The following is a 111411-nucleotide window of genomic DNA, read 5'->3' as shown; positions in this document are numbered from 1 at the left end:
GGCGAGAAGCGCTGATACTCTTTTATGGTCTGGTAATCGAGATCTTTCCTGTCGACCACAAAGAAGACTTTATCAATAAAGTCCAGTTCGGTTGCCAGCCGTGCGGCCTTAAAGCTGGTCAGGGTTTTGCCTGATCCGGTAGTGTGCCAGATAAATCCCCCGCTTTCTGGCTTTGACCAGTTCTTCGCGGTAAAGGAACTGTTAATTTTCCATAGGATTCGCTCGGTGGCAGCAATCTGATAGGGGCGCATCACCAGCAGCGTCTGGCTACTGTCAAACACGCTGTAGTTAAACAGCACATTGAGCAGGGTATGCTTCTGGAAAAACGTGGCGGTGAAGTCCTTCAGGTCTTTAATCAACGTGTTGTCGGACTTCGCCCAGTTCATGGAGAAATCAAAACTGTTTTTATCCCGCTTGGTGGTATTGGCAAAGTAACGGGTATCGGTGCCGTTGGATATCACAAACAGTTGCAGGTACTTAAACAGAGAATTGTCACTGTTAAAGCTTTCCTTGCTGTAACGGTGTATCTGATTGAAGGCTTCACGTATAGCGACACCGCGTTTTTTCAATTCAATTTGTACCAGCGGCAGGCCATTGACCAGAATGGTGACATCGTAGCGATTGGCATGCGTGCCTGCTTGTTCAAACTGCTTGATGACCTGCACTTTATTGCGAAGGACGTTTTTTCTATCCAGCAGATAGATATTCTGAATACGGCCATCGTCGAAGACGAAATCATGAACATAATCATCATGAATTTTGCGGGCCTTTTCGACAACGCCATCGCTGGGCTTGTCCATCCAGGTTTCTACAAAGCGACGCCATTCAGCCTCCAGGAACTCCACATTGTTAAGGCTTTGCAACTGTTCCCTGACATTGGCGAGCATAGCCTTGGTGTTGTTCAGGGTTGGCAGGTATTCATAGCCCTGGTTAACTAAATCCTGAATCAGCTCACGCTCCAGATCACCTTCGCTCTGGTAGCTCTCGGTAATCTTCCAGTCCGGGTTGTATTTGTCCAAAATGATAAAATTATTGGACTCAGCAATTGGCTTGGTACAATCAACCATTTTTTTGTTCCTGCTGCCAGAAGTTATAGTTATCTTTCAAGTGTTCGAGCAACAGTTTGACCGTTGCTTTCTCCGCTGGCGTTGGTTCTGCAACGGCTTCATTCGATAGCGTACAGTGACTTGTGAACTGCATAATTCTATTCAAATAGAGTTCTTTGTCGTCAGGTAAAAGTAGGGACCATCTAGGGTAGCCCAAAAAACTGGCCGTTTTCTCATACAGATTGCGCAGTAACGTGAAGTGATATCTTTCCACGTTGTTATTAACAATAGCCTGTTCGATGGTTTGCTTTAGGTGGAGATGATAGGAAAAACTCTTGTTAGAGTCGCCATGTTTTTCTGTGAGGGCAAATGTACCATCCTCAAAACTCTCCAACATGTAACAAGCTTTTCCGTTCAGCTCATTGAAAAGCACATTATAAAATAGTGGATTATGCGTCGTGATAATGAACTTCAAATCGGATTCACTGGATTTGATCAGCCCTGCAAGATTGACTGCTAATTCAATCAAATGGTTATCATCAAGGGAGCTAACGGGATCATCAATGAATACATATTCCAGTTGATCAAACTCTCGGTTCTCACGTACATCCGGATCGGCGACATTGAGAATTGTGACGACTTGATCCAGCAAGGTGTAAAAAACACTCCAGATGAAGTTGCTCTCTTCGCCTTTAGATAACTTGATATGGGCGGAACGTTCATCGTTGCCGCGCTCCATGGAAAAAGTAACTTCGGTAAAATCTGGATTGAAGTGTGGCGTTAGCTTGTCGTTCGCATAGCGCTGGAAATAACGGACGATATTGCCATCCTGCCCCAAATCTTTTAGCAATGTCAGCAACCAGTTTGTATAGGAATTCGGCTGCACCTTCAGCTTCGGCTCGGCGTCTTCTTGCAGATCGTTATCCCAATAGAACAAGTCCTCAGTGAAAGCATTGTAATAAAGGATTTTTTTGCGCGGCAACTCGTACTGTTCAGCTTCGTCTTCACCTTCTCCTTCTACGTCAATGACTTTGGACGCAATCCATTGTTTGAAATTTCGGGAAAGACGTGTCTTGCCTGTGCCATTGAAAGCGTAGATTAACTGCACCTTTGGTACAGGCTTAGTCTCTTCAACTTCCTTTGTTTTTTCAGAGACATTTTTTTTGACTTTCTTAGGCGTACTCAGCTGTTGGGCTATTTCCAGGAGTGTCTTGCTCATGTTATGCCTCTGCCACTTCCGGCTTCGGGAAGCTAAATAGCATGTCCCGATAATATTCGTACTGTTTTTGGCGCAACTCGATTTCGCGGGGAAGGCCTTCAGTGATGGAGTTGGTCAGCGTGTCGAATTTATCCAAAATTTCAACAATGCGAGCTTGTTCTTCAAGTGATTTATCAGGGGCGGTTGCATAAGGTATAGGAAGTTTGAAATTTTTTATAATGGTTGAGTTGAGGTCACCTCTGGCACCTTGTCCCAGCGACTTTATGTTTTCATAATTGAAGCTTACCCAATGGAAGACATAACGATATAACGCCTTTGTGTCGTCAATTTCTAAACAACCACAGTGCTGGTTGGTTGTTAAAGGGATTTTATTTATGGCAGACCGTCCCGCCGTTGCTCCTGAAATAGCAATAATTACACAATTTTCTGGAATCCATTTTGCTGCAGAATTCTTTAACGCAGCTTGAGTTATTTTTATTTCAGTACTGTTGATATCGGAGAACTTAACCTCTTGAGTCCTTAACCAAGGAATATCACCATTTTCATAATACTCAGCTTTGCCTGCTGTAGGTGTTCCGCCTGAGTACCATTTTTTTGTTACATCCCCTAGCATCTTCCACTCAACCTCATCATCGTCAAAACTCAGCAACTGGTCGCGATAGTAGTTGTACTGCTTTTTACGCATGCTAAGCTCAGCGGTAAGCTCAGCGGTAAGCTCAGCGGTAAGTGCAGTAAATGTATCCAGAATCCGGACGATTTCAGACTGGATGGCGAGGGATTCTTCTGGATTGTTCAGGCAAGGGATTGGCACAGGTATTTTTTCAACCTGGTGGCTCATTAACTTTGGGTTTCCCATTCCTGAATATACATGCTTCTTGGCTTCAATAGTTAGCCAATAAAAAAGGTATTTGTAGTTTATTACTACTTCTTCTTCGTTAATTTTAATGAGTCCGCAGACATTAGTTATCGAAAATTTTCCGGTGCGATAGAATACAGTCCCTGCATTTGCTCCATCGGTTGTCCAGCTAATATATTCACCATCAAAATCAAAGGTGTCTATAGAACCAATTTTCCCATTATTGGCTGTTTGAGAACTGTATACTGGGTATTTCCCCATATTATCAATCAAATACCCTTTTGACATAACTCTGCCTCGTCTCAAAGAGGCCACTTCCCCAAGCGATTTCCATTCAACATGAACTCCATCCAATAGTTTTTCCAGATAACTCATCTCGTTCATGATTGCGCCTCACTGCCTTCAATTTCAGCCACAATCGCATCAATATCTTTACGTAACTGATCGATTTTGCTGACGGTAGTTTTCAACTCAGCATTCAGTTCCGCAATATCGACGATTTCACGGGTGTCTTTGGCTTCCACGTAGCTGCTGACAGACAGGTTGTAATCATTCCCGGCCACTTTTTCAAAAGGCACTGATTTCGCCAGATGGTCAGTATCTGCCTTGCTGGCAAATATCTGCATAATCTGTTCTATATGCGCATCGGTGAGAATATTGTTATTGGTTTCTTTTTTAAACAGACCGCTGGCATCGATGAACTGCACGCTGGTATCAGTTTTATGCTTTGACAGCACAAGAATATTGACGGCAATGGTGGTGCCGAAGAACAAGTTCGGTGCGAGAGAAATCACCGTCTCAACATAGTTGTTATCAACCAGATACTGGCGGATTTTCTGCTCTGCGCCGCCACGGTAGAAGATCCCCGGGAAGCAGACAATCGCCGCCCGGCCTTTGGCGGAAAGATAGTTCAGCGCATGAAGCACAAACGCAAAGTCAGCTTTTGATTTAGGTGCCAGTACGCCTGCTGGTGCGAAACGCTCATCGTTAATCAGTGTCGGGTCATCACTGCCAATCCATTTCACCGAATATGGCGGGTTCGACACAATCGCATCAAACGGCTTTTCGTCACCAAAGTGTGGTTCAGTCAGGGTATTGCCCAGTCTGATATCAAATTTGTCGTAGTTAATGTTGTGCAGAAACATGTTCATACGCGCCAGGTTGAACGTCGTATGGTTTATTTCCTGACCAAAGAAGCCTTCTTCGATGATGTGGTTATCAAACTGCTTTTTGGCCTGCAGTAGCAGTGAGCCTGAGCCTGCTGCCGGGTCGTAGATTTTATTGACGTGGGTCTGACCGTGCATTGCCAGTTGTGCAATCAGTTTTGAAACGTGCTGTGGAGTGAAGAACTCCCCGCCAGACTTACCGGCATTCGCCGCATAGTTAGAAATCAGGAACTCATACGCATCACCGAACAAGTCAATCTGGTGGTCGTTAAAGTTACCCAGTTTTAAACCTTCAACACCTTTCAGGACAGCGGCCAGACGGCTATTTTTGTCTTTAACGGTGTTACCAAGACGGTTACTGGTGGTGTCAAAATCAGCAAACAGGCCTTTAATGTCAGCTTCGGACGGGTAACCATAAGCCGAGCTTTCAATGGCGACAAAAATGCTGTTTAAATCAGCATTCAGCTTGTCGTTGGTATTGGCTTTAGCTGCAACATTGCAGAACAGCTGGCTCGGGTAAATGAAATAGCCTTTGGTTTTGATGGCATCATCTTTGATGTCATCGGTAATGATACTGTCATCCAGCGCAGCATAGTGGATGCTGTCATCACCGGCTTCGATGTAACTGGAAAAATTTTCACTGATAAAGCGGTAGAAAAGCGCACCAAGGACATACTGCTTAAAATCCCATCCATCTACCGAGCCTCTAACGTCGTTAGCGATGGCCCAGATTTGACGATGTAGTTCCGCACGCTGTTGAAAGCTTGTCATTTTTTATCCTATGTTCGATTCTTAGCAACTACTGTTGACGGGATTTTACCGCAATTTGTTCACAACGACTGTATCTATATCAGATCCAGTTATGACTCTTCCGATAAGTGGTTTCACGAGGGCAGAAAGGCTATGCCAGTTACCTGTATCTGTGTGCATTATCAAAATTTGATTATTTGCTGTGCTGCAGCAACCGTTTTCTGGTCTGCCGCATTGGGCATCAGAGCGTATCCTGCAGCAGATAAAATTGCATACCTGTTCAGTTGAGTCGCAGGGGAAGTCGTGGACGACCTGTCAGTGGACGCTCAGGTACTTCATTGCAGCCGTGGAGTAGCAACCCCTCCTTCTGTTGGATTTTTGTCATATAGGCGAGTACCTGCCGTATGTTGGTAATACTTCCAGGATCGTTGTAGTGAACAGGGATATTGATATTTGCTCGATAGTGTTCCTTGTACTCGCAACGGTGATGCCAGCCTTCCCTGTCTGTAATGTTGCTCCATAGCTCGCCCGCTTTCGCAGCCCATGGATAAGTTATCTGGGTCCGATTACCATCTAACCAGAAGACTGCATGGGCGTGGTAGCGGTGATCCTCAGTCCACTCTATGACCCAGAAATAACCTACTACGGCCCGCAGACTCATCATGTTTTTCATTAATAATTGGATATCCAGTTCCAGTTGGTGGTGTCGAGGTTGTGCATATCTAGGCGTTCCATTTTTGTAGAACAGGTCTATTCGAATAGCCCGCAGGCAAGCATACCGGTTGATCATACTATCCGTATGCCAGTTCAAGACAGACTCCAGAAACCAGTCTGGTGTCCAGGATCGTTCAATCTTCATGTGGTTATTTCCTGACGGCAGCTTGGATCAGCCATGTAGAGGAGGGGAATTCCTCGGCAAGAAGCTGAGGGATGGATTATTAATGGGCAGATCTGAAGACAGGTTTAAGAGGAATATAAAAAGGGAGTACCTATTAATTATATTAATTAACCGATATTAATTTTAACTCCCTGAACATTTCTTAGCCCTTACAGAACAAGGCTTGAGGCTCAATTCAGCGGATCGAGTACAGTGCGGTAGGCAAAACAGACGTACTCATCCATCATACTGGTAAGCATATGGTTCTCAGCCTGTCGGTCATTAACCCAGTTATTTACCTCCTCGCTTGTTTTGAACTTGAGACTTTCAATCCAATCAGCAAGACAATTCCCCAACATCAAATCGTACCAGCATAGCCATACAAGCTTCAGACGCAGCTCAGTTCCGCTAAACTGCTGAAACAGGCTGGTGAGCTTATTTGCCAGTGAACGGTGTTTTAAACGGACGCATTCGGAAAGCAGAACACCTTCAAGCATGGGGTGGTGGGCCAATAAGTGCTCCTGCGTAAATAAGCTTACGTTCAGGTCATCATCTATCGATAATGATGCTGCCGCTGCCTTTCCGTAAATAAGCCGGTGTAGCCAGCGGGGCACAATAGCAATAACAGCTTCTTTACCATGAAAACTTAGACAGCCAACCGTCAGGCTATGATAGTGATATATGTTTTGATGGCACATTCCCTGCCGGACAGTCAGCTTCGTAAAATCCGTCAACCAGGTCTGGTAGCATTTTTGAAGTTCTTCGTAACGCGGTTTATAGTCTTTCATCGTTTATATTCCTTCTGGCTTAAATTACAGGCAGCAGAAAATCTCCGGGGATCCGGATAACTATCTTCGTACTGCAACGTTAGTTCGGATTGAGGTTATTTACGGGATTGGTTAATACGTTCCTGGAGCCAAGCTTCAACTTCGCTTTTTAGCCAGCGGGAGCTACGACCCATTTTTATTGGTTTTGGGAAAACATCATCTTTAATTAGCTTGTAGAACCACTTGTCCGTTAAGCCAGTCAGACTGGTGATATAAGCCATATTGACAAACTGGTCTTCTAAAAGAGAAAGATGGGTGTTCATTATTTGATTCTCCGGTTAAGAAAGGTAAGCCGGACTCGTGATGTTTGATAACGACCACGTGCTTCGGCATACCAACCCGGTAATCTGTAAAAAAGTTGAAGGCCATTGACCTCTATGTCACTACCGGCCTAGAGGGAAATTGAGCCCCTAAGTGCTGCATCATAACGAACCGCCAGCTATCAGCTACTGAGTTTTCTGAACGCCACTCCATACCAATTTCTTGGCTGCCATTGAACACTGCACTAAGGGAAATTTTTTCATTGCAGGTCAAAAGGCCGCTTACAGCGGGAGTGAATAAAGCATCCACTTCTTTCCTTGGTAGTTACTGAGCACTCAATCGAGTTAATGGTAGAAGGACGTGACTGCTGACTTTGGCTACGATTTTTGTGCAGAACATCATGGGGTAGGTTTCTTCGTGGGTTGTAAGTAGAATAATGTATTTTTGATGCGGAAAAAGCTAAGTGTTATATCTAACTTATTGATATTTTTTATTGTATCTGAAATTTAACGCTACATTTTTACTACGTTATTACGCTGTTTTTATATCATTTTCACCTTCAAAAAAGCATGATTTACATCTGGGTTTGCTTCTTTTACTCTTGAGTGAAATGATGGAAAACAACCATTCTGGAGCAGGAGGGGCACCATGGAGGAGTATGAATTCGATGAACAGGAAATGCGAAAAAAGAGATTGCGACAGGCAAGTCGCCTAAAGTGGTTGAGGAAAAACCCAAGGGCAATGCATTTCTTTCTCTTTCGTTTACTAGCGAACAAAACCGTAGCACTCGCCAGTACGAACATCCGAACAAAGCTCGATATGCCACAGTTTCATATCCATGCCCCCGATGTGGTCATGTCTCCTCAAAATACGGGAAAAATAACTAATAAAGGCGAGATAAACTTCCAGGATTTAGACATAAATCTGCAGGACTTGGATCTGAATTTTTCCCCACCAAAATGTGAGCAAGCTAATGGATTAGACTTCTCCAAGGTAACTAATACGGATGTCATCCCAGATGTAATGGAAAAAATAATCGATACCATTTTGAAAATGTACCCATCGACGAGGTTAGCAGACCTGGCTATCACGGAAGTGATGGGTGATTGGGCTAATGCCAGCAATCAGTTCCCTAGAGCATTTTCATGGCTGGATAAGAATAATGAAGAGCAATGTTTATGGGTTTGGGAGCAAATGAGGAAGAAATATATTTCTATTGATACCAAACCTATTTCCTGTGAGCAACGCTACCATTTTATTATTGCTATCTTTGATAACTGGAAAGGGTGGAGTGACGAACAACTAGGTTATCTGAAAGAAAATAAAAGAAGGACGGATAGGAAGTTCATTTCGCATGGGTTGGGTGGTACTAGTACTTTAAGCTGCAAAGAAATATTGCTAGAAGAACTGAGTAAAGCTTGGGAGCAAAAAGCCCGTAGGAAAAAGATTAAAGATACAACTCCTCCCTTGAAATTGAATAAACTATACCAAAAAAGGCTGGGCCAGATTGCTGAAAATAAAAACATGACGCTAGATGAGACACTCAAATGCCTTATCGATAACGAGTACTCACGTGTCAGTATATTGAAGACTAGATAGTATTAAACCAGATGGGGAATAGGGTACCCATCTGAACATCATTCCAAATAATTTCAGACAGATATTATCGCAATGAATCACCTCCGACGCCTTCTTGGCTCGGAGGTTTTGTTTTTCTGTCTGAGGTCGTTTCATGAAAAAATCAGAAGGTCTAAAGGCCATTGAAAAGCCACTAGCGTCACTCCCCCATGCCATTGGCAGACATATTCTTGACCATGTTCAAAAACTCACTCACTACGAACCAGTCATCGGGATCATGGGCAAAACAGGCGCGGGTAAATCATCTCTCTGTAATGCGCTTTTCCAGGGTGAGGTTACGCCCATTAGTGATGTCCACGCCTGCACCCGTGACGTAATGCGATTGCGTCTGAGCAGTGGTGACCATAGCCTGATACTAATAGACCTACCCGGAGTAGGCGAGAGCGAGCAACGGGATAAAGAATATGAATCTCTATATCGCAATATTCTCCCTGAGCTGGATCTCATCCTGTGGGTTATCAAAGCCGATGATCGAGCCTTCTCTGTGGATGAACGCTTCTACCGGCGAGTGATGACTGGCTACCAACAACGGTTTCTGTTTGTCGTTAATCAGGTTGACAAAATCGAGCCAAGCCATGAGTGGTATGTCACCGGCAATGCACCATCACCGCACCAGTGGGTGAATATTGAGGCCAGGCTGGCGTCTATTCGCCAGTTATTCTCACCACATCATCCGGTATGCGCTGTCTCAGCGAGAACAGAATGGAATCTCCCATCAATGATAGAAACGATGATGTGCTGCCTGCCAGACCGAGCCACCAGCCCATTGGCGACACAACTGCATGGGAGGTTATGTAGTGAACCGGTAAAAAAGCAGGCTCGTGAGTGCTTTGGTAATGCGGTCGGGGAGGTATTTGATTCTGCGGAAGCGGCATCATTTATTCCCGCGCCACTGAAAGCAGTTATTCGCACTGTCCGCGATGCCGTAGTATCAGCTGCTCGCGCCGTTTGGGACTGGATTTTCTTCTGAGCTGGCTTACCTGCCATTATCTTCGGGACATACCCTGTCCGTTCTGATGTTTTATAATCTGCTAAATTCCGACAGTTTTCCCTTTATGCCCCGTCACGGTTGATTTTGGCAACTGTAAAAAATACGTCTTCTGGTGTCCATTCCCTGTCCCTCCCCCTCGTTAGAATTACCGTTTTATTTTCAGTTAATTATATTACTGGAGAACCTGCCTCATGGTTCAGGTTGAATGTCGTCATGATCGGCTTGCCGTCCGACTGTCGTTAATTATCAGCCGTCTGGTGGCTGGAGAAACACTGGATTTACGAGCGCTGGCAACTGAATTTGGTGTGTCGGTTCGAACTCTACGCCGGGACTTTCGGGAACGTCTGATGTACCTGGATCTGGAGTATCGCAAAGGCCGATGCCGCTTGCTATCCGGTAGCCGCCAGAGAGAGTTAGCGGTGATGAAATTTGCCCGTCAGTCAGGCGTTGAAGCTCTGTTTCCTGATATGGATAACCATCTGGTCAGTTCACTGTTGAGCGGATCAGGAGAGTCTCCTTGCCTTATCTGGCAGGGAACAGACCAGGTTTCATCCCCAGAATCAGGCGTATTCACTCGGTTGGTGAGCGCGATATCAGAACATCGAAAGGTGACGCTGCTCGGTAACGGTTGCCGCTGTACAGGCCTCGCTCCCTATCGGCTGGTTCTGCGTGACGGCGAGTGGTATCTGACAGGCGAGCATCAGACCCGGATCGCAGTATTTCCCTTGACGGATATTCGTGCAGTCACGCTCCACAACGGCAGCTTCGCTCCTGATATAGCGATGCGCGATATCCTCTCTCACCCGGATTTTCTTCAGGCTTTACCCCACTTTCGCTTTTTCCATTCATTGCTTGTCGCAACTGCCGGCGGGCTTATACCTCAGAAGGAATAACCACGATGAAATTACTTACCACTACATTGCTGGCTACCAGCATTTGTCTGAGTGCAGTTTTTCCGGCTGACGCTGGCAATATCGTCGGCTCTGTCAAAGCCTGGGAGTACATGCAGGCTGACGGCTGGAAATCAGCTGATGGCATGGATGACAATATGCTGCACAATATGCTCTACCAGGCCAATGTTATTGATAACTACCCGTGGACGAAGCAGTTTTTGCTACGTACCCGTGGTGGTGGTGCAATTTTCCTGGCCGATAAGAAAACCCACACTATTCGTCAATTAAAACTGAATCCTGTCGGTGAAACCTACAACGATATTGAAACGGTTTATCAGGGAGATGATAAAGGGGAAGGCTGCTACTTTGCCGTTATTGATAACCAAGCTTCGGTACGTGATAAGGCTATCGATGCTCTTATATACCCCGACTGGTCTGCACCCCAAGATACGGATGCTGTTCTTAAGGCTAAGATTGCAAAAGTCAGACAACAGATAGCCCCAAAAGTCATTATGGTGATGCCAGATAATTGTGTGAATAAACAGCAGCAAGCCACATTGGCGGCTAAGCGCTCGGAAGAGGATCGGAAACTACAGCAATGGGTCGCACAGCAAAGCTTAGCGGAATTGTGTCGTCGAACAGGCAACTGCTGAGCACTTCTCAAAACCCACCTCCCAAATGCCACTGAAGGAAAAGAACGATGGAAAAGGATTGTCAGAAAGATATAGATATACCTTCTTTCACAATAGTAAGGGTATGGGCAAAACCTAGTTACAGCAAAATCATGCCACTCGTCAGACGATTGGCTAAAACCTTATCTGCCATTGTCGTTTTAATGCTGTGCCATCCATCATCTGCTTACGCAGATGAACAACGCTATATCAGTATCCGCAACACCGATACCGTGTGGACTCCCGGTAATATCTGTGTGTATCAGTTCCGTCTGGATAATGGTGGTAGCGGTGTGGGTTTTGGCCCTCTGTCTGTTTTGCTGGGGCTGAAAGACAAGGCGGGCAACACGCTGGCGACGGGAACAATGGACGTAGCCCCCTTTGGCGACAGCGATGCTACTCGTTCTCAGGAAGCTTTTCTTGAGCATGAATGTGTCGAAAACGTCAGCACTATTGAAATCATGAAGGCGACCGAAGAGCACAACGGCCATCAGGCCAGGCTGCCACTGTCCGTTTTCGACCCTCAGTCTTATCAGCCACTGTCAGTATCAGTTGCTGTGAATAAGGCATCATAACTGGCTTAGACCTTAAATCTGCCAGACCTCAGACTCACAACAACATCAGGTCATGCCTCCTTCGGGAAGCATGGCCTTTTTGTTTTTAATTTTCCAATAAGGAAACAACTATGACCCGTTTAGCCAGCCGCTTTGGTGCGGCCAATGTTGTACGCCGCGACCGCCCATTAACTCACGACGAACTGGCACATTACGTGCCCAGCGTCTTCAGTGAAGAAAAGCATGAGTCCCGCAGCGACCGATACACTTATATCCCGACAATAACCCTGCTCGATAATCTGCAACGTGAAGGTTTCCAGCCTTTCTTTGCCTGCCAGACCCGAGTACGCGACCAGAGCAAGCGCGAACACACCAAACACATGCTGCGTCTTCGTCGTGAGGGCCAAATCACTGGCAAGCAAGTTCCGGAAATTATTCTGCTCAACAGCCACGATGGTTCGAGCAGTTATCAGATGTTGCCGGGATTATTTCGTTCAGTCTGCCAGAATGGATTAATTTGCGGTGAGAGTTTTGGTGAGGTTCGTGTACCTCATAAAGGCAACGTGGTGGAGAAAGTCATTGAAGGGGCTTACGAAGTGCTGGGAATATTTGACCGTGTAGAAGAGAAACGCGATGCCATGCAGTCGCTAATGTTAACTCCGCCAGCACAGCAGGCGATGGCGAAAGCGGCATTAACCTATCGCTTTGGTGAAGAGCATCAGCCGGTGACGGATTCGCAAATCCTATCCCCGCGCCGCTGGCAGGATGAAAGTAACGACCTGTGGACCACTTATCAGCGCATTCAGCAAAACCTGATTAAAGGCGGGCTGTCTGGACGAACCACCAAAGGCAAACGTGCCCATACTCGTGCTGTAAAAGGTATCGACGGTGATGTGAAGCTTAACCGTGCTCTGTGGGTGATGGCTGAGAATATGCTGCAGCTTGCCTCATGAACCTTTTTATTATCCCTTCCCTCAGGCCTTGCCAATAAACCGGCGAGGCTTTTTGTTTTAAGGAACAAAAATGTCTGTATTTAATTTATCCCCGGTATTTCCTGCAAACGAGCAACGCGTCATTCGTCGGGCATTACGCCTGCTGGAGAAATATCAGCGTCAACCGAGTGAGCCATTTACCTCCACCAGCTTCACTAAGACCTGGCTGCAATTACAGATGGCTCATCAGGAGCGTGAAGTTTTTATCGTGATGTATCTCGATAATCAGCACTGCCTACTGGGATGCGAAACTCTATTTACCGGCACACTCAGCCATACCGAAGTTCATCCCCGCGAAGTGGTTAAATTAGCTCTGAAACACAATGCCGCTGCGGTAATTCTGGCGCATAACCATCCGTCAGGTACGACAGAAATCAGTCAGCATGACAAACACCTCACTCAGCGGATAGTGAAAGCGCTAGCACTGGTAGAAGTGCGAGTGCTGGATCATTTGGTTGTTGGGAACGAAGTGGTGTCTTTTGCTGAGCAGAGTTTGCTTTAAACAGAGGTTTTCATGTCAATCACACCACCATCATGAATGGGGTCTACAAAGCGATATCACCCCTCGATTTGGCGCTAGATTAGTTCAGGAAGGCAACCGGCTGTATTACCTGGCTGACAGGGCTGGATTGACGGGGAGTTTTAGCCCAATGCACCTGCAGAGAATAGATCTGGCTTTCCCGCTGTTTGTCGAACAACTGGAAGATATACTGCGTGCTGGCGAACTAAATCCACATCAGCAACGTCAGGTGAAAATTCAACTTGCGAGTTTAACCTGTATAGCTGATACCCGTGGTAGCTGCGGTTACGTTTACATCTCTATTTATCCCACACCGTAACACCTTCTCTCTTCTTCTTTTCTCAGGATTCTACCCATGCACATTTCAACTGTACCGGCCAAGGTGCCGGTTTCGTCAAGTCCGTCGCCCGTGCAGGTCTGGCAGCAACTTTTAACGTATCTGCTGGATCACCATTACGGCCTGACGCTTAACGACACACCATTCCATGACGACGCGGCCATCGAGGAGCATATCGATGCAGGAATCACGCTCGCCGATGCTGTTAATTTTCTGGTGGAACGTTATGAACTGGTACGCATCGACCGCAAAGGGTTTAGCTGGCAGGAACAGACTCCATTCCTGACCGCGACTGATATTCTCCGAGCCAGGCGAGCTACCGGATTAATAAATACTTAAATTCTTCGAGCCTCATCCCTGATTTTGGCTTCTGAACTTCCCACCTTTTTTATTCATCGCATAATGCGCCTGCCATTCCCGGTAGGCGTGTTTGCTTTTATGGACGATTAACGATGCAAACAGAACCCGACGTGTTGACGGAACACAATGAACTCATTCTTTCGACCTGTATCGAGCGTATTGTTACGGGCCGCGATACCGCACTAAAACGGATCGAACAACTCATTCAGCAGCTTGATGCCATTTCACGGCTGACCTCAGAAATTGGCGGTGGTACAGCGCAAGACTGGGCTATGAAGTCCGGGCACCGCTACGATAGCTGGCTGACTGAAAAGGTTGATAAAGCAATGCCTGCCGTCACCTGCAATATAGATCGCAGTATCTGGCGCGATTTGATGCTGAAGTCCGGCATGATGGCCTTAATGGATGCTCAGGCTCGCGACCAGTGGCATAAGAACCTGGAGGAGGGCGATCTTCCTGCTATCAGCGAGGCGAATATCCTTAGTACTTTTGAACAGTTACATCTGAACAAAATGGAAGTCTTTGAGCGCGGGATCATTAACGTCTTCAAAGGCCTGTCGTGGGATTACAAAACCAACAGTCCCTGCAGCTTCGGTAAGAAGATCATCATCAACAATCTGGTGACGCATAACCGCTGGGGCTTTAGCCTTAACTGGGGTTGGCGACGGGATCAACTGGCGGATCTGGAGAGAATGCTGTTTCTGCTGGATGGCAAACCCATCCCTGACAACCGGGGTGATATCTCTACCCGATTGATGGAGCATATTCGGGACAATTCGACTAAGGACGTTTACGAAGATGAGTTCTTCAGCATTCGTTACTATCAAAAAGGCACTGCGCACTTGGTCTTCAAGCGTCTGGAGTTGATTGAGCGAATGAATGACATCATTGCTAAACATTATCCGGGAATGCTGGCTTCGAGATGATGGGGGGATTGATGTTGTCTTCGCCACAGGTAGCTATAGTTGATGCATAGCGCCAGAGATATGCTCAGTTGTGAGCATCTTCGAGGTAACTCGTGCCCCGATTCGAGTCCCAAAATCAACGACTTAATGTGTTGGTATCGATGTTGGTACATTAACTAAATATTATTTTAAATTGTTTTAAAATCAAAGGATTAATTATCATGTGCGAGTCCGGCCTTCGCATCAGAGAAACAAGCCACATACATATAAGCGGCTTGTCCTAAAAATTTTACTACCAAGCAATCACTGAGACGAAAGCATTAATTCACGATTACCGCGAATAGATCTCTCCCGATCAACAATCTCCCCATCCTCCCCAACATACCGCTCAGGCCATATCTCACTTGGATGAACCTCAAGCGCCTTAGCTATCAAAAACTCACCTTTTGGCCACGGGCGCGTTAATGCATTTGCCAGCGTTGAAGAAGCCAATCCACATTCTCGTGAAAGTGCTGCCAATGATGTTCCTTTCTTGCGTAAACCGGCGATGATATCTGCCGGATGCCAACCTTTAGTCATGATTCCCTCCTGACTGTTACCTGTAAGTGGATGTGCTACAAACCAATGCTACGTTATTCGTAGTATCGTGTCTAAACAAAAACTACGAATATCGTAGTTATGCGAAACACTCCAAATTACCGTGAAATATTCTGCAAAAGGCTCAGGGCATCACGCCTTGCTAGTGGCCTATCGCAGAAAAAGCTCGGTATGTTGGCGGGTATAGATGAGTTTGCAGCAAGTGCACGTATCAATCGGTATGAGCGTGGAATCCATGAGGTTGATGTTCAGACTGCCCAACATCTGGCTATGGTATTAAATGTGCCACTGGCCTATTTTTATGCCGATAACGATCAACTTGCAGAGCTGATCCTTGCTTTTGGTCGATCCACATCTCAAAAATAAAAAGAGTTTATTTTGGCCTTGGGCAATAGACCCGCGCATAGCCTCAGATTTGTAATGAACTACGTTACTCGTAGTAGTAGTTAAGTACGAAAGCTACGACTATCGTAGCTATGAATACTTCAATTAATTATCTCGACGTTTTCTGCCAGCGACTGAAAGCTGCGCGCCTGGCTAAAGGCCTATCACAAAAAAGTCTCGGCATTCTTGCCGGGATCGATGAGTTTGTCGCGAGCACTCGTATCAACCGTTATGAGAAGGGCGTTCATCAGGCCAGCATTGATGTTGCTCAACAGCTTGCTAATGCTCTGGAAGTGCCGTTGGCATACTTCTATATGGTTGATGATGATCTGGCGGAATTGACGCTTAGCTGGATGAAACTTTCTAGTACAGAAAAAGAGCAAATATTTTCCATCATAAAAACTAAATCTTCCTGATAGCTATCTTTTATAGACTGGTTTTTTATTAGCTTGTTACTGTAAAGAGTAGTGACAGAAAATAATGATTGTTTAAATATTTGAAGCGTAATTTTTTATTAAAACTAAGGTTAATCTATGGTTTTTGATGGTGTTGAATATTCGTTTGTTCGTGGCAGTGATATTGTGCGGGATGGCATGTTTCTTGAAGTTAACAAAAGTAAGGTAGGGATGAACCAGCAAGTAGCGGAGGTATTTTACTCTGATGCTACTTCAACTTTTTATCTGAGCTGTTTTGAAGAAGAAGTACCACTAACTCTTATTGAAGAACTTATAAGTCAGGCCGAAGTATTACTCCCACCTGTTAGTTGAGTATTAACACAATTTGTTATCTATTTTCTTTACCCTGTTGTCAATTTCGTTAGTGGTAGCAAAATTCTCACAAAAGAGAACCGTGGTATCGCAACCACAATGGGGAGCATGGTATGGTTCATTCCCGTATGGAGACGACCCACACGATCAATTCTGGATTAAACAGGGAATAGATTATGCCAAACAACACGGTTATTAAGAGCCTGCACTGTACGTTAACGGCTGTGCTGTTATTGCTTGTGGGGGGTTATGCGGCATATCAGTATTATTTCAATGCCCCACCGGATGATGTGTTTTTCTCCCGTCAAAAAGTCACCGATACTACGTTTTTATATATCACCCGCTACAAAGGCGGTGGGGCTACGGTTTCGGAGGTCTACCGCTATTATCTGGACGGCAATCTATCGGGCGATCCAATGGAGCATCTGAAGAGTCGTGCCCCGTTTCTGGTCTCAGAAGTGAGCAATGCGAAGGTTACGGGTTATGGCAGCCATGTTAATGTCACGCTCACCGGCCGTGTGTATTCGTTTACCAACTCAGACTTGTTCTATTCCGATGGCATCGCGATTATGCCGGTTATCAGCTTTACGGCTAACGGCAGCCGTTAAAATTCCCGCACTAATCGCGCCGGGCTCCCAACATAAACCCCGGCCACCAGAATATCTTTCGTCACCACGCTGCCTGCGCCAATCACCGCGCCGCTGCAAATATGCTCCGTCAGAATGGTGCTGCCGCTGCCTATGGTGACGTTATCGCCGAGGGTGATGGCTATCCAGTTCTCCGGGTTGGGGTCTGGCCTGCCGCTGCGGAACAGGTCGTTGGCGAAGGTAACGCCGTGGCCGATAAAGCAGTTTTTGCCGGTGGTGACGTTTTCGCACAGGAACGAGTGGGACTGGATACGAGTGCCGGAACCGATCACGCAGTGGCGCTGGATCTCAACAAATGGCCCTACGAATACGCCGCTCTGTAGCGTGCATTCGTAGAGGTTAACCGGCTCCACAACGGTGACGTCGTCGTCGGCAATCACGTCGCGGATGCCGCTTTTGAGGATTTTCATCTTGGTTTGTCCTGGCGAATAAAGTGGTCTCCATTAGACAGAGGTCACTGCCCAACGGCCACAACTTTTTGGAACCACCGGCTACATAACATTTTTTTATCCCATAAATTTCTAAGCGCCAAATTCTGACTATCGAAAAATAAGAAATCGGGACATAGATTATATTGAGCGTTGGTTTTATGCTGTGGAAAAGCAAACCTTAAGGAAAAGGAATGAGCGCACAGGCGGAAGAGGGCAGCCTCAGAAGAATGACATTGGGCGAAATTGCAATGGCTCGCCGGGTTTTCGGCGATTCAATTTCTTACAGCCGAGTATGGATTCATTGCGACAGCTATCTCCCGTTCGGCCTGCAGAAACAAAACTACGCGATGACGCCAAACGGAGAATTGTGGTACCGCAAGACGATGTATAAAGATGATTTCTCATCTGGCAGCGTCTTTCTTGAAGATAAATATGTTTTTATCCATGAGCTGGGCCATGTGTGGCAACATCAACACGGGCAATGGGTAAGGCTAAGGGGGGCTTTTAGCTGGGCGGCTGAATATACCTATAAATTAGATAAAGAGGCGCTAACAGATTATTCCCTGGAGCAGCAGGCCTCCATTTTAGCGGATTACTGGCTGTTATTGGTTTATGGTATAGACGTGTGGTCCTACTACCAAAGGCCTGGGCGAATGGGGAAATACAGAGGTACAGACAGTAGCCGTGAAGTTCCGGTGCTGTATCGCAAAATAGTCACAGGGAAGGTGAGAACAACTCTATGAGAAAATGTTTGTTAGCCGCTGCCGTGCTCTTGCTGGCCGGGTGTCCTGGTCCGGGCGACAGAATGGTGCCGCGTCAGCCTGCAGAAGTCGTGGCCAAAGGTAATATTGTTTGCGTGGTGTCTCCGCTTGGCAGCGACGAGCGCATAACGGCCGTGCAAATTAACGAAGGGCATGGGAACGTGCAGTACAAGACTTTCGATGATGCTCCAGTTTATGTCGCGAAGGGAGACTGTCTGCCAGCCTTTGGTTTTACCTTCTCTCCCGGCAAAAAATACTCAGTCGCTTACGATGTAAAATCTGATAATTCTTCCTCTCATCTGGTCACCGCAGAGTTTTCTGTCACGGAGAACGCTTCCGACGGAATAAGTATTCAGCACCCGAATTAGTGCTTACTCTCTGAATTGATCCCAGCAGCATAAAGCCCTGGCAGTAAGGCCAGGGCTTTATGCTGCTACTTCGTATAGAACTTATAAGTCGCCGTATAAGGCACTTTCAGCGTTGCGCCAAAGGTCGCCGGGTCGCAAACCGTGGGGCCGGTTACGCCGCCGCGAGTGTCCACGCGCTGGATGCTGCTCACGTTGGCGAACAGGCCAGGCTGGTTCTCTGAGGTGCCGGTCAGCAGCAGCCACGGAATCGAGCCTTTATCTTTCGACGGGCGAGTGGCGCTTAGCGCTCCGGCCACCACGCTGCCGTCCGTCGCCTGCCAGTGCGGGCCGTCAAAGTGTTTGCCGACGAGGTGCTTCAGGCCTTTGTCGCTGAACAGGTCAGCTTCCGGGGCCTGGAATACCCAGTTCCCGGTTTTGGCCTCGGCGTCCGCCGCCGCGCAGCGGTAGATTTGCACCCCGCGGGCATAAAGCTCGGTTTGCAGGTGCTCACCTTTTGGCGCGTCGATGGAGATATCCGCCGCGTTCACCAGGGCCGGAAGCCCGCCCATCATCAGCGTGAAATACACCGCCGTTAAGACACGCTTGCTCATGACGTGACTCCGCAAACCATACGCGCGCCGCCGCCGCCGAGCATTGCCGGGTGGTCAGAGTGGTTGTCGCCGCCGGCGTGGATCATCAGCGAGTGGCCTTTTAAGTCAGACATGCGCAGGCGAGGGGCCAGCACCGGGTAAGTCGCGGTGCCGTCGCTGTCGACGTAAAGCGCAGGCAGGTCGCCGAGGTGGCCGTTGCCCCACGGGCCTTCATGCTTGCCGGTGTGGGCCGGATCTAAGTGGCCGCCAGCCGCCAGGCCAGCCACCATTTTGCCGTCCTGCATGCCCGGGCCGCAGTTCGGATTAGTGTGCACGTGGAAGCCGTGAATCCCCGGCGGCAGGCCTTTCAGGTTTGGCGTAAAGACCACGCCGTACTGGGTGGCGTGGTATTCAATGGTGCCCGCCGGGGTGGACGTGCCGTTGGCGTCGACGGTGTTCATGGCGACAGTGGCGGCCTGCGCCAGCCCGGTGCAGGCGAGGGCGGTAATACACAGCGTCAGTTTTAGTGTTTTTAACTTATTCATCGTTTAACCCCGTACTTTTATTAGAAGGTGCAAAGCAACAGATGTCGCAAAATTTTGTGCTGCGGCTTATGCGCGGCAGTAAGCTGGTTATAACAAACTGTTTTGCGAGTTGTTTGATTGCTCTGATAGGTAAAGTTGTGGGTTGAAATTCAGCGTGAAGATTTTTAAAAATAATATTTTCATGAGGTTATCCTGTGGTCTTGAGCGATTAAAGGGAGAGGCCTGAATGAAAATAGAAACGGAAAAGACGGTAAAATTAGAGAGTGAAAACGACCTGCTAACGATCGTTAAAAATTATGTCGCTGCTGCGCCCTAAATAAAGTGTAGATGAATACGCTGAGCGGGTTGGTGGCGGTCGCTGAAAATCTCGAGATTGTTAAAAATCCCTTAATTTTCATGTGGCTTGATAAATGAGATATATCCGAATAGCAAAAGGGCCGCTAAGCGGCCCTTGAAGTCAATAAAACGATTTAAGCGAGTGGCCGGGAGCCAGTCATTCGGGCGCTCTTGATCCACGCCATAGATCCCATCACCGCAATCGCCGTCAGCAGGATGTACTCCAGCGACATGGCATACACGCCCTGAATGGCGTAAATCACCACGCTAATCACGTCGATAACCACCCAAAGCAGCCAGTTCTCGACGTATTTACGCGTCATCAGCACCATTGCGGCAATTGACAGGATCAGCATCGCGGAATCCCACAGCGGGAAGGCGTCCGTCTGCAGCTGCGGCATCTCAACCGCCACGCCAAGGCTCTGCATAATGCCTACCGCAATGTGAGTTAGCACAGCGAACACCGGGTCGATAAAGAAGGTCATCAGGGCGATGGCGACCAGGCAAACCGCCGCCAGCGTGAACGCCTTGCTGCGCGGCAGCCAGCGGATCTTCAGCGCGGCCTCGTTGGCCTCGTTCTGGCGGCTCCACGCGTACCAGCCGTACAGGTTGGCGGCGAAGAAGAACACCTGCAGCAGCAGGCTGGCGTAAAGCTGGATCTGGAAGAAGATCGCCGCAAACAGCGTGACGTTAATCAGGCCGAACAGGTAGTTGATGATTTTCTCTTTGCTGGCGAACCAGATACAGAGCAGGCCGAAGACGGTGCCGATGGCCTCGATCCACGAGAGCGCGTAGCCGCCTTCGCCGAGCGGAATGGTGACCATCACATTCTTAATGCTGAAGAAATCCATGATTACTGCTCCTGGCTGTCAAGGTAGAGCGCTTCGAGGGCGAGTAAGATCTCGCGGGATTCACCCTGCTGGCAGGAGTGTTCCTGCTGCTGGTAGTTGTTAATGCCTTCTTCCAGATTGCCGCTGTGCTCCACCACGACGTTAAGCACGGAGGCAATGCGCAGGCCGCGCAGCGCGCCCACCACCATCAGCGGTGCGGTTTCCATATCCGCAGCGAGGATGCCCTTCCCGGACCAGTACTGGTTAATCTCGTCTTCGCGTTCGGTGTAGAAGCTGTCGTGGCTGCGCACATAGCCGCAGTGGCTGGCGTAGCCCAGGCGTTTGGTCTGCTGAGTCAGGTGGTGCACCAGGCCGATGTCCGCGCAGGCCGGGTAGCCTTTGTCGATGTACATCTGGCTGGTGCCTTCGTCCCGCACGGCGGCGGTGGCGATCACCAGGTCGCCGAGGCGAATATGATTTTGCATCGCCCCGCAGCTGCCGATGCGGATCAGGTTGGTGACACCAATCTGGCGTAACTCTTCCACGGCGATGGCGGTAGAAGGCCCGCCCATGCCGGTGGACATCACCAGCACTTCCACACCGCGGAACCAGCCGCGCAGGGCGCGATATTCCCGGTTGCTGCCGAAGTCTTCCACGTTGTCCAGAAACTGCGCGACATGTTCCACGCGTTTCGGATCGCCCGGCAGGAGCGCATAACGGGCGTGCGTCATCTCCCGGCTGAGCCGGATATGGGGCTGGAGTTGGGTCATGATAATTACCTGGTGTTAAACGAGCCATTTTGCATGACTCAGGATTGGCTGCTGTTATTTAATGCTCGGCGTGCTGGCGCAGGCGCTGAGGATCGAGAACCTGAATCTGCTCGCCGTGAATCGCAATAATATTGTCTTCCCGCAGTTCAGATAAAATGCGGTTAATGCTGCGCGGGGCCACCGCAAACTGCTCGCTTAATTGCTGCTTATTAAGCGGGATGCTGCCCTGTATCTGCTGGTATTTTTGCCACAGCACCAGGCAAGTACGCTGATGTAACGAATAAAGAATGTCTTCCCCGGCCTTTTTGGAGAGCTGATAATATTGATCGCTCACGGCCTGTAATATTTTTTGATTAAAGTAATTGTCTAACCCCAGCCAGCGAATAAACTCTTCCCGCGTCAGCACTAAAAGTGCCGCGTCGCTAACCGCTTCTACAGAGCAGATGTATTGCCGCCGCTCGAAGATTTCCAGTTCGCCCAGAATGTCGCCTTTTTTATAGCGCGCCTGGGAATATTTTCGCCCGTCGTCGGCGGTGGTGAAAACGTCGATTTCCCCTTTAACAATCAGGTGGAATTCATCGCAAATTTCCCCCTGGCGAAAAATCAGCGAGCCGCGTGGATAATGTTTTAGCTGCCAGCTGCGCAGAATATCCAGCGGACAATACTTCAGCAGTTCATACAGCACCGGGTCGCCGGTCACGCGTTCAATGACGTTCAGCCAGTCGCCGGGTCTGCTCTCGTTTTTCATGCTGTTCACTATAAAATTTCCCGTCAAATAAGGACAGGACGCCCGTCCCGCGTTGCCCACAGATTAGCGTGAAAACTGCCAGCGGGATCTGAAATCCGTATCGCAGCCGGGACATTTGTCCCGCCGATGCGCTGGCGGAGTGGGCGATCTGTTTGTTTTTCGTACATACTGTTTTTGATGTTCATCCAATCTATTAACTGTTTATGATTTTAATCAAGGAGTTAACATGTCTGGTTGGTTCGAATTAAGCAAAAGCAGCGACGGGCAATTTAAATTTGTACTCAAGGCGGGCAATGGCGAAGTGGTGCTCACCAGCGAGCTGTATAAAACCCGCGCCTCGGCGGACAACGGCATCGCCTCCGTGCGCACCAACAGCCCGCTGGAGGAGCGCTACGACAAGAAGGTCGCCAGCAACGGGAAGTTCTACTTTAACCTCAAGGCCGGCAATCATCAGGTGATTGGCACCAGCCAGATGTACGCCACGGAGCAATCCCGGGATAAAGGCATTGCCTCGGTGAAAAATAACGGTGGAACCGAAACGGTGAAAGACAAGACTTAACCGGAACCAGGCGGCGGGGCAATCCGCGAGCATTCACCTGGGTGATGTTTTCGCGTGATGCTGCTCCAGCCGTCTTTTCCAGGTTGCAGCCTCAATGGCTTGTTGTTTATCGCCGGGAGCCTGGCCGTAAAAATGAAAGTTGAATCTACCCCTGCGGCGTATCGCCCTCTCGAACTTCACCTGCCTGTAGCGAGTAAAACGCCAGGTACGGATCTCCCGCAGCTTGTCTCGCAAATCAAAGACAAAACCGGCATCGTGCCTGCGCACCTTATCCCGCTTCAAAAAGTCGCCTCGGAACACAATTGCATCATTGGCGTTCGCCCGGTGGACAAGCTGGCGACGGCGCTGATTGAGGCCGGGCATCCGACCAAAGGTTTTCACATTAAGGGGAAAAGCGCCTCGTGGGGGCCGCAGGCGGGGTTTATCTGCGTGGAGCAGCGGTTTAGCAAGCTCGAGAACGCCTCGTCAGAACGAATCGCGAAGTTTAACCTGCAAACGCAGGCCTGTATTGCCGAAGGGCATGCTGCCGCCGTGCCACTGGAAGTTTCCCAAAGCCGCCTGCATGACCTGTTTGAGCAGGGGCTCATCGACAAGCTATCGCCGGAGAACGCCGGGGGCGTGAGCCATCTCCGGGCCAGCGGTCCAGGCGGCGAGCATTATGCGTTTGAGGCCCGGCGTCTGCCGGGCAGCGGAGAAGCGCGGTATCAAATTTCCCATCACGGTGCACCCCTGCAGGTGCTGGCCCCACACGCTGAAGCCCGGCCCTTCACCGCGGATTATGATCTGATGCTCATAGCCCCGCACGTCAGCGAGTTAGGGCCTGAGGATAATTTGCAGGTGCCGGATGTGTCCCATCAGGTATTTCGCCAGCGGCTGGAAAATTACCGCACGCTGCCTGAGCGCCAGGCGCTGCGCGGGGACTATGACAACCCGGTGAGTTTCTACCGCAAGAGCGACGAGGAAACAGGCAACACGAGCGAGCGCGCCCGCCGGATGATTGGCGTGCTAAACCAGGCGCTGGTGGGGGACGGGGAAAAAGTGGTACATCACGCAACAGACAGCGCCAACCCGGTTACCGATCCTGAGAGCAACTACCCGGCCACGTTTGCGCTGCCCCATAAAATCGGGCGCTTCGCGCCTTTGTGCATTATTGAAAACAAAGACGATCTTGCAGAGCTGGTGCTGCAGGCCAAGAACGCGGGCTACCACGTGCCGCTGAATCCGCTGTGGGAAAAGGAGGTCCTTGGCGTGCGCAGCGACAGGTTTACTGCCGCAAAGTTAACGCTGGAGGCGCTTCAGCTCATAAGGCCGATTCGGCAGCGCTAAAGTCGCGTTTTGCGAGGCGTGCCGATATATCGCCGGGAGAAATCCCAAAAGCGCATTCATTGTTCAAAAAATAATCGTCAGCGGGTCGATACTCAAAACAGAAGCATATGACTTACCCAAAAGTTAACGCACAGAGGGATATGCTGATGAACAGAGACCTACAGGCGGTAAAGAATTTTGATTTTCTGGCGCGCAGTTTCGCGCATATGCAGGCTTCGGGGCAGCAGGTGAATCTCCAGGCCGTGACCGGCAACATGAGCCGCGAGCAAAAAACGTGGTTCTGCGAACGTTTTAACCAGTATTGCGAAGAAGAATCCCGGGCTGCCGAGCTCGAGCACTGAAATAACGGGCCAGGTGGCCCGTTAACGTTGCTGACAAAGAAGGAAAAAGCGTGGTTTTGCCTTCTTCGTGGCGAGCAGCCGAAAATCAATGAATTGATTTTCCAGTTTATTTTTCTGGTGACAGATTGCAGACTTTTATCCGCATGAGGTTTGTCATCAGTCTCGACGGGCCGTGTGGCCCGTTATCTGTTTTAGCCCTTCAAAACGTCAGTTTCATCCAGGCTCACGCCAATTACCTGTTATCCAACTGGGCACGAACGTTGTTCAGGCCGCTTGTATTGATTCGGTACGGCTGCCCGTTGCTGGATTTAATCAGCTTCTTGGTTCTGAGTTTTTTGAACACGGCCAGCGTGCAGTCGCTAAGCAGCAACCCTTCCCGGGTATAGCATTCAACAGCGGTAACGCGGCCAGAGTTGTCGCGAGTGTGAACGATGCGCCCTCCTTTCGCTAAAACGTGAAGGGTTCGTTGTTCCTGACGGGATAAATTCATGCTGAAAAGCCTTTTCATCATCATGTGCAAAATGTGCCAACACAACGCGTGTGTTCGCATACGGATTAAGCGCAGTGATAATCAGTCCGTCCTTTGGTGGGCGGGAAACTGATTATCGGATGATGACATTCTCCAGCATCAGGCCTCTGAGTGACTTTGGTTGAGGAAACGGGCGAATAATAACACATAAAAACTAAAGGGGAATAGTTAAGGGATCCAACTATCCCACGCGGGCTGCGGCGCAAGTTGCTCAACCAGGAAATCAATAAACGACCGAACCTTCGGGTTGCTGTATTTGCTCGGGAAGTAGAGGGCGTACAGCGCATGGGTTTCGTAAGTGATGATGCCGTCCAGCAGCAGCGGAGTTAGCTCGTCCTTTTGAATATGGTCGCCAATCAGGTAGGTAGGCAGGTAGGCAACGCCCTGATTTTCCAGTACGGATTTAAGCAGCACCAGGCTGCTGTTGGCCTGGATTGGTGTTCGCATTTTTAGCAGATGCTGCCGTTCCTGCTCATCGGTAGTTTTTATCAGCGGCGTTAGCCCAGGGTAAACCAGGCAGTCGTGCGTGACCAGATCCGTGCGTTTGCCCGGCATCCCTTTCTTGCTGAGATAGTCGGCGGTGGCGCAGTAAGCCCAGCGTACGGGAGCCAGTTTGCGCATGGCGTAATTTTGCGGCGGAGAGGTGGATATTCGCAGGGCGATATCGAAGTCGGATTCATTAAGATTAATAAAGTTATCGTTGAGGTCGATATAAAGATTCACGTCGGGGAAACTTGCCCGATATTTATCAACAAGGTTGACCAGCTTGGCGTAGCCAAACGCAATAGAACAGGTGATGCGCAATTCACCCTGCGGATTGTTGTAATAGCTTGATGTGGTATTTAACGTATCGTCGAACTCTTTAATTAATTTATTAGCGCGGTTAAACAAATATTGCCCGGCATCGGTCAGCGTAATGCTGCGTGTCGTTCTTTTGATAAGCGTTGTGCCCAGCAAATCCTCCAGCGCCGCCAGGCTCTTGCTCACCGCCGAAGGCGACACGCTGAGCTGCGCCGCCGCTTCAGACAGCCCGCCGCAATCGATAATTTTGACGAATACCTCGAGATGCTTGAGTGAAATTGGCGCGCTCATTTTTTCCTTTTATTCACAAGTGATTTGCGGAAACGGTATTAATTCCCCATACCAATCCAATTTTAAAAGTGTAACTATTGCTCTGTAGTAAATAAAGAAGTCAGAAAATGAATTTTATACACTATTAGTGATTTGCATCACAAAAGCCCGGGGATTTAATTACAGCAGTTGGTAATTGTGATTTTCGTCCCAGTTATTATTACTTTTATTGAGAAGGTATCCTTTATGTGGACACGCCTCGAACCCTACAAATCATCATTTGTTCTTTTATTTGCTCTTATTGTCGGCGGCTTGCTGGGTATTTATGCCCCGACTTACGCCATTAAATTACAGCCCGTCGGGCAAATATTCCTCAACCTGTTGTTTATGATTATTGTGCCGCTGGTTGGCGTCAGCGTGATGTCTTCTATTGCCGGTATGACCGACCTTAAACGGCTAGGCCGCATCATGGTGGTTATTTTTATTGTTTCCATCGCCATGGCGCTGATTCCCGCCGCAGGCATTGTGCTGCTGGCGCTTTGGTACAACCCGGCTCAGGGCGTGACCATCGATCTTTCCCATTCGGTGAAGGGCGGCTCGGGGGAGATGGATTTTGTCAGCATGGTCACCACCAGCGACTTCGTCGGCCTGTTCTCCAAGTCGAATATTCTGGCGCTGATCGTCATCGCGATTATCGCTGGTGTGGCGATTGGCCAGTCGGCGGATGCAGGCAAACGCATCGCCGCTCTGTTGCAGGACGCCAACACCGTTATCATGAAAATTGTCTCTATTATCATGAAGGTGGCACCTGTCGGCCTGGGTTGTTATTTCGCCGCAACCATGGCGAGCCAGGATGCCGCGTTGCTGATGACCTTCGCCCGGGCCATCGGGCTATTTATGGCGGCAACGCTTATCTATTACGTGCTGGGCTCCATTTTCTACTCGTGGATTGGCGGCGGGCTTCCGGCGGTGAAAGCGTTCTGGCGGCACGCCATTGAACCTTCAGCCACCGCGCTGGGCACCTGCTCTTCGCTCGGTACACTGCCGGTCACGCTGCGCGCTGGCAAAGCGATGGGCATCAATCCTGAAATTGTCGATGTCTCAATTCCGCTGCTGGTGAACCTCAATAAAGGCGGCGTGGCGATGATTGCCGCGCTGAAAATTGTCTTTATCTATTCGGTTCTCGGCCTGCCATTTACCAGCGAAACCTTTTTCCTCGCGATGCTGATTGCTGTGCTTTCGGCCATTATCGTTGGCGGCGTGCCGGGCGGCGCGTTCCTCGGGGAGATCTTTATTGTCACGACGCTGGGGCTGCCAATGGAAGCCATCCCGCTGCTGGTGGTGCTTGGCACTATTACCGATGCACCGGCCACGCTTATCAACGTGATCCACGATCTTAATGCGGCACAAATCGTTGAACGCTTCGCCGGAAAGAAGCGTGGTGAACCGGAAACCAGCGCTCCGCTGGCCGCAAACAGCCTCGCTGGCTAATCCCTTTGAATGGAATGAATCAGGCAATAACAGGAGAATTTTATGAAACAGAAAAGTCATCTTGAAACTCAACTGATCGTCGCCGGGCGTGATAAACGCTACACCCAGGGGGCGGTAAATGCGGTCATCCAGCGTGCGTCCTCGCTGGTATTTGACAGCGTGAAAGACAAAAAATTTGCCACTGCCAACCGGGCAAACGGTGAACTGTTCTATGGTCGCAGAGGCACGCTGACGCATTTTTCCTTCCAGAAGGCGATGACGGAGTTAGAAGGCGGTGCCGGGTGTTCGCTTTATCCGTGCGGTGCGGCGGCAGTCACCAATGCGATTTTGGCTTTTGTCAGCGGCGGAGATCATATCCTGATGACCGGTGCGGCCTATGAGCCAACTCAGGATTTCTGCAATAAGATTCTGAGCAAATTCAATGTTTCAACAACGTATTACGATCCGCTGATTGGCGCCGGGATCGCTGAGCTTATCCAGCCGAATACCCGCGTTGTTTTCCTTGAGTCTCCGAGCTCGATTACTATGGAAGTTCAGGACGTTCCCGGCATGATTAAGTCTATTCGCGCCGTTAACCCGGAAATTGTTATCATGCTGGACAACACCTGGGCCGCCGGGGTGTTATTCCGTGCGTTGGATTATGGTGTAGATATCTCGATTCAGGCCGGGACCAAATACACCATCGGCCATTCGGACGGCATGTTGGGGACGGCGGTTGCCAACGAACGCTGCTGGGATCGCCTGCGTGAAAACTCGTACCTGATGGGCCAGACGCTGGATGCCGATACGGCATATATGGCAGCCCGTGGCCTGCGCACGCTGGGAGTGAGGTTGAAGCAACATGAGGAAAGCAGCCTCGCGATTGCCCGCTGGCTGTCGGCTCATCCGCTGGTGGAACGGGTTAACCATCCCGCGCTGGCCGAATGTCCGGGACATGCGTTCTTTGAACGCGACTTTTCCGGCAGCTCCGGCCTGTTCTCCTTTGTGCTAAAACAGCGCCTGACAGACGAGCAGCTTGCGGATTACCTGGATAATTTTACGCTGTTCCATATGGCGTATTCCTGGGGCGGGTTTGAGTCACTGATCCTGGCCAACCAGCCGGAAGAGCTGAACGACATTCGTCCGGCAGGCAAAGTTGACTTCAGCGGCACGCTGGTGCGAGTCCATATTGGCCTGGAAAACGTTGAAGAACTGATTGCCGACCTCGAAGCCGGTTTCGCTCGTATCGCCTGATTCCCTCTTTTGCCGCCCACAAGGGCGGCTTTCTCGCCTAAGTTATTCTGCTATTCTCTTTTCTTTGGAATAAAATATTCGTGATTGTGCTCACGCACATGGAATAAAATATTCCATACTATGCACAACAGAACACACATAACGGATGCCCCGATGAAAATTAACTTAACCAAACTGGTCACCGAAGGCCGCAATCCGGCCAGCGCGGAAATCGACACGCTGCCCACCTTAGAGATGCTTAAAGTTATCAATAACGAAGACAAGCAGGTGCCGCTGGCGGTGGAAGCCACGCTGCCGCAGGTCGCTCAGGTTGTCGATAAAGTGGTGGCGGCTTTCACCCAGGGCGGCAGGCTGATTTACAGCGGAGCGGGAACGTCCGGGCGCCTGGGCATCCTGGATGCAAGTGAGTGCCCGCCAACTTTCGGCACGCCGCGTGAGCAGGTCGTCGGGCTGATTGCCGGTGGGCATCCGGCCATTCTGCAGGCGGTAGAAAACGCCGAAGACAACCGTGAAATGGGCGAGCAGGATCTGCGTAACCTGAACTTCAGCGCGCGCGACGTGCTGGTCGGGATTGCCGCCAGCGGGCGCACGCCTTACGTACTGGGCGCGATGGCCTATGCAAAAAGCGTGGGGGCCACCGTGGCCGCGATCTCCTGTAATCCGGGCAGCGAAATGAGCCTGGCGGCGGATATCGCCATTGAACCAGTCGTCGGCCCGGAAATCGTCACCGGCTCTTCACGCATGAAGGCCGGGACGGCGCAAAAGCTGATCCTGAATATGATCACCACCGGGTCGATGATTCGCAGCGGCAAAGTCTACGGCAACCTGATGGTGGATGTGGAAGCCACCAACGCCAAGCTGATCCAGCGTCAGGTCAATATCGTGGTGGCGGCGACCGAATGCAGCCCGGAGCAGGCCGAAGCCGCGCTTAGCGCCTGCCGTCGCCACTGTAAGACGGCGATCTTCATGCTGCTGAGCGGCCTGTCAGCCGAAGAGGCAAGCGATCTGCTGGCGAAAAAACAAGGCTTTATACGTGAAGCATTGCGGGGGGTAAACGGGTAGCTATGGCGAAAATCACCGGTTCGATGATAGAAGACATCCTGCGCCTGACGGGCGGTAGAGGCAATATTCTTGTCTGCGGCAACTGCATGACGCGCCTCAGGCTGACGCTCAAAAACAGAGATCTCGTTCAGCATGACGACCTGAAGAAAATCCCCGGCGTGATGGGCGTGGTCAACGGCGACGACCAACTGCAAATTATTCTCGGCCCCGGCAAAGCGCAAACCGCCAGCGAGCTGATGAATGGCCTGTTAAAGCAGGAGGGCTTAAGCGAGCCGGTGCGTGGCGAAAGCGCGGATTTGGCCGCGCTCGCCAGCCAGAACAAACAGCAGATGAAGGCGAAGCAGAACAGCGCGGTGCATAACTTTCTCACCAAGTTTGCCACCATCTTCACGCCGCTGATCCCGGGCTTTATCGCCGCCGGGCTGCTGCTGGGTATTGCCACGCTGCTGCAGCAAACGCTGGTCGTTGAAGGCACAGCGCCTGCGGCCTGGCTGACCCAGCTTATTGCCTATATGAAGGTGTTCAGCATTGGGCTGTTTACCTTCCTGAGCATTCTGATTGGCTTCAACACCCAGAAAGCTTTCGGCGGCACCGGCGTGAACGGGGCTATCATCGCCTCGCTGTTTATTCTGCGCTACGTGCCGGAAGGCAAAGTGGGCTACTACGCCGGGATGGATACTTTCTTCGGGCTGGCTATCGACCCGCGCGGCAACATTATTGGCGTGCTGCTGGCCTGTATGCTCGGGGCGTGGATCGAACGCCAGGTTCGACGGATGATCCCGGACAACCTGGATATGATCCTCACCTCGACGATCACCTTATTGATCACCGGGGCGATTACCTTCGTGGCGATCATGCCCATCGGCGGTGAGCTGTTCAAAGGTATGTCGTGGCTGTTTATGCACCTGAACGGCAACCCGTTCGGCACGGGGATTCTGGCCGGGCTGTTCCTGATTGCCGTGGTGTTTGGTATTCACCAGGGGTTTGTGCCGGTCTACTTCGCGCTGATGGACGCCCAGGGCTTTAACTCGCTGTTCCCGATTCTGGCGATGGCCGGCGCGGGGCAGGTGGGTGCGGCGCTGGCGCTGTTTGCCCGTTCGCCGAAAGGTTCGGTCCTGCGTACGCAAATCAAAGGCGCGATTATTCCTGGCCTGCTGGGCATTGGCGAGCCGCTGATTTACGGCGTGACGCTGCCGCGCCTTAAGCCGTTTATCACTGCCTGTATCGGCGGTGGCATCGGCGGGTTCTTTATCGGGCTGGTGGCCTGGCTGGGACTGCCCGTCGGGCTGAATACGGTGTTTGGGCCGTCAGGTTTGGTGTCGATTCCGCTGATGACTTCCCATCAGGGGATCTTCGCCGGGATGGCGGTTTACGTTGCCGGGATTGTTATCGCCTATGTGGCCGGGTTTATCATGACCTGGTGCTTCGGCAGTAAGAACGTTGATTTAACTTAAGTTAATATGACTCTGCCCGCCCGCGTTCTGCGGGCGGCGTTATTCCTGCCTGACAGCTAACCTTGCCCACTTTTTTTCTAAGGACGGAAAGGCATTAGCGATAATTTTTTATTCTTTTATGGAATCGTTGCCGTTGGAAATACTGCTCTCTCCCCCGAGACAGGAGCAGAATCATGGCAGCAAAACGACACTCATTCTGGCTGGTTGCACTGGCCCTAATTGCGGCTCAGGCCCACGCGGTGGACGTCACCGTGGCGTACCAAACCTCCGCCGAACCCGCCAAAGTTGCGCAAGCCGACGACGCTTTTGCCAAAGACAGCGGGGCGAAAGTGGAATGGCGTAAGTTCGACAGCGGCGCGAGCGTGGTGCGTGCGCTCGCCTCGGGCGATGTGCAAATCGGCAATATCGGCTCCAGTCCGCTGGCCGTTGCCGCCAGCCAAAACGTACCGATTGAAGTCTTCCTCCTGGCCTCCCAGCTCGGTAACTCTGAAGCGCTGGTGGTCAAAAAAGGCATCAAAACGCCGCAGGACCTGATTGGCAAACGCATCGCCGTGCCGTTTATTTCTACTACCCATTACAGCCTCCTGGCTTCCCTCAAGCATTGGGGCATCAAGCCGGATCAGGTTCAAATTCTTAATCTTCAGCCTCCGGCAATTATTGCCGCGTGGCAGCGCGGGGATATCGACGCCGCTTACGTCTGGGCTCCGGCAGTGAATGAGCTGGAAAAAGACGGCAACGTGCTGACGGACTCGGCGCAGGTGGGCAAATGGGGCTCCCCGACGCTCGACGTCTGGGTCGTACGTAAAGACTTTGCTGAAAAACACCCTGATGTGGTCACCGCTTTTGCCCGCAGCGCTGTTGAGGCTCAGAAAGGCTACCTCGACAACCCGGAAGGCTGGCTTAAACAACCAGACAACCTGAGCAAGCTTTCGCGCCTGAGCGGCGTACCGGAAGGCGACGTCCCGGGGCTGGTGAAGGGCAATACCTACCTGACGGCGAAGCAGCAGGTTGAAGAGCTTAGCGGCCCGGTGAATAAAGCCATCGTGGACACCGCGCACTTCCTGAAAGAGCAGGGCAAGGTGCCGGCGGTAGCCACTGACTATAGCCAGTTTGTGACCGACCGCTTCGTGAAGCCGCTGGCGCAGTAAACAGGAGACACGGCGATGCTACAGGTTTCGCATCTCAGCGCGGAGTACGGCGGCAAGCCGGTACTCGACGACATTAATCTGACGGTGGACGAGGGCGAGCTGCTGGTGGTGCTCGGCCCCTCCGGCTGCGGTAAGACCACGCTGCTTAACCTGATCGCCGGTTTCGTTCCCTATCATTCCGGCAGCATTACGCTTCAGGGCAAAACGGTTGCAGGCCCCGGCGCCGAGCGCGGGGTTGTTTTTCAGAATGAAGGGCTGCTGCCCTGGCGATCGGTACTGCATAACGTGGCCTTCGGGCTGCAGCTTGCCGGGCAGGCTAATCCCGAGTGGGAAGAGATTGCGCTCGACATGCTGCGCAAGGTTGGGCTGGAAGATAAGGCGAAAAACGCCATCTGGCAGCTTTCCGGCGGGCAGCGGCAGCGGGTAGGCATTGCCCGGGCGCTGGCGACGAAGCCCCAGCTTTTGTTGCTGGACGAGCCGTTTGGCGCGCTGGATGCCTTTACCCGCGAGCAGATGCAAACCCTGCTGCTGAAGCTGTGGCACGAAAGCCGTCGGCAGGTGCTGCTGATCACCCACGACATTGAAGAGGCGGTCTTTCTGGCGACGGAGCTGGTCTTGCTCTCGCCAGGCCCTGGCCGCGTCCTGGAGCGGCTCCCGCTTGATTTTGGCCGACGCTTTGCCGCCGGGGAGCCGTGCCGCAGCATCAAATCCGATCCAGAGTTTATCGCCAAACGTGAATACGTGCTGAGCCGCGTGTTCGATCAGCGGGAGGGCTTCTTATGAGCGTAGTTATTCAGGACAAACCCGTGCGCCGCAGGTTAGCCTGGCGCTGGCCGTTTTCGCGACAGCTCACCCTGAGCGCAACCACGCTGGTGGCGTTGGTGCTGCTGTGGTGGTGGGTGGCGGCGCAGCACTGGATAAGCCCGCTGTTTCTGCCGCCGCCGGGGCAGGTGCTGGCGAAGCTTATCACCATCGCAGGGCCGCAGGGCTTCATGGACGCCACGCTTTGGCAGCATCTGGCCGCGAGCCTGGGGCGCATTCTTACTGCGCTTGCCGCTGCGGTACTGATTGGTATTCCGGTGGGCATTGCGATGGGGTTGAGTCCCACAGTGCGCGGCATTCTTGATCCGCTGATCGAGCTTTATCGCCCGGTGCCGCCGCTGGCCTATTTGCCGCTGATGGTGATTTGGTTTGGCATCGGCGAGACATCTAAAATCCTGCTGATTTATCTCGCGATTTTTGCACCTGTAGCCATGTCCACCATGGCGGGCGTGCGCAGTGCGAAGCAGGTGCGCATTCGTGCCGCTCAGGCGCTCGGGGCATCTCGCTGGCAGGTTATCTGGCATGTGATTTTGCCGGGCGCGCTGCCGGAAATTTTGACCGGGTTCCGTATTGGGCTTGGCGTGGGCTGGTCCACGCTGGTGGCCGCAGAGCTTATCGCCGCCACGCGCGGGCTGGGCTTTATGGTGCAGTCCGCCGGTGAGTTTCTGGCGACCGACGTGGTGCTGGCCGGGATCGGCGTCATTGCCGTCATCGCATTTTGTTTAGAACTGGGGCTACGGGCGCTACAGCGCCGCCTGACCCCGTGGCATGGAGAAGGGCAATGAGTGAAAAAGTGAACATTAAGCCGTTGGGGCCGTATATCGGGGCGCAGGTTGACGGTGTGGATTTAACGCGCGGCCTGAGCGACAACCAGTTCGAGCAGATTTACCACGCGCTGATCCGCCATCAGGTGCTGTTCTTCCGTCAGCAGGAAATTACGCCCGAGCAGCAGCGCGCGCTGGCTCTGCGCTTTGGTGACCTGCATATTCACCCGGTTTACCCGCATGCCGAAGGCGTGGAAGAAATTATCGTGCTGGATACCCACAACGATAATCCGCCGGATAACGACAACTGGCACACCGACGTGACCTTTATTGACACGCCGCCTGCCGGAGCGATTCTGGCGGCGAAGCAGCTGCCGGAAACCGGCGGCGATACGCTGTGGACCAGCGGGATTGCCGCTTATGAGGCGCTGTCCGAACCGTTTAAAAATCTGTTGTCCGGGCTCGAGGCCGAGCACGATTTCCGTAAATCGTTCCAGGAGTATAAGTACGCCCACAGCGAAGTCGAACACCAGCGCTGGCGCGAAGCCGTGGCGAAGAACCCGCCGCTGCGCCACCCGGTGATTCGCACCCATCCGGTTAGCGGGAGGCAGGCACTTTTCGTCAACGAAGGCTTTACCACGCGCATTGTTAACCTGACAGAAAAAGAGAGCGAGGCGCTGCTGGGCTTCCTGTTTGCCCACATTACCAAACCGGAGTTCCAGGTACGCTGGCGCTGGCAGCAAAACGATATTGCCATCTGGGACAACCGCGTGACGCAGCATTACGCCAACGCAGACTATCTCCCGGCTCGCCGCATTATGCACCGTGCGACAATCCTCGGCGATAAGCCTTTCTGGCGCCGCTGACAGAAAAAAGCGCCCAATGATGGGCGCTTTTTATACCTGTTTTTAGGCCCGAACCTTCACCGTTACCAGCACTGCCGTCAGCAGCATCAGGCTGCCGGACAAAATGAGCGGTGCCAGCAGGCCGAGGTTATCCAGCGCGAGGCCGCCTATTGCCGCCCCGCAGGTGTTGGCCAGTTGAATCACCGCGACCTGAATTGACCCGGCTTTTTCCGCCTGATCCGCCAGCGAGCGGGTGATCCACGTTGACCAGCCGACCGGTACGAGGGCAAAGGCCAGCCCCCAGACAATGGCAATCACTGACGCCACGGCTTTGTTCGCCCCCCACAGCACCAGCACCGCGGCACTGATAGCGAGAATCAACGGCGCACAGGCCAGGGCCAGCTTGAGTGACCGTTTCAGGATCGGAGCGGAAAGAGAGGTGCCGACGAAGCTGGCGATACCGAAGCTCAGCAGCACCAGCGTCAGGCCGTCCACGTCAAAGCCCGACAGGGTCATATAAACCGGGCGAATATAGGTAAAGAACGAGAACTGCCCGGCGAACGCCATGAAAATTGCCAGCATACCCGCCAGCACGCCCGGGCGTTTGAGCAGGCCAAACATGTTTTGCTTCTGGTGCGCCGCTTCACCCGGCAGAGAAGGCAGCGCTTTCCAGACCCAAATAATACAGGCGACACCCATCAGGGCGGCGGCGTTAAAGACGTTGCGCCAGCCGATGATCCCCCCGAGGAAGCTACCCAGCGGGGCGGCAATCACTAGCGCAATCGAGACGGCTCCGAAGATAACGGACAGCGCCTTAGGCACCGTGCGCGCGGGAACAAGGCGCATGGTCAGCGAGGCCGACATGGCCCAGAACCCGCCCAATGCCAGCCCAAGACAGGCGCGACCCAGCAGCAGCAGAGCGAAGTTGCCCGCGAACGAAACCAACAGGCAGGAGGCGGTGAGCAGGACGGCAAAAAGCAGCACCACGCGGCGGCGATCGGTCGATCCAATCAGGTTGGTGACAAACAGGCTGGCAAACATCGCCACAAAGGCGGTGACCGTGACCGACTGCCCGGCAAGGCCTTCGGAGATATTCAGTTCCTGTGCCATCGGCGTCAGCAGGCTAACCGGCAAAAACTCAACGGTAATCAGGCAGGCCACGCAAAACGCGATGGCAAAGACTGCCGACCAGTTGGGACGGGTTATCGAGGTTGCCGGAATGGCATGGGGGGCTGTTTCATTCATCCTGAAGTCCTGGGTCAAAGTGCGGGGCAAGCCTTCCAGTGTATCACCGCTTGCGCAACGTCTTTAACCTTTTGGCAACTTCACTCAGTATTGCGCATTAGGTGTTCAAAATCCCCTTTCTTGTATTAAACAAAAAACAAACAAATTTAACAAAAAGTGAACAATATTCTGGTGCTCAGAGAGCAATATAACCCCCTAAATTAACGAGCCTTTTATCCCTTTTTGCCCGTTTCCCCGAAATGTTTCCCTGGTAATTTCTTAGGCCTCATTAAGACCGCGCTTATATAACATAAAGAATTGGCATCTGTTACTTAATTCAAATTTGGCTTAATTTAGCCACACTTCGTAACCCATCACGAATATATAAAAATTTCATCTTGAATTATTAAAGATAACATCGTTCGGCACATTAAATAATGCGCTGGGAAAGCGTTTGTCTTTAATTCTAATGAAACCACTAAGCATTCTAAGGAATTCCCACAGGATGTGGGGAATGCGTTATGCGGTCATTTAAGACCGATGATGATTCAAACGGAGTCACGAAGGATGCCTGACTCCGATGTGCGTTTTATATATGAAGGAATACCCATGAAATTAAGCAAAATCGCCTCTTCTCTGATCGCCACCGTTGCTCTGGTCAGCAGCGCCGCTAACGCAGCAGATCCTGTTACCGTTAATGGCGGGACCGTGCACTTCCAGGGCGAGCTGGTTAACGCCGCTTGCGCAGTGAGCACGCAGTCCGACGGCCAGATCGTTAAACTGGGCCAGTACCGTACCGCCGCTTTCACCAAAGTGGGCGATACCTCTTCCCAGATCCCATTCAACATCGTTCTGACCGACTGCGATAGCACCGTTGCGGCCACCGCTTCTGTGGCATTCACCGGCCAGACTGATGCGACCGACCCAACGCTGCTGGCGGTAAACTCCGGCGGTAACGCAACCACCGCGAAAGGCGTAGGTATCGAGATCCTGGATCGTACCTCTAAGACCCTGTCTCCGAACGGTTCTACCTTCTCTACCGCTCAGACTCTGAACGACGGTGAGAACACCATTCCGTTCACCGCTCGCTATAAAGCAACCGCTGCCACCGCTACTGCCGGTGCTGCGAACGCGGACGCAACTTTCGTGATGAAATACGAATAATCAGCCACGGCTGAGAGCACAGGGATGATTCAGCCTCACGGATGAGGCTTGTCCGACGCGAGTCCAGAGAGGACGATAATGATAAGGAAAATCCTGCTCCTGGCGATGCTGGCTGCGGTGAATCCCGTTCAGGCAAAGCGCATTGTGGTTATCCACGGTGGGGAAGTGCATATGCAGGGTGAGCTGGTTAACGGCGCCTGCGCCGTCGCGCCTGAAAGTCAGGAAATGACTGTGCAAATGGGCCAGTACCCGAGCAACGTATTTAAAGATGTTGGCAGCTACGCGCCGCCCAGCATTCCTTTTACCCTTCGGCTGACGGACTGTCGCCCGGAGGTTTATGACCATGTGGGCATTGCGTTTCAGGGATCTACACCGGCGGAAGATCCTATGGTCTTTCTGGCTACGTCCAGCGTAAGTGGCAATGACGCCAGCAGTGGCATTGGCCTCGCGTTATTCGACCAACAGCAGCAGTTGATTATTCCCAATAGCGAACCGGCGTCTTATTCGGAAATAACCACGCAGGAAATGAGTTTTCATTTTACTGCCCGTTATCGTGCGGTTTCTAAACATATGTCGCCCGGAAATATTCGCTCTGACGTCTGGTTCACGCTGGTTTATCCCTGAACCTCTGCTTCTCCATTCTGGCTATTTTGATGGTACCTGTCGTGATGAACAAATTATATAAAGCCGCTTCGGCACTGATGCTCTCTTTAATGATGATGACTTTTAATGCGCAGGCTGCGGGCGGTATTGCCCTGGGCGCCACGCGCGTTATTTATCCGGCCGACGCGAAACAAACTTCGCTGGCTATCACCAACAGCGATTCGAAAGAACGCTTCCTGGTGAACTCCTGGATCGAGAACGATCTCGGGCAGAAAGAGAAAAGCTTTGTGGTTACGCCGCCGTTGTTTGTCAGCGAGCCAAAAAGCGAAAACACGCTGCGTATTATCTACGCCGGACCTGCGCTGCCGACGGATCGCGAGTCTATTTTCTGGATGAACGTGAAGGCCATTCCTTCCGTGGATAAAAACAGCATTGAGGGAAAAAACGTCCTTCAACTGGCTGTGCTTTCCCGCATCAAACTGTTTGTACGCCCTAAAAATCTGCAGATGCAGCCGGAAGATGCGCTGAAAGAGATTCGCTTCGCACGCAACGGTCAGTACCTGAAGGTCAGCAACCCTTCGCCTTACTACGTTTCACTGGTCAACCTGAAAATGGGGAGTGAAAAACTGCCTAACACCATGGTGGCACCGAAAAATAGCGTGCAGGTTGCCGTGCCGTCCGGCGTTCAGGGGGCGGTGAGCTTCCAGACCGTGAACGACTACGGCGCGGTGACCAAAGCACAAGCGGGTGTCATGCAGTAACGCCAGGCTGGCAAAGGGAAGCAGGTAAATCATGAAGAGATCAGTCTCGCGTAAGGTGTTTACGCTAGCGCCGCTGGCGGCGACCATTGTGGCCTCACTCTGGCCCGCGTTCGCTGCCGCTGAGAGCTATTTCAACCCGGCATTTTTGTCGGACGATACCGCGACGGTGGCGGATCTGTCTCGTTTCGAAAAAGGCAGCAGCCAGCCGCCGGGCGTTTATCGCGTGGACATCTGGCGCAACGATGAATTTGTTGCCACCGAAGACGTGCATTTTGCTGCGACGGAATCGAAAGTGCCTGCTTCTGAAGCCGTGAAGTCAGGCGGGCTGACGGCCTGCCTCGACGTTGACTGGCTCAAGCGTCTCGGGCTGAATATGCTGGCGTATCCTGAGCTGGCGAAATATAAGTCCGGCGAGTGCGTCCCTGTGACAACGGCGGTGCCAGGTGCGGAAGTGAGCTATGACTTTTCGCGCCTGCGGCTTGATATCAGCCTGCCCCAGGCCTCTTTAATCAACAGCGCCCGCGGCTACATTCCACCGGATCAGTGGGATGAAGGGATCCCGGCGGCGCTGCTGAACTATACCTTCACCGGCAACCGCGGCACGTACAACGACAGCTATTATCTGAACCTGCAAAGCGGGCTGAACCTTGGGCCGTGGCGTCTGCGCAACAACGGCGCATGGAACTACACCAGCGGCGATGGCCGTCACCAGAATCAATGGCAGAACATCAGTACCACGCTGCAGCGCACGATTATCCCGCTCAAGGGCGAGCTGGTGATGGGCGACAGCAACACCGGCAGCGATGTGTTCGACAGCCTTGGGTTCCGTGGGGCGCGCCTCTATTCTTCCGACAGCATGTACCCGGACAGCCTGCAGGGATACGCGCCAACCGTTCGCGGGATCGCCCGTACCAACGCTAAAATTGTCGTCCGCCAGAACGGCTACGTGATTTATCAGAGCTATGTTTCCCCCGGCGCGTTTGCCATCAGCGACCTTAACCCGACATCTTCAAGCGGTGACTTAGAGGTTACGGTAGAAGAGAAAGACGGTTCTGTGCAGAAGTACACCGTGCCTTATTCCACCGTGCCGATGCTGCAGCGTGAAGGCCGGTTTAAATATGACGTGGTGATGGGGGATTTCCGCAGCGGGAATAACCAGCAGGATAAGCCGTTCTTTACTCAGGGAACGCTGATTGCTGGTCTGCCGAACGGCTATACCGCCTATGGCGGAACACAGCTTGCGGAGCGCTATACCGCCGTCGCGTTAGGTGCCGGTAAAAACCTCGGTGACTGGGGGGCGATTTCACTCGATCTTACCCATGCACGCAGCAAGCTGGCGGATGACAGCGATCATCAGGGGCAGTCGCTGCGCTTCCTGTACGCCAAATCCCTGAGCGGCTACGGAACTAACTTCCAGCTGCTGGGCTATCGCTACTCCACGCGCGGTTTTTACACTCTGGATGATGTGGCTTACAGGAACATGGAAGGCTACCAGTACGAGTGGCAAAACAACGACAGCAACCGTCAGGAGCTGGTGGCGACCAGCTATCACAACCTGCGCTACAACAAAAAGGGCAGATTTCAGGTCAATATCTCCCAGTCTCTGGGGGATTACGGCTCGGTCTATGTTTCCGGCAGCCAGCAAACTTACTGGGGAACCGATCAGGACAACACCTGGTACCAGCTGGGGTACTCCAGCGGCTGGCGCGGGATCAGCTACTCACTTTCCTGGTCGTGGAGTAAGTCGCTCGGCCTGGCAGACACCAATCGGATTGTCGCCTTCAACCTTTCGATTCCGTTTAGCACGCTGCTTGGGCACGGTTATTCGCGCGATACGGCGCTGGATCGTGCCTATGCCACGCTGGCCACAAGCCGCAGCTCTGACGGCAAAAACAGCTGGCAATCCGGGGTCGGCGGCACGCTGCTGGAAGGTCGCAACCTGAACTACAGCGTCAGTCAGGGGCATACCAGCAATAACGGCTATTCCGGCAGCGCCACTGCCAACTGGCAGGCCACGTACGGCACGCTTGGCCTGGGCTACAACTATGACCGCAACCAGCATGACTTCAACTGGCAGGCTTCCGGCGGCGTGGTCGGCCATGCGGACGGGGTGACCTTCAGCCAGCCGCTGGGGGACACCAACGTGTTGATTAAAGCGCCGGGCGCTTCCGGCGTCAGCATTGAAAATCAGACCGGGGTGAAAACCGACTGGCGTGGCTATGCCGTTATGCCGTATGCCACGGTTTACCGCTATAACCGCGTAGCGCTCGACACCAACACAATGGACAACCACACCGACATTGAAAACAACGTCAGCAGCGTAGTGCCGACAGAGGGTGCCCTGGTCCGCGCCACCTTCGATGCCCGAATTGGCGTACGCGCCATCCTCACCGTTAAACGCGGCGACCGCCCGGTGCCGTTTGGTTCCGTGGTGCGGGAAGAGCAAAGCGGTGTGACCAGCATGGCCGGTGACGACGGGCAGATTTACCTCAGCGGCCTGCCGCTGAAAGGCAAATTGCTGATCCAGTGGGGCGACGGGAAGGGTTCCCAGTGTCGCGCCAGCTACTCCCTGCCGGAAGAGAGCCTGAAGCAGGCTGTCGTCATGGCAACCGCCACCTGTTCATAGCGTGCGGAGAGATTCAGGAAGATGAAAATGAAACTGAAAAATTTGATGGCCGGGTCGCTGCTACTGGCGTTTGCTGCCCCAGCTCTGGCGACGGTTTGTGAAAACGAGCTTAAGGTCCCAACCGATATTTCGTACGACCTGTCTGACAAATTTAATAGTAGTAACAACAACGTCGGGCAGATCGTGACTCTGAGTGAAAAAACAGGGCTGATTGGGGTGAATGCCATCTGTCCTAAAGGAACGTCGGGGAATACCACCAAGCGTAGCTATGTTACCGATTTACCCATTCAGGAAGTGGTGGGGAGTTATAAATATCTGAAGATAAATGACTACCTTAATGGCGCCATGAAAATAAACGACAGCTATGCAGGCGATTTTTATCCGCCGGTGAGCTACATGCAAATGGGGTCGCACCCTAACGTATCGAAGAACAAACCTTTTGGGGTCACGGATTCGAAGCTGGTGTTTCGCCTTAAAGTCACCCGCCGTTTTATTAACATGGTGCCGATTCCACGCCAGACGATGTTCCGGGTCTACGTAACGACGACCTCTGCGGACCCTTTAGATACAGTCGTTTACACCATCAGCTACAGCGGCAAAGTTGAAGTCCCGCAGACCTGCGAAATCAACGCCGGGCAGGTGGTGGAGTTTGATTTTGGCAGCATCGGGGCATCGTTATTCAGCCAGGCTGGGGCCGGTAACCGCCCGCAAAGCGTGACGCCGCAAAGTAAAACGGTCGGCATCAAATGCACTAATATCGATGCCCAGGCTTACCTCACGCTGCGCCTTGAGGCTGAGAAAAGCAGCGGCAATATGATGATATCCGATAACAGCGATCTGGGCTTTATCGTGGCGAACGCCAGCGGTACGCCGCTGACGCCAAACAACCTTGGCAGCAAGATTAATTTCCAGCTTGATGATGCCGCTGCGGCCCGGGTGGGAATTCGCGCCTGGCCGGTCAGCGTGACGGGCGTTAAGCCGAAGGAAGGGCCGTTCACGGCTCGTGGCTATCTGCGCGTTGATTTCGACTAAGGGGACCTGATGAACAAGTTTATCCTGAGCGCGCTGGCGCTGGTCCCGATACTCTGCGTGCCCTCAGTGAAAGCGGCCTCGCCGCTGGGGGAAATCAACGTTGAGCTGCATGGAACAATCGTGGATTACACCTGTGTCGTGGAGACGGGCGGGGACAATAAGACGGTGAAGCTTGGCTCGTGGCCGACCAAACAGCTGCGCACCGCCGGGAGCACAACTCAGGCAATGCCGTTTAACCTGAAGCTTACCGGTTGTCCTCCGAGCGGCACCGCATCAATCACCTTTAATGGCAAGAGTACCGGCACGGGACTGCTGGCGCTAAACGCTGCCAGTACGGCGAAAAATGTGGCCATTGAGCTACTGAATGAGGATAAGTCCCGATTGTTGTTGAATGATGCCAGTAAAACGATGCCGGTTGATGCCAACGGCGATGTGACGCTCAAGTTTTGGGCAAACTATATTGCCACGGCGGACAATGCGGATGCCGGGCTGGCCAATGCGGATGCGACATTTCTGATTAACTACAATTAAAACATCGTTAATGGTTCCAGAAAATAACCGGGAGGAGTCTTCCCGGTATTTCCGCTTCCGGTGCGTAATGGTCCTTTATAGCAGTTCATGCACCTTGGCATAGTCAATCAGCTCGACAATGGAAGTGAGTCCGAGTTTAGAGAATATATTAGCTTTATGTGCGCTAATGGTCTTGTTACTCAGTAATAGCTGTTCGGCAATCTCTTTATTCGACAGGCCGTTTGCCAAATAACGCAAGACTGTGATTTCGCGGTTGGATAACGGCATATCGTCCATCGTTCCCCGGCGTGATTTATGGCTGCTGATAAAATGCAGCGTTTCCGAAGGGAAAAAGGAGTAGCCAGAAAGCAACATTTCAACCGCGTTAAATATATCTTCCTGTTCCTTACGTTTGCTCACAAATCCGTTGGCGCCGGCCTGAATAGCGCGCCCTGCGTAAAACGACTCTGATTTTGACGACAGGAAAAGGATTTTGGTTTTTTCCTGTAATCCTTTGATTCTTTTAAGTAATGTAAAGCCATCTGTGTTGGGGAGTTCAACGTCAAGAATCACCAGATCGACTGGATTCGCGCGCATATAGTCGATAACTTCCCGACCATCATCTGTTTTTAAAACAACATTAATATCTTTATTTTTCTGGAGGAGAACTTCTATCGACATTCTGACAATAGGATGCTCGTCCATAATGATTACGGATGCCGGTTTCATTTTTTTTTGCCTCGATTGTTTGATAAAAACATCGCTTTGACACAGCGTCAATGGCAGCGAAAGTGATAAACAGTGAGTTGGCGGTTGCCGGTCTTTATGCGGGAACCTCCTTGTTTTTTTTAACTCTCTTCCTTTTTAAATTCGTTATTGTCGGCGGGAGAATGACTGCCTAAATAACTTCACATGTAATCCTTATAGATGCCATGGCAAATATAAATATGTGATGAGGTGATTATACAGCGCAGTTTTTGTGGGAAAAGTCTGATGTTCCTGGAATAAGTCTAAGTCAACACGAAATGCTGTGTAGTTAATTGACCTTTTTCTAAATTGAATTAACGAACCTAATTTTTTAGTTAAGGTGGGTTAAAAGACTTTTTATTGGAGAAAAAATGACATTTAGTTCTGAATGTTGTTATTTTGTTTTGGATCAAAAAGTGCTGAGTGGCGTCATAGCGGAATAATTGCTTCCAGGAATAGTTGTAATTGTTAATTTTTTGTTTGTTTTTAACTCAATTTGAACATTGAAATTAAGTAAATTCTTAAAATATCTTATGCCTCAGTAGGTTAGTTCGATAGCCAATGTGCGCTATTTGCAACAGAAATTTCATGTAGAAGGTGCAGCAATTTACTGCGGTTATCGAGCGCTAGTCGGGTCAGCAAAACGTTGAAGCGGTAAACGACGTAATGATAGGGTTTCTCAAGTAAAAGGGCGATTGATTTCAATGACTCTCCGCGGCTCAGCGCCAGTAAAATCGCCCACTCTCTGAGGGAAAAAACCTGCGTGTCGTAACTCGACGCCAAATCTGGGTCGCCGGGGCTTAAAGCCTGTTTCAGTTTGTCCGGGGGCAGACGACGCTCGACAATCTTGCAGCCAACGGCCTGCTGAATAAATCGTGTGATTTCTGGCTTTCGCTGCGCGCTAAGCAGCATGATTTGGTGTTGCGGCGTGGTGATAATTTGCTGGCGAATGGCCTTCAAAACGTCAAGTGTGGGGATCTCCAGGCTGTCGAGGTCGACGATCAGTCGCGGTACGGGAGAGTGCACCTGATGCGCGATAACGTCATCCAGCGAAGAGAGCACGGGAATGTTAAGGCGATGGAAAAGAGTGCCGGTGATTGCGCTGCTGAGGAAATTGTCGGCAGAAACGAGGATGGCATCGGGCTTCTTTGGTTTTTGCCCCCCAATCAATTGCTGTTGAATATATTCGAGTCGATCAAAAAAAAGTGGCGCGGTGGAGTTGGCGGGGTTTAGAAGATAATCAGTCCTGGTACGACGGTGTTTATTTCGCCTCATAGCTGCGCACATAAGCCTGCTCACAATGACAAGGTATCAGAGAGCAGCCAGCGTTTATGCGGCCATAAATAGCCTTGCCCGAAGCTGGCACCTGACTGGCGAGCGAGCTCGAGATGATGTGTGTCTTCGATACCTTCAATGATAATGTGAGGTGAAATGTCCGCGCACCGTGCGACCAGGCGTTGAAGTGCCCTGGGATTTTTACCGAGCGTCCAGAATGCTTGCTTATCAATTTTTACTCCGCCGACATCAATGGCGTAGCGGTGGAAGCTTTCAATACAGCCCTCGGTAAGGTCATCCAGCCATACCGATATCCTTTGTTGCTGTAACAGCTTAATTCGCTCACACAGGCAAAGCTGATGCTGCCTGGAGCACAGACCAAAAAGTGGAGCATCCTGTATCTCAATTGTTATCCATGATTCGCAAACATCAAGCAGCCGCGTGAATAGCCGCTCGTCAATCAGCGCCATAAGAGGAAGGTTAAGGCAGTATCTTCCGGGTTTTGGTCGGGACTTCAGCAGTTCGGTTTGGTGGCAAAAAAGTGCCACGCTGTCGGAAGCCGGCAGATTTGCAAAAAAAACGTCAGGATCGCGCGACGGCGTTAGCTGACTGAGTACTTCGTAATGAATAACGTGTCCGCTGAATAAATTAACAATCGGCTCCAGGCGGAGGCCGGATATATGCTGGTCAACAGATAATAAAATGTTATCGCTAGAAATATTTATCATTATTTTGTCGCTAATTGTGACAATTATTACTGAATTGCTGAACGATCAATGACCTGAGAGGTAGGGTTGGTATGCTGTCAGCAAATTTGGAGATTATTCTGAGCGTATTCTCTCAGCGACACGAATGAGTGAATAGCAGGGATGGCTTATTCCAGGTTGCGAAAATTCGCAACCCAAAAGAGTGAAGGCGGCGTTTTTTTAATAATTAAGAGTAATTCCCTGGCATAATAAGAAAATACTTAATTAGAAAATTCAATCCAACAAGAATGGCAAATTGAGCTTGATATAATTCATGAGTTTATATTGGTTCTTGATATTAAGTTTTTTCATAATCGACAGTCGTTTATCCCGCGCTGCATTTTCATCAATATGCATAATAAAAGCCGCGTCAATCAGTGAGTAACCACAGGCCATTAGCTTCAGCAATTCACGCTCCTGCATGTTGAAATGCCGTGTAGTGCAGTAGTGGCAAATGGACGTAGGCACCGGCAGGGTGTTTTTTTTGCGCCGTTCGGGATCGACCCAGGGGGCCAGTTTGAGCCTGACATCTTCGACCTCATCCTCACGGTAAATAGACGGCAGCATATACAGGCAGGGACGAAACATCAGGTTCTCCTGATCCTGCTTTTTGCAGATCAGGATCACCCGCTGATGGCGCGTGGTCTGCGGTATTTTGTAGCAGTTGGCGGTTGACCAGTTGTCATCTAATGCGAAAAAAACCAGATCGGCGACGTCCTGGTGCGCCAACGGTAGGAAATGATAAGTCTCGCTAAACTGACGGCAGAGCTGCTGGATAATAATTTTAATGCCATTGGCAAAATGGCTATTTCTTTCACAGATAGCAACGGTAAGCATGCCTTCCTCCAGGCTGGTTGACTATTAAAAAAATGATAGTGAAAAAAACTCGGTTTATGAATGTGTTACGACTTAACCCCGCAGGTGTGGCGGATGAATTATTGCCAGGCCATTTCCTGGGAGTAGCAGAAAAAACGGCAAAAAAACGCTTTGGGTAAAGTTTTCTGCTGTTACGCCGATGATTAAGACTTGTCTTACAGGGAATGAGAAGCAATGTTAAACCGTATCAAAATCGTTACAAGCTTACTGGTCGTCCTGGGGCTGTTTGGCATTTTGCAGATAGCTTCCGGCGGATTGTTCTTCAATGCGCTGAAGCAGGACAAAGAAAATTTCACCGTTCTACAAACCATTCGTCAGCAGCAGTCAACGCTGAACGGCAGCTGGGTCGCGCTGTTGCAGACCCGTAACACCCTGAACCGCGCCGGTATTCGCTACATGATGGATGCCAATAAAATTGGCAGCGGTGCAACCGTTGAAGAACTGATGGCGATTGCCAGCACTTCGCTGAAACAGGCTGAGGTTGAGTGGGCGGCTTATGAAGCTTTACCGCGTGATCCACGCCAAAGCGACGCGGCCGCACAAGAAATTAAGCGTAACTACGATATTTATCACGGTGCGCTGGCGGAGCTGATTCAACTGCTTGGCGCGGGGAAAATTAATGAATTCTTCGATCAGCCAACCCAGGGGTATCAGGATGGCTTTGAGAAGCAATACGTTAACTATCTGCAGCAAAACGACCACCTTTATCAGGAAGCGGTCGACAGCAGCAACAGCTCCTACAGCATGGCGATTTGGATCCTGATTGGCGTCCTGATTGTGGTGCTGGTGGTGATCCTTGTGGTCTGGCAGGGGATCCGCACCACGCTTATCTCTCCGCTGAATCGCCTGATCGAAAGCATTCGCCATATCGCCAGCGGCGATCTGGTGCGCAAAATCGACGTGGAAGGCACCAACGAAATGGGGCAGCTGGCCGAGAACCTGCGCCATATGCAAAACGAGCTGGTGATTACCGTGGGCGAGGTCCGCAACGGCGCGAATGCCATTTATAGCGGCGCCAGCGAGATCTCCATCGGCAATAACGATCTCTCTTCTCGTACCGAACAACAGGCGGCTTCGCTTGAGGAAACGGCCGCGAGCATGGAGCAACTGACTGCCACGGTTAAACAGAATGCTGAAAACGCCCGTCAGGCTAGCCAGCTGGCGCTAAGCGCCTCTGAAACCGCGCAGCGCGGCGGTAAAGTCGTGGACAATGTGGTGCATACCATGAGCGAAATTGCCGGCAGTTCGCAGAAAATTGCTGACATTATTAGCGTCATTGACGGCATCGCTTTCCAGACCAACATCCTGGCTCTTAACGCCGCCGTTGAAGCTGCCCGTGCGGGTGAGCAGGGACGTGGTTTTGCCGTGGTAGCCGGGGAAGTGCGTAATCTGGCGCAGCGTAGCGCGCAGGCCGCGAAAGAGATCAAAACCCTGATTGAGGATTCGGTTAGCAAGGTGGATACCGGCTCAACGCTGGTTGAAAGCGCCGGGGAAACCATGGGGGAAATCGTTAATGCGGTGACCCGCGTGACCGATATCATGGGCGAGATTGCCTCTGCTTCTGACGAGCAAAGCCGCGGGATCGATCAGGTTGGGTTAGCGGTTGCAGAAATGGACCGTGTGACCCAGCAGAACGCCGCGCTGGTGGAGGAGTCTGCCGCCGCCGCCGCCGCGCTGGAAGAACAGGCCAGCAGGCTCACGCAGTCCGTTTCCGTATTCCGTATCGCTCAGGAACGCCAGGACAAAGCCCAGGCCGCTACGCCAAAGGCTGTCGCGACGGCGGCTGCACCGCGTAAAGCCGTGGCTGCTACGTCTGACGATAACTGGGAAACCTTCTGATTTAACAACATTGAGTCAACCACGGCGGCCTTTGCTGCCGTGGTTTTCTTGTTGGGATAAATATGGCGCTCGCCATGAAATTCTTAGAAAAAATAACGCTAAGCAAATGACTTCTTTTGCTTTTGGCGTCTATGTATAAGATACAGCCAGCCCGTCTGTTTTAAAGAAGGTTTATTATTGCCGGCTGTTTTTTGAAATCTTGAGTCAATCAAGATGAAACCCCCGCCAGGCAGACGGGGGAAACGGGGATTACTCGGCGTCTTTCGGGGCTTCGCGGTTTTCCAGTTCGGTCAGTCGCTGCTCCAGCAGAGCCAGTTTCTCGCGGGTGCGCAGCAGGACCTGAGTTTGCACGTCAAACTCTTCGCGGCTCACAAGGTCAAGACGGGTCAACTGAGACTGCAGGATCTGGCGTACTTTCTTCTCCACATCATCCCCGAACTCACGAATCCCTTTCGGCATTGACTCATGGACCTGGCGGGCGATTTGTTCAATTTTTTTCGGGTCAATCATAGCGGCTTCCATTATCTGGCGAGTAATAGGGCTAATTGTAATGCCTGATTGCCAGGGGATAAACTGGAAATGTTGCCTGTGTAATCGTTGCCCACAAAAATGATTAGCGCTATAGTGAACCTGCTTATTCTCAGGGCGGGGCGAAACTCCCCACCGGCGGTAAATCAGCGAATGCTGAAAGCCCGCGAGCGCTTCAGGCTTTGCCTGAAGGTCAGCAGATCCGGTGTAATTCCGGGGCCGACGGTTAAAGTCCGGATGGGAGAGAGTAACGATCACGTCAGGCCCTGGCCTGCCCGCGTTATTTTTTTAGCTCCTAAGACTGCCCTGATTCTGGTAACCATAATATTAATGAGGTTTTTATTACCATGAATCAGACGCTACTTTCTGCATTTGGCACCCCGACTGAGCGCGTTGAGCGTGCTCTTGATGCGCTTCGCGAAGGCCGTGGCGCCATGGTTCTCGACGATGAAAATCGTGAGAACGAAGGCGATATGATCTTCCCGGCTGAAACGATGACTGTGGAGCAAATGGCGCTGACCATTCGCCACGGGAGCGGCATTGTTTGCCTGTGCCTTACCGACGAACGCCGTAAACAGCTCGATCTGCCGATGATGGTCGAAAACAACACCAGCGCTTTCGGCACCGGGTTTACCGTGACCATCGAAGCCGCTCACGGTGTGACAACCGGCGTTTCCGCAGCTGACCGTCTGACCACCGTTCGTGCAGCTATTGCCGACGGCGCTAAGCCGAGCGACCTGCACCGCCCTGGTCACGTTTTCCCGCTGCGTGCGCAGCCGGGCGGCGTGTTAACTCGCGGCGGCCATACCGAAGCCACTATCGATCTCGTTTCCCTTGCCGGTTTCAAACCTGCGGGTGTGCTGTGTGAACTGACCAACGACGACGGCACCATGGCGCGTGCGCCGGAGTGCATCGAGTTTGCCCGCAAACATAATATGGCGGTTGTGACCATCGAAGATTTGGTGGAATATCGCCAGGCGCAAGCCCGTAAAGCTAGCTAAAAAAGTAAAGCCCGGTCAGCGCGATCGGGCTTTTGTTTTTCACTCCCGCCTCGCTGTTTTCGTCTTTTTCGTCCTGTTCAAAATTTCTGATGATCATCATCATGCTTATCTGAGTTCTTCCCACAAAAATTGGGCGTAATCTGTGTGTATTGAATCTTAGCCCTTTAAGGACACCATCATGACAAGCCCACGTATGCCCGCGCTGTTCCTTGGCCACGGCAGCCCGATGAACGTGCTGGAAGATAACCGCTATACCCGCGCCTGGGCTCAGCTCGGCGAAACGCTGCCGCGGCCAAAAGCGATTGTGGTGGTGTCGGCCCACTGGTTCACCCGTGGAACGGGCGTGACCGCGATGGAGGCGCCGAAGACGATCCACGACTTTGGTGGTTTTCCGCAGGCGCTGTATGACACGCATTACCCGGCACCCGGCTCGCCTGAGCTGGCGCGGCAGCTAGTTGATCTGCTGGCACCGACGCCGGTGGCGTTGGATAAAGAGGCATGGGGCTTTGACCACGGCTCGTGGGGGGTGCTGATCAAGATGTACCCTAACGCGGATATCCCGATGGTGCAGCTGAGCATTGACAGCACGAAGCCGGCAGCCTGGCATTTGGAGATTGGCCGCAAACTGGCCACGCTACGTGACCAGGGCATTATGCTGGTGGCGAGCGGTAACGTGGTGCATAACCTGCGAACCGCGCGCTGGCACGGCGAAAATACGCCTTATCCCTGGGCCGAGTCGTTTAACGATTATGTTAAAGCCAACCTGACCTGGCAGGGGCCTGCGGAGGAGCATCCACTGGTGAACTATCTCAGTCATGAAGGTGGTTCACTTTCTAACCCGACGGCGGAGCATTTCCTGCCGCTGCTTTATGTACTGGGCGCGTGGGACGGAAAAGAGCCGGTGACGATTCCGGTCGATGGCATAGAGATGGGATCGCTGAGTATGCTGTCGGTTGTGGTAGGATAAACAGAAAAGCGCCCAATGGGCGCTTTTCTAGCGATCTATTCCATAAAGATATGCGGATAGAAACGGGAAAGATCCTGGGTGATAAGTTCGCGATCTTCACGAATCCCGATCCCTGCTGGCTGATCGTTAATAAGCCAGCTGCCAATCAGCGTATAGCTGTCGCCGAATTTTGGTAGCTGATAGAACTGCTGGACGATCATGCCTTCTTCGCCGTACGGCCCGTCAACGCGCGCGATCTCCTGGCCATTCTCGATGATCTTCACGTTGGCGCCTTCGCGGGAAAAAATTGGCTTCACGACGTATTTTTCCATCGGCGGGAAGTTGTCTTCGGCGAAATAAGCCGGCAGCAGGTTAGGGTGACCCGGGAACATCTCCCACAGCATCGGCAGCAGGGCTTTGTTGGAGATAATGCTTTTCCAGGCTGGCTCCAGCCAGCGCACGCCGGCATCTTCCAGCTTGGTGGAGAACATCTCGCGGAGCATGAATTCCCACGGGTAGAGCTTGAACAGGTTGCTGATAACCTGATCCTGCAGATCGGTAAACTGACCTTTCTCGCCGAGGCCAATTTCCTCGATAAACAGGAACTCACTGGCGACGTCAGATTCGGCGGCGCAGTCCTGCAAATATTGCACGGTGCCGCGATCTTCTACCGTGTCCTGACAGCAGGCAAAGTGCAGCAGATTGAAACCATGCTGCTGCTTGAGTTCGGCGAAACGTTCGATCAGCTTTTCCTGCAGGCTGTTGAACTGATCTGCGCCTTCGGGCAGATTGCCCGCAGCCACCTGATCTTCAAGCCAGATCCACTGGAAGAAAGCCGCTTCATACAGCGACGTTGGCGTATCGGCATTGTTTTCCAGCAGCTTGGGTTCACCCACGCCATCCCACGCCAGATCCAGGCGGGAATAAAGGGAGGGCTGCTGGCTGCGCCATGATTGGCGAACAAATTCCCAGGTGTGTTTCGGAATGCGGAAACGGGCCATTAGCTCGTCGCTGGCCACCACTTTTTCCACAACCTGCAGACACATTTGATGCAGCTCGGCGGTGACCTCTTCCAGGCGTTCAACCTGAGCCAGCGTGAGCTTGTAATAGGCGTCTTCACACCAGTACGGCTCCCCGTACATGGTGTGAAAATTGAAGCCGTATTCTGTGGCTTTTTCGCGCCAGTCCGGGCGTTCAACGATAGAAACTCTTTCCATGATTTATCAGCCGCCCATCGAACGGCTGCTGCCGGAGGTGGCGCTGCTGCGCTGCATGGTGGATTGCTTGGCCACTGACTCACCAAAGCCGCCGCGAGTCACCGTTGAGGTGGTCGCAGGTTTTGGTGCCATCGCGCTTTTCGGGACGGTTGTCGTCCGGCCTGGGGTGGCCGCGCCGTAGCTTTTACCGCTGGCATCGGCGTACTTGCCGTAAGCCGGGCTGGCCGGGTTTTTTGAGGTAAACAGCGGCTGCTGCGCAAAGCCCGCGCCGCCGCCCATCAGACGGCCCATCATGTAGCCCGCCATCAGCGGCATCCAGAAGCTGCCGCTTTGCTGCGGTTGAGCCTGAGCCTGGCTTTCACCGGCAAGGCTTGCCTGTGCAGGGGCTGGCTGGCACTGGCCTTCGCCAAACTCGGCAACGCAGGCTTCACGGGAAGCATACTTCGGTGCCGTGCGCTCGGCTTCTTTCAGAGCGTTATTATAGGCGGTGGTACATTCCGCGCTTTTGCTCGGGTTTGCCTGCGAGCAGTCGTCCGCGTTTTGGTACATTGAGACGGTTTCGTCGCTTTGTTCACAGCCAGCCAGCATAAAGACGGCGGTGACAGCCAACGCCACCGGCGTTAAATGGCGTGCGTTCCAGCTTTTGCGGAACGATGAATGATTTATATTTTTTGTCCGTTTCATTTAATCAGTCCTGAGCCCAGTAGGTTTGGTGCTAAGGATAGGGGATGAGCGGTTGAAATTGAAGCGATGTTGGCCTGTTGGCAGGAGATCTTTACGTTGCCTTACGTTCAAACGCGAGGCAGAAAAAAAGGGGCGTAAAAATACGCCCCTTTCGTTGGCATTCCCGAGATTAATTAGCGAATGGGTTCGCTTTTTTCCCGCTGGTGGCCGCAGCCGGAGTGGCATGAGTTGCCTTAGTGGAAACCGTCGCTGGCGCGGTGTTGTAACCGTCAGCCCGGGCATCCTGCTCTGGGGTTTCCGGCGCAACGCTGTCCGCAGAGGTTGAAACCGGTTTGCCCAGCGTATTGTTCAGCGCAATCAGATCTTGCTCGTTCAACGTACCCAATGCTGATTTAATATTCAGCTGATTAATCAGGTAGTTATAACGTGCGCTGGAGAGTTGCTGTTTGGCGTTATACAGCGTGGTGGTCGCATCCAGCACGTCAACGATAGTACGGGTACCCACCGAGTAGCCGGCTTCCATCGCATCCAGGGAGCTTTGTGCAGACACAACGGCCTGTTTGTAAGCGTTGATGGTGCTGATAGAGGCGTTCACGTTATTAAAGGAAGAACGCACGGTCTGTACCACGCTGCGGTGCGCGCTTTCCAACTGCTCGCTGGCACCCACAAAGTTGTACTGAGCCTGTTTAACCTGAGAGTTAACCTGGCCACCCTGGTACAGCGGCAGGGAGAAGCTCAGGCCAACCTGGTTCTGCCCTTTATAGCTGTTGTCATACTGCGAATTGCCGGAAGTTTTAGAACCATTGTAGCTGCTGTTAGTGACGCCGCTGGACGCGTTCAGGCTCAGGGTCGGCAGGTGGCCGTCTTCAGCCAGGCGAATTTGTTCGCGGGCAAGATCCTGGCTCAGACGAGCCTGAAGCAGGCTAAGGTTGCGTTTCTCAGCATCTTTTAGCAGGTTATTGACTGCATCTGGCTTGGTGGTTTTGAAACCGTCTACGTTCAGAGAAGCCAGGCTCAGATAGTCGTTCCCGGTGACCTGACGCAGTGATTCCACCGCGTTGTCCAGGTTATTACGGGCGGTGACTTCGTTCGCCAGCACTGTGTCGTACTGCGCGCGGGCGTTCTGCACGTCAGTGATGGCAACCAGGCCTACGTTAAAGCGCTGAGTGGTTTGATCCAACTGGCGGTAGATGGCCTGTTTCTGCGCTTCAGTATAGGAAAGCGCGTCAATGGCGCTCAGCACGTTAAAATAGGCTGTGGCCGTGTTCAGGATCAGAGACTGCTGATCGGTCTGGAAGCTAACATCCTGAATCCCTGCTGTTTTTTCCTGCAGGCTCAGCGCGCGCCATTTCGACATATCAAAAATAGTTTGCGTCAGCTGTAATGTTGCACTGGTCGTGTTGGAGTTAACGCCATTAGAGTCGCGAAAACCGTTGCCGTAGGTGTAATCTGCACCCAGGCCCAGCTGTGGTAATAATGGGCTGCGTGCTTCATTAATTTTTTCGAATGCGGCGTCACGGTCAGCAGCGGATTTACGCAGGTCCGGGTTGCTGGTGCGCGCCTGTTGATAAACCTGCAGCAGGTTTTCTGCCTGGCTCATGGCGCTGAAACCCGTTAGGCTCAGACCGATAAGAATGGGGAGCAGTTTCTTCATTTGCATTCCTTGTTGTGAAGCAGAATTATTTTGTTTAACGCCGACAGGAGTCAAAGATGATCGCCGATTCTACAGATTCCGTCAGCCGGGCAGGTTGGCGTAAAGTGCCATCTACCTTAATTTTCACCAATCTACCACATCAAAATTGAAAGGGCAGTTAAGCAGGGTTGAAATCGCCCGGCCAGCGCCCATTTGTCATCAGGACATCATCTATGAACAAGTCAGAAAAGCTAGCGGCTACTTTCGCCAAAAAGGATGTAGAAATTATTGCACGGGAAACGCTTTATCGTGGCTTTTTTTCACTCGATCTTTATCGTTTTCGCCATCGTTTGTTTAATGGCGAAATGAGTGGCGAAGTCAGGCGCGAAATTTTTGAACGCGGTCACGCTGCGGTACTGCTACCCTATGACCCTGTGCGCGATGAAGTCGTGTTGATAGAGCAGATTCGTATTGCAGCCTGGGACACCAGCGAAACCCCATGGCTGTTAGAAATGATCGCCGGCATGATTGAAGAGGGTGAAAGCTTAGAAGATGTTGCGCGCCGTGAAGCCATAGAAGAAGCGGGCCTTGCTGTGGGCCGGACCAAACCGGTTCTGAGCTATTTAGCCAGCCCTGGCGGCACCAGCGAAAGGTTGTCTATTTTAGTCGGCGAAGTGGATGCCACTCAGGCCAACGGTATTCACGGCCTGGTGGAAGAAAACGAAGATATTCGTGTTCATGTGGTGAGCCGGGAGCAGGCTTACCAGTGTGTCGAAGAGGGGAGCATCGACAACGCGGCGACGGTCATCGCTTTGCAATGGCTGCAGCTGCATTATGAGCAACTAAGAAAAGAGTGGAATCACTGATTATGAAGCGCTATACCCCTGACTTCCCCGAAATGATGCGTTTGTGCGAAACCAACTTCGCGCAGCTGCGCCGCCTGTTGCCGAAAAATGATGCGGCGGGCGAAACGGTAACCTATCAGGTTAATAGCGCCAGATATCGCTTAACTATCTCAGAATCAACGCGTTATACCACCCTGGTGGAAATAGAACAAACGCACCCCTCGGTGAGTTACTGGAGCCTGCCGTCAATGTCGGTCAGACTTTACCATGATGCGATGGTCGCGGAAGTGTGTTCAAGCCAGCAGATCTTTCGCTTCAAAGCGCGATATGATTATCCGAATAAAAAGTTGCATCAACGCGACGAAAAGCATCAAATTAACCAGTTTCTTGCTGATTGGCTGCGCTACTGTTTAGCGCATGGAGCAATGGCCGTGCCTGTGTATACCTAGTTTTTTTAGGGTTGAGGACGGTTAACGGCACAACGCCCTGAATAATGGATGGTATTGATACCCTGAATGAATCGAGCTGCCGCCTGGATATCAGCAGCTTAAGTGTGGTGGGTAGTAAGTGTGCGTGAAACCTAAGGACACCATTTGGAAAGCCTGTTAACCCTTCCTGTGGCCGATGGAGGCCGAATCAGGATATTGCAAATAACCGATACCCATTTGTTCGCGGGAAAGAACGAAACGCTGCTAGGGATTAATACCTGGAAGAGCTATCAGGCGGTGCTGACCGCTATTCTGGCCGAACAGCGTGCCTGCGACTTACTGGTGGCAACCGGGGATTTGGCCCAGGATCACAGCGTGGAGGCTTATCAGCACTTTGCTGAAGGGATCTCCCGCATTTCTGCGCCTTGCGTTTGGCTGCCGGGTAACCACGATTTTCAGCCTGCAATGTTTAACGCTCTGCAGGAAGCGGGTATTTCCCCGGCCAAGCGCGTTTATATCGGCGATCGCTGGCAAATCTTGCTGCTGGACAGCCAGGTCTTTGGCGTTCCCCACGGTGAACTGAGCGACTATCAGCTGGAATGGCTTGAGCGTCAGCTGGCTGCGGCTCCAGAGCGTCACACCCTACTTTTGCTGCATCATCATCCTCTTCCTGCGGGCTGCAGCTGGCTGGATCAGCACAGCCTGCGCAATGCTGCCGCACTGGATGCCGTGCTTAAGCCCTGGCCGCAGGTGAAAACGCTGCTTTGTGGGCACATTCATCAGGAACTGGATCTCGACTGGAACGGCCGCAGAATGCTGGCCACGCCTTCGACATGCGTCCAGTTCAAACCTCACTGCGCCAATTTCACGCTCGACACCATTGAGCCGGGATGGCGCTGGCTCGATCTTTACCCTGACGGCAGCCTGACGACGGAAGTTTGCCGTTTGCAAAGCGGTAAATTCAGTCCTGACACGGCTTCTGAGGGTTATTAATGCCTGCGTTACTGTATCTGCACGGGTTTAATAGCTCTCCGGCCTCCGCAAAAGCGACCCGTTTTAAGGCGTGGCTGGCTCAGCATCATCCTGAAATTGAGATGATTGTGCCTCAGTTACCGCCTTATCCGGCAGAGGCTTCCGAACTGCTAGAGTCGCTGGTGCTCAAACGTGGAGGAGAGCCACTGGGCATTGTGGGGTCTTCCCTCGGCGGTTATTACGCGACCTGGCTTTCGCAGTGCTTTACGCTGCCTGCGGTGGTGGTTAACCCGGCGGTTCGCCCTTTTGAGCTGCTTGTGGGTTACCTTGGTAAAAACGAGAACCCCTACACCGGGCAGCAATATGTGCTAGAGTCACGCCATATTTACGATCTGAAAGTCATGCAGATTGACCCGTTGGAAGCGCCAGACCTGATTTGGCTGCTACAACAAACGGGCGATGAGGTGCTTGATTACCGCCAGGCCGTAGCCTACTACGCGCTCTGCCGCCAGACGGTGAAACCCGGTGGCAATCATGCCTTCACGGGCTTCGAAGATTATTTCACACAGATTGTCGACTTCCTCGGCTTGCGCTGAGGCCTGACGGCCGATTTCCTGTTTCGCTATCTGAATGAATAAACCATGACGCAATCCTATAATGCCGATGATATAGAGGTACTCACCGGGCTTGAGCCTGTTCGCCGCCGCCCGGGGATGTACACTGACACCACTCGTCCTAACCATTTAGGACAGGAAGTCATTGATAACAGCGTGGATGAGGCGCTGGCAGGTCACGCTAAGCGCGTGGATGTCATCCTGCACGCCGACCAGTCGCTGGAAGTCATTGATGACGGGCGCGGGATGCCTGTTGATATCCATTCCGAAGAGAAGGTCCCGGCCATTGAGCTGATCCTTTGCCGTCTGCATGCGGGCGGTAAATTCTCGAATAAAAACTACCAATTTTCCGGCGGCCTCCACGGCGTAGGGATCTCTGTGGTTAACGCCCTTTCCAAACGCGTTGAAGTGACCGTCCGCCGCGACGCTCAGGTATACAGCATCGCTTTTGAAAACGGCGAGAAGGTGCAGGATCTGGAAGTGATTGGCACCTGCGGGAAGCGCAATACCGGGACCAGCGTGCATTTTTGGCCGGATGAAAGCTTCTTCGACAGCCCGCGCTTTTCCGTTTCACGCCTCAGCCATCTGCTGAAAGCGAAAGCGGTACTGTGCCCGGGGGTTGAGATTACCTTTACCGATAAGGTGAATAATACCGAGCAGCGCTGGTGCTACCAGGACGGCCTGAACGACTATCTGTGCGAAGCCGTAAATGGCCTGATTACCCTCCCGGAAGCGCCGTTTATCGGCAATTTTTCGGGCGACACCGAAGCCGTTGACTGGGCGCTGCTCTGGTTGCCGGAAGGCGGTGAGCTGCTGACGGAAAGCTACGTAAACCTGATCCCAACTATGCAGGGCGGTACTCATGTTAACGGCCTGCGTCAGGGGCTGCTCGATGCCATGCGTGAGTTCTGCGAATACCGCAATATTCTGCCGCGTGGCGTGAAGCTCTCTGCGGAAGATATTTGGGAACGCTGCGCCTATGTGCTGTCGGTCAAAATGCAGGATCCTCAGTTTGCTGGCCAGACGAAAGAACGTCTCTCCTCACGCCAGTGTGCGGCCTTTGTCTCCGGCGTAGTGAAGGATGCTTTCAGCCTGTGGCTGAACCAGAACGTACAGGCGGCAGAACAGCTGGCAGAGCTGGCTATTTCCAGCGCTCAGCGCCGGATGCGCGCCGCGAAGAAGGTTGTGCGTAAAAAGCTGACCAGCGGGCCAGCGCTGCCGGGTAAGCTGGCAGACTGTACTGCGCAGGATTTAAGCCGGACCGAACTATTCCTGGTGGAAGGGGACTCGGCGGGCGGCTCCGCGAAGCAGGCTCGCGATCGCGAATATCAAGCGATCATGCCGCTGAAAGGGAAGATCCTGAACACATGGGAAGTTTCTTCTGACGAAGTACTGGCCTCGCAGGAAGTGCACGATATTTCTGTGGCGATCGGTATTGATCCAGACAGTGAAGATCTGAGCCAATTGCGCTATGGCAAGGTCTGTATTCTTGCGGATGCGGACTCCGATGGTCTGCACATTGCCACGCTGCTGTGCGCGCTCTTTGTGCGCCACTTCCGGGCACTGGTGAAAGGTGGTCACGTTTACGTGGCGATGCCGCCGCTCTACCGCATCGATCTGGGTAAAGAGGTTTATTACGCGCTGGATGAAGAAGAAAAAGCCGGCGTGCTGGAACAGCTTAAGCGCAAGAAAGGCAAGCCAAACGTGCAGCGCTTTAAAGGGCTGGGCGAGATGAACCCGCTTCAGCTTCGCGAGACCACGCTTGATCCGAATACGCGCCGTCTGGTTCAACTGACCATCAGCGATGAAGACGACCAGCGCACGCTGGCGACAATGGATATGCTGTTGGCCAAAAAGCGTTCGGAAGATCGCCGCAACTGGCTGCAGGAAAAAGGCGACATGGCCGATATCGAGGGCTAAACGTTTTTCTCCAAAACGTAAAAGGGATGGCTGAGGCCATCCCTTTTTGCATTCTCAGACGCCAGTTATTTCACGGCTTCTTCGAGAATGCGGATATGCACTTCCAGCACGTCGTCTTTCACGCGGGCGCTATGTTCTTTCATGTGGGCGGTCTCAAGATGGGCTTCAAGATGCGCAACGCTTTCCCATTTTTCCAGCATGAAGATGGAGTCCGGGGCGGTAGTCTGGAACGCGACCTGGGCGTTATGATCGACCAGCGGCGCGTAGCCGTGGCAGCCTTCTTCCTTCAGCACGGTTGGAATAATTTTCTCAAACGCTGCAATTACCGCCTGGCGATGGTGTGGCCCAGGACGTGTGCGAATTTCTGCAATCACTGTCAGCATGACTAACTCCTTATGTTATCCGGCAAACAGTTAAGCAAAAATACCAGCCAGATGCTTGCGATATTCTGCTACATAATGTGGCACATCAGGTGCCTTGATGACGTCATTAGCGATAAAGGTTGGCAGCCCTTCCATACCCAGGAACTGGTTAGCCTTGTGGAATGGAAGATAAACGCCGTCTACGCCAACGCCATGGAAAAACTGATCTTTTTCGGTGAAAGCTTCTAAAGGTGCGTTCCAGGTCAGGGACATCATGTAGGTTTTGCCCTGAATCAGGCCGCCGGAACCATATTTTTTAGAGGCGTCTGAACGGGTACGACCATCGCTGGCATACAGCGAACCGTGGCCTTCGGTGAACACATCGTCAATGTACTTTTTGACCGTCCACGGGGCGCCCATCCACCAGCCCGGCATCTGCCAGATGATGCTGTCTGCCCAAAGGAATTTCTCAACTTCCGCTTTAACGTCATATTCGCTGTCTGCGCGGGTGACCTGGACATCATGCCCGAGGTCGCGCAAATAGCTTTCCGCGACTTCGGTCATGGTGTCATTAAGCTGGCCGTTGGAATGACCGAATTTTTTACCGCCGTTGATAATCAGGATGTTGCTCATTGTTAGCCCTTAAATAATTACGTTTGCCAATCATTATAATGAGAACCTTACTGTGAAAAAATGACCAGGATGTGCAAAGACTTTTGCTGCACGAGCAATAATCCAGCTGAAATTTCTTAGTTCCAACTGATGCGAACCCTAAAACCGCCGCTTTCTGCGTTGCCGAAAGTTGCCTGCATGCCGTGCAACTCCGCAATCCGACTTACGATTGACAACCCCAGCCCGCTGCCGGTTTTTAGCTGCCCTGGTGGGCGGAAGAAGCGTTCCCCCAAAGAGGCAAGATATTCAGGGTTCACGCCCGGTCCATTGTCGATAACCTCAAGCTCATTCTCCTTAAGTACGATGTTCACAACGCTGCCTGCAGGGCTGTAGCGGACGGCGTTATCAATGATATTGCGCAACATCAACCCAAGCAGAAGTGGCTGAACGAGCTGGATTACTGGTTTTTCCGGCATCTGCAGGTGGATATCAATATGCTCTCGCTGGGCCGCGTGCCAGGCTTCCATCACTCTTTCCTGAAGCAGAGTCTGCAGTGACAAGTCCTGGACATCATTCAGTTCAGCCAGGGAGTCCAGCCGGGAAAGCGTCAGCAGCTGTTCAACAAGACGGGAGGCTCGGTCAATGCCCTGATGAAGCTGGTTCAGCGCTTGCTCTCTGACTTGGGCATCATCTTCCGCCAGTTGTGCCACCTCCGCCTGTACCTTCAGGGCCGCAAGTGGGGTTCGGAGTTCGTGGGCGGCATCGGACGTAAAGCGCCTTTCACGCTGCATAAACGCTTCTGTACGCTCAAAGAGCTGATTTAAGGCATCCACAAGTGGCCTGACTTCCAGCGGGAGAGGCTGAGTCTCGAGTCTGCTGTTGTCACCGGGGGGGCGACGCTGTAGTTTTTGCGCCAGTTTTCGAAGCGGTGACAGTTCTCTACTGACTAACCAAATCAGCAGGACCAGCATCAGCGGCAGTGCTATTAGCCAGGGCGTGAGCTGAGCGGACACGATATCCAGAGCCATATCGTTCCTGTAGTCCCACTCCTGGCCGACCACGATACGATAACGACCATCAGGCGTTGTCAGCCAGACCAGACGCCAGAGATCGTCATCATCCACGAGTTGCCCGTCCGTAAATCCGTCCCTACGCCATGAATAGATCAGTCCTTTACCGCTGTCGCCGTCATTGAGCACAAGCCTGCCCTCAGCGGTAAAAATGGCGAAGGCTAATGTGTCATCATCGAGCTTACCGCGATGTTTTTTCAGAATGTTTTTACTGCGAGGAAGCTGTGGCTCGGCGCTGTTTGCGCCATCGAAATCCAGCACGCTTAGCCGCTTAGCAAAAAGCAGTTGTTGGGTATCGAAGAGCTTGTTGAGCGATTTACGGGCTTCATACCAAGCGGCGGCACTAGCAAAGGCTGCTGCTGCAAGGGTCAGCACTATAAAGCCTACGGTCAGGCGTGTGCGTAAGCTTTTGGTCAACGTTCTTAGCATGCATCACCTAACGTATAGCCGATGCCGTGTACGGTGCGAATAAAACCGCTGCCTAGCTTTTTACGGAGATGATGGATGTGAACTTCAAGGGCGTTGCGCGAGACTTCATCGTCCCAGCTATAGATTTTTTCCTCGATCAGTGTACGTGGCAGAACACGCCCGACATTACGCATAAGCAGCTCGAGTAAAGCGAATTCCTTAGGCTTTAGCTGTAGAGGCTCGCCGTTGAGAGATACCGTATGGTTTGCCGGAGAAAGTACGACATTTCCGTGGGTAATCTCTGGCTGCGCGTGGCCGTGCGCCCGGCGGATGAGTACCTGCAACCGCACTGCCACTTCTGTCAGGGCGAATGGTTTGCAAAGGTAGTCGTCCGCACCCAGCTGCAATCCTTCAATGCGCTCTTCCAGCGAGTCTCTGGCAGTCAGGATTAGTACGGGCTGACTGTGCCCCTCTTTACGCCAGGCACGCAGAATATCCAGGCCATCCATGCCAGGGAGACTGAGATCCAACACTACGGCGTCGTAGGGGGCCAGGCCAAGTGCGGCTTGCCCCTTTGGCCCATCGCTAAACCAGTCAACCGCAAACCCCATTTTGATTAATCCGGCTTTAATGCCGTCACCAATTAGTGGGTCATCCTCAATAAGTAACAGGCGCATGGCGCACTCCTTGTTGCTGCCGTTAAGACGAGCAGTAAATACCTGTCGTCTTTGTGTGTACAGAAGAAAAGCCTGCTCCTTCGGCAAAGACCGCAAATTTGTAATAAAAAACACTTCCTGCAGAGGGGTTAAGATCTCGTTAAGATTTGGGCGCTTTAATAGGGGCTAAGAAACGAAAGGAGAATTACATTATGAAAAAGACAGCCGCTTTATTTGCCATTATCGCTTTAACTTCAGCCCCTCTATTTGCTGCTCAGACCGGCGGGTTTGTTGACCCTAATGCCTCGGTACAAACTCAGCCTATACAGCAGGGCGGCTTTGTGGGCCCAACGGGGAGTAAAACCACGGTAAAACAGGCCAAAACGTTATCTGATGACACTTGGGTGACGCTGACCGGTAAAATTGAGCAGCGCATTGGTGGTGATGATTATATTTTCCGCGATGCAACCGACAGTATCAATGTAGACATTGACCATAAGCGTTGGAACGGCCAAACGGTTACCCCTCAGGACACCGTGGAAATTCAGGGTAAAGTGGATAAAGACTGGAACTCGATAGAAATCGACGTAAAGCAAATTAACAAACTGAAGTAACGCTGAAAATGCGGCTTGCCCATATGGGCTGCCGCTTCGTATAAAGCTATTCATCGCTATGACTCAACAGGCCAGATAAGGTACTATCGGCGGCAATTACGCCGATTGTGGCCACAATCGGTTCGTCAGTTTGAGGATGAATGAGCAATGAGTGATTTGACTCATGATGGTGCTGAGCGTCTTGCGCTGCACGAATTCACGGAAAATGCGTATCTCAACTATTCCATGTACGTCATCATGGACCGCGCCCTGCCGTTTATTGGCGACGGGCTCAAGCCGGTTCAGCGTCGAATCGTATATGCGATGTCTGAGCTGGGGCTAAACGCCAGCGCAAAATTCAAAAAGTCAGCCCGTACCGTGGGTGATGTGCTGGGTAAATACCATCCGCACGGCGACAGCGCCTGTTATGAAGCGATGGTGTTGATGGCGCAGCCGTTCTCTTACCGCTATCCGCTGGTGGACGGGCAGGGAAACTGGGGCGCGCCGGACGATCCTAAGTCCTTTGCTGCCATGCGTTATACCGAATCCCGCCTGTCGAAGTACGCGGAGCTGCTGCTCAGTGAGCTCGGGCAGGGAACGGTAGACTACATCCCGAACTTTGACGGAACGCTGCAGGAGCCCAAAATGCTGCCTGCGCGTTTACCGAACATCCTGCTTAACGGCACAACCGGTATCGCCGTGGGCATGGCAACCGACATTCCTCCGCATAACTTGCGTGAAGTTGCCCAGGCCGCCATAACGCTGATTGACCAGCCAAAAACGACGTTGGACAGCCTGCTGGATATCGTCCACGGTCCGGATTATCCGACCGAAGCGGAAATCATCACGCCGCGTGAAGATATTCGCAAAATCTACCAGAACGGGCGCGGCTCCATCCGCATGCGTGCGGTGTGGCGCAAAGAAGACGGCGACGTTGTGATTACCGCGCTGCCTCATCAGGTGTCAGGCGCTCGCGTTCTGGAGCAGATTGCCAGCCAGATGCGCGCGAAAAAGCTGCCAATGGTTGAAGACCTGCGCGACGAGTCGGATCATGAAAACCCGACCCGGCTGGTGATTGTGCCTCGTTCCAATCGCGTGGACGTTGAGCAGGTAATGAATCATCTGTTCGCGACCACCGATTTGGAAAAAAGCTATCGCGTTAATCTGAATATGATTGGCCTGGACGGTCGCCCGGCGGTGAAAAACCTGCTGGAGATCCTCAGCGAATGGCTGGTCTACCGTCGTGACACGGTGCGCCGCCGCCTGAACTACCGTCTGGAAAAAGTCCTTAAACGCCTGCATATCCTCGAAGGTTTGCTGGTAGCGTTCCTCAATATAGACGAAGTGATCCATATCATTCGTACCGAGGATGAGCCGAAGCCGGTGCTGATGTCTCGCTTTGATATCAGCGAAACGCAGGCTGAAGCTATCCTTGAGCTGAAGCTGCGCCACCTCGCCAAACTGGAAGAGATGAAGATCCGCGGCGAGCAGAACGAGCTGGAAAAAGAACGCGATCAGCTCCAGGGTATTCTCGCTTCTGAGCGCAAAATGAACACGCTGCTGAAAAAAGAGCTGCAGTCCGACGCCGATACCTACGGCGACGACCGTCGCTCTCCACTGCATGAGCGCGGTGAAGCGAAGGCGATGAGCGAGCATGACATGATGCCGTCTGAACCGGTGACTATTGTGCTGTCGCAAATGGGCTGGGTGCGCAGCGCCAAAGGCCACGATATTGACGCGCCGGGCCTGAGCTATAAAGCCGGTGACAGCTACCTTGGCTCAGCCAAAGGTAAGAGCAATCAACCGGTGGCGTTCATTGACTCCACCGGGCGAAGCTACGCGCTGGATCCTATCACGCTGCCGTCAGCGCGTGGTCAGGGTGAGCCTCTGACCGGTAAGCTGACGCCACCGCCGGGTGCGACGGTTGACTATGTGCTGATGGCCGCAGACGATCAGAAGCTGCTGATGGCTTCGGACGCAGGCTATGGCTTCGTCTGTACCTTTAACGACGTTGTTTCACGCAACCGCGCAGGTAAGACGCTGATTTCCCTTCCGGATAACGCCCGCGTCCTCCCTCCGCTGGAAATTCACAGCGCAGACGACATGCTGTTGGCGATCACCGCCGCCGGGCGCATGCTGATGTTCCCGGTGAGTGACCTGCCGGAACTGTCGAAAGGCAAGGGCAATAAAATTATCTCTATCCCGGCAGCCGAAGCGGCGAAAGGTGAAGATAAGCTGGCACATCTGTTTATCCTGCCGCCGCAGAGTACGCTGACGCTGCACGTCGGGAAGCGTAAAATTAAGCTGCGCCCTGAAGAGCTGCAGAAAATTACCGGTGAGCGAGGCCGCCGGGGGACGCTGATGCGTGGCCTGCAGCGTATCGACCGCGTGGACGTTGATTTCCCAATGCGGGCTGGAGCTGGAGACAGCGAAGAATAATCCGGGGTACGGTGGCAGCGTTGCCGCCGTCCGGTGTGTTTTACGCTAAAGCCGATATACTTATCAACGGCTTCGGCTCATGAGGTAGTTATGCTAGCGATTGTACGTTTTATTATTGTCGTTATTTACTGCATCCTGGTATGCATCGTTGGTTCAATTTATTGTCTGTTTAGCCCGCGCAATCCGCGCCATGTGGCAACTTTTGGGCACCTTTTCGGGCGTCTGGCGCCGGTATTCGGTCTCAAGGTCGAAACCCGCTTACCTGCCGGTGCAGAAAACCATCCCACCGCGATTTACATCGGTAACCATCAAAACAACTACGATATGGTGACGGCCTCGAGTATCGTGCAGCCGCCGACGGTAACAGTGGGGAAAAAAAGCCTGGTGTGGATCCCGTTTTTTGGCCAGCTTTACTGGCTGACGGGCAACCTGTTGATTGACCGGGATAACCGGGCAAAAGCCCACGGTACTATCTCCCTGGTTGTCGAGCAGATTCGCAAACGTAATGTTTCTATCTGGATGTTCCCGGAAGGGACCCGCAGCCGTGGTCGAGGCCTGCTTCCGTTTAAAACCGGGGCGTTTCATGCCGCGATTGCCGCGGGCGTGCCGATTATTCCGGTGTGCGTTTCCAATACCAGTAATAAAATTAAGCTAAACCGTTGGAACAACGGGTTGGTCATCGTCGAAATGCTGCCGCCAATTGATACCAGTGATTATGGGAAAGATCAGGTCCGTAAGCTGGCCACTGACTGTCGTGAACTGATGATGGCCAAAATCGACGAACTCAATCAAGAAGTTGCCGCGCGTGAAGCAGCCGGCAAAGTTGAAAAGAATCAGGCGAGTTAAATGCCGCCTTTGGCGGTACGGTTTGTATCGCCTTTCGTTATTCAGTTTTACATGGAGCAATTATGTCACTCAGTCGGCGTCAGTTTATTCAGGCATCCGGAGTTGCGCTTTGTGCCGGCTCGGTGCCGCTGAGGGCAAACGCGGCAGGGCAGCAGCAGCCTTTACCTGTCCCCCCTCTGCTTGAATCTCGTCGCGGCCAGCCCTTATTCCTGACGCTGCAGCGCGCTCACTGGTCATTTACCGGCGGCGCGAAGGCACCCGTTTGGGGCTTTAATGGGCGCTATATGGGGCCAACCATTCGCGTCTGGAGCGGGGATGACGTGAAGATGATCTACAGCAACCGTCTGCAGGAAAATGTTGCGATGACGATTGCTGGCCTGCAGGTACCGGGTCCGCTGATTGGCGGGGCCGCACGTATGATGTCGCCGAACGTAGACTGGGCGCCCGTTTTACCCATTCGCCAGCGAGCCGCTACGTTGTGGTATCACGCCAACACGCCGAATCGCACCGCAAGGCAGGTTTACAACGGCCTCGCGGGGATGTGGTTAATTGAGGATGAAGTCAGCAAATCTCTGCCAATCCCTAACCATTACGGCGTGGATGACTTTCCGATTATCATCCAGGACAAGCGGCTCGACAACTTCGGTGCGCCGGAGTATCAGGAGCCAGGCAGCGGCGGTTTTGTTGGCGATACGCTGCTGGTAAACGGGGTGCAAAGCCCGTACGTGGAAGTGTCCCGTGGTTGGGTGCGCCTGCGTTTGTTGAACGCCTCAAACTCGCGTCGCTACCAGCTGCAAATGAGCGATGGTCGCTCCATCGCGGTGATTTCCAGCGATCAGGGGTTCCTGCCGGCACCCGTTTCGGTCAAGCAGCTGTCGCTGGCGCCTGGAGAGCGGCGAGAAATTCTTATCGACATGACCGAAGGCAAAGAGGTCTCGATTACCGCCGGTGAAGCGGCGGGGATCATGGATCGCATTCGTGGTTTCTTTGAGCCGTCGAGTATTTTGATTTCCACGCTGGTGTTAACGCTGCGTCCTACCGGGCTGCTGCCGCTGGTGACCGACACGCTGCCAATGCGCCTTCTGCCGGAAGAGATTATCGCCGGTAACCCAACGCGCAGCCGTGAAATCACCCTCGGTGACGATCCGGGCATTAACGGCCAGCTGTGGGATATGAAGCGGATTGATATTCAGACTCAGCAGGGCACCTGGGAACGCTGGACGGTGCGCGCTGATACGCCGCAGTCTTTCCACATTGAGGGCGTTAGTTTCCTGGTGCGCAACGTCAACGGGGCTTCGCCATTCGGGGAAGATCGCGGCTGGAAGGATACCGTGTGGATAGACGGGCAGGTTGAGCTGCTGGTCTACTTTGGGCAGCCTTCCTGGGAGCATTTCCCGTTCCTCTACTCCAGCCAGACGCTGGAGCTTGCCGATCGCGGCTCCATCGGTCAGCTATTGGTTCAGCCAGCGCCGTAGTTTTTACCCTCATCCTAACCCTCTCCCTACAAGGGAGAGGGGATAGCCCGACGATTCATTACGCTTTGTCCTGACGCACATCCCCTTATTGCTGCAAGAAGAGGGGATAGCCCGACAGATTCTTTCCCCCGGCCCTTCGGGGAGAGGGCCGGGGTGAGGGGCGTAAAACACCGAATAACCCTTCAAAAATTACTGCTAATAGGCGTATAATCGCCGCCCTTTTGTTCATTTCTACATCATCTCTTCGGAAATATTATGAGCGTCAAAAGCCTGATCCAGCCGGATCGCGAACTCTTTTCATGGCCTCAATACTGGGCCGCCTGTTTTGGTCCGGCGCCGTTTTTACCCATGTCTCGCGCGGAGATGGACGAACTCGGCTGGGACAGCTGCGACATCATTCTGGTCACCGGCGATGCCTACGTGGATCACCCCAGCTTTGGGATGGCCATCTGTGGCCGTATGTTAGAGGCGCAGGGTTTCCGTGTCGGTATCATTGCTCAGCCGGACTGGTCTTCTAAACAGGACTTTATGCGCCTCGGCAAGCCGAACCTGTTCTTTGGCGTGACCGCCGGGAACATGGATTCGATGATTAACCGCTACACGGCGGACCGCAAGCTGCGCCACGACGACGCCTACACGCCGGATAACGTGGCAGGAAAGCGCCCCGATCGTGCTTCTCTGGTTTACACCCAGCGCTGTAAAGAAGCGTGGCGTGATGTGCCGGTGATCCTCGGCGGCATCGAGGCCAGCCTGCGCCGTACCGCGCATTATGATTACTGGTCTGATACCGTGCGCCGCTCGATTTTAGTTGATGCCAAAGCCGATATGCTGATCTTCGGCAATGGTGAACGTCCGCTGGTGGAAGTGGCGCATCGTCTGGCTAACGGAGAAGGGATCGCTGACATTTGCGACGTGCGTAATACTGCCATCATGCGCAAAGAAGCGATGCCCGGCTGGGCAGGCGTCGATTCCACCCGGCTTGATACGCCAGGAAAAATCGACCCCATTCCGCACCCTTACGGGGACGATCTCCCCTGTGCCGACGGTAATAAACCGAAGGACAAGAAGGAGGATGAAACCAAAGCTGTAACCGTGCAGCCGCCGCGACCAAAGCCATGGGAAAAGACCTATGCTCTGCTGCCGTCCTTTGAGAAGGTGAAGGCCGATAAGGTGATGTATGCCCACGCTTCGCGGATCCTGCATCATGAAACTAACCCCGGTTGCGCCCGAGCGCTGATGCAAAAGCACGGCGATCGCTATATCTGGATCAACCCCCCGGCAATCCCGCTTTCTACCGAAGAGATGGATAGCGTGTTCGCGCTCCCTTACCAGCGTGTGCCTCATCCTTCCTACGGCAAGGCGCGTATTCCGGCCTATGAGATGATCCGCTTCTCGGTGAATATTATGCGCGGCTGCTTCGGCGGCTGCTCTTTCTGCTCCATCACCGAGCATGAAGGCCGCATTATTCAGAGCCGATCCGAAGATTCCATCATCAGCGAAATCGAAGCCATGCGCGACAGCGTGCCGGGCTTTACCGGCGTGGTGTCCGATCTCGGTGGCCCAACGGCCAATATGTATATGCTGCGCTGTAAGTCGCCGCGCGCAGAGCAAACCTGCCGTCGCCTGTCGTGCGTTTACCCGGAAATTTGCCAGCATATGGACACCAATCATCAGCCGACTATCGATCTTTACCGCCGCGCCCGTGATCTGCAGGGCGTGAAGAAGATCTTGATTGCCTCCGGCGTGCGTTACGATCTGGCGGTTGCTGATCCGCGTTACATCAAAGAGCTGGCCACTTACCACGTGGGCGGTTATCTAAAAATTGCCCCAGAGCATACCGAAGAAGGGCCGTTGTCGAAGATGATGAAGCCGGGGATAGGTAGCTATCATCGCTTTAAAGAGCTGTTCGATACCTATTCGAAGCAGGCTGGCAAAGAGCAGTATCTGATCCCATACTTTATCTCCGCGCACCCTGGGACGCGTGATGAGGACATGGTGAACCTGGCGCTGTGGCTGAAGCAGCATCGGTTCCGCCTCGATCAGGTTCAGAATTTCTATCCGTCGCCGCTGGCTAACTCAACCACCATGTATTACACGGGCAAAAATCCGCTGAGTAAGGTGAACTACAAAAGCGAGGATATCGTCGTGCCTCGCGGTGACCGCCAGCGCCGCCTTCATAAAGCTCTGCTGCGCTATCACGACCCGGCTAACTGGACGCTGATCCGTGAGGCGCTGGAGGCGATGGGGAAAAAGCACCTGATTGGCGGCAGACGTGAATGCCTGGTGCCTGCCCCGACCCTGGAAGAGATACGTGAGGCCCGCAGGCATGCTCGTCACGCCCGCCCGGCGCTGACGAAACATACCCCGCTTGCGCACCAGCGTCGTCCGGCAGCAGCAGGAAAGAGGAAGCCGCATGTGAAGTAACGGCGTGCTTTCATGCCGCTGTCATTTTTTTCTGCGACAAAGAGAAGTGGGAATCCCTGTCCGCCGGGTCTGGTGCTAAGCTGCCCGGCGGCCTCTTTGCTGAAATGAGAAATGAACATGTCTAACCCGCTGTACGTTTTTGACCTCGACCACACCCTGATTGACGCCGATTGCAGCACTCTCTGGAGCCGCTTCCTTTCTCGCGAAGGGCTGATAAAAGACCCTGATTATCTGGCCAAAGAGCATAAGCTGATGCTCGACTACCAGCGTGGCGAAATGAACATTCACGAATACGTTGGCGTCACGCTGGCCCCTCTGGCCGGCATGACAGTTGCCGATGTCGATACGCTGGTGGCTCGCTGCGTAGAAAATGATGTACTGCCGCTGGTTTACCCGGAGGCGAAGCGCCTGATTGAGCAATTACACGCTCAGGGCCAGCAGATGATGATCATCTCTGCGTCGGTCAGCATACTGGTGAAGGCCATTGCGCCGCGGCTGGGCATTGAACACGCCATCGGTATCGACCTGGTGACCGGCAATAACGCCTACACTAGCGTGATAAGCGGCGTGCCGAGCTATCAGGCAGGTAAAATTACCCGTCTGAAGGAGTGGCTGACGGTGAATCCCGAATACAGCGGAGAACTGACGTTTTATACCGACTCTATTAACGACCTACCGCTCTGCCTTGAGGCCGATAAAGTGCTGATGGTAAATCCTTGCCAGAAGCTTGCGGCGCAGGGCGCTCGCTACGGCTGGCAAACGCTGAGCTGGTCTTTATAGCGAAACCGGGGCATGGCGAAAACCGTGCCCCGTTTAGGCGTTATTGCGGAGAATACAGCGGCACCGGCTTCCCGGTGATATAGCGGCGGCGCAGCCAGGCAGAAATAGCATCCATCGCCATTACCACGCAGACCAGAATCAGGGTGATAAACATCACCACGTCCCAGTTCCACAGCCGCATGTTCTCGGCATAAACCAGGCCGACACCGCCCGCGCCGACAAAACCCAGCACCGCCGCTGAACGGGTGTTGGACTCAATCTGATACAGGCTGAGGGAGAGAAACGCCGGGAACGACTGGGTGAAGATCCCGAAGCGGTGCTTCTGAATGCCCGCCGCGCCCACGGCAGTTAATCCCCGGCTCGGAGAGCGTTCTACCGCTTCGTGCCCTTCGGCATACAGCCTGCCCAGTAAGCCGGTATCCTGCATGATAATGGCCAGTACGCCAGCCAGCGGGCCAAGCCCCACGGCGCGCACAAATATTAGCCCCCAGATTGCCATATCCACGCCGCGCAGCAGGTCGAACAGGCGGCGCACCAGCAGCGCAATGACCCTTGCCACCGGGCCCTGCATGATATTGCGGGCGGCAAAGAACGACAGCAACAGCGCCAGCACAGTGGCGGTTAGCGTCCCGGCAAAGACAATGGCGAGCGTAATAGCGATTTGCGAGAAGTAATAGGCGAACGGCCAGTTCACAAAGTCATGCCAGACAAACATGCGCAGGAAATAGCGCCCGAGCTGAGCGATGCCGGTCAGGATTTGCCCGGAGTCGATGCCGAAAGTGAAGAAAAACCAGACGTAGTAGCCTAAAATGGCGGCGGCCAGCAGGCCGATGTGACGCAGATAACGTCCCTGCATCCGGTAAAGTTCGCGGTGCTGCTCGCGGCTTTTAGCGATATCCGGTGTTGCCTGTGAAATGCTCATTTTTTCCCCTCCAGAACCCAGCGGCGCAGCCTGCCGGACAGGACATCGAGGATGGAAACTACCACGATAATCAGCAGCAGCGTGATGCTGACCTGGTCGTAGCGGTCGAGTTTAATGTTGGTCATCAGCTCCTGGCCGATCCCGCCCGCGCCAACGAGGCCGAGAATGGTGGAGGAACGGAAGTTAATTTCAAAGCGCATAAAGCTGTAGGACAGGAAGATCGGTTTCACCTGTGGCCACAGAGCGAAGCGCACGCGCTGAAGTGGCGTGGCACCGCAGGCCACCAGGCCGCGCACAGGTTTGTCGGACGCGCTTTCGATGGCTTCATAAAACAGCTTGGTCAGGCTGCCAATGGTGTGCAGGGCCAGCGCCAGAAACCCCGGAATAGCGCCGATACCAAAGGCCATCACGAACATGACCGCCCACGCCAGCTCCGGCATGGTTCTCAGGAAGGCAACTGAAGCACGAACCCCGAAGCGCACGGCGGGCGGCGTCCAGGTATTACCGGCGGCCAAAAATGCCAGCACAGCGGCAATGCAGGTCGAAATCAGCGTCGACGCCAGCGCCAGCTGCAGCGTTTCCCAAATCAGCGGCAGCTGAATCGGCAGGCGGTATCCCCAGTAGGCCAGCGAGCCTTTGGTGTGGACGTCGGCCAGCAGAACCGGGAGGTGCAGTGTCGGCAGGGTTTCGAACATGTAGTCGAGGAAGTTTGGCAGCGATTGCCAGATGGTGGTCAGGCTGAACTCAGCGATATGACCGGCGGTAAGATACAGACCTACCAGCAGCAGGGACCAAATCAGAGTGTCGTGCTTCTGGCGCATTCTGACCTGATGATAGTAACGCTCAAATTCCGTATTCAACATCATCACTTATTATCCGGTTTGTTTCCGGTGACGGGTTGCCCCGCCCTGATAAAAAAGCACCCAGGCAGGCCGCCGGGGTGCGATTTTTTATGCGGTAGGCGTCAATTAGCGAGCGCTAACCAGCTCACGCTTCATGTCGATGATCTGCTGGAAATCAGCCACTGACGCCGGGCCGATGTGCTGGGTGCCGCCCATCGCCTTCACAAAGCAGCCGTGATCTTCTTTATCCAGTTTTTTCACCGCATCCACCACTTTGGCCTTGAAGTCAGCTGGCAGCTTGTTGCTGACCAGGATCGGGCCGTTCGGGATCAGTGGCGAAGTCCAGATGATGCGGATCTGCTTCATCAGGTCAGGGTGATCCATACGAATCAGGCGGTTAAACGCCCCGGCGGTGTAGCCGTCGTTATAGTCGCCAACCATGGAAGCCCAGGTCACCGCGCCAGCAAACTGGCCGTTCAGCACGCCCAGGATGTCCTGCTCGTGGCCGCCGGAGAAGGTGACGCTGGAGAAGAAGTTGTTGTATTTGTTGTCCGCGGTGCCGCCGAGTTTCTGTTTGAACTCGTGGTTCGGGATCAGATAGCCAGAGGTGGAGTCCGGATCCGCGAAGCCGAAGGATTTGCCTTTCAGATCTTCGATGGTTTTGTACGGACTGTCGGCTTTCACGATCACTACGGAATGGTAGCCGCGGGACTGGTCTTTATCGTCAACCGCGATGCCGACGATATCCACCGCTTTCGGATCGTTCATGTACACCGAAGCGTAGGAAGAAGGGGACATGCTCAGCACCAGGTCGACTTTACCGCCGATCAGGCCCTGAATAACGCCAGAGTAGTCAGAAGAGTTACGCAGTTTAGTGTCGACATTCAGTTCTTTATCCATGAACTGCTTCACACACTGGTTATCACCAATTTGCTGGGTCGCATTCTGCCCGCCGAGGATCCCGAGGTTCAGTTCGCGCGGCTGGTCAGCAGCCATAGCGTGGCCTGCAATCACAAGGCCAGTAATCACTGCGGATAAACGTAATGCGCCAGTCAGTTGCTTTTTCATTATCATTGCCTGTGTTGTATCAATTGGAGAGAGAATTAATGCACTTGATTGATTTCATCGCCGTACAAGAGATGCAGCACGTCGTCCGTTAACATCGACGGATGACCGTCAAACACGATATTTCCTTTTGCAACCCCGATAACGCGGGTGCAGTACTCTTTCACCAGCTCGATGGAATGCAGGTTCACCATCACGCTGATGCCTTGCTCACACACTTCACGCAGCACTTTCATGATGCGTTGGGTATTTTTCGGGTCGAGTGAAGCCACCGGCTCATCGGCCAGCAGAATGCTTGGGTTTTGCATCAGCGCGCGGCAAATGGCGACGCGCTGCATCTGGCCGCCGGAAAGGTTCTCGGCGCGCTGCAGGGCGTGGGGCAGCATGTTCATCCATTCCAGAAGCGAAATAGCGCGGGCGCGGTCTGCTTCAGGGAAAACCTTAAACAGGGATTTCAGCGTGGAGGTCTGGCTCAGGCGACCCAGAAGGACGTTAGTCAGCACGTCCAGTCTTGGCACCAGGCAGAAGTCCTGGAAGATCATGCCGCATTCGGTGCGCCACTGGTTCAGGGCGCGACCGCTGAGTTTAGACACATCGTGCGGCATCCCGACTTCCGGAAAGCTGAGGATCTCGCCCGACGTGGCAGAATGCGTACCGTTAAGAATATGCAGCAGCGTAGATTTCCCCGCGCCTGAACGGCCAATCACGCCCACCAGTTCACCGGCATGCAGGTCGAAGTTAATGTCGTGCAGCACGGTCTGGTGTGCGTTATAGGCCTTACTCAGGCTTTTAACGCTCAGGACTTTACGCCCCGGCGCGGGCGCAAACTGCGGCAGCGACTCCAGGTCAGAGTTGGTAACTACGGCAAGGGATCTGTTCATAACCATTCCAAATGAGTTAGCGAAGCTGGCCCTATTTATCGTGGTGTTGTGTGACTTTTTGATTACGGCTAAAAGAACAAATAATGAACGCCATGAAAATTCACGTGACGATCAAACGGATGTGTTACACGTAGAAAGCGCTGGGGCAGGGGATGTGCAGGAAATAAAAAACCACCCTGCGGGTTAAGGCGAAGGTGGTTTTGGGGACGGAAAGAGAAGCTGGATTTAGCCGACAAACACGTCCGGGTCTGGCCCAAGGCGTTTGCCGCTGTCGAGCTTCGCGATTTCTGCCAGCTCTTCTTTGTCCAGCCGGAAGTCGAACACGTCAAAGTTTTCAGCAATACGGGCAGGCGTGACCGATTTAGGGATAACCACCAGCCCGCTATCGAGGTGCCAGCGAATCACCACCTGAGCCGGGGTTTTGCCGTATTTGTCCGCTAAATCACGAATGATTTTCTGATCAAACACGCCTTCACCGCCCTGGGCCAGCGGGCTCCAGGACTCGGTCTGGATTTTGTGGGTCGCGTTCCAGGCGTGGAGCTGGCGCTGTTGCAGCAGAGGGTGCAGCTCAATCTGGTTGATCACCGGGCTAACGTCGGTTTCGTCGATCAGCCGCTGGAGATGATTAAGATTGAAGTTACACACCCCAATACTCTTCGCCAGCCCCTCTTTTTGCAACTCAATCAGCCCTTTCCAGGCTTCGAGATAATGATCTTTACTCGGCACCGGCCAGTGCAGCAGGTAGAGATCGACATAATCAAGCTGCAGTTTTTCAAGGCTGTCTTCCAGCGCCTGGCGGGGCCGCTGCTGGTCGCTGTTCCAGAGTTTGGTGGTAATAAACAGATCGTCACGCGCAATGCCTGCGCTTTTCAGCGCGGCACCTACGCCGTCCTCGTTTTTGTAGGCGGCGGCGGTATCAATGGAGCGGTATCCCACTTCCAGGGCTTTCTCAATGGCCGTCCTGACCTGGTCGTTGCTGGCCTGCCAGACACCGAGCCCAAGCTGCGGCATTACGTTGCCATCCTGGAGCTTGATTAAGGTTGGATGAGTCATGCGTACCTCCTTAATAGTGCGAAAAACACCGGGCAAGCCCGGTGTAAGTTTTGTATTAAGTCTAGTCGAAACTCAGGCGATCAAATCGCTAACCTGGATTCTCTTAGCGCGCGGCTTCGTAAATGCGGCGGCTAACGTCCAGCGTAATGTCCTGATGTTCGCCCAGCTTAGTCATGCCTTTTTCTTCCAGTTTCACCAGCAGAGCAGGGATGGAGCTGCCGTCCAGGCCGTAGGCGGACAGGCGAGTTGCGGTGCCCATTTTCTCGAAGAAATTGCGGGTCGCTTCGATAGCCGCATCAATACGCTCTTCTTCGCTGCCGGAGGTGATGTTCCAGACGCGTTCTGCGTATTGCAGCAGTTTGGCGTGCTTCTCGTTACGCTTTTCATTCATCAGCGAAGGCAGAACCACCGCCAGCGTTTGAGCGTGATCCAGGCCGTGCATCGCGGTCAGTTCGTGGCCCAGCATGTGGGTCGCCCAGTCCTGCGGCACGCCAGCCCCGATTAGGCCGTTCAGCGCCATTGTTGCAGCCCACATCACGTTCGCACGCACGTCATAGTTTTCAGGATCTTTCAGCGCTTTCGGGCCGTCTTCGATCAGCGTCAGCAGAATGCCTTCCGCAAAACGATCCTGCACTTTGGCGTTGACCGGGTAGGTCAGGTACTGCTCGATGGTGTGAACAAAGGCATCCACCACGCCGTTAGCCACCTGTTTAGGCGGCAGGGTGTAGGTGTAAACCGGATCCAGAACCGCAAAGACAGGCTGCACGAAGTCAGACATGAACGCCTGTTTGTCGCCGGTAGAGCGGCGAGAAACTACTGCGCCTTTGTTAGATTCGGAGCCGGTGGCCGGCAGCGTCAGCACGGAACCCATTGGGATTGCGCTTTTCACGTCGTTACCGCGGGTCAGCAGAATGTTCCACGGATCGATATCCTGCGGATAGTGCGCCGCAGCGGCGATAAATTTAGTGCCGTCGAGCACGGATCCACCGCCTACTGCCAGCAGGAAAGTCACGTTTTCTTTACGCGCAATCTCTACGGCTTTCATCAGCGTTTCGTAAGACGGGTTAGGTTCGATGCCGCCAAACTCCAGCACGTCGAGGCCTTTCAGCGCGTCTTTAACCTGGTCCAGTACGCCAGTTTTAATCACACTGCCGCCGCCGTAGGTAATCAGTACGCGAGCGTCGGCTGGGATCTGGTCACGCAATTCTGCCAGGGAGCCTTTACCAAACAGGATGCGGGTTGGGGTATGAAGATTGAAGTTATTCATGATGGGTTTCCCGTTCGTTAGATGAGTCACATTGCTAAATCTGATGGCGCTTATTGTGGTCCGCCACTCTGTCTCTCTCAATGCATATTCCTGCCTTTTTCTTGCCTGTTTCTCCAAACGACTGGAGAAATTGCAGAATCCATCGCACACTGTAAGCCGGATAAAAAGCGCCGTGGAGACGTAAGAAATGAACCGCCAGGCTATCTGCCAGCAGCTGACGGATAAAATCAATCAGCTGATTTTAAAAGAAAAGAGTGATGTATTTTTTGATGGCGTACGGCTGATGTACGGCACCAAACCGATGGCGCGTACCCCGGTCATGTACGAGCCGGGCATTGTTTTTCTCTTTTCGGGTCATAAAACAGGTTATCTTAATGACCGCGTATTCCGCTATGACGCCAATGAATACCTGCTGCTGACGGTGCCTTTACCCTTCGAGTGCGAAACTTTTGCGACGGCAGACGTACCGCTCGCCGGGATGCGTGTGAAAGTGGATATCCAGCAACTGCAGGATTTGCTGATGGACATCGGAGAAGACGATCTCTTCCGTCCGCAGTCCTGTACCGACGGGATAAATTCTGCCGAACTGTCGGAAGAAATTCTTTGCGCTGCAGAGCGGTTGCTGGATGTATTAGAGAGGCCTCTCGATGCCCGAGTCCTGGGCAAGCAGATTATCCGCGAGATCCTTTATCACGTTTTGACGGGCCCAAGCGGCGGGGCGCTACTGGCGCTGGTAAGTCGCCAGACGCATTTTAGCCTGATCAGCCGCGTGCTGCGCCGGATTGAAAATCAGTACACCGAAAACTTGTCGGTGGACCAGCTGGCAGCCGAGGCCAACATGAGCGTTTCTGCGTTTCATCACAACTTCAAGTCGGTGACCAGCACGTCGCCGCTGCAATACCTGAAAACTTACCGTCTGCATAAGGCAAGAATGTTAATGCTGCATGACGGTATGAAGGCAAGCGCGGCGGCTATCCGCGTGGGCTACGAGAGCGCGTCTCAGTTTAGCCGGGAGTTTAAACGCTATTTTGGCGTGACGCCGGGGGAAGATATGGCGCGGATGCGGGTTATTTAATGAGGCAAAAGCGAAGAGCGAATAAGTCAGGCTTATCCGCTCTTTCTTTATCAAGCGCGGTTACGCGGCGCTAACCTTTTTTTTCAGCACCACAAACACCGTGCCGACCAGCCCCACAATCAGCAGAGCAACCGGCAAAATCATCAGGAAGGTCATCACCTGATCTTCATGGCGCTTAACAAAGGGGATCATGCTGAGCGCGTAGCCCAGACTAATCACAACGCCGACCCACAGCAGGCCGCTTAGCCAGTTAAAGAACTGAAAACGGCGGTTGCTGAGGCCGGAAATCCCCGCCATGGTAGGCAGCAGAGTACGAACAAAGGCCAGGAAGCGGCCCGCGAGCAGCGCCAGTAAACCGTGGCGGTCAAACATTTGCGTGGCGCGCTGGTGGTACTGGGTTGGCAGCTGTTTCAGCCAGCCTTTAACCGTGCGGGTATTGCCGAGCCAGCGCCCTTGTAAATAACTAAGCCAACAGCCCAAACTGGCTGCGATGGTTAAAATCACCAGCGTCGGTACAAAGCCCATCACGCCTTTGGCGATCAGCGCTCCCGCGAGCAGCAACAGGCTATCGCCCGGCAAAAATGAAGCAGGAAGTAGCCCATTTTCCAGGAACAGCGTCGCAAACATAACGCAATAGACAATGCCAATCACATGGGGGTCGGCCAGCGCGGCAAAATCGTGATGCCAAAGCGCCTCGACAATATTTTGTATAACAGCCATAGGTATTCCTGTGGAACCGCTTATTGAGTTCGCCCCGAGTATTACACCCGCAACTTAGGCTCACCTTAATTTCTACACATTGTACTGCTAAAATCTTCTCGACACCTTGATCCCAGGCTCAACAAAATCCCGATAATGGCAAAAAACTGTTCCACGATTACCGATAAACGGAATTTTTAGGCAATACGCTGAAAACCCGCTTCCAGATCTGCAATCAGATCGTCCACGTTTTCCAGGCCAATATGAAGGCGAACCAGGGTGCCGCTAAAGTCGACGCCGCCTGCCGGGCGGATCTCCGCCAGCTCATCAGGCTGATTAGCGAGAATAAGCGATTCATAGCCGCCCCAGGAATAGGCCATGCTGAAATACTCGAAATGATTGAGGTACTGTTCATACTCTTCATCACTCAGCCGCTTTTTCAGCACAAATGAGAACAGACCACTGCTGCCTGTAAAGTCACGTTTCCAGTATTCATGCCCTTTGCTGCCGGGCAGCGCTGGATGATTCACGCGCTCAACCTGCGGATGCTGTGCCAGCCATTCGGCGACTTTTAAGCTGCTTTCTTGATGCTGACGCAGGCGAACACCCAGGGTCCGAATACCGCGGCTGGTCATATACGCGGTGTCTGCATCCAGCATTTGCCCCATCAGATAGGCATTCTCGCGCAGCTGATCCCAACATCGGGCATTGGATACTGCGGTGCCAACCATCGCATCCGAATGGCCAATTAAATATTTGGTTCCCGCCTGAATGGAGATATCGATGCCGAACTCCAGCGCTTTAAACAGCACGCCAGCCGCCCAGGTATTGTCGATCATGATGATAGCATCAGGGGCAACGCGCCTTACCGCCGCGACAATCGCCGGAATATCGTGGACTTCCATCGTAATGGAGCCGGGAGATTCCAGAAAAACGACTTTGGTATTTGGCTGAATCAGGTTGGCAATATCGGCACCAATCTCCGGCGCGAACCAGCCGGTGCTAACCCCAAGCTTTGAGAGAATTTTGGTACAGAAATCCTGCGTTGGCTCATAGGCCGTTTCGGTCACCAGAACGTGGTCGCCCTGTTCAACAAAGGCCAGAATCGTATTCGCCACCGCGGCGGCGCCGCAGGGAAAGAGGGCACAGCCCGCGCCGCCTTCAAGTTCACACATCGCTTCCTGCAACGAGAAATGGGTCAGCGTGCCGCGGCGGCCATAGAACAGCTCGCCCTTAGCGCGGTTAGCGGTGGCCTGCTTTTTGGCCTCAACGCTTTCAAAGACGAGGGAGGAGGCGCGCTGAATCACGCTGTTAACCGAACCCTGAGTAAACTTCTTGCTGCGCCCGGCGTTGACCAGCGCCGTTTCGATGTGTTTTTCCGCCATTTCCGCTTCCCCGTCTAACCATCTGGATGTCTGGACGTAAATTAACACAGAATGGGCAAAGGGCATCATGGCGTTTTCTCAGGTTGGCGAAAAAAGTCATCATTTCGCCAGGTGGTCGCTTTTCCTGCGTAAGCGCAAGGAATGCTTCAACAATTTCCGGCAGTCTGCAAATACTAATGAGAACGACTATCAATTCGATAGTTTTTTGATATATTAGTCTCAGTTTTGACATTTATTTCTCGCTGGAGCGTAAGACGTGACGAGTAATCTGATGCAGACGGATCTGTCCGTTTGGGGCATGTATCAACATGCTGACATCGTAGTGAAGATCGTGATGATTGGCCTGATTCTGGCCTCTGTTGTCACCTGGGCCATCTTTTTCAGTAAGAGCGTGGAGCTGATCACCCAGAAACGTCGCCTCAAGCGAGAGCAGCAGCAGCTGGCTAACGTGCGCTCCCTGAACGAAGCGAGCAGCGCGGCAGAAGCCTTTGACAGTAAAAGCCTGAGCACGCTGTTAATCAACGAAGCCCTGAACGAACTGGAACTTTCAGCCGGTGTGGAAGATAACGAAGGCATTAAAGATCGTACCGGCTTCCGCCTTGAGCGCCGTGTGGCCGCCGTTGGGCGCCACATGGGGCGCGGTAACGGTTTCCTGGCCACCATCGGTGCGATTTCACCGTTCGTCGGCCTGTTCGGTACCGTTTGGGGCATCATGAACAGCTTCATCGGTATCGCTCAATCCCAGACCACTAACCTGGCGGTCGTTGCCCCGGGCATCGCAGAAGCGCTGCTGGCGACGGCAATCGGCCTGGTAGCCGCCATCCCGGCGGTGGTTATCTATAACATCTTCGCGCGTATGATAGGCAGCTACAAAGCCAGCCTCAGCGACGTTGCCGCGCAGGTTCTGCTGCTGCAAAGCCGCGATCTGGACCTGGATGGTACCGCTCAGCCGCGTCCGGTGCGTAATACCCAGCAACTGCGAGTAGGTTAATGCCCCATGGCAATGCGTCTGAACGAAAACCTCGATGACAATGGTGAAATGCATGAAATCAACGTTACGCCGTTTATCGACGTTATGTTGGTGCTGCTGATCATCTTCATGGTGGCGGCGCCGCTGGCAACGGTGGACGTGAAGGTTAACCTTCCGGCCTCCAGCAGTGAACCACAGCCACGCCCTGAGAAGCCGGTTTACCTGTCGGTAAAAGCCGATCATTCGATGTTTATCGGTAATGACCCGGTAACCAAAGAGTCGATGGTCAATGCGCTGATTGCCGCAACCGAAGGGAAAAAAGACACCACCATTTTCTTCCGCGCGGACAAAACGGTGGACTACGAAACGCTGATGGACGTGATGGATACGCTGCACCAGGCAGGGTATTTGAAGATTGGCCTGGTCGGCCAGGAAGTCACGAAAGCGAAGTAATCGCCACTTGTTCTTCAGCCCTCTTCTTATCTGGAGAGGGCGAAAATCTTCTTGCTCTATAAATCTCCTCTCCACCGCACAGTTTCTTAACTACAAATATGCTCTATGAAGGCGCGGCTAAGATTCCGTTCACTTCCGGCCCTTTTTATATGTAGCCGTGGTACCGGTGAACATCTTAGAGGAATCACCGTCACTCCCCTAAGAACCCGGACCCCTGGCGAAATACATCGACCGCTGAAGCGGCATACCTCCGTTTTATCTCCCAGTCCTGGGTCGGCTGAGATGCGTTTCGGACGTGCTCAAGCTCCGGTCGTTCCCGACGGCCGGACCCTGGCCAGTCGGAGAGAAAATGGAGGCGATTTAAGCCGGAATCGTGCTTCGCTTTATGTTCAGCGCTGACTGTAACAGCCGCGTCGCTTCTGGTTTTTTACCCCCATCCTACCCCTCTCCCAGAAGGGTAGGGGATAAACCATGTTCCCCGCACCGGTATACTATCTCGCCCTCTTTGGGGAGAGAGCCGGGATGAGGGGAAACAGATCGACGGATGAACGGAATATTTAACCAGTACAGCAAAGAGCATTTGCACGGCTTTAGGGATTAGATCACAGCGTAGAACTCTTCCACGTCTTCTCTGCAAGACCACGGGTCATCGACAGCGTCTGGGCTTCCTGCTCTTTCAGGCGCTGATAATGCCCTTCCAGCCGCTTAAGAATCTGCTCTTTAAGCTTTGGATGATGGCTGAGGATCTCCTCCAGCACCGCCCCATACACCTCTTCTTTGGCACGCCACGGGAAGATTTCACGGCGATTCATCCACTTCAGATCGATAAGCGCCGAAGTAATATCCGTAACTTCCTGCGTATTACGGGTGATATTTTCATTCTTAAGGCGAACCAGAATCGCTATATTTTTACTTAACGTAAATTCATGGTCTTTATTTTCATCAGCGCTAATTAACAAGGGCTGTTTTTTTATAGGTTCTGCCATGGCACTACTCGTCAATTGAATAGCATAATGGCCAGGGTTTTTCTTGGGTCATTTGATTAACCCAAATTTCCTGTTCCTTGCTACCCACCCAGGCGGTTTTGTCTTCGATAAGCATCTGCAAATCGGCGGCACTAATAAGTTCTTTTTCAACCAGTTCGCCAATCAGGGCATGTAACGCCTCTATCCTAACCGCACACAGCAGCCGCTCTTTAATATGACGGTCGGTTTCTTCAAGCAGGCGGTTCTTGGCCTGTCCGGCATAATGACTGCCGCTCAGGATGTTTTTTTCCAGCGTTAAAATCTTGTCCTGAACGACTTCCGACGTGGTACTATTTTCAGCTTCTGCAGGGAGCGTTGACGGTGCAACAACGGGATAGCGCCGTGGTATGAAGTGTTCAGGTAGCATCGAATGTGATCCTTTGAAATCGGTTCAATATTCAGGTTCAGAGATTCGCGATATGATGCCTCAATTCAAAAATAAAAAAAACAGGAGTTTCTTATGCACAGCATATTTTATTCTATTGTCACTATTTTGATTTTGTTATGTGCTGTATTGGTTATGCTCAAGGAGTTTAGCGCTTCAAATAATAAGAAAAATCGTGCGGCGGGTGAAATACAACCCATCACCACCAGCGAAGAGCGGGAAGATTATTTTGGCATGCTGATGTCTAAAATTACGCCCAGCTATTATTGGCGTATTAACAGCGAGTATATTGATTTTACTCACGCCACAATTAAAAAAATGCGTATCGATGAACTGACTTCCCAGCCGGTTTTATTTAGCGCCCAGCGCCGCTGCAGTGATTTAAATTCGGCGGTGTATAAATATTATGACAATATTAAAAAACGCTGTGCCGAAGGTGAGCAGGTGCCATTGTCAGACATTGAAGTGCTGAACCTGCGCCAGTGTTTTAACGAGTTTAGCCGCGACGCTTATCCTGCACTGGTCGCGTTGGTATGGCCGCAGTATCAGCGCCCGGAGATCGACCTGAACAGCGTATGAGCCCTGTAATCCTGCGTCTGGGGCTCACGCTTAAACGCCGGAATTCGCTATAATGACGCCCTTTTGCTATTTCCAGACAGGACATTATGGAACGTTTTATTGAGAATGCGATGTACGCCTCGCGCTGGCTTCTGGCCCCGGTTTACTTCGGGTTATCTCTGGCCCTGCTTGCGCTGACGGTGAAGTTTTTCCAGGAGATCATTCACGTTCTCCCGAATATCTTCTCGATTGCGGAGGCTGACTTAATTTTGACCCTGCTCTCGCTGGTGGATATGGCGCTGGTCGGCGGCCTGCTGGTGATGGTGATGTTTTCCGGCTATGAGAACTTTGTCTCGACGCTGGATATTTACGAAGGCAAAGAGAAACTAAGCTGGCTGGGGAAAATGGACTCAGGCTCGCTGAAGAATAAAGTCGCGGCATCCATCGTGGCCATCTCTTCTATCCATCTGCTGCGTATTTTTATGGACGCTAAAAACGTGCCGGACAACAAGCTGATGTGGTACGTGATCATCCACCTGACGTTTGTGCTGTCGGCGTTTGTGATGGGCTATCTCGACAAGCTTTCCCGCAGCGGGAAATATTAAAAACTAAGCCCCTGTTTACAGGGGCTTTGGCTTTTATTTGTCGGAGGATGCCTGCCACAGATTTAGCTCGCCATCGGCGACGTGGCGGTCAATTCGCTCCAGCTCTTCTGAGGTAAAGTGCAGATTATCCAGCGCCTTAACGTTCTCTTTTAGCTGTTCTGCCCGGCTGGCACCGATCAGCACTGAGGTGACGCGCTCATCTTTCAGCAGCCAGCTCAGCGCCATCTGTGCCATTGTCTGGCCACGCTCCAGCGCCATCTCGTTGAGTAAGCGCAGGCTGCTGAGATTCGCCTCGGTCAGCATCTTTTCATTCAGCCCGCGAATTTTATTGCCTTCCACCTGCATCCTTGAGCCTTCCGGGATGCCGTTCAGGTATTTGCCGGTCAGCAGGCCCTGGGCGAGCGGGGTAAAGGCAATGCAGCCGCTGCCGTTGTGCTGCAGCGTGTCCAGCAGGCCACTTTTATCGACCCAGCGGTTTAACAGGTTGTAGGAGGGCTGGTGAATAAGCAGCGGGATTTTCCATTCTCGCAGCAGATCGGCCATTTTCTGTGTTCTTTCGGCGGAGTAAGAGGAGATCCCGACGTAAAGCGCTTTGCCGCTTTGCACCGCATGTGCCAGGGCGCTGGCCGTTTCTTCCATCGGCGTTCTCTCATCCACTCGATGGGAATAGAAGATATCGACGTACTCCAGCCCCATGCGCTTCAGGCTCTGATCCAAACTTGCCAGCAGGTACTTACGTGAGCCGCCGGAACCATAAGGGCCTGGCCACATGTCATACCCAGCTTTGGTGGCAATAATCAGTTCGTCGCGGTAGCTGCCAAAATCCTGCTTCAGCAGGCGGCCAAAGTTTTCTTCCGCCGAGCCCGGAGGCGGCCCGTAGTTATTCGCCAGATCGAAATGCGTAATGCCAAGATCGAACGCGGTGCGAAGCAGATCGCGCTGGGACTCCAGCGGACTCACGCCGCCAAAACTGTGCCACAAGCCGAGAGAAAGCGCGGGCAGCTGCAGGCCGCTCTGGCCGCAGAAGCGATACTGCATAGATTGATAACGCGACGGGCTGGCTTCGTAGGGCATGGTGTCTCCTTAGGGTAAGAGTTATTTTTGAAACGTTGTTTCCATCTTAACCCTGCGGAGACATTCGGCAATCCAAAAATCAAGCCTCCGGCGAAAGCGCGCTGTGGGGCGTGCCTTGATAATACGCGAGCGCCACCATCAGCGACTGCACCAGGCAAAGCGTGGCGGACTGCGAGCGGAAGGCGTCTACCTGCGCCTCTTTCACCACAAAACAGAGATCGCTAAACGTGGCGAATGGGCTAATTTGGCTGTCCGTGATCACTATCTGCCGAGCCCCCGCCTGGGCGGCAATTTCACTCACCATCAGCGTCTCTTCGGCATACGGAGAGAAGCTTATCGACACCACAATATCTTTTGCTTTCACCCGGTTGACCTGCTCGCGCAGCATCCCGCCAAGCCCGTCCAGCAGTACGGCGCGGCAATCCAGATGGCTCAGGGCATAGGTCAGATAAGCCGCCACGCTAAAGGAGCGACGCAGGCCCACAACGTAGATCGTGTCTGCTTCGGCCAGCAGTTCCACGGCACGTTGCAGCATTTCCGGTTCGGTACGGGCGGCCAGCTGCTGCAGGGCCTGAGCATTTGAGCGGGCAAACTCCTGCAAAATATCCAGCGGCGTTTCAGGCACGGCTTCGCTGCCCAGCTCACGGAACAGCCTGGCTCGATCGGTATAGCTGGCTGTCTCTTCCACCAGATTCATGCGAAACAGCTGTTTCATCTCGTTGAACCCGCTGAAATCAAAGGCATTGGCAAAGCGGATAAGCGTAGAGGGCGGTACTTCCGCCCGCTCGGCAATGGCGGCCACGGTATCAAATGCCACGCTGTTGGTGTTATCCAGCACGTAGCGGGAAACCTGCTGCAGCCTTTTACTCAGGCTGTCATAGCGGTCGCGGATCTGCTGCTGGAGTTCGCTCAGGGTTGTCGCCGTGGTCAATTTGCCATCCTCAAAAGTATTCGCTGAAATGTATTTAAGCGTAGTACCGGCAAAAATGAAACAGATGCACCAAAACTGGCGGCGGCTGAAACGCCGCTGATGTCTCAGTCTTTGCACCTCATTCTGCGGGTTAACATAAAAACGAAGTGTTGATCACAATAATCAACATTTATTTTATTTCAACTTAAAATGGAATGTTTGTTTCATATACAGTGTTCGGGAGACAACCCTAACAGCAAGAGGCCAGAGATGGAGACGGTAGCGAATTTTATCCACGGTGAATGCGTCGCGGGCGAAGGCCAGCGGGTACAGGCGATCTTTAACCCGGCGACCGGCGAGCAGATCCGCCAGGTCGCCATGAGCACGGCCAGGCAGACGGAGCAGGCCATTGCCGCTGCCCAGCAAGCGTTTCCAGGCTGGGCTCGCCAGTCTCCGCTTAAGCGCGCCCGCGTGATGTTCCGCTTTAAAAGCCTGCTTGAGGAACACATGGACAGCCTGGCGAAACTCATCAGCGAAGAGCACGGCAAGGTTTATTCTGACGCGGTGGGCGAACTGACCCGCGGCCTTGAAGTGGTGGAATTCGCCTGCGGCATCCCGCATCTGCAAAAGGGCGAGCATTCGGCCAACGTGGGTACGGGCGTGGACAGTCATTCTCTGATGCAGCCGCTTGGCGTCTGTGCGGGGATCACGCCGTTTAATTTCCCGGCAATGGTGCCGATGTGGATGTTCCCTATCGCGCTGGCAACCGGGAATACCTTTGTGCTCAAACCGTCGGAAAAAGATCCGTCTCTGTCGCTGCGTCTGGCTCAGTTGCTGAAGGAAGCCGGGCTGCCGGACGGCGTGTTTAACGTGGTGCAGGGCGATAAAGAAGCCGTGGACGTATTGCTGACCGACCCAAGGATTCAGGCCGTTAGCTTTGTCGGCTCTACGCCGATTGCCGAATACATTTACCAGACCGCTTCCGCCCACGGCAAGCGCTGCCAGGCGCTGGGCGGAGCGAAAAACCACTGTATTTTGATGCCGGATGCCGATCTGGAGATGGCAACTAACGCCATTATGGGGGCGGCTTTTGGTGCCGCGGGGGAACGCTGCATGGCGCTTTCGGTGGTGGTTGCCGTGGGGGATGAAACTGCAGATGCGCTGTGCGTGGGGCTGGAAAAACAGCTTGCTACGCTGCGTGTGGGGCCGGGCCTTGGGCAGGAGCCGGAAAACGAAATGGGACCGCTGATTTCTGCACCGCACCGGGCCAAAGTGCTGGGCTATATTGATAGCGGAGAGCAGCAGGGCGCGACGCTGCGCGTGGACGGTCGGGGCCTCAGGCTGGCAGGCCATGAAGGCGGCTATTTTGTTGGCCCAACGCTGTTTGACCATGTCACGCCTGAGATGACCATTTATAAAGAAGAGATTTTCGGCCCGGTACTGAGCGTGGTGCGAGTGCCGGATTACGCCAGCGCGCTGGAACTGATCAACAAGCACGAGTACGGCAACGGCACGGCGATTTTTACCCGTGACGGTGGTACCGCAAGGCGATTCACCGAAGAGGTTCTGGTGGGCATGGTCGGCGTGAACGTGCCTATCCCGGTGCCGATGGCTTTCCACAGTTTTGGCGGCTGGAAGCGTTCTATCTTCGGGCCGCTGAACGTGCACGGCAGCGACGGCGTGCGTTTCTATACGCGGATGAAAACCGTCACCGCTCGCTGGCCGGAAACCAGCCATCAGCAAGGATCTGCATTCTCAATGCCGACGCTGGGCTAAGGGGAGGAAAGATGACCACACACCGCATGACCATGGCGCAGGCGCTGGTCAGGTTTTTAAACCAGCAGTACGTTGAAATCGACGGGCAGGAAGCGCCCTTTGTGGAAGGCGTAATGACCATTTTCGGGCACGGCAACGTGCTCGGGCTTGGGCAGGCGCTGGAGGAAGACCCCGGCCACCTGAAGGTGCATCAGGGCTGTAACGAACAGGGCATGGCGCATATCGCCACCGGCTTCGCTAAGCAACACCGGCGGCAGCGTATTTATGCCGTGACCTCCTCCGTGGGGCCGGGGGCAGCCAATATGGTGACTGCCGCCGCAACGGCCACCGCTAACCGTATTCCGCTTCTGCTCTTGCCCGGCGACATTTACGCCAGCCGCCAGCCGGACCCGGTGCTCCAGCAAATCGAGCAGTTTCATGACCTGAGCATCAGCACCAACGACTGCTTCCGGCCGGTGTCCCGTTATTGGGACAGAATCAACCGTCCGGAACAGCTGATGAGCGCCATGATTAGCGCCATGCGAGTGCTTACTAACCCTGCGGATACCGGCGCGGTAACGATTTGCCTGCCGCAGGATGTGCAGGGTGAAGCCTGGGATTATCCACAAAGCTTCTTTGCCCGGCGAGTACACCATATCGAGCGGCGTCCGCCGGATGAAAACCGGCTGCATGCCGCGCTAAAGCTCATTGCCAGCAAGCGTCGTCCGCTGGTTATTTGCGGCGGTGGGGTTCGCTATTCCGGCGCGCATCAGGTTTTTCAGGATTTTGTGGAACGCTTCGGGCTACCGTTTGCCGAAACCCAGGCCGGAAAAGGTGCTCTTGTAAGCGAGCACTCACTTAATTTGGGCGGCCTTGGCGTGACGGGCGGCCTGGCGGCTAACCTACTGGCCCCGCAGGCGGATTTAATCATCGGCGTCGGGACCCGGCTGACCGACTTTACCACCGGCTCTAAATCGCTGTTTTCACCCGAGGCTGAGTACCTGCTGCTAAACGTAGCCGAATTCGACGCCCTGAAGCTGGACGCCACACCGCTGGTGGCCGATGCCCGGATTGGGCTTGAGCAGTTGACTGCCGGGCTGCATCAGGCTGGCTATCACGCCGCCTGGCAGAACGAGGCCGCTAACGCTCAAGCGGCCTGGCGCGAGGAGTGCCAGCGGCTGTGGACTCGGCAATGGCAGGCGGGAGAAGCCCCGGAAGTGGCGGGCCATCTGGACGAAACGTTGCAGGAATACAGCCGTGAGCTAGGTACATCATTGACTCAAACCCGCGTGCTGGGCCTGGTGAATCAGCATATTGAAGAAGAGGCTATCGTGGTGGGCGCGGCGGGTTCGCTGCCGGGGGATTTACAGCGCCTGTGGCAGGTAAAAACGCCGGACAGCTATCACCTCGAGTACGGCTATTCGTGCATGGGCTACGAGATTGCCGCGGCGGCGGGGGCAAAGCTCGCGAAGCCGCAGCAGCCAGTGTATGCGATGGTGGGGGACGGTTCTTACCTGATGCTGCATTCCGAGCTGCAAACCGCCGTGCAGGAAGGGATAAAAATCACCATTCTGCTGTTCGATAATGCCGGGTTCGGTTGCATCAATAACCTGCAGATGGGCCACGGCATGGGCAGTTTTGGTACCGAAAACCGTCATCGAAACCCACACAGCGGCAGGCTAGATGGCCCGCTGGTGAAGGTCGATTTTGCCCAAAATGCCGAAAGCTACGGCTGCAAAGCCTGGCGGGTCAATAGCGAGGCGGAGCTGCTTGCCGCGCTGGAGGCATCCCGGCATGAGCCTGGGCCAACGCTGCTGGATATCAAAGTGCTGCCTAAAACCATGACCCACGACTACGAGGCCTGGTGGCGCACCGGCGATGCCCAGGTTTCTCGTTCGGGCGCGGTTGCCGACGCCGCTCAACAAACCGCCGCTAAGCTCAAAAACGCCCGTCAATACTAACCCTTTAGCATTCCGCTGGACTATCTGGCGGAATGTTTATTCCATTTTTAATTTCTTTTCCTCTTGCGCGGCACCATGGGCGCGATCTCCCTTTCAAATCCCTTCTCTGTGCGGGTTTTAATTCATTCGGCGTTGTGATTTTGCTAACAAAATACAGCCGATAAATTATCAAAATGTTAACCTCTGCGCAAAAATGAAACTTTCACTCTGCATTAAAATGAAATAAATGTTTTATTTAAGGCGTCGTTATTCAGCTGCATGTGAAAGCCGGAAGACCCGGCTCATGACCCTATTGCAACACCACTTTCGGGAGCCGCCATGTTTAACATTGCTTTACTGGGCGCGGGCCGTATCGGCCAAATCCACGCCGCCAATATTGCCGCCCATCCCCATTCCACCCTCTGGTCCGTTGTCGATCCTAATGCAGAAAACGCCGCGCGCATTGCCGAAAAATACCAGGCACGCCAGCAGAGCGTTGCCCAGGCGATGAGCGACCCGGAGGTGCATGCGGTGCTGATCGCCTCGGCGACCGACACTCACGCTGACCTGATTGAGCTTGCCGCCAAACATGGCAAAGCGATCTTCTGTGAAAAGCCGGTACATTTGGATCTGGCCCGCGTGCGCGACTGCCTGAAAGTGGTGAAAGCTCATAATGTGCCGCTGTTTATCGGCTTTAACCGCCGCTTTGACCCTCAGTTCCGCAAGCTGAAAAACGAAGCGCTGCAGGGGCGGATAGGCACACCTGAATCGCTGGTGATTATCTCCCGCGACCCGTCGCCGCCGCCCGCTGAATATGTGCGTGTCTCCGGCGGCATGTTCCGCGACATGACCATTCACGACTTTGATATGGCTCGCTTCATCATGGGCGAGGAGCCGGTGACCGTGTATGCCCAGGGCAGCAATCTGGTGGATCCGGCGATTGGCGAAGCGGGCGACATCGATACCGCTTTTATCGTCCTGAAATATGCCTCCGGGGCGCTGGCGACCATCGTGAACAGCCGCCGCTCGGCCTATGGCTATGACCAGCGTCTGGAGCTGCACGGCGCTAAGGGCCTGCTGACAGCGGGCAATATCCTGGAAAACCAGGTTCAATTCTTTGGCGACGGCGGGAACACCAGCGCGTTGCCAGAACACTTCTTCCTCCAGCGCTACAAAGATGCCTACGCCGCCGAATGGCAGCACTTTGTTGCCGTCCTGCGCGGCGAGGCCAAACCCGAGTGCAGCGGCGATGACGGTGAACGCGCCCTGTACCTGGCCGACAAGGCGCTGGAGTCACTGCGTAGCCAGCGCGAAGTTGCTTTGTAACCTCCGAAGACCCTACACATAGAAGAGAGATAACAATGAAAAAGCTGATCCTCGCCGCCCTCATCGCCCTGACCACGGCTCCGGCGCTGGCCGAAAACGAACAGATTGTTTTTAGCACCCCCAACCTTGCGATGCCGTTTGAAGTGCATATGCAGCGCACCGCCGTGCAGGCCGCCAAAGAGATGGGCGTCAAGCTGCAGGTTCTCGACAGCCAGGGCAGCTCTCCTAAGCAGGTCGCGGACCTGGAAAACGCCATCACCCGTGGCGCTCAGGGCTTTATCGTTTCGCCAAACGACGTTAACGCCGTGTCGAGCGCGGTAGGGGAAATTCAGGATGCCAAGCTGCCGGTGGTGACACTCGACCGCTCGGTTGTTAGCGATAAGCCAGTGCCGCACTTTGGTGCCAACAACTATAAAGGCGGCCAGGCGGTGGCGGACTTTGTGAAAGCCAAATTCCCTGACGGCGCGGACATCGTGCTGCTGACCGGGCAGCCTGGCTCCTCCTCCAATATCGAACGTACCAAAGGGATCCGCGACGGTCTGAAAGCCGGGGGCGATAAATACAAGATCGTCGCCGATCAGACCGGGAACTGGATGCGTTCCGAAGGCATGCGCATCGTTGAAAGCGTCCTGCCATCGCTGCCGAAAAAGCCTCAGGTGATCCTCTCCGCCAACGACGATATGGCGCTCGGGGCGATTGAAGCGCTGCAGGGCCAGGGCATGAAGCCGGGTGAAGTGCTGGTGACCGGCTTCGACGCAGTGCCGGAAGCGCTGGCCCGCGTACGCGATGGCTGGATGGCGGCAACCGCCGATCAGCGCCCTGGTTTTGCGGTGAAAACCGCAATGAGCCAACTGGTGGCCAACATTCGCGAGAAGAAGGCGATTACCGGGGCAGATTACGCGCCCACGATGATCACCAAAGATAACCTCGATCAAGCAGAGCGTATCGGCGAAGCCGGCAAATAAATCTGAACGTGCCCGTCCGCCTGCGGGCGGGCGGGCGCAACAGAGGAGCAGTCTGATGTCGCAACCTTTACTGAAAGTGACCGACCTGGCGAAGAGTTTCTCCGGCGTTTGGGCGTTAAGCAGCGCACAGCTCAGCGTCGGGCAGGGGGAAATCCATGCCCTGCTGGGGGAAAACGGCGCGGGAAAATCCACGCTGCTGAAGGCGCTGGCCGGGGCGCAGCCGCAAACGCGCGGTGAGATCTGGTTTAACGGTGAAACGCTTTCTGCGGATGACTCGCCGGTAGCGCGCCAGAACAAAGGCATTATCACTATTTATCAAGAATTTAACCTGCTGCCCAATATGACGGTGGCGGAAAACATGTTTCTTGGCCGCGAGCCGCGCCGCCGCAACCTGATCGTCGACAGCAAAGCGGTGAACCAGGAAGCGCAGGTCATTCTGGATTATTTGCAGCTCAACGTTGCGCCGACGACCGCCGTGGCCCGCCTGAGCGTTGCCCAGCAGCAAATGGTGGAGATTGCCAGGGCGCTGACGCTGAACGCCCGGCTGATCATTATGGATGAGCCATCCGCTGCCCTGAGCGACAGCGAAGTCGAGAGCCTGCACCGCGTGGTGCGCGAGCTTAAGGGCCGTGGCGTCAGCATTATTTATGTGACTCATCGCCTGCATGAAGTCTTCCAGCTTTGTGACCGTTTCACCGTGTTCCAGGATGGCCGCTATACCGGCTCCGGCGACGTGGCGGGCACCAACGTGGAGCAAATTATTCGCCTGATGGTCGGTCGAGACGTGGTGTTTAACCGCCGCGATGCCAGCCTCACGCACCATGCAGACAAGCCCATCCGCCTGGCGGTGAAGGGGCTGAGCCGTGAAAAGCCGCCGCTTGATCCACACGGCATTGCGTTGAAAGACATCAGTTTCCACGTGCACGCCGGAGAAGTGTTGGGCATCGCCGGGCTGGTTGGTGCCGGACGCACCGAGGTTGCTCGCTGCCTGTTTGGCGCAGACAAATTCACCACCGGCAGCTTCGAACTGGATGGCAAATCTTACCGGCCGCAAAACCCGATGCACGCGCTGGACCAGGGGATCGCGCTGGTGCCGGAAGATCGTAAAAAAGAAGGGGCGGTGCTGGGCCTGTCGATCCGCGACAACCTGTCGCTCTCCAGCCTTTCGTCCCTGCTGACCTGGCGCTATTTCGTTAGCCCGCGCAAAGAAGATGCGCTGATTGAGTCCTACAGGCAGGCGCTACAAATCAAAATGGTTAACGCCGAGCAGGAGGTGCGCAAGCTCTCCGGCGGGAACCAGCAAAAAGTGATCCTGGCGCGCTGTATGGCGCTGAATCCAAGGGTGTTGATCGTCGACGAGCCGACTCGCGGCATTGACGTAGGCACGAAATCTGAAGTGCATCAGGTGCTGTTTGATATGGCTAAGCGAGGCGTGGCGGTGATCGTGATCTCTTCCGACCTGCCGGAAATTCTCGCGGTGTCGGATCGGATCATCACCATCAGTGAAGGGCGAGTGACCGGCGAACTGCACGGCGACGAAGCCAACGAAGAACGGCTGATGACCCTGATGGCCATCAACCATAGCGCCTTAAGCGCCGCATAACGGGGGAGCCCATGACGCAGATGATTACCAAAACCCAGACGCCGGCAAAAAGTGCCTCGCGCTTCGATCCGATCGCTTTCTTCGAGCGCTTCGGGGTGCTGATCTTCATGTTCCTGCTGCTGATCTTCTTCCAGTCGCAGAACAGCAACTTCCTGTCCGAACGTAATATTTTCAACATCCTGACCGAGGTTTCTATCTACGGGATCATCGCGGTGGGCATGACCTTTGTCATTCTCACGGCGGGTATCGATCTGTCGGTGGGTTCGATCCTGGCCGTGTGCGCGATGACCGCAGCCTACGTGATCAAGGGAGATAACTTTACCACTGTCGATCCGAACGCCTGGGGCGGCTTTAGCTGGCTGCTGGGGTTGGGGATTTGCCTGGCGCTCGGCACGCTGATTGGTTTCCTGCACGGTCTGGGCGTCACTCGCCTGCGTCTGCCGCCGTTTATTGTCACGCTGGGCGGGATGACTATCTGGCGCGGCCTGACGCTGGTGATCAACGACGGCGCGCCAATCGCCGGGTTTGATGCCGGCTACCGCTGGTGGGGACGCGGCGAAATGCTCGGCATCTCGATACCTATCTGGATCTTCGCCATCGTCTCGATTCTGGGTTATCTGGCGCTGCATAAAACTCGCTGGGGGCGCTTTGTGTATGCCATCGGCGGCAACCCGGAAGCGGCTCGCCTCGCCGGGGTTAACGTGAGGCGCGTGCTGGTTAGCGTGTATGTGGTGATTGGCTGTCTTGCCGGGCTGGCGGGCTTTGTGCTCAGCGCCCGATTGGGCAGCGCTGAAGCGGTAGCGGGGATCTCCTTCGAGCTGCGCGTTATCGCCTCGGTGGTGATCGGCGGGACATCGCTGATGGGCGGCTACGGGCGGATCAGCGGCACGATCATCGGCGCCATCATCATGGGGATCCTGATTAATGGCCTGGTGCTGATGAACGTGTCGGCCTACTACCAGCAGATCATTACCGGGCTGATTATCGTGCTGGCGGTGGCGTTTGATACTTACGCCAAGAACCGGCGCGGCGCGCTGTAGAGATTGCCCTTCACCCTAACCCTCTTCCCAGAGGGAATAAGAGCGGAGATGACTCATGCCTCCAAAGGGGAAATGTTCAAAGCAGCCTCTGTTTTTCGCCCTCTCCCTTTCAGGGAGAGGGCTGGGGTGAGGGTACAAAGGCTGGTCACGACTTCAGGAACAACATATGAAAAAGGTCAGAATTGGTTTAATCGGCACCGGCTACATCGGCAAAGCCCACGCCATCGCCTACGCCCAGGCGCCGACGGTCTTTGACCTGCAGGGCGAACTGGTACGTGAAATGATAGCGGAAGTCACGCCGGAGCTGGCGGCAAAACGCGCCGCGGCGTTTGGGTTTAATCGCTCCACCGGCGACTGGCGCGAACTGGTGGCGGACCCGAACATTGACGTGGTGGACATTTGTTCCCCAAACCACCTGCATAAAGAGATGGCGCTGGAAGCGATTCGCCACGGCAAGCACGTCTATTCAGAAAAGCCTCTGGCGCTTAACGCCCGCGACGCTCGCCTGATGGTGGATGCTGCCGATCTGGCTGGAGTGAAGACATCGGTCGGCTTCAACTACATGAAGAACCCGACGGCGCAGCTTGCAAAGCAGATCATTGCACGCGGTGAGATCGGGGAAGTGATCCACTTCTACGGCACCCACAATGAAGACTATATGGCCGATCCGCTTTCGCCGATCCACTGGCATTGCTTCAAAGAAACCGCCGGGCTTGGCGCGCTGGGAGATCTGGCGGCGCACATCGTCAATATGGCGCAGTACCTGGTGGGCGATATCCACGAAGTCTGCGGTGACCTAAAAATCGTGGTGCCGGAGCGGCCGGCTTCCGTTGGCAGCCGCGAGATGATCGCCGTGGAAAACGAAGATCAGGCCCACGCGATGGTGCGTTTTGAAGGCGGCGCTCAGGGCGTGATCGAAACGTCACGTGTCGCCAGCGGTAGAAAAATGGGGCTGACCTGGACGATCACCGGCACGAAAGGCGCGCTGAGTTTTACCCAGGAACGCATGGCGGAGCTGAAACTTTATCTGCAAAGCGATCCCGAAGGCCGCCAGGGGTTCCGCACGCTGCTGGTTGGCCCGGCTCACCCGGATTACGGTTCGTTCTGCATGGGGGCGGGACACGGCATTGGCTTTAACGATCAAAAAACGGTGGAAGTACGCGATCTGATCGATGGCATTGCCGCCGATGCCCCGCTGTGGCCGGATTTTGAAGAAGGCTGGAAGGTGTCTCGCATTCTCGACGCGATCGCCCTGTCACACCAGCAGGGGCGCTGGATCAACGTATCTGACATTGTCTGAGGACGAAGCATGAAAGAAAAGCAGTTGGATCTGATTTGCATGGGGCGGGTCGCGGTAGATCTCTACAGCCAGCAGATTGGCGCGCGGCTGGAAGATGCCAGCAGCTTCGCCCGCTATCTTGGCGGCTCGTCCGGCAATGTGGCCTACGGCACCGCTCGCCAGGGGCTGAAATCCTCCATGCTGGCGCGCGTTGGCGACGAGCACATGGGGCGCTTTCTGCGCGAAGAACTTAGCCAGGTTGGCTGCGACACCAGCCATTTAATCACCGACAAAGATCGGCTGACCGCACTGGTGCTGCTGGGCATCAAAGATCGCGACACTTTCCCGCTGATTTTTTACCGCGACAACTGCGCGGATATGGCGATTACGGCGGACGATTTCAGCGAAGAGTACATTGCCTCTGCCCGCTGCCTGGCGATTACCGGCACGCACCTCTCAAACCCGCGTACCCGTGAGGCGGTGCTGACTGCGCTGAGCTATGCCCGCCGGAATGATGTTCGCACCGTGCTGGATATTGATTATCGCCCGGTGCTGTGGGGGCTGACTTCCCTCGGCGACGGCGAGACGCGCTTTGTTGAAGCCGGACAGGTCACAACCCAGCTGCAAGCGGTTCTGCATCTTTTTGATGTGATTGTCGGCACCGAAGAAGAATTCCACATTGCCGGCGGGTCAACCGACACGCTCGCGGCACTGAAAAAAGTGCGGCAAAACACCGAGGCGACGCTGGTCTGTAAGCGTGGAGCGCAAGGTTGTTCCGTGTTCCTCGGGCTGATTCCTGACTCGCTGGATGGCGGGATAAACGTCAGCGGCGTGCGCGTGGAAGTGCTCAACGTACTGGGCGCGGGGGACGCGTTCATGTCCGGCTTGCTGCGTGGCTACCTCAATGACGAAGGCTGGGAGCAGGCCTGCCGCTATGCCAATGCCTGCGGCGCGCTGGTGGTTTCACGCCACGGCTGCGCCCCGGCGATGCCGAGCAAAATTGAGCTGGATGATTACCTTTCGCGTGAACATCAGGTGCCTCGCCCGGATCTCGACGCACGCCTGAATCACCTGCACCGCGTCACCACGCGTCGACGCCAGTGGCCGGAACTCTGCGTGATGGCGTTCGATCACCGCAGCCAACTGGAAGAGATGGCGCTGAAAAGCGGCGCGGATTTACGCCGTATTCCGGTGCTTAAACAATTGATTTTACAGGCTAGCCGTGAAGCCGCTCAGCGTGCCGAGCTGGAGGGCAAAGCCGGACTGTTGTGCGACGGCACCTTCGGCCAGGACGCGCTGAATTCCATCACCGGTGAAGGCTGGTGGATCGGTCGCCCGATTGAGCTGCCAGGGTCACGCCCGCTGGAAATGGAACACGGCAATATTGGCTCACAGCTGATTAGCTGGCCGCAGGAACACATTGTTAAGTGCCTGGTCTTTTTCCACCCGGAAGATGCTCACGCTCTGCGTCTGGAGCAGGAGCAGAAGATTGCCGAAGTGTACCGCGCCTGCTGCCAGTCGGGCCACGAGCTGCTGCTGGAAGTTATCCTCCCGGCGAATATGCCGCGCAGCGACGAGCTTTATCTCAGAGCCGTTTCCCGCTTCTACAACCTCGGTATCTACCCGGACTGGTGGAAGCTGCCGCCGCTGAGCAGCGCTGGCTGGGCGGCCCTGAGCGAGCTGGTGGATAAACGCGATTCCCACTGCCGCGGCGTGGTGATCCTCGGCCTGGATGCCCCGGTAGAGGTGCTGCGTGATGGCTTCAATGCCGCCGCTAATTACCCGATTGTGAAAGGCTTTGCGGTAGGGCGCACGCTGTTTGGTGAAGCCTCGCAGGCCTGGTTAAAACGCGATATCGACGATGCGCAGCTGGTGGCGCGCATCCGTGACAATTACCTGCGGCTGATCGCCCTGTGGCGCGAGCGCGGCCAGCATAAACAATAAGGAGAGCATTATGACCGTGCATTTAGGCATTAACCCGCTGACCTGGACCAATGACGATCTGCCTTCTTTGGGCGCCGACACGCCGCTGGAAACCTGCCTGAGCGAAGGAAAAGAGGCAGGGTTTGAAGGCTTTGAACTGGGGAATAAATTCCCGCGAGAGGCCGGCGTGCTGGGGCCGATTCTCGATAAGCATGATTTGAAGCTGGTCTCCGGCTGGTATTCCGGCCGTTTGCTTGAGCGCTCTGTTGAGCAGGAAATTGAGGCCGTGCAGCCGCACCTGACGCTGCTGCGCGAGCTGGGGGCGAAGGTGCTGGTATTTGCCGAAGTCACCCACTGCATTCACGGTGAGCAGCAAACTCCGGTGCATTTACGGCCTCGTTTCCCGGCCGAACGCTGGCAGGAGTACGGCGAAAAGCTTACCGCGTTCTCCCGTTATACCCAGCAGCAGGGCGTGAAAATTGCCTATCATCACCACATGGGAACGGTGATTGAGAGCGCGGATGACGTGAATAATCTGATGATTCACACCGGGCCGGAAGTCGGGCTGTTGCTGGACACCGGGCACCTGACTTTTGCGGGGGCCGATCCGCTGGCGGTAGCCGAACGCTGGATCTCGCGTATTAATCACGTGCATTGCAAAGACGTACGTGCCGGTGTGCTGGCGGACGTGAAAAACCGTAAAACCAGCTTCCTGGATGCGGTCCTGAGCGGCGTATTTACCGTGCCGGGCGATGGCTGCGTGAACTACCCGCCGATCATGGCGCTGCTGAAAAAGCATGGCTATCAGGGCTGGCTGGTAGTTGAGGCCGAGCAGGATCCGGCTGTGGCGCACCCGATGACCTACGCGCGGCTGGGCTACGCTAATTTGAGCCGTTTTGCTCGCGAAGCCGGGCTGATTTAAGGAGGGAGCATGGCCGAATTACTTTCCCGCTGGCAGCAGCCGGACGCGCAGGGGCAGACGCAGTGCGTCACGCCGGAAAACGCGGGCTGGGGCTACGTGGGATTCGCCGCTTATCAGCTTCAGGAAGGGCAGGTTCTGGAACTGCCCGCCGTGGAGGAAGAGCGCTGCCTGGTGCTGGTCGCAGGACGTGCGACGGTGGACACGCCGCTCGCTCGCTTCCCTGAAATAGGCGACCGCATGAGCCCGTTTGAGCGCCGTAAACCCTGGGCCGTGTACGTGACGTCCGGCGAGGGGGTTAAGGTTCTGGCGCTCACCGCGCTCGAACTGGCCGTTTGCTCCGCGCCGGGTAAAGGGACTTATGCCACGCGGCTCATTGCCCCGCAGGATGTTGATGCCGAGGCGCGCGGCAAAGGCCACAACCAGCGCTATGTCCACAATATTCTGCCGGAGGATAAGCCCGCCGACAGCCTGCTGGTGGTGGAGGTGTACACCAACGAGGGCTGCACTAGTTCGTACCCGAGCCACAAGCACGACACCGATAATCCGCCCAACGAAACCTACCTTGAAGAGACCTATTATCACCGCCTCAATCCACCGCAGGGATTCTGTCTGCAGCGCGTGTATACCGACGATCGCGCGCTCGATGAGTGCATGGCGGTGTACGACAAAGACGTGGTGAAAGTGCCGAAAGGTTACCACCCGGTGGCGACGATGGCCGGGTACGACAGCTATTACCTGAACGTGATGGCGGGGCCGGTACGCAAGTGGATGTTTACCTGGGAGAAAGATCACGCCTGGGTTAACGGCAGCGAGTACGGGAACAAATAAACTGGCTGAGTCACTTTTTAACAAAGGCTGCCCGCTGAGGCAGCCTTTTTCTTTGGAGTACGACCTGCCGGAATATGTCTGTTTAAACGAAGCGCGACTGCACAAAACCGTTGGCAGAGGTGTATGATAACGGCTTCTCTGTCAGGTTAATTTTAACGTGCAGACGACAATCCGCGTGACCTTTGCCGCCTGCCTGATTTAGGTTGGACACATGCATACAGGAACACCAGACAACGATTCGCCCTTTGGTACACTTCTGGGCTATGCGCCGGGTGGCGTAGCGATTTACTCCTCTAATTACGGCAGCCTCGACCCGAAAAATTACCCCGAAGACGCGGAGTTTCGCAGCTACATCGGCAACGAATACATGGGCCACAAATGGCAGTGCGTAGAGTTTGCCCGCCGCTTTCTCTTCTTAAACTACGGCTTTGTCTTTACCGATGTTCACATGGCCTGGGAAATCTTCTCGCTGCGTTTTTTACGTCAGGTGGTGAACGACAATATTCTGCCGCTTCAGGCCTTTGCGAATGGCTCAAAACGAGCGCCGGAGGCGGGCGCGTTGCTTATCTGGCAGAAGGGCGGCGAGTTTCACGAAACCGGCCATGTCGCGGTGATCACTCAGCTTATCGGCAATAAAGTGCGCATCGCCGAGCAGAACGTGATTCATGCGGCGCTACCCGCCGGGCAACAATGGACGCGTGAGTTAACCCTGGTTGAGCGCGAAGGTCATTACACGCTGCAGGATACGTTTGCCGACACGTCGATTCTTGGCTGGATGATTCAGACTGAAGATACGACCGACAGCGAGCCACAGCCAGACATCGGCGGTGAAGCGCTAAAAATTGGCGGGGCCCGCCTGGCCAATAAGCGCCAGTTTGACGGCAAATGGCTGAATGAAAAAGATGAACTCCAACTGGCCTATATACAGGCCAATGGGCACATTATTAATAAAGATCCTTGCCAGTATTTCACTATTACGGAAAGCGCCGAGCAGGAGCTAATCAAAGCCACTAACGAGCTGCACCTGATGTACCTGCACGCCACGGATAAAGTACTGAAAGACGACGATCTTCTGGCACTCTTTGATATCCCCAAAATTCTCTGGCCGCGTCTGAGGCTTTCCTGGCAATGGCGCCGCCATCAGATGGTCAGCGGCCGCATGGATTTTTGCATGGATGAGCGCGGGCTGAAGGTGTACGAATACAACGCCGATTCGGCCTCCTGCCACACTGAAAGCGGGCTTATCCTTGAAGAGTGGGTTAAGACGGGATACCGGGGCACCGGGCATAATCCGGCGGAAGGGTTGCTGGAGGAGCTTACCGGGGCGTGGAAGCACAGCAGCGCCCGGCCGTTTGTCCATATCATGCAGGACAATGACGCTGAGGAGGATTACCACGCGTTGTTCATGCAGCGTTCGCTGATGCAGGCCGGGTTTGACACCAAAATATTGCACGGGCTGGGCGAGTTAAGCTGGGACAGCGCCGGGCAGCTTATTGATAATGACGGCCGGGCGGTGAACTGCGTCTGGAAAACCTGGGCGTGGGAAACCGCGATTGAGCAAATTCGTGAGGTTAGCGAAACCGAATATGCCGCCGTTCCAATCCGTACCGGTCATCCGCAAGGCGAGGTGCGCCTGATTGACGTCTTGCTTCGTCCGGAAGTGCTGGTGTTTGAGCCGCTGTGGACGGTTATCCCCGGTAACAAAGCCATTCTGCCGGTGCTCTGGCAGCTGTTCCCGAACCACCGTTACCTGCTGGATACGGATTTCGAGGTGAACGACCTGCTGGCAAAAACCGGTTACGCGGTGAAGCCGATTGCCGGGCGCTGCGGCAGCAATATCGATCTGGTTAGTCACCACGATGAACTGCTGGATAAAACCAGCGGCAAGTTCGTGGACCGCAAGAATATCTATCAGCAGCTGTGGTGCCTGCCGAAGGTGGATGGCAAATACATCCAGGTCTGCACTTTTACCGTGGGCGGCAGCTATGGCGGCACTTGTTTACGTGGGGATGATTCACTGGTGATTAAAAAAGAGAGTGATATCGAACCGCTGATTGTGGTCAAAGACAGGTAGCGTGTTGGCGTGACGGAGCTTTCGATGTAGAGCTCATATCTCTAAAAGCAAAAAACCAGCCCGTAGGCTGGTTTTTCTAAATAATGGTGCCCGGACTCGGCCAAAAACGTCGGGAACGTTTTTGAACAGTGCTTGCGCTGGCCCCCCATGGGGTGAGTCTCAGGGATAAGACGAATAATCGAACTTCAGTTCGATGCAGAGTCCACTTCTCCAAAAGCAAAAAACCCGCCATAGGCGGGTTCTTCTGAAATAGTGGTGCCCGGACTCGGAATCGAACCAAGGACACGGGGATTTTCAATCCCCTGCTCTACCGACTGAGCTATCCGGGCAACGGGGCGCATTAAACCGTAAACCCCATTCCGCGTCAATGGCTTTGTTGTACAGCACGGTGCGTTTGCCTGATTTATGTGCGGGCTGTTACAGACTTCATGTTGAACCCCCTGGCAGAAGGTGCCATGATTGCGCCAGTTTTCTTATCTACTACGGGGCGCCTTGATGTTCACTCTCAATTCCCATGCATCTTTCGGGATGGCGCTCGTCCGTGCTGCTATAACCTTCCGAAGTCCCTTGCTCACCATGCGGTGAGGGCAATGCTTGCTCGCTGCAGGACATCAGTAAAATCAGGAATCGCCTGGTTTTACTGATGTCTGGCGGTCGAAGTGGATTCACACCTAAGACCTTCAGAACGCCTTCGTTGGGGAATTTTCCCTTTGCCGTGCCGGTTGGCACTCACTCATCCTTGCAGACGGGGATTTGTGCTTATGAAATCACTGAAAATTGCCGCCAGCCACGATGTGGCTGCATTACTCTCAACGCATCGTGAAGTGGTCACGCTCGACGAGACCGACTTCACCGATGTGGCGGCAGTTGTCATCTCCGTTGCGGACAGCCGCAGCGGCATTCTGGCCTTGCTTAAACGCACGGGTTTTAATTTGCCAGTGTTTATTTTTAGCGAAACCGCCGTTGACGGTTTACCTGCGGTAAGCGGCGTGATTGCCGGGAAAGCGCAGGATTATCTGGAGCTGGAAACCGCGGCCAGCGACTACGAAGAAGATCTGTTGCCACCGTTCTTCAACACGCTGACCAAATATGTGGCGATGGACAACAGCACTTTTGCCTGTCCGGGGCACCAGCACGGGAAATTCTTTAAAAAACACCCGGCGGGACGGCAGTTTTATGATTTCTTTGGTGAGAACGTATTTCGTGCAGACATGTGCAACGCGGACGTTAAGCTGGGTGACCTGCTGATCCACGAAGGCTCAGCTAAGCACGCGCAGAAGTTTGCCGCGAAAGTTTTCCACGCCGACAAAACTTATTTCGTGCTTAACGGCACCTCTGCGGCGAACAAAGTGGTGACCAATGCTCTGCTGACACGCGGCGATCTGGTGCTGTTTGACCGCAACAACCATAAATCAAACCACCACGGCGCACTCATCCAGGCCGGTGCTACCCCGGTTTATCTGGAAGCTTCCCGCAATCCTTTTGGCTTTATCGGCGGCATTGATGCGCACTGTTTTGATGAGAAATACCTGCGGGAGCTGATTGCGGAAGTGGCACCTGAACGAGCTCAGGAGGCAAGGCCTTTCCGCCTGGCGGTGATCCAGCTAGGCACCTATGACGGCACAATTTATAACGCTCGCCAGGTAGTGGATAACATCGGCCATCTGTGCGATTACATCCTCTTTGATTCGGCTTGGGTCGGCTACGAGCAGTTTATTCCGATGATGGCGGACTGTTCGCCGCTGTTACTGGAGCTGAATGAAAACGATCCGGGGATCTTTGTCACTCAGTCGGTTCACAAGCAGCAGGCCGGGTTCTCCCAGACTTCGCAGATCCATAAGAAAGATAACCATCTTCGCGGCCAGGCCCGTTTTTGCCCGCACAAGCGGCTGAACAATGCTTTTATGCTGCATGCTTCAACCAGCCCGTTTTACCCGCTGTTTGCTGCGCTGGATGTAAATGCCAAGATCCACGAGGGCGAAAGCGGCCGTCGCCTGTGGGCGGAATGCGTAGCGCTGGGCATTGAAGCGCGCAAGGCGATTATCGCCAACTGTAAGATGATCAAACCGTTTATTCCGCCGGAAGTGGCTGGGCGGCCGTGGCAGGATCACCCCACGGAGAAGATCGCTCAGGAGCGCCGCTTCTTCAGCTTTGAACCCGGTGAGCGCTGGCACGGTTTTGAAGGTTATGCGAAGGACGAATATTTTGTCGATCCCTGCAAGCTGCTTCTAACCACGCCGGGCATCGATCCCGAAACCGGCCGCTACACCGAGTTCGGTGTGCCAGCGGCGATCCTCGCTAACTATCTGCGTGAAAACGGAATTGTGCCGGAGAAGTCGGATCTTAACTCGATTCTGTTCCTGCTTACCCCAGCGGAAAGCCACGAGAAGCTGGCTCAGCTGGTGGCCATGCTGGCGCAGTTTGAACAGCATGTTGAGGACGACACGCCGCTGGCGGATGTGCTACCCACTATTTATCAGAAATACCCGGTGCGCTACAAGGGCTATACCCTACGCCAGCTTTGCCAGGAGATGCACGATTTGTACGTGAGCTTCGAGGTCAAAGAGCTGCAGAAGGCGATGTTCCGCAAGGAGAGCCTGCCTGCCGTGGTGGTGAACCCGCAGGACGCCAACATCCAGTTTATTCGCGGCAACGTGGAGCTGGTGCGCCTGAGCGAATCTGAAGGACGTATCGCGGCGGAAGGTGCGTTGCCTTATCCACCAGGCGTGCTTTGCGTGGTGCCGGGTGAAGTTTGGGGCGGGGCGGCACTGCGTTACTTCCTGGCCCTGGAAGAGGGCGTGAATATGCTGCCGGGCTTCTCCCCTGAGCTGCAGGGTGTGTACAGCGAGACGGATTCGGACGGCATTAAGCGGCTGTACGGCTACATGCTGAAGTAAGAGGGAATAGCCCCCTCACCCCAGCCCTCGCCCCAAGGGGCGAGGGAGGAAAGAAGGGGGAAGAAGTGTATGCCCGGAAGGTCACCTCTCCCTTTTAGGGAGAGGGTAAATTACCGCCGACGATAACTCTTCTGGGCGTTATTCACTTTATACAGATAACGACGAGACTCTGCGGACGGATGGCGCGTGGTCAACGTTTGATAGACATCGCCCGGCGCCATGCTGTTAATCAGGCTAAACGCCTGCATCTTATCGTTAGAGAACACCCGCAGCACGCTGCCTGCGCCGCCGTTATAGGCCGTAATCACCGCATAGCGACGTGACGTTGGGTTATCAATCTGCCCCAGATAGCTGTTCTGCAAAATCGCCAGATAAGCCGTGCCGGTATCAATGTTACTTTCCGGGTCGAACAGGAAGCTACGGCTTGGTTTGCCCCATTTCCCCTGCGCTTTAAACACGTCAACCCCGGCGCTGTGCTGAACAACCTGCATCAGGCCCAGTGCATCCGCGTGGCTTACCGCATACGGGTTGAAGCTGGATTCCGTCTGCATGATTGCCAGAATCAATGACTCGTCCACGCCGTATTTCTTCGACGCTTTACGTACCATACCGATGTATTTATGTGCTCGTTTGTCGAGGTGATTAGGCACAAGATTGATGGTCACGCTATAGACAATTTTCAGCCCGGTACTGCGCTTTTGCAGTCGCGTTTGCAGCAGGTAGTCGGCAAACTTCGTCGCACGGCCTTCCCAACGAATGGGCTGGCCAGTGTTATCCACGACCTGCCCGTAAAGGAACGGCTCTTTGGAGATCTGGACGTCGTTGGCATCGGAATAGAGATCTATTGAGCCAGGATCGTCTCCCATCAGCAGGGTGGTAATGATGGCCTGGCGCAGGTGCGCGGCAGGATCGGTGCCCGCGATGGTCTCAACGGTTATGGTACCTTCGTCGAAGTTGATGTGGCTACGCGTCAGATATTGGTCGGTGTATTTGACGTAATCCTTCGGGCCTGCGATCAGGACCTCTTTCATACCCCAGATATTTTCGATGTTGTTGGCAAACTGCCCCATCAAAATATCAAACCCGTTGGTGTCCTTTACGTAGGCTTCGTTAAAAGCGTCATCGCCTTTTTTACTGGAGCAGGAGATCAGCAACGGGGCCACGAGAGCCAGCGCGAGAAGTTTTTTCATCATTCCGTGTATGCGTGTTGTGTTTGCAAAAAGGTGCCGACGATTACTGTTTTTCTGGCGGGGTGAAGCCTTCGATATGGACTTCTTTCCCTTCAAACAGGAAATTGACCATCTCGTTTTCCAGCTCTTTGCGGTGTTCTGGGTTCATCATGCTCATCTTTCTTTCATTGATCAGCATGGTCTGCTTGGACTGCCACTGCGCCCAGGCCTCTTTGGAGATTTCGTTATAGATTCGCTTGCCTAGTTCGCCCGGGTACAGCTGGAAATCCTGGCCTTCAGCTTCGCGCTGCAGGTAAGTACAAAAAATCGTTCTGCTCATGATTATTCCTCTTCTTCGGCGCGAACTGACGCTAAGGCAACCGGTTCGGCTCGTAATTGTTGTAGCAGGCGCTCCACGGGAGCCGCCAGCCCGACAGATGGTGGCTGGCCTAAGTTATACCAGAGAGCGGGGCCTTCATCCATGCAGCCGTCCATGGACGACACCGGAAGCCACATCGGCACAATGTCTAAATGGAAATGGCTAAAGGTGTGGCGGAAAGCCGTTAACTGCGTGAGATTATCTGCCGGAATTCCTCTCTGCTCCAGCCAGCGGTGTAATTCCTGTTCTTCAGCGAACTGTGGGAAGCAGAATAGGCCTCCCCATAGCCCGACTGCCGGACGCTGCGCCAGGAAGACTTCATCGCCATGCTGCATCATCAGCATATAACCGGTGCGTTCAGGCAGCGTCACTTTAGGCTTCTTGCCGGGATAGTTCGCCCAGCTGTGGTTGGCATAGGCTACGCAGCCGGTGTTCAGCGGGCAAAGCTCGCATTTTGGCTTTGAGCGGGTGCAGACCATGGCCCCAAGGTCCATCATCGCCTGATTAAACTGGCTAACGCCCTGTGCAGGGGTTACGCGTTCGCTGATTTCCCAGAGGCGGTTTTCAACCTCTTTTTTGCCCGGCCAGCCGGAAACGGCATAGCAACGGGCGAGCACGCGCTTTACGTTGCCATCGAGAATCGGGAAGTGTTTACCCAACGAAAGAGACAGAATCGCGCCTGCGGTTGAGCGCCCGACGCCAGGCAGGTCGGCCACTTCGTCATACGTTTGAGGGAAAACGCCACCGTGTTTATTGGCAACCTGCTTAGCGGCTTTATGCAGATTGCGCGCGCGGGCGTAATAACCCAGCCCCGTCCACAGGTGCAGCACTTCGTCCAGCGGGGCGTTCGCCAGGTCGGTCACGGTGGGGAAACGCGCCATAAAGCGCTCAAAATAAGGGATGACCGTCGCGACCTGGGTTTGTTGCAACATTACCTCAGAGAGCCATACTTTATAAGGCGTTTTCTCCTGCTGCCACGGCAGGGTTTTGCGCCCATACTTGTGGTACCAGTCGAGGACTTGTTGGGCGAATTGAGGAGCTTGCATGGTCAACGCGGGATATCCGGCAAAGGTGTAATAAAGGAGCCGATTCCAGCACAGCGGCGTAAAGCTGTAAACCGGAACTTTCTGCCACTTGCTTCTCATCCTTAACTTTGGATAATGCCCGTTTCCCGAACACTAAGCGAAGCGTTAAGAAAACCATGAAGAATGACGTCATTTCACCGGAATTTAATGAAGAAGGCCGTGTGCTGCGCCGCATCCGCAGCTTTGTCCGTCGCCAGGGGCGTCTGACAAAAGGCCAGCAGCATGCGCTGGATAACTACTGGCCGGTGATGGGCGTTGAGTTCCAGGCCGAGCCTGCCGACTTTAGCGAGATTTTTGGCCGCGAAGCGCCGGTCACGCTGGAGATCGGTTTTGGTATGGGCACCTCGCTGGTAACCATGGCACAAACCAATCCACAGCATAACTATCTCGGTATTGAAGTGCATTCACCGGGCGTCGGCGCTTGTCTGAGCACCGCGCATGAGGCCGGCGTGGAGAACCTTCGTGTGATGTGCCACGACGCGGTGGAAGTGCTGGAAAACATGATTCCTGACAATTCTTTGAACATGGTTCAGCTGTTTTTCCCTGATCCATGGCATAAAGCACGTCATAATAAACGCCGTATCGTTCAGGTACCGTTTGCTGACCTGGTGAAGCGCAAGCTGAAGTTAGGCGGCGTGTTCCATATGGCCACCGACTGGGAACCTTATGCTGAACATATGCTCGAAGTGATGTCCTCTATCGAAGGGTATAAAAACCAGTCGGAGAGTCACGACTACGTACCGCGTCCGGACTCACGTCCGGTAACCAAATTTGAACAACGTGGCCATCGTCTTGGTCACGGCGTATGGGACTTAATGTTCGAGAGGGTGAAATAATGGCAAAGAATCGTAGCCGTCGTCTGCGTAAGAAAATGCACATCGAAGAGTTCCAGGAACTGGGGTTCTCGATTGCCTGGCGCTTCCCGGAGGGCACTTCCGAAGAGCAAATTGATAAAACTGTGGACGAGCTGATCGCCGAAGTGATCGCGCCGAACAAGCTGGCGTTTGACGGCAGCGGTTACCTGGTCTGGGAAGGTCTGGTGTGCATGGAAGAGATTGGCAAATGCACCGAAGAGCATCAGGCGCTGGTGCGTAAATGGTTAGAAGACCGCAAGCTCGAAGATGTTCGCATCAGCGATCTGTTCGACGTCTGGTGGGATTAAGCTTTAGTAAAAACAGGCTGGTTAATTAACCGGCCTTTTTTTCAGGAGCTGATTTTTCAGGAGAAAATATGATCCGTAAGGTTCTTTTAGGCGCGCTGCTGGTCACCGCCGCTTCGGCACACGCGGACTATCAGTGCAGCGTCAATCCACGTGATGACGTGGTCATTAACCCGCAGTCCGTGCAGGTTGTGGGTGAGAACGGCAATCTGGTCATCGCGCCTGACGGCAGCGTGCAATACAACGGTGTTCAGAAGACGCTGACCGCCGCACAGCGCCAGCAGGCGCTGAATTACCAGAAAGCCCTGCGCACGGATTTACCGTGGATCGATAACGGGGCTCGCTCTCGCGTAGAGAAAAGCCGCGTAGCGCTGGACGGCATTATTGCTAAACAGGTTGGGGAAAGCAGCAGCATGCGCAATCGCCTGACCAAACTGGATGCCCAGTTAAAAGAGCAGATGAACCGGATTATTGAGCGCCGCCAGGACGGACTGACGTTCCATTATAAAGCGGTCGATCAGGTGAGAGCCGATGGCCAGCAGCTGGTGAACCAGGCGATGGGCGGCATTCTGCAGGACAGCATTAATGAAATGGGCGCGCAGGCGGTGCTGAAAGGCGGCGGCAACCCGCTGCAGAATGTGCTGGGCAACCTGGGCGGCCTGCAAACGGCGGTTCAGAACGAATGGAATAATCAGCAGGCTGATTTTGAACAGTTCGGCCACGAGGTGTGTAACCGGGTGGTGTCGCTGGAAAATCAGCGTAAAGGGCTTGTGGGGGCGCTGAAGTAATTTTCCCCTCACCCTAACCCTCTCCCCTAAGGGGAGAGGGGATAAACCGAGTTCCCCTTCACCAGTTCTCTCCCCAAAGGGGATTGGGCCGGGGTGAGGGTGAAAACTTACACTTCGTCGGCTAAAAACAGTTCCAGCAGGGAGTTTAAAAACAGCTTCCCGTGCTCGGTAATCTGCCAGTGTTCATCCGTTTCCGTCATATAGTTTTTCGCCAGCGCCTCATCCAGCTGCGGGCGAATTATCGCTTCATCTAAACCAGTATAAAGCGTGAACTCACTGCGTGGCGCGGCCTCCAGCAGGCGGAAACGGTTCATAAAGAATTCGAACGGTTTGTCTGCCTGCTCAACGTCATGCTGGCGGTCGAGGTACTTTCCTTCCATGTATCCGCGCGGATGGCGTGTTTTCGCCGTGCGCGTAATGCGTCCGTCCGGGAAGGTGATTTTGCCGTGGGCACCGCAGCCAATCCCCAGGTAGTCGCCAAAGCGCCAGTAGTTCAGGTTGTGCTGGCACTGATAACCGGGCTTAGCGTAGGCTGAGGTTTCGTATTGCTGGTAGCCCGCGGCGGTCAGTAGCTTATCGCCTTGCTCGAAGATATCCCACAGCGCGTCGTCGTCCGGTAACTTCGGCGGACGTGATCCAAACAGCGTGTTCGGCTCGATGGTCAACTGATACCAGGAAAGATGCGGGGGATTAAGGGCAATGGCCTGGCGCAGATCGTCCAATGCCTCTTCGAGCGACTGGTCAGGTAGGCCGTGCATCAGGTCAAGGTTAAAGCTGCGCAGCCCCAGGCCGCTTGCCAGGTTTGCGGCACGTTTGGCTTCACCCGCATCATGAATACGGCCCAGGCGCTTTAATTTTGGCTCGCTAAAGCTCTGAACGCCGATAGAAATACGATTCACACCCGCTTTCTGGTAGCCAACAAAGCGGTCGGCTTCGACCGTGCCGGGGTTGGCTTCCATGGTGATTTCTGCGTCGTCTGCCAGCTTCAGGCGTGAGCGCACGCCGTCCAGCAGCGTTTGCATGGCTTCGCTGGAGAGCAGGCTTGGCGTACCGCCGCCAATGAAAATAGTCTTTACCTCACGCTCCTGAGCAAGCGCCACGTCGCGGTCGAGGTCGTGCAGCAGATGGCTCACGTATTCGTCGTGCGGCACGTCGCCTTTAAGCGCGTGGGAGTTGAAGTCACAGTACGGGCACTTCTGCACGCACCACGGGATGTGAATGTAGAGACTAAGAGGTGGCAAATTAGCCATTACGCATTGCTTCCAGTAACAGTTTCAGCGCTTGCCCACGGTGGGAGATCGCGCTCTTTTCATCGCGGGTTAGCTCCGCCGCGGTTTTACCCTCTGAAGGAACGTAGAAGATAGGATCGTAGCCAAAGCCACCTTGCCCGGCTGGCGCGTGGGTAATCACGCCCGGCCAACTGCCGTGAAACACCAGCGGCGTTGGGTCTTCTGCGTGACGCATATAGACCAGCACGCAGTGGAACTGAGCCTGGCGTTTATCGTCCGGTACGTCTTTCAGCGCTTCCAGAAGCTTGTCGAGGTTCTGCTGGTCACTGGCATCCTCACCCGCGTAGCGGGCGGAATAGATACCCGGTGCACCACCCAAAGCATCCACCGCCAGGCCGGAATCGTCGGCCAGCGCCGGAAGCCCGGTCACTTTAGCCGCATGGCGAGCCTTGAGAATCGCATTCTCAATAAAGGTCAGGCCGGTCTCTTCGACAGACTCTACGTTCAGCTCGGTTTGCGCGACCACATCGAAGCCAAAATCCGCCAGCAGATTGGCGAGTTCACGCACTTTACCGGCGTTACCGGTAGCTAATACGACTTTTTGCATAGTCAGTCCTGTGTTATTCGAGGGGGGCAATCAATGCCGCGACTTCCGTCGGGATCTGCTGCGGGCCGATAATTTTAACTTGTTTATGGCGACCAAGTTCGCCTTTCTCTATTACGACCTGGCCTTTCGCTACCCGGAATTGTTTGGCCAGATATTT

General features: G+C 53.7%; 113 protein-coding genes, 1 tRNA gene, 1 pseudogene and 1 riboswitch (2 of these 116 only partly in view). Of the genes and pseudogenes, 67 read left to right on the top strand and 48 right to left on the bottom strand.

Annotated elements, in window-relative coordinates; genetic code table 11:
- The 7 genes from ACR6JA_RS14560 to ACR6JA_RS14530 all read right to left on the bottom strand — a co-directional run.
- Window positions 1-1067, bottom strand: the start of a protein-coding gene (locus ACR6JA_RS14560; RefSeq protein WP_494493764.1) for an HsdR family type I site-specific deoxyribonuclease. 2053 nt of this gene lie to the left of the window's left edge; 1067 of the gene's 3120 nt are visible here — the first part of the coding sequence; its start codon is at window positions 1065-1067; its stop codon lies beyond the left edge, outside the window.
- Window positions 1060-2265, bottom strand: coding sequence for an ATP-binding protein (locus tag ACR6JA_RS14555; RefSeq protein ID WP_303756577.1), 1206 nt, complete (start codon window positions 2263-2265; stop codon window positions 1060-1062). Before ACR6JA_RS14555 ends, ACR6JA_RS14560 begins: the two co-directional genes overlap by 8 nt.
- A 1-nt stretch (window position 2266) precedes the next feature.
- Window positions 2267-3505 carry a restriction endonuclease subunit S gene (locus ACR6JA_RS14550; RefSeq protein WP_494493763.1) on the bottom strand — a complete coding sequence of 413 codons (1239 nt, stop codon included), beginning with the start codon at window positions 3503-3505 and terminating at the stop codon, window positions 2267-2269.
- Complete coding sequence (locus ACR6JA_RS14545) at window positions 3502-5058, bottom strand: type I restriction-modification system subunit M (protein ID WP_494493762.1); 1557 nt, start codon at window positions 5056-5058, stop codon at window positions 3502-3504. Before ACR6JA_RS14545 ends, ACR6JA_RS14550 begins: the two co-directional genes overlap by 4 nt.
- A gap of 259 nt (window positions 5059-5317) precedes the next feature.
- Window positions 5318-5896, bottom strand: coding sequence for a YagK/YfjJ domain-containing protein (locus ACR6JA_RS14540; protein ID WP_494493761.1), 579 nt, complete (start codon window positions 5894-5896; stop codon window positions 5318-5320).
- 209 nt (window positions 5897-6105) lie between these two features.
- A complete protein-coding gene (locus tag ACR6JA_RS14535) occupies window positions 6106-6702 on the bottom strand; it encodes a hypothetical protein (protein WP_494493760.1) in 597 nt (198 codons plus the stop codon).
- Between the two features lie 95 nt (window positions 6703-6797).
- Window positions 6798-7004 carry a helix-turn-helix transcriptional regulator gene (locus tag ACR6JA_RS14530; protein WP_004186771.1) on the bottom strand — a complete coding sequence of 69 codons (207 nt, stop codon included), beginning with the start codon at window positions 7002-7004 and terminating at the stop codon, window positions 6798-6800.
- Window positions 7005-7650: 646 nt separating this feature from the next.
- Here ACR6JA_RS14530 and ACR6JA_RS14525 point away from each other — a divergent pair.
- From ACR6JA_RS14525 to ACR6JA_RS14480, 10 genes and pseudogenes are all read left to right on the top strand, one after another.
- A complete protein-coding gene (locus tag ACR6JA_RS14525; RefSeq protein ID WP_462918098.1) occupies window positions 7651-8601 on the top strand; it encodes a hypothetical protein in 951 nt (316 codons plus the stop codon).
- A 133-nt stretch (window positions 8602-8734) separates the two neighbouring features.
- Window positions 8735-9610, top strand: coding sequence for a GTPase family protein (locus ACR6JA_RS14520; RefSeq protein WP_019704406.1), 876 nt, complete (start codon window positions 8735-8737; stop codon window positions 9608-9610).
- 212 nt (window positions 9611-9822) lie between these two features.
- A complete protein-coding gene (locus ACR6JA_RS14515) occupies window positions 9823-10524 on the top strand; it encodes a WYL domain-containing protein (protein WP_494493759.1) in 702 nt (233 codons plus the stop codon).
- Window positions 10525-10529: 5 nt separating this feature from the next.
- Window positions 10530-11177 (top strand): hypothetical protein, encoded by a 648-nt coding sequence (locus tag ACR6JA_RS14510; RefSeq protein ID WP_494493758.1) that lies wholly within the window; start codon window positions 10530-10532, stop codon window positions 11175-11177.
- 131 nt (window positions 11178-11308) lie between these two features.
- The gene (locus tag ACR6JA_RS14505; RefSeq protein ID WP_494493813.1) at window positions 11309-11770 is read left to right on the top strand and encodes an IrmA family protein; all 462 of its coding nucleotides are present in this window, start codon (window positions 11309-11311) and stop codon (window positions 11768-11770) included.
- A gap of 110 nt (window positions 11771-11880) precedes the next feature.
- Complete coding sequence (locus ACR6JA_RS14500) at window positions 11881-12702, top strand: DUF932 domain-containing protein (RefSeq protein ID WP_494493757.1); 822 nt, start codon at window positions 11881-11883, stop codon at window positions 12700-12702.
- Window positions 12703-12772: 70 nt separating this feature from the next.
- Window positions 12773-13243 carry a RadC family protein gene (gene radC, locus ACR6JA_RS14495; RefSeq protein WP_494493756.1) on the top strand — a complete coding sequence of 157 codons (471 nt, stop codon included), beginning with the start codon at window positions 12773-12775 and terminating at the stop codon, window positions 13241-13243.
- 12 nt (window positions 13244-13255) lie between these two features.
- A pseudogene (locus tag ACR6JA_RS14490) lies at window positions 13256-13580 on the top strand (type IV toxin-antitoxin system YeeU family antitoxin).
- A 36-nt stretch (window positions 13581-13616) separates the two neighbouring features.
- On the top strand, window positions 13617-13937 hold the full coding sequence (locus tag ACR6JA_RS14485; RefSeq protein WP_494493755.1) for a TA system toxin CbtA family protein: 321 nt from the start codon (window positions 13617-13619) through the stop codon (window positions 13935-13937).
- Between the two features lie 113 nt (window positions 13938-14050).
- The gene (locus ACR6JA_RS14480; RefSeq protein WP_494493754.1) at window positions 14051-14884 is read left to right on the top strand and encodes a DUF4942 domain-containing protein; all 834 of its coding nucleotides are present in this window, start codon (window positions 14051-14053) and stop codon (window positions 14882-14884) included.
- 282 nt (window positions 14885-15166) lie between these two features.
- Here the strand turns inward: ACR6JA_RS14480 and ACR6JA_RS14475 are convergent, their stop codons facing one another.
- Window positions 15167-15442 carry a helix-turn-helix domain-containing protein gene (locus tag ACR6JA_RS14475; protein ID WP_494493753.1) on the bottom strand — a complete coding sequence of 92 codons (276 nt, stop codon included), beginning with the start codon at window positions 15440-15442 and terminating at the stop codon, window positions 15167-15169.
- 99 nt (window positions 15443-15541) lie between these two features.
- Here ACR6JA_RS14475 and ACR6JA_RS14470 point away from each other — a divergent pair, with 99 nt between their 5' ends.
- The 4 genes from ACR6JA_RS14470 to ACR6JA_RS14455 all read left to right on the top strand — a co-directional run bounded on the left by ACR6JA_RS14470 (window position 15542) and on the right by ACR6JA_RS14455 (window position 17219).
- The gene (locus ACR6JA_RS14470) at window positions 15542-15826 is read left to right on the top strand and encodes a helix-turn-helix domain-containing protein (protein ID WP_494493752.1); all 285 of its coding nucleotides are present in this window, start codon (window positions 15542-15544) and stop codon (window positions 15824-15826) included.
- A gap of 110 nt (window positions 15827-15936) precedes the next feature.
- A complete protein-coding gene (locus ACR6JA_RS14465) occupies window positions 15937-16260 on the top strand; it encodes a helix-turn-helix domain-containing protein (RefSeq protein ID WP_494493751.1) in 324 nt (107 codons plus the stop codon).
- Between the two features lie 117 nt (window positions 16261-16377).
- A complete protein-coding gene (locus ACR6JA_RS14460) occupies window positions 16378-16611 on the top strand; it encodes a hypothetical protein (RefSeq protein WP_494493750.1) in 234 nt (77 codons plus the stop codon).
- Window positions 16612-16787: 176 nt separating this feature from the next.
- Window positions 16788-17219, top strand: coding sequence for a hypothetical protein (locus ACR6JA_RS14455; protein WP_213715502.1), 432 nt, complete (start codon window positions 16788-16790; stop codon window positions 17217-17219).
- Here ACR6JA_RS14455 and ACR6JA_RS14450 read toward each other — a convergent pair.
- Window positions 17216-17668 carry an acyltransferase gene (locus ACR6JA_RS14450; RefSeq protein WP_494493749.1) on the bottom strand — a complete coding sequence of 151 codons (453 nt, stop codon included), beginning with the start codon at window positions 17666-17668 and terminating at the stop codon, window positions 17216-17218. The genes ACR6JA_RS14455 and ACR6JA_RS14450 overlap by 4 nt on opposite strands.
- Window positions 17669-17880: 212 nt before the next feature.
- Between ACR6JA_RS14450 and ACR6JA_RS14445 the strand changes: the two genes are divergently transcribed.
- Entirely contained in the window at window positions 17881-18432 is a 552-nt protein-coding gene (locus ACR6JA_RS14445; RefSeq protein WP_336982954.1) for a type IV secretion protein Rhs, read from the top strand.
- Window positions 18429-18818, top strand: a complete 390-nt coding sequence (locus ACR6JA_RS14440) for a putative T6SS immunity periplasmic lipoprotein (protein WP_336818850.1) — start codon at window positions 18429-18431, stop codon at window positions 18816-18818. Before ACR6JA_RS14445 ends, ACR6JA_RS14440 begins: the two co-directional genes overlap by 4 nt.
- A 65-nt stretch (window positions 18819-18883) precedes the next feature.
- Here the strand turns inward: ACR6JA_RS14440 and ACR6JA_RS14435 are convergent, their stop codons facing one another.
- The 5 genes from ACR6JA_RS14435 to ACR6JA_RS14415 form a co-directional block, all read right to left on the bottom strand.
- Window positions 18884-19408, bottom strand: a complete 525-nt coding sequence (locus tag ACR6JA_RS14435; RefSeq protein WP_494493748.1) for a DUF3455 domain-containing protein — start codon at window positions 19406-19408, stop codon at window positions 18884-18886.
- Complete coding sequence (sodC, locus tag ACR6JA_RS14430) at window positions 19405-19932, bottom strand: superoxide dismutase family protein (protein ID WP_213715507.1); 528 nt, start codon at window positions 19930-19932, stop codon at window positions 19405-19407. The genes ACR6JA_RS14435 and sodC overlap by 4 nt, the downstream gene beginning before the upstream one ends.
- A gap of 470 nt (window positions 19933-20402) precedes the next feature.
- The gene (pnuC, locus tag ACR6JA_RS14425) at window positions 20403-21119 is read right to left on the bottom strand and encodes a nicotinamide riboside transporter PnuC (RefSeq protein ID WP_494493747.1); all 717 of its coding nucleotides are present in this window, start codon (window positions 21117-21119) and stop codon (window positions 20403-20405) included.
- A gap of 2 nt (window positions 21120-21121) precedes the next feature.
- On the bottom strand, window positions 21122-21868 hold the full coding sequence (locus tag ACR6JA_RS14420; protein WP_213715509.1) for a nucleoside phosphorylase: 747 nt from the start codon (window positions 21866-21868) through the stop codon (window positions 21122-21124).
- Window positions 21869-21926: 58 nt separating this feature from the next.
- Window positions 21927-22625 carry a Crp/Fnr family transcriptional regulator gene (locus ACR6JA_RS14415; protein ID WP_434082325.1) on the bottom strand — a complete coding sequence of 233 codons (699 nt, stop codon included), beginning with the start codon at window positions 22623-22625 and terminating at the stop codon, window positions 21927-21929.
- Between the two features lie 217 nt (window positions 22626-22842).
- Between ACR6JA_RS14415 and ACR6JA_RS14410 the strand changes: the two genes are divergently transcribed.
- The 3 genes from ACR6JA_RS14410 to ACR6JA_RS14400 all read left to right on the top strand — a co-directional run bounded on the left by ACR6JA_RS14410 (window position 22843) and on the right by ACR6JA_RS14400 (window position 24842).
- Window positions 22843-23175 carry a YegP family protein gene (locus tag ACR6JA_RS14410; protein WP_008460852.1) on the top strand — a complete coding sequence of 111 codons (333 nt, stop codon included), beginning with the start codon at window positions 22843-22845 and terminating at the stop codon, window positions 23173-23175.
- Window positions 23176-23307: 132 nt separating this feature from the next.
- The gene (locus tag ACR6JA_RS14405) at window positions 23308-24501 is read left to right on the top strand and encodes an anthrax toxin-like adenylyl cyclase domain-containing protein (protein ID WP_494493746.1); all 1194 of its coding nucleotides are present in this window, start codon (window positions 23308-23310) and stop codon (window positions 24499-24501) included.
- 140 nt (window positions 24502-24641) lie between these two features.
- Window positions 24642-24842, top strand: coding sequence for a glycogen synthesis protein GlgS (locus ACR6JA_RS14400; RefSeq protein ID WP_197061699.1), 201 nt, complete (start codon window positions 24642-24644; stop codon window positions 24840-24842).
- 232 nt (window positions 24843-25074) lie between these two features.
- Here ACR6JA_RS14400 and ACR6JA_RS14395 read toward each other — a convergent pair whose 3' ends face one another.
- Window positions 25075-25332 carry a YjhX family toxin gene (locus ACR6JA_RS14395; protein ID WP_213715511.1) on the bottom strand — a complete coding sequence of 86 codons (258 nt, stop codon included), beginning with the start codon at window positions 25330-25332 and terminating at the stop codon, window positions 25075-25077.
- A 207-nt stretch (window positions 25333-25539) separates the two neighbouring features.
- The gene (locus ACR6JA_RS14390) at window positions 25540-26463 is read right to left on the bottom strand and encodes a LysR family transcriptional regulator (protein ID WP_494493745.1); all 924 of its coding nucleotides are present in this window, start codon (window positions 26461-26463) and stop codon (window positions 25540-25542) included.
- Window positions 26464-26688: 225 nt separating this feature from the next.
- Between ACR6JA_RS14390 and ACR6JA_RS14385 the strand changes: the two genes are divergently transcribed.
- The 8 genes from ACR6JA_RS14385 to tauD all read left to right on the top strand — a co-directional run bounded on the left by ACR6JA_RS14385 (window position 26689) and on the right by tauD (window position 35282).
- Window positions 26689-27933 carry a dicarboxylate/amino acid:cation symporter gene (locus ACR6JA_RS14385; RefSeq protein ID WP_213715513.1) on the top strand — a complete coding sequence of 415 codons (1245 nt, stop codon included), beginning with the start codon at window positions 26689-26691 and terminating at the stop codon, window positions 27931-27933.
- A 42-nt stretch (window positions 27934-27975) separates the two neighbouring features.
- On the top strand, window positions 27976-29166 hold the full coding sequence (gene metC, locus ACR6JA_RS14380; RefSeq protein ID WP_494493744.1) for a cystathionine beta-lyase: 1191 nt from the start codon (window positions 27976-27978) through the stop codon (window positions 29164-29166).
- Between the two features lie 153 nt (window positions 29167-29319).
- On the top strand, window positions 29320-30228 hold the full coding sequence (murQ, locus tag ACR6JA_RS14375) for an N-acetylmuramic acid 6-phosphate etherase (RefSeq protein ID WP_494493743.1): 909 nt from the start codon (window positions 29320-29322) through the stop codon (window positions 30226-30228).
- Between the two features lie 2 nt (window positions 30229-30230).
- Window positions 30231-31682 (top strand): PTS N-acetylmuramic acid transporter subunit IIBC, encoded by a 1452-nt coding sequence (gene murP / locus ACR6JA_RS14370; protein WP_494493742.1) that lies wholly within the window; start codon window positions 30231-30233, stop codon window positions 31680-31682.
- 173 nt (window positions 31683-31855) lie between these two features.
- A complete protein-coding gene (tauA, locus tag ACR6JA_RS14365; RefSeq protein WP_213715517.1) occupies window positions 31856-32830 on the top strand; it encodes a taurine ABC transporter substrate-binding protein in 975 nt (324 codons plus the stop codon).
- A gap of 15 nt (window positions 32831-32845) precedes the next feature.
- Window positions 32846-33613 carry a taurine ABC transporter ATP-binding subunit gene (tauB, locus tag ACR6JA_RS14360; RefSeq protein ID WP_494493741.1) on the top strand — a complete coding sequence of 256 codons (768 nt, stop codon included), beginning with the start codon at window positions 32846-32848 and terminating at the stop codon, window positions 33611-33613.
- Window positions 33610-34437 carry a taurine ABC transporter permease TauC gene (gene tauC, locus ACR6JA_RS14355; protein WP_213715403.1) on the top strand — a complete coding sequence of 276 codons (828 nt, stop codon included), beginning with the start codon at window positions 33610-33612 and terminating at the stop codon, window positions 34435-34437. Before tauB ends, tauC begins: the two co-directional genes overlap by 4 nt.
- The gene (gene tauD, locus ACR6JA_RS14350; RefSeq protein ID WP_494493740.1) at window positions 34434-35282 is read left to right on the top strand and encodes a taurine dioxygenase; all 849 of its coding nucleotides are present in this window, start codon (window positions 34434-34436) and stop codon (window positions 35280-35282) included. The genes tauC and tauD overlap by 4 nt, the downstream gene beginning before the upstream one ends.
- Before the next feature lie 42 nt (window positions 35283-35324).
- Here the strand turns inward: tauD and nepI are convergent, their stop codons facing one another.
- Window positions 35325-36506, bottom strand: coding sequence for a purine ribonucleoside efflux pump NepI (gene nepI, locus ACR6JA_RS14345; protein ID WP_213715401.1), 1182 nt, complete (start codon window positions 36504-36506; stop codon window positions 35325-35327).
- A gap of 588 nt (window positions 36507-37094) precedes the next feature.
- Between nepI and fimA the strand changes: the two genes are divergently transcribed.
- The 6 genes from fimA (at window position 37095) to sfmF (ending at window position 43202) form a co-directional block, all read left to right on the top strand.
- Window positions 37095-37649, top strand: a complete 555-nt coding sequence (gene fimA, locus ACR6JA_RS14340) for a type 1 fimbrial major subunit FimA (RefSeq protein ID WP_039298013.1) — start codon at window positions 37095-37097, stop codon at window positions 37647-37649.
- A gap of 78 nt (window positions 37650-37727) precedes the next feature.
- A complete protein-coding gene (fimI, locus tag ACR6JA_RS14335) occupies window positions 37728-38273 on the top strand; it encodes a type 1 fimbrial protein subunit FimI (protein ID WP_213715400.1) in 546 nt (181 codons plus the stop codon).
- A 44-nt stretch (window positions 38274-38317) separates the two neighbouring features.
- Entirely contained in the window at window positions 38318-39013 is a 696-nt protein-coding gene (fimC, locus tag ACR6JA_RS14330; RefSeq protein WP_213715412.1) for a type 1 fimbria chaperone FimC, read from the top strand.
- 31 nt (window positions 39014-39044) lie between these two features.
- Entirely contained in the window at window positions 39045-41639 is a 2595-nt protein-coding gene (locus ACR6JA_RS14325; RefSeq protein ID WP_213715399.1) for a fimbrial biogenesis usher protein, read from the top strand.
- A 27-nt stretch (window positions 41640-41666) separates the two neighbouring features.
- Window positions 41667-42671 carry a type 1 fimbria D-mannose specific adhesin FimH gene (gene fimH, locus ACR6JA_RS14320; RefSeq protein WP_008460890.1) on the top strand — a complete coding sequence of 335 codons (1005 nt, stop codon included), beginning with the start codon at window positions 41667-41669 and terminating at the stop codon, window positions 42669-42671.
- A 9-nt stretch (window positions 42672-42680) separates the two neighbouring features.
- Window positions 42681-43202, top strand: coding sequence for a fimbria assembly protein (gene sfmF / locus ACR6JA_RS14315; RefSeq protein ID WP_008460892.1), 522 nt, complete (start codon window positions 42681-42683; stop codon window positions 43200-43202).
- A 75-nt stretch (window positions 43203-43277) separates the two neighbouring features.
- Here sfmF and fimZ read toward each other — a convergent pair whose 3' ends face one another.
- The 4 genes from fimZ to fimW form a co-directional block, all read right to left on the bottom strand.
- A complete protein-coding gene (gene fimZ, locus ACR6JA_RS14310) occupies window positions 43278-43910 on the bottom strand; it encodes a fimbria biosynthesis transcriptional regulator FimZ (protein WP_008460895.1) in 633 nt (210 codons plus the stop codon).
- A gap of 564 nt (window positions 43911-44474) precedes the next feature.
- Window positions 44475-45203: a DNA-binding response regulator gene (locus ACR6JA_RS14305; RefSeq protein WP_494493739.1), complete on the bottom strand. Its 729-nt coding sequence runs from the start codon at window positions 45201-45203 to the stop codon at window positions 44475-44477.
- A gap of 20 nt (window positions 45204-45223) precedes the next feature.
- Complete coding sequence (locus ACR6JA_RS14300) at window positions 45224-45931, bottom strand: EAL domain-containing protein (protein WP_494493738.1); 708 nt, start codon at window positions 45929-45931, stop codon at window positions 45224-45226.
- A gap of 252 nt (window positions 45932-46183) precedes the next feature.
- Window positions 46184-46786, bottom strand: coding sequence for a fimbria biosynthesis transcriptional regulator FimW (fimW, locus tag ACR6JA_RS14295; protein ID WP_213715396.1), 603 nt, complete (start codon window positions 46784-46786; stop codon window positions 46184-46186).
- 213 nt (window positions 46787-46999) lie between these two features.
- Here fimW and tsr point away from each other — a divergent pair, with 213 nt between their 5' ends.
- Window positions 47000-48664 (top strand): methyl-accepting chemotaxis protein, encoded by a 1665-nt coding sequence (gene tsr / locus ACR6JA_RS14290; RefSeq protein ID WP_494493737.1) that lies wholly within the window; start codon window positions 47000-47002, stop codon window positions 48662-48664.
- A gap of 249 nt (window positions 48665-48913) precedes the next feature.
- Here tsr and ubiK read toward each other — a convergent pair whose 3' ends face one another.
- Complete coding sequence (gene ubiK / locus ACR6JA_RS14285) at window positions 48914-49174, bottom strand: ubiquinone biosynthesis accessory factor UbiK (RefSeq protein ID WP_008460905.1); 261 nt, start codon at window positions 49172-49174, stop codon at window positions 48914-48916.
- A 122-nt stretch (window positions 49175-49296) separates the two neighbouring features.
- A riboswitch (FMN riboswitch) is annotated at window positions 49297-49445 on the top strand.
- Window positions 49446-49539: 94 nt separating this feature from the next.
- On the opposite strand from ubiK, the gene ribB reads away from it, so the two are divergent.
- Window positions 49540-50193 (top strand): 3,4-dihydroxy-2-butanone-4-phosphate synthase, encoded by a 654-nt coding sequence (gene ribB / locus ACR6JA_RS14280; protein WP_008460907.1) that lies wholly within the window; start codon window positions 49540-49542, stop codon window positions 50191-50193.
- A gap of 178 nt (window positions 50194-50371) precedes the next feature.
- Window positions 50372-51160 (top strand): 4,5-DOPA-extradiol-dioxygenase, encoded by a 789-nt coding sequence (ygiD, locus tag ACR6JA_RS14275; RefSeq protein WP_213715394.1) that lies wholly within the window; start codon window positions 50372-50374, stop codon window positions 51158-51160.
- Between the two features lie 35 nt (window positions 51161-51195).
- Here the strand turns inward: ygiD and ACR6JA_RS14270 are convergent, their stop codons facing one another.
- The 3 genes from ACR6JA_RS14270 to tolC form a co-directional block, all read right to left on the bottom strand.
- Window positions 51196-52356, bottom strand: coding sequence for a glutathionylspermidine synthase family protein (locus ACR6JA_RS14270; RefSeq protein WP_213715393.1), 1161 nt, complete (start codon window positions 52354-52356; stop codon window positions 51196-51198).
- 6 nt (window positions 52357-52362) lie between these two features.
- Window positions 52363-53040, bottom strand: coding sequence for a DUF1190 family protein (locus ACR6JA_RS14265; RefSeq protein WP_008460913.1), 678 nt, complete (start codon window positions 53038-53040; stop codon window positions 52363-52365).
- A gap of 169 nt (window positions 53041-53209) precedes the next feature.
- Window positions 53210-54694 (bottom strand): outer membrane channel protein TolC, encoded by a 1485-nt coding sequence (tolC, locus tag ACR6JA_RS14260; RefSeq protein WP_213715392.1) that lies wholly within the window; start codon window positions 54692-54694, stop codon window positions 53210-53212.
- Between the two features lie 212 nt (window positions 54695-54906).
- Here tolC and nudF point away from each other — a divergent pair, with 212 nt between their 5' ends.
- From nudF to parE, 5 genes are all read left to right on the top strand, one after another.
- The gene (nudF, locus tag ACR6JA_RS14255; protein ID WP_213715391.1) at window positions 54907-55539 is read left to right on the top strand and encodes an ADP-ribose diphosphatase; all 633 of its coding nucleotides are present in this window, start codon (window positions 54907-54909) and stop codon (window positions 55537-55539) included.
- 2 nt (window positions 55540-55541) lie between these two features.
- Window positions 55542-55967: a DUF1249 family protein gene (locus ACR6JA_RS14250; protein ID WP_008460921.1), complete on the top strand. Its 426-nt coding sequence runs from the start codon at window positions 55542-55544 to the stop codon at window positions 55965-55967.
- A 144-nt stretch (window positions 55968-56111) separates the two neighbouring features.
- Window positions 56112-56939: a 3',5'-cyclic-AMP phosphodiesterase gene (gene cpdA / locus ACR6JA_RS14245; RefSeq protein ID WP_494493736.1), complete on the top strand. Its 828-nt coding sequence runs from the start codon at window positions 56112-56114 to the stop codon at window positions 56937-56939.
- Window positions 56939-57514 carry an esterase YqiA gene (gene yqiA / locus ACR6JA_RS14240; protein ID WP_008460923.1) on the top strand — a complete coding sequence of 192 codons (576 nt, stop codon included), beginning with the start codon at window positions 56939-56941 and terminating at the stop codon, window positions 57512-57514. The genes cpdA and yqiA overlap by 1 nt, the downstream gene beginning before the upstream one ends.
- 45 nt (window positions 57515-57559) lie before the next feature.
- Entirely contained in the window at window positions 57560-59452 is a 1893-nt protein-coding gene (gene parE, locus ACR6JA_RS14235; protein WP_008460924.1) for a DNA topoisomerase IV subunit B, read from the top strand.
- A 65-nt stretch (window positions 59453-59517) separates the two neighbouring features.
- Here parE and ACR6JA_RS14230 read toward each other — a convergent pair whose 3' ends face one another.
- The 4 genes from ACR6JA_RS14230 to qseB form a co-directional block, all read right to left on the bottom strand.
- Entirely contained in the window at window positions 59518-59835 is a 318-nt protein-coding gene (locus ACR6JA_RS14230) for a putative quinol monooxygenase (protein WP_494493735.1), read from the bottom strand.
- A gap of 30 nt (window positions 59836-59865) precedes the next feature.
- Entirely contained in the window at window positions 59866-60447 is a 582-nt protein-coding gene (locus ACR6JA_RS14225; RefSeq protein WP_039297985.1) for an NAD(P)H-dependent oxidoreductase, read from the bottom strand.
- Window positions 60448-60563: 116 nt separating this feature from the next.
- Entirely contained in the window at window positions 60564-61925 is a 1362-nt protein-coding gene (gene qseC / locus ACR6JA_RS14220) for a quorum sensing histidine kinase QseC (RefSeq protein ID WP_494493734.1), read from the bottom strand.
- Window positions 61919-62581, bottom strand: a complete 663-nt coding sequence (qseB, locus tag ACR6JA_RS14215) for a quorum sensing response regulator transcription factor QseB (protein WP_166995188.1) — start codon at window positions 62579-62581, stop codon at window positions 61919-61921. The genes qseC and qseB overlap by 7 nt, the downstream gene beginning before the upstream one ends.
- 191 nt (window positions 62582-62772) lie before the next feature.
- Here qseB and ACR6JA_RS14210 point away from each other — a divergent pair, with 191 nt between their 5' ends.
- The 6 genes from ACR6JA_RS14210 to ACR6JA_RS14185 all read left to right on the top strand — a co-directional run bounded on the left by ACR6JA_RS14210 (window position 62773) and on the right by ACR6JA_RS14185 (window position 71117).
- Window positions 62773-63174 (top strand): YgiW/YdeI family stress tolerance OB fold protein, encoded by a 402-nt coding sequence (locus tag ACR6JA_RS14210; protein WP_213715388.1) that lies wholly within the window; start codon window positions 62773-62775, stop codon window positions 63172-63174.
- Window positions 63175-63321: 147 nt separating this feature from the next.
- Window positions 63322-65592, top strand: a complete 2271-nt coding sequence (parC, locus tag ACR6JA_RS14205) for a DNA topoisomerase IV subunit A (RefSeq protein WP_494493733.1) — start codon at window positions 63322-63324, stop codon at window positions 65590-65592.
- 90 nt (window positions 65593-65682) lie between these two features.
- Window positions 65683-66438, top strand: coding sequence for a 1-acylglycerol-3-phosphate O-acyltransferase (locus ACR6JA_RS14200; RefSeq protein WP_494493732.1), 756 nt, complete (start codon window positions 65683-65685; stop codon window positions 66436-66438).
- Window positions 66439-66500: 62 nt separating this feature from the next.
- Entirely contained in the window at window positions 66501-67913 is a 1413-nt protein-coding gene (gene ftsP, locus ACR6JA_RS14195) for a cell division protein FtsP (protein WP_213715385.1), read from the top strand.
- 255 nt (window positions 67914-68168) lie between these two features.
- Window positions 68169-70337, top strand: coding sequence for a YgiQ family radical SAM protein (locus ACR6JA_RS14190; RefSeq protein WP_494493731.1), 2169 nt, complete (start codon window positions 68169-68171; stop codon window positions 70335-70337).
- A 117-nt stretch (window positions 70338-70454) separates the two neighbouring features.
- Complete coding sequence (locus ACR6JA_RS14185) at window positions 70455-71117, top strand: HAD family hydrolase (protein ID WP_494493812.1); 663 nt, start codon at window positions 70455-70457, stop codon at window positions 71115-71117.
- Window positions 71118-71157: 40 nt separating this feature from the next.
- Here the strand turns inward: ACR6JA_RS14185 and phnE (ACR6JA_RS14180) are convergent, their stop codons facing one another.
- The 6 genes from phnE (ACR6JA_RS14180) to yqhD all read right to left on the bottom strand — a co-directional run bounded on the left by phnE (ACR6JA_RS14180) (window position 71158) and on the right by yqhD (window position 77147).
- Window positions 71158-72039, bottom strand: a complete 882-nt coding sequence (gene phnE, locus ACR6JA_RS14180) for a phosphonate ABC transporter, permease protein PhnE (RefSeq protein ID WP_008460938.1) — start codon at window positions 72037-72039, stop codon at window positions 71158-71160.
- A complete protein-coding gene (phnE, locus tag ACR6JA_RS14175; protein WP_494493730.1) occupies window positions 72036-72905 on the bottom strand; it encodes a phosphonate ABC transporter, permease protein PhnE in 870 nt (289 codons plus the stop codon). Before phnE (ACR6JA_RS14175) ends, phnE (ACR6JA_RS14180) begins: the two co-directional genes overlap by 4 nt.
- A gap of 102 nt (window positions 72906-73007) precedes the next feature.
- The gene (gene phnD / locus ACR6JA_RS14170; RefSeq protein ID WP_008460942.1) at window positions 73008-73949 is read right to left on the bottom strand and encodes a phosphonate ABC transporter substrate-binding protein; all 942 of its coding nucleotides are present in this window, start codon (window positions 73947-73949) and stop codon (window positions 73008-73010) included.
- Window positions 73950-73984: 35 nt separating this feature from the next.
- Entirely contained in the window at window positions 73985-74827 is an 843-nt protein-coding gene (phnC, locus tag ACR6JA_RS14165) for a phosphonate ABC transporter ATP-binding protein (protein ID WP_039287781.1), read from the bottom strand.
- A 225-nt stretch (window positions 74828-75052) separates the two neighbouring features.
- On the bottom strand, window positions 75053-75880 hold the full coding sequence (gene dkgA, locus ACR6JA_RS14160; RefSeq protein ID WP_213715382.1) for a 2,5-didehydrogluconate reductase DkgA: 828 nt from the start codon (window positions 75878-75880) through the stop codon (window positions 75053-75055).
- A 103-nt stretch (window positions 75881-75983) separates the two neighbouring features.
- Window positions 75984-77147, bottom strand: coding sequence for an alcohol dehydrogenase (gene yqhD, locus ACR6JA_RS14155; protein WP_085542017.1), 1164 nt, complete (start codon window positions 77145-77147; stop codon window positions 75984-75986).
- 187 nt (window positions 77148-77334) lie between these two features.
- Here yqhD and ACR6JA_RS14150 point away from each other — a divergent pair, with 187 nt between their 5' ends.
- Window positions 77335-78222 (top strand): AraC family transcriptional regulator, encoded by an 888-nt coding sequence (locus tag ACR6JA_RS14150; RefSeq protein WP_008460951.1) that lies wholly within the window; start codon window positions 77335-77337, stop codon window positions 78220-78222.
- 60 nt (window positions 78223-78282) lie between these two features.
- Here ACR6JA_RS14150 and yghB read toward each other — a convergent pair whose 3' ends face one another.
- Together yghB and metC (ACR6JA_RS14140) are read right to left on the bottom strand one after the other, a co-directional pair.
- Entirely contained in the window at window positions 78283-78942 is a 660-nt protein-coding gene (gene yghB / locus ACR6JA_RS14145; RefSeq protein ID WP_008460953.1) for a DedA family general envelope maintenance protein YghB, read from the bottom strand.
- Between the two features lie 176 nt (window positions 78943-79118).
- Complete coding sequence (metC, locus tag ACR6JA_RS14140; RefSeq protein WP_213715380.1) at window positions 79119-80306, bottom strand: cystathionine beta-lyase; 1188 nt, start codon at window positions 80304-80306, stop codon at window positions 79119-79121.
- Between the two features lie 256 nt (window positions 80307-80562).
- Between metC (ACR6JA_RS14140) and exbB the strand changes: the two genes are divergently transcribed.
- Both exbB and exbD read left to right on the top strand, forming a co-directional pair.
- Entirely contained in the window at window positions 80563-81297 is a 735-nt protein-coding gene (exbB, locus tag ACR6JA_RS14135) for a tol-pal system-associated acyl-CoA thioesterase (RefSeq protein WP_494493729.1), read from the top strand.
- A 6-nt stretch (window positions 81298-81303) separates the two neighbouring features.
- Window positions 81304-81729, top strand: coding sequence for a TonB system transport protein ExbD (exbD, locus tag ACR6JA_RS14130; protein ID WP_008460960.1), 426 nt, complete (start codon window positions 81304-81306; stop codon window positions 81727-81729).
- A 602-nt stretch (window positions 81730-82331) separates the two neighbouring features.
- Here exbD and ACR6JA_RS14125 read toward each other — a convergent pair.
- Window positions 82332-82715 carry a cytoplasmic protein gene (locus ACR6JA_RS14125; protein WP_166878072.1) on the bottom strand — a complete coding sequence of 128 codons (384 nt, stop codon included), beginning with the start codon at window positions 82713-82715 and terminating at the stop codon, window positions 82332-82334.
- 4 nt (window positions 82716-82719) lie between these two features.
- Window positions 82720-83121, bottom strand: coding sequence for a hypothetical protein (locus tag ACR6JA_RS14120; protein ID WP_494493728.1), 402 nt, complete (start codon window positions 83119-83121; stop codon window positions 82720-82722).
- Between the two features lie 93 nt (window positions 83122-83214).
- On the opposite strand from ACR6JA_RS14120, the gene ACR6JA_RS14115 reads away from it, so the two are divergent.
- Both ACR6JA_RS14115 and ACR6JA_RS14110 read left to right on the top strand, forming a co-directional pair.
- Complete coding sequence (locus tag ACR6JA_RS14115) at window positions 83215-83718, top strand: ESA_00282 family adhesion-associated protein (RefSeq protein WP_008457007.1); 504 nt, start codon at window positions 83215-83217, stop codon at window positions 83716-83718.
- A gap of 86 nt (window positions 83719-83804) precedes the next feature.
- Complete coding sequence (locus tag ACR6JA_RS14110) at window positions 83805-84302, top strand: TIGR00645 family protein (RefSeq protein ID WP_008457009.1); 498 nt, start codon at window positions 83805-83807, stop codon at window positions 84300-84302.
- Window positions 84303-84335: 33 nt separating this feature from the next.
- Here ACR6JA_RS14110 and mgrA read toward each other — a convergent pair whose 3' ends face one another.
- Window positions 84336-85376, bottom strand: a complete 1041-nt coding sequence (mgrA, locus tag ACR6JA_RS14105; RefSeq protein ID WP_494493727.1) for an L-glyceraldehyde 3-phosphate reductase — start codon at window positions 85374-85376, stop codon at window positions 84336-84338.
- 79 nt (window positions 85377-85455) lie between these two features.
- Window positions 85456-86307, bottom strand: coding sequence for a MurR/RpiR family transcriptional regulator (locus tag ACR6JA_RS14100; protein ID WP_008457013.1), 852 nt, complete (start codon window positions 86305-86307; stop codon window positions 85456-85458).
- A 249-nt stretch (window positions 86308-86556) separates the two neighbouring features.
- On the opposite strand from ACR6JA_RS14100, the gene ACR6JA_RS14095 reads away from it, so the two are divergent.
- From ACR6JA_RS14095 to gss, 11 genes are all read left to right on the top strand, one after another.
- Complete coding sequence (locus ACR6JA_RS14095; RefSeq protein WP_494493726.1) at window positions 86557-88062, top strand: CoA-acylating methylmalonate-semialdehyde dehydrogenase; 1506 nt, start codon at window positions 86557-86559, stop codon at window positions 88060-88062.
- Between the two features lie 11 nt (window positions 88063-88073).
- Window positions 88074-90002 (top strand): 3D-(3,5/4)-trihydroxycyclohexane-1,2-dione acylhydrolase (decyclizing), encoded by a 1929-nt coding sequence (gene iolD, locus ACR6JA_RS14090; RefSeq protein WP_494493725.1) that lies wholly within the window; start codon window positions 88074-88076, stop codon window positions 90000-90002.
- Window positions 90003-90320: 318 nt separating this feature from the next.
- The gene (gene iolG / locus ACR6JA_RS14085) at window positions 90321-91307 is read left to right on the top strand and encodes an inositol 2-dehydrogenase (RefSeq protein ID WP_085541912.1); all 987 of its coding nucleotides are present in this window, start codon (window positions 90321-90323) and stop codon (window positions 91305-91307) included.
- Between the two features lie 35 nt (window positions 91308-91342).
- The gene (locus ACR6JA_RS14080; RefSeq protein ID WP_008457022.1) at window positions 91343-92272 is read left to right on the top strand and encodes a sugar ABC transporter substrate-binding protein; all 930 of its coding nucleotides are present in this window, start codon (window positions 91343-91345) and stop codon (window positions 92270-92272) included.
- Between the two features lie 55 nt (window positions 92273-92327).
- The gene (locus ACR6JA_RS14075; RefSeq protein ID WP_494493724.1) at window positions 92328-93875 is read left to right on the top strand and encodes a sugar ABC transporter ATP-binding protein; all 1548 of its coding nucleotides are present in this window, start codon (window positions 92328-92330) and stop codon (window positions 93873-93875) included.
- Between the two features lie 11 nt (window positions 93876-93886).
- Window positions 93887-94915 (top strand): ABC transporter permease subunit, encoded by a 1029-nt coding sequence (locus tag ACR6JA_RS14070; protein WP_166878096.1) that lies wholly within the window; start codon window positions 93887-93889, stop codon window positions 94913-94915.
- A 166-nt stretch (window positions 94916-95081) separates the two neighbouring features.
- Window positions 95082-96215 carry a Gfo/Idh/MocA family protein gene (locus ACR6JA_RS14065; RefSeq protein ID WP_494493723.1) on the top strand — a complete coding sequence of 378 codons (1134 nt, stop codon included), beginning with the start codon at window positions 95082-95084 and terminating at the stop codon, window positions 96213-96215.
- Window positions 96216-96224: 9 nt separating this feature from the next.
- Window positions 96225-98138 (top strand): bifunctional 5-dehydro-2-deoxygluconokinase/5-dehydro-2-deoxyphosphogluconate aldolase, encoded by a 1914-nt coding sequence (locus ACR6JA_RS14060; RefSeq protein ID WP_494493722.1) that lies wholly within the window; start codon window positions 96225-96227, stop codon window positions 98136-98138.
- 10 nt (window positions 98139-98148) lie between these two features.
- Window positions 98149-99039, top strand: coding sequence for a myo-inosose-2 dehydratase (gene iolE / locus ACR6JA_RS14055; protein ID WP_494493721.1), 891 nt, complete (start codon window positions 98149-98151; stop codon window positions 99037-99039).
- A gap of 9 nt (window positions 99040-99048) precedes the next feature.
- Window positions 99049-99867: a 5-deoxy-glucuronate isomerase gene (gene iolB, locus ACR6JA_RS14050; RefSeq protein ID WP_494493720.1), complete on the top strand. Its 819-nt coding sequence runs from the start codon at window positions 99049-99051 to the stop codon at window positions 99865-99867.
- A gap of 211 nt (window positions 99868-100078) precedes the next feature.
- Window positions 100079-101941 (top strand): bifunctional glutathionylspermidine amidase/synthase, encoded by a 1863-nt coding sequence (gene gss / locus ACR6JA_RS14045; protein ID WP_494493719.1) that lies wholly within the window; start codon window positions 100079-100081, stop codon window positions 101939-101941.
- A 253-nt stretch (window positions 101942-102194) separates the two neighbouring features.
- Here the strand turns inward: gss and ACR6JA_RS14040 are convergent.
- Window positions 102195-102270, bottom strand: a tRNA-Phe gene (locus ACR6JA_RS14040).
- Between the two features lie 432 nt (window positions 102271-102702).
- On the opposite strand from ACR6JA_RS14040, the gene ACR6JA_RS14035 reads away from it, so the two are divergent.
- The gene (locus ACR6JA_RS14035) at window positions 102703-104838 is read left to right on the top strand and encodes an ornithine decarboxylase (RefSeq protein WP_494493718.1); all 2136 of its coding nucleotides are present in this window, start codon (window positions 102703-102705) and stop codon (window positions 104836-104838) included.
- A gap of 110 nt (window positions 104839-104948) precedes the next feature.
- On the opposite strand, the gene mltC is transcribed toward ACR6JA_RS14035, so the two are convergent.
- The 3 genes from mltC to mutY are packed head-to-tail and all read right to left on the bottom strand — an operon-like array spanning window position 104949 to window position 107432.
- The gene (gene mltC / locus ACR6JA_RS14030) at window positions 104949-106028 is read right to left on the bottom strand and encodes a membrane-bound lytic murein transglycosylase MltC (protein ID WP_008461527.1); all 1080 of its coding nucleotides are present in this window, start codon (window positions 106026-106028) and stop codon (window positions 104949-104951) included.
- A gap of 43 nt (window positions 106029-106071) precedes the next feature.
- On the bottom strand, window positions 106072-106347 hold the full coding sequence (locus tag ACR6JA_RS14025; RefSeq protein WP_039297939.1) for an oxidative damage protection protein: 276 nt from the start codon (window positions 106345-106347) through the stop codon (window positions 106072-106074).
- A 2-nt stretch (window positions 106348-106349) separates the two neighbouring features.
- Window positions 106350-107432 carry an A/G-specific adenine glycosylase gene (mutY, locus tag ACR6JA_RS14020; RefSeq protein WP_494493717.1) on the bottom strand — a complete coding sequence of 361 codons (1083 nt, stop codon included), beginning with the start codon at window positions 107430-107432 and terminating at the stop codon, window positions 106350-106352.
- Window positions 107433-107587: 155 nt separating this feature from the next.
- Between mutY and trmB the strand changes: the two genes are divergently transcribed.
- From trmB to ACR6JA_RS14005, 3 genes are all read left to right on the top strand, one after another.
- Window positions 107588-108307 carry a tRNA (guanosine(46)-N7)-methyltransferase TrmB gene (trmB, locus tag ACR6JA_RS14015; RefSeq protein WP_085542334.1) on the top strand — a complete coding sequence of 240 codons (720 nt, stop codon included), beginning with the start codon at window positions 107588-107590 and terminating at the stop codon, window positions 108305-108307.
- Window positions 108307-108633: a YggL family protein gene (locus ACR6JA_RS14010; protein ID WP_008461534.1), complete on the top strand. Its 327-nt coding sequence runs from the start codon at window positions 108307-108309 to the stop codon at window positions 108631-108633. The genes trmB and ACR6JA_RS14010 overlap by 1 nt, the downstream gene beginning before the upstream one ends.
- Before the next feature lie 68 nt (window positions 108634-108701).
- On the top strand, window positions 108702-109418 hold the full coding sequence (locus ACR6JA_RS14005) for a YggN family protein (protein ID WP_008461536.1): 717 nt from the start codon (window positions 108702-108704) through the stop codon (window positions 109416-109418).
- A gap of 107 nt (window positions 109419-109525) precedes the next feature.
- Here the strand turns inward: ACR6JA_RS14005 and hemW are convergent, their stop codons facing one another.
- The 3 genes in view from hemW to yggU are tightly spaced (at most 13 nt apart) and all read right to left on the bottom strand, a layout consistent with a single transcriptional unit that may run on beyond the window.
- Window positions 109526-110668, bottom strand: a complete 1143-nt coding sequence (gene hemW / locus ACR6JA_RS14000; protein ID WP_494493716.1) for a radical SAM family heme chaperone HemW — start codon at window positions 110666-110668, stop codon at window positions 109526-109528.
- A complete protein-coding gene (locus tag ACR6JA_RS13995; RefSeq protein ID WP_494493715.1) occupies window positions 110661-111254 on the bottom strand; it encodes an XTP/dITP diphosphatase in 594 nt (197 codons plus the stop codon). Before ACR6JA_RS13995 ends, hemW begins: the two co-directional genes overlap by 8 nt.
- Window positions 111255-111267: 13 nt before the next feature.
- On the bottom strand, window positions 111268-111411 hold the 3' portion of the coding sequence (gene yggU, locus ACR6JA_RS13990; RefSeq protein WP_008461542.1) for a DUF167 family protein YggU. The gene runs 156 nt beyond the window's last position; the window shows 144 of its 300 coding nt (coding positions 157-300); its start codon lies beyond the right edge, outside the window; it ends in the stop codon at window positions 111268-111270.

It is taken from the genome of Cedecea sp. B1(4), assembly GCF_059414925.1.
The sequence above is the reverse complement of the archived record's forward strand: the minus strand, read 5'-3'. Positions and strand labels throughout refer to the sequence as shown.

What these genes read in the sequence shown, in the direction of transcription:
- ACR6JA_RS14555 (WP_303756577.1), bottom strand. Translation starts at nt 2,265, where the DNA reads ATGAGCAAGACACTCCTGGAAATAGCCCAACAGCTGAGTACGCCTAAG.
- ACR6JA_RS14550 (WP_494493763.1), bottom strand. Translation starts at nt 3,505, where the DNA reads ATGAACGAGATGAGTTATCTGGAAAAACTATTGGATGGAGTTCATGTT.
- ACR6JA_RS14545 (WP_494493762.1), bottom strand. Translation starts at nt 5,058, where the DNA reads ATGACAAGCTTTCAACAGCGTGCGGAACTACATCGTCAAATCTGGGCC.
- ACR6JA_RS14540 (WP_494493761.1), bottom strand. Translation starts at nt 5,896, where the DNA reads ATGAAGATTGAACGATCCTGGACACCAGACTGGTTTCTGGAGTCTGTC.
- ACR6JA_RS14535 (WP_494493760.1), bottom strand. Translation starts at nt 6,702, where the DNA reads ATGAAAGACTATAAACCGCGTTACGAAGAACTTCAAAAATGCTACCAG.
- ACR6JA_RS14530 (WP_004186771.1), bottom strand. Translation starts at nt 7,004, where the DNA reads ATGAACACCCATCTTTCTCTTTTAGAAGACCAGTTTGTCAATATGGCT.
- ACR6JA_RS14525 (WP_462918098.1), top strand. Translation starts at nt 7,651, where the DNA reads ATGGAGGAGTATGAATTCGATGAACAGGAAATGCGAAAAAAGAGATTG.
- ACR6JA_RS14520 (WP_019704406.1), top strand. Translation starts at nt 8,735, where the DNA reads ATGAAAAAATCAGAAGGTCTAAAGGCCATTGAAAAGCCACTAGCGTCA.
- ACR6JA_RS14515 (WP_494493759.1), top strand. Translation starts at nt 9,823, where the DNA reads ATGGTTCAGGTTGAATGTCGTCATGATCGGCTTGCCGTCCGACTGTCG.
- ACR6JA_RS14510 (WP_494493758.1), top strand. Translation starts at nt 10,530, where the DNA reads ATGAAATTACTTACCACTACATTGCTGGCTACCAGCATTTGTCTGAGT.
- ACR6JA_RS14505 (WP_494493813.1), top strand. Translation starts at nt 11,309, where the DNA reads ATGCCACTCGTCAGACGATTGGCTAAAACCTTATCTGCCATTGTCGTT.
- ACR6JA_RS14500 (WP_494493757.1), top strand. Translation starts at nt 11,881, where the DNA reads ATGACCCGTTTAGCCAGCCGCTTTGGTGCGGCCAATGTTGTACGCCGC.
- radC (WP_494493756.1), top strand. Translation starts at nt 12,773, where the DNA reads ATGTCTGTATTTAATTTATCCCCGGTATTTCCTGCAAACGAGCAACGC.
- ACR6JA_RS14485 (WP_494493755.1), top strand. Translation starts at nt 13,617, where the DNA reads ATGCACATTTCAACTGTACCGGCCAAGGTGCCGGTTTCGTCAAGTCCG.
- ACR6JA_RS14480 (WP_494493754.1), top strand. Translation starts at nt 14,051, where the DNA reads ATGCAAACAGAACCCGACGTGTTGACGGAACACAATGAACTCATTCTT.
- ACR6JA_RS14475 (WP_494493753.1), bottom strand. Translation starts at nt 15,442, where the DNA reads ATGACTAAAGGTTGGCATCCGGCAGATATCATCGCCGGTTTACGCAAG.
- ACR6JA_RS14470 (WP_494493752.1), top strand. Translation starts at nt 15,542, where the DNA reads ATGCGAAACACTCCAAATTACCGTGAAATATTCTGCAAAAGGCTCAGG.
- ACR6JA_RS14465 (WP_494493751.1), top strand. Translation starts at nt 15,937, where the DNA reads ATGAATACTTCAATTAATTATCTCGACGTTTTCTGCCAGCGACTGAAA.
- ACR6JA_RS14460 (WP_494493750.1), top strand. Translation starts at nt 16,378, where the DNA reads ATGGTTTTTGATGGTGTTGAATATTCGTTTGTTCGTGGCAGTGATATT.
- ACR6JA_RS14455 (WP_213715502.1), top strand. Translation starts at nt 16,788, where the DNA reads ATGCCAAACAACACGGTTATTAAGAGCCTGCACTGTACGTTAACGGCT.
- ACR6JA_RS14450 (WP_494493749.1), bottom strand. Translation starts at nt 17,668, where the DNA reads ATGAAAATCCTCAAAAGCGGCATCCGCGACGTGATTGCCGACGACGAC.
- ACR6JA_RS14445 (WP_336982954.1), top strand. Translation starts at nt 17,881, where the DNA reads ATGAGCGCACAGGCGGAAGAGGGCAGCCTCAGAAGAATGACATTGGGC.
- ACR6JA_RS14440 (WP_336818850.1), top strand. Translation starts at nt 18,429, where the DNA reads ATGAGAAAATGTTTGTTAGCCGCTGCCGTGCTCTTGCTGGCCGGGTGT.
- ACR6JA_RS14435 (WP_494493748.1), bottom strand. Translation starts at nt 19,408, where the DNA reads ATGAGCAAGCGTGTCTTAACGGCGGTGTATTTCACGCTGATGATGGGC.
- sodC (WP_213715507.1), bottom strand. Translation starts at nt 19,932, where the DNA reads ATGAATAAGTTAAAAACACTAAAACTGACGCTGTGTATTACCGCCCTC.
- pnuC (WP_494493747.1), bottom strand. Translation starts at nt 21,119, where the DNA reads ATGGATTTCTTCAGCATTAAGAATGTGATGGTCACCATTCCGCTCGGC.
- ACR6JA_RS14420 (WP_213715509.1), bottom strand. Translation starts at nt 21,868, where the DNA reads ATGACCCAACTCCAGCCCCATATCCGGCTCAGCCGGGAGATGACGCAC.
- ACR6JA_RS14410 (WP_008460852.1), top strand. Translation starts at nt 22,843, where the DNA reads ATGTCTGGTTGGTTCGAATTAAGCAAAAGCAGCGACGGGCAATTTAAA.
- ACR6JA_RS14405 (WP_494493746.1), top strand. Translation starts at nt 23,308, where the DNA reads ATGAAAGTTGAATCTACCCCTGCGGCGTATCGCCCTCTCGAACTTCAC.
- ACR6JA_RS14400 (WP_197061699.1), top strand. Translation starts at nt 24,642, where the DNA reads ATGCTGATGAACAGAGACCTACAGGCGGTAAAGAATTTTGATTTTCTG.
- ACR6JA_RS14395 (WP_213715511.1), bottom strand. Translation starts at nt 25,332, where the DNA reads ATGAATTTATCCCGTCAGGAACAACGAACCCTTCACGTTTTAGCGAAA.
- ACR6JA_RS14390 (WP_494493745.1), bottom strand. Translation starts at nt 26,463, where the DNA reads ATGAGCGCGCCAATTTCACTCAAGCATCTCGAGGTATTCGTCAAAATT.
- ACR6JA_RS14385 (WP_213715513.1), top strand. Translation starts at nt 26,689, where the DNA reads ATGTGGACACGCCTCGAACCCTACAAATCATCATTTGTTCTTTTATTT.
- metC (WP_494493744.1), top strand. Translation starts at nt 27,976, where the DNA reads ATGAAACAGAAAAGTCATCTTGAAACTCAACTGATCGTCGCCGGGCGT.
- murQ (WP_494493743.1), top strand. Translation starts at nt 29,320, where the DNA reads ATGAAAATTAACTTAACCAAACTGGTCACCGAAGGCCGCAATCCGGCC.
- murP (WP_494493742.1), top strand. Translation starts at nt 30,231, where the DNA reads ATGGCGAAAATCACCGGTTCGATGATAGAAGACATCCTGCGCCTGACG.
- tauA (WP_213715517.1), top strand. Translation starts at nt 31,856, where the DNA reads ATGGCAGCAAAACGACACTCATTCTGGCTGGTTGCACTGGCCCTAATT.
- tauB (WP_494493741.1), top strand. Translation starts at nt 32,846, where the DNA reads ATGCTACAGGTTTCGCATCTCAGCGCGGAGTACGGCGGCAAGCCGGTA.
- tauC (WP_213715403.1), top strand. Translation starts at nt 33,610, where the DNA reads ATGAGCGTAGTTATTCAGGACAAACCCGTGCGCCGCAGGTTAGCCTGG.
- tauD (WP_494493740.1), top strand. Translation starts at nt 34,434, where the DNA reads ATGAGTGAAAAAGTGAACATTAAGCCGTTGGGGCCGTATATCGGGGCG.
- nepI (WP_213715401.1), bottom strand. Translation starts at nt 36,506, where the DNA reads ATGAATGAAACAGCCCCCCATGCCATTCCGGCAACCTCGATAACCCGT.
- fimA (WP_039298013.1), top strand. Translation starts at nt 37,095, where the DNA reads ATGAAATTAAGCAAAATCGCCTCTTCTCTGATCGCCACCGTTGCTCTG.
- fimI (WP_213715400.1), top strand. Translation starts at nt 37,728, where the DNA reads ATGATAAGGAAAATCCTGCTCCTGGCGATGCTGGCTGCGGTGAATCCC.
- fimC (WP_213715412.1), top strand. Translation starts at nt 38,318, where the DNA reads ATGAACAAATTATATAAAGCCGCTTCGGCACTGATGCTCTCTTTAATG.
- ACR6JA_RS14325 (WP_213715399.1), top strand. Translation starts at nt 39,045, where the DNA reads ATGAAGAGATCAGTCTCGCGTAAGGTGTTTACGCTAGCGCCGCTGGCG.
- fimH (WP_008460890.1), top strand. Translation starts at nt 41,667, where the DNA reads ATGAAACTGAAAAATTTGATGGCCGGGTCGCTGCTACTGGCGTTTGCT.
- sfmF (WP_008460892.1), top strand. Translation starts at nt 42,681, where the DNA reads ATGAACAAGTTTATCCTGAGCGCGCTGGCGCTGGTCCCGATACTCTGC.
- fimZ (WP_008460895.1), bottom strand. Translation starts at nt 43,910, where the DNA reads ATGAAACCGGCATCCGTAATCATTATGGACGAGCATCCTATTGTCAGA.
- ACR6JA_RS14305 (WP_494493739.1), bottom strand. Translation starts at nt 45,203, where the DNA reads ATGAGGCGAAATAAACACCGTCGTACCAGGACTGATTATCTTCTAAAC.
- ACR6JA_RS14300 (WP_494493738.1), bottom strand. Translation starts at nt 45,931, where the DNA reads ATGATAAATATTTCTAGCGATAACATTTTATTATCTGTTGACCAGCAT.
- fimW (WP_213715396.1), bottom strand. Translation starts at nt 46,786, where the DNA reads ATGCTTACCGTTGCTATCTGTGAAAGAAATAGCCATTTTGCCAATGGC.
- tsr (WP_494493737.1), top strand. Translation starts at nt 47,000, where the DNA reads ATGTTAAACCGTATCAAAATCGTTACAAGCTTACTGGTCGTCCTGGGG.
- ubiK (WP_008460905.1), bottom strand. Translation starts at nt 49,174, where the DNA reads ATGATTGACCCGAAAAAAATTGAACAAATCGCCCGCCAGGTCCATGAG.
- ribB (WP_008460907.1), top strand. Translation starts at nt 49,540, where the DNA reads ATGAATCAGACGCTACTTTCTGCATTTGGCACCCCGACTGAGCGCGTT.
- ygiD (WP_213715394.1), top strand. Translation starts at nt 50,372, where the DNA reads ATGACAAGCCCACGTATGCCCGCGCTGTTCCTTGGCCACGGCAGCCCG.
- ACR6JA_RS14270 (WP_213715393.1), bottom strand. Translation starts at nt 52,356, where the DNA reads ATGGAAAGAGTTTCTATCGTTGAACGCCCGGACTGGCGCGAAAAAGCC.
- ACR6JA_RS14265 (WP_008460913.1), bottom strand. Translation starts at nt 53,040, where the DNA reads ATGAAACGGACAAAAAATATAAATCATTCATCGTTCCGCAAAAGCTGG.
- tolC (WP_213715392.1), bottom strand. Translation starts at nt 54,694, where the DNA reads ATGAAGAAACTGCTCCCCATTCTTATCGGTCTGAGCCTAACGGGTTTC.
- nudF (WP_213715391.1), top strand. Translation starts at nt 54,907, where the DNA reads ATGAACAAGTCAGAAAAGCTAGCGGCTACTTTCGCCAAAAAGGATGTA.
- ACR6JA_RS14250 (WP_008460921.1), top strand. Translation starts at nt 55,542, where the DNA reads ATGAAGCGCTATACCCCTGACTTCCCCGAAATGATGCGTTTGTGCGAA.
- yqiA (WP_008460923.1), top strand. Translation starts at nt 56,939, where the DNA reads ATGCCTGCGTTACTGTATCTGCACGGGTTTAATAGCTCTCCGGCCTCC.
- parE (WP_008460924.1), top strand. Translation starts at nt 57,560, where the DNA reads ATGACGCAATCCTATAATGCCGATGATATAGAGGTACTCACCGGGCTT.
- ACR6JA_RS14230 (WP_494493735.1), bottom strand. Translation starts at nt 59,835, where the DNA reads ATGCTGACAGTGATTGCAGAAATTCGCACACGTCCTGGGCCACACCAT.
- ACR6JA_RS14225 (WP_039297985.1), bottom strand. Translation starts at nt 60,447, where the DNA reads ATGAGCAACATCCTGATTATCAACGGCGGTAAAAAATTCGGTCATTCC.
- qseC (WP_494493734.1), bottom strand. Translation starts at nt 61,925, where the DNA reads ATGCTAAGAACGTTGACCAAAAGCTTACGCACACGCCTGACCGTAGGC.
- qseB (WP_166995188.1), bottom strand. Translation starts at nt 62,581, where the DNA reads ATGCGCCTGTTACTTATTGAGGATGACCCACTAATTGGTGACGGCATT.
- ACR6JA_RS14210 (WP_213715388.1), top strand. Translation starts at nt 62,773, where the DNA reads ATGAAAAAGACAGCCGCTTTATTTGCCATTATCGCTTTAACTTCAGCC.
- parC (WP_494493733.1), top strand. Translation starts at nt 63,322, where the DNA reads ATGAGTGATTTGACTCATGATGGTGCTGAGCGTCTTGCGCTGCACGAA.
- ACR6JA_RS14200 (WP_494493732.1), top strand. Translation starts at nt 65,683, where the DNA reads ATGCTAGCGATTGTACGTTTTATTATTGTCGTTATTTACTGCATCCTG.
- ftsP (WP_213715385.1), top strand. Translation starts at nt 66,501, where the DNA reads ATGTCACTCAGTCGGCGTCAGTTTATTCAGGCATCCGGAGTTGCGCTT.
- ACR6JA_RS14190 (WP_494493731.1), top strand. Translation starts at nt 68,169, where the DNA reads ATGAGCGTCAAAAGCCTGATCCAGCCGGATCGCGAACTCTTTTCATGG.
- ACR6JA_RS14185 (WP_494493812.1), top strand. Translation starts at nt 70,455, where the DNA reads ATGTCTAACCCGCTGTACGTTTTTGACCTCGACCACACCCTGATTGAC.
- phnE (WP_008460938.1), bottom strand. Translation starts at nt 72,039, where the DNA reads ATGAGCATTTCACAGGCAACACCGGATATCGCTAAAAGCCGCGAGCAG.
- phnE (WP_494493730.1), bottom strand. Translation starts at nt 72,905, where the DNA reads ATGATGTTGAATACGGAATTTGAGCGTTACTATCATCAGGTCAGAATG.
- phnD (WP_008460942.1), bottom strand. Translation starts at nt 73,949, where the DNA reads ATGAAAAAGCAACTGACTGGCGCATTACGTTTATCCGCAGTGATTACT.
- phnC (WP_039287781.1), bottom strand. Translation starts at nt 74,827, where the DNA reads ATGAACAGATCCCTTGCCGTAGTTACCAACTCTGACCTGGAGTCGCTG.
- dkgA (WP_213715382.1), bottom strand. Translation starts at nt 75,880, where the DNA reads ATGACTCATCCAACCTTAATCAAGCTCCAGGATGGCAACGTAATGCCG.
- yqhD (WP_085542017.1), bottom strand. Translation starts at nt 77,147, where the DNA reads ATGAATAACTTCAATCTTCATACCCCAACCCGCATCCTGTTTGGTAAA.
- ACR6JA_RS14150 (WP_008460951.1), top strand. Translation starts at nt 77,335, where the DNA reads ATGAACCGCCAGGCTATCTGCCAGCAGCTGACGGATAAAATCAATCAG.
- yghB (WP_008460953.1), bottom strand. Translation starts at nt 78,942, where the DNA reads ATGGCTGTTATACAAAATATTGTCGAGGCGCTTTGGCATCACGATTTT.
- metC (WP_213715380.1), bottom strand. Translation starts at nt 80,306, where the DNA reads ATGGCGGAAAAACACATCGAAACGGCGCTGGTCAACGCCGGGCGCAGC.
- exbD (WP_008460960.1), top strand. Translation starts at nt 81,304, where the DNA reads ATGGCAATGCGTCTGAACGAAAACCTCGATGACAATGGTGAAATGCAT.
- ACR6JA_RS14125 (WP_166878072.1), bottom strand. Translation starts at nt 82,715, where the DNA reads ATGGCAGAACCTATAAAAAAACAGCCCTTGTTAATTAGCGCTGATGAA.
- ACR6JA_RS14120 (WP_494493728.1), bottom strand. Translation starts at nt 83,121, where the DNA reads ATGCTACCTGAACACTTCATACCACGGCGCTATCCCGTTGTTGCACCG.
- ACR6JA_RS14115 (WP_008457007.1), top strand. Translation starts at nt 83,215, where the DNA reads ATGCACAGCATATTTTATTCTATTGTCACTATTTTGATTTTGTTATGT.
- ACR6JA_RS14110 (WP_008457009.1), top strand. Translation starts at nt 83,805, where the DNA reads ATGGAACGTTTTATTGAGAATGCGATGTACGCCTCGCGCTGGCTTCTG.
- mgrA (WP_494493727.1), bottom strand. Translation starts at nt 85,376, where the DNA reads ATGCCCTACGAAGCCAGCCCGTCGCGTTATCAATCTATGCAGTATCGC.
- ACR6JA_RS14095 (WP_494493726.1), top strand. Translation starts at nt 86,557, where the DNA reads ATGGAGACGGTAGCGAATTTTATCCACGGTGAATGCGTCGCGGGCGAA.
- iolD (WP_494493725.1), top strand. Translation starts at nt 88,074, where the DNA reads ATGACCACACACCGCATGACCATGGCGCAGGCGCTGGTCAGGTTTTTA.
- iolG (WP_085541912.1), top strand. Translation starts at nt 90,321, where the DNA reads ATGTTTAACATTGCTTTACTGGGCGCGGGCCGTATCGGCCAAATCCAC.
- ACR6JA_RS14080 (WP_008457022.1), top strand. Translation starts at nt 91,343, where the DNA reads ATGAAAAAGCTGATCCTCGCCGCCCTCATCGCCCTGACCACGGCTCCG.
- ACR6JA_RS14075 (WP_494493724.1), top strand. Translation starts at nt 92,328, where the DNA reads ATGTCGCAACCTTTACTGAAAGTGACCGACCTGGCGAAGAGTTTCTCC.
- ACR6JA_RS14070 (WP_166878096.1), top strand. Translation starts at nt 93,887, where the DNA reads ATGACGCAGATGATTACCAAAACCCAGACGCCGGCAAAAAGTGCCTCG.
- ACR6JA_RS14065 (WP_494493723.1), top strand. Translation starts at nt 95,082, where the DNA reads ATGAAAAAGGTCAGAATTGGTTTAATCGGCACCGGCTACATCGGCAAA.
- ACR6JA_RS14060 (WP_494493722.1), top strand. Translation starts at nt 96,225, where the DNA reads ATGAAAGAAAAGCAGTTGGATCTGATTTGCATGGGGCGGGTCGCGGTA.
- iolE (WP_494493721.1), top strand. Translation starts at nt 98,149, where the DNA reads ATGACCGTGCATTTAGGCATTAACCCGCTGACCTGGACCAATGACGAT.
- iolB (WP_494493720.1), top strand. Translation starts at nt 99,049, where the DNA reads ATGGCCGAATTACTTTCCCGCTGGCAGCAGCCGGACGCGCAGGGGCAG.
- gss (WP_494493719.1), top strand. Translation starts at nt 100,079, where the DNA reads ATGCATACAGGAACACCAGACAACGATTCGCCCTTTGGTACACTTCTG.
- ACR6JA_RS14035 (WP_494493718.1), top strand. Translation starts at nt 102,703, where the DNA reads ATGAAATCACTGAAAATTGCCGCCAGCCACGATGTGGCTGCATTACTC.
- mltC (WP_008461527.1), bottom strand. Translation starts at nt 106,028, where the DNA reads ATGAAAAAACTTCTCGCGCTGGCTCTCGTGGCCCCGTTGCTGATCTCC.
- ACR6JA_RS14025 (WP_039297939.1), bottom strand. Translation starts at nt 106,347, where the DNA reads ATGAGCAGAACGATTTTTTGTACTTACCTGCAGCGCGAAGCTGAAGGC.
- mutY (WP_494493717.1), bottom strand. Translation starts at nt 107,432, where the DNA reads ATGCAAGCTCCTCAATTCGCCCAACAAGTCCTCGACTGGTACCACAAG.
- trmB (WP_085542334.1), top strand. Translation starts at nt 107,588, where the DNA reads ATGAAGAATGACGTCATTTCACCGGAATTTAATGAAGAAGGCCGTGTG.
- ACR6JA_RS14010 (WP_008461534.1), top strand. Translation starts at nt 108,307, where the DNA reads ATGGCAAAGAATCGTAGCCGTCGTCTGCGTAAGAAAATGCACATCGAA.
- ACR6JA_RS14005 (WP_008461536.1), top strand. Translation starts at nt 108,702, where the DNA reads ATGATCCGTAAGGTTCTTTTAGGCGCGCTGCTGGTCACCGCCGCTTCG.
- hemW (WP_494493716.1), bottom strand. Translation starts at nt 110,668, where the DNA reads ATGGCTAATTTGCCACCTCTTAGTCTCTACATTCACATCCCGTGGTGC.
- ACR6JA_RS13995 (WP_494493715.1), bottom strand. Translation starts at nt 111,254, where the DNA reads ATGCAAAAAGTCGTATTAGCTACCGGTAACGCCGGTAAAGTGCGTGAA.